The 110,934-nt window shown below is 65.8% G+C and carries 112 protein-coding genes, 1 pseudogene and 1 riboswitch (1 of these 114 only partly in view); of the genes and pseudogenes, 68 read left to right on the forward strand and 45 right to left on the reverse strand.

From position 1 onward, the window contains the following. Positions 1–245 precede the first annotated feature (245 nt). Both ACSQ23_RS17150 and ACSQ23_RS17155 read left to right on the forward strand, forming a co-directional pair. Positions 246–980 (forward strand): SIMPL domain-containing protein, encoded by a 735-nt coding sequence (locus ACSQ23_RS17150; protein WP_055880361.1) that lies wholly within the window; start codon positions 246–248, stop codon positions 978–980. Positions 981–1,119: 139 nt separating this feature from the next. Then, positions 1,120–1,890: an SIMPL domain-containing protein gene (locus ACSQ23_RS17155; protein WP_436091321.1), complete on the forward strand. Its 771-nt coding sequence runs from the start codon at positions 1,120–1,122 to the stop codon at positions 1,888–1,890. A 4-nt stretch (positions 1,891–1,894) separates the two neighbouring features. On the opposite strand, the gene ACSQ23_RS17160 is transcribed toward ACSQ23_RS17155, so the two are convergent. Then, positions 1,895–2,719 (reverse strand): sulfite exporter TauE/SafE family protein, encoded by an 825-nt coding sequence (locus ACSQ23_RS17160; protein ID WP_244488501.1) that lies wholly within the window; start codon positions 2,717–2,719, stop codon positions 1,895–1,897. A 279-nt stretch (positions 2,720–2,998) separates the two neighbouring features. Between ACSQ23_RS17160 and ACSQ23_RS17165 the strand changes: the two genes are divergently transcribed. The 3 genes from ACSQ23_RS17165 (at position 2,999) to ACSQ23_RS17175 (ending at position 7,059) form a co-directional block, all read left to right on the forward strand. Further along, the gene (locus tag ACSQ23_RS17165; RefSeq protein WP_436091322.1) at positions 2,999–5,722 is read left to right on the forward strand and encodes an OmpA family protein; all 2,724 of its coding nucleotides are present in this window, start codon (positions 2,999–3,001) and stop codon (positions 5,720–5,722) included. A gap of 232 nt (positions 5,723–5,954) precedes the next feature. After that, positions 5,955–6,506: a TIGR00645 family protein gene (locus ACSQ23_RS17170; RefSeq protein WP_436091323.1), complete on the forward strand. Its 552-nt coding sequence runs from the start codon at positions 5,955–5,957 to the stop codon at positions 6,504–6,506. Between the two features lie 169 nt (positions 6,507–6,675). Beyond that, complete coding sequence (locus tag ACSQ23_RS17175) at positions 6,676–7,059, forward strand: hypothetical protein (protein WP_436091324.1); 384 nt, start codon at positions 6,676–6,678, stop codon at positions 7,057–7,059. Positions 7,060–7,141: 82 nt separating this feature from the next. On the opposite strand, the gene ACSQ23_RS17180 is transcribed toward ACSQ23_RS17175, so the two are convergent. The 3 genes from ACSQ23_RS17180 to ACSQ23_RS17190 form a co-directional block, all read right to left on the reverse strand. Continuing rightward, positions 7,142–8,149 (reverse strand): DUF4424 family protein, encoded by a 1,008-nt coding sequence (locus ACSQ23_RS17180; RefSeq protein ID WP_436091325.1) that lies wholly within the window; start codon positions 8,147–8,149, stop codon positions 7,142–7,144. 75 nt (positions 8,150–8,224) lie between these two features. Continuing rightward, positions 8,225–8,839 (reverse strand): GyrI-like domain-containing protein, encoded by a 615-nt coding sequence (locus ACSQ23_RS17185; protein ID WP_436091326.1) that lies wholly within the window; start codon positions 8,837–8,839, stop codon positions 8,225–8,227. A gap of 1 nt (position 8,840) precedes the next feature. Beyond that, positions 8,841–9,314, reverse strand: a complete 474-nt coding sequence (locus tag ACSQ23_RS17190; protein WP_055880382.1) for an Lrp/AsnC family transcriptional regulator — start codon at positions 9,312–9,314, stop codon at positions 8,841–8,843. Positions 9,315–9,466: 152 nt separating this feature from the next. Between ACSQ23_RS17190 and ACSQ23_RS17195 the strand changes: the two genes are divergently transcribed. The 6 genes from ACSQ23_RS17195 to ACSQ23_RS17220 all read left to right on the forward strand — a co-directional run bounded on the left by ACSQ23_RS17195 (position 9,467) and on the right by ACSQ23_RS17220 (position 14,772). After that, the gene (locus tag ACSQ23_RS17195; RefSeq protein WP_436091327.1) at positions 9,467–10,162 is read left to right on the forward strand and encodes a tellurite resistance TerB family protein; all 696 of its coding nucleotides are present in this window, start codon (positions 9,467–9,469) and stop codon (positions 10,160–10,162) included. Positions 10,163–10,309: 147 nt separating this feature from the next. Beyond that, a complete protein-coding gene (locus tag ACSQ23_RS17200) occupies positions 10,310–11,350 on the forward strand; it encodes an Atu2307/SP_0267 family LLM class monooxygenase (protein ID WP_436091328.1) in 1,041 nt (346 codons plus the stop codon). Between the two features lie 66 nt (positions 11,351–11,416). Next, positions 11,417–12,217 (forward strand): glycosyltransferase family 25 protein, encoded by an 801-nt coding sequence (locus ACSQ23_RS17205; protein WP_436091329.1) that lies wholly within the window; start codon positions 11,417–11,419, stop codon positions 12,215–12,217. 47 nt (positions 12,218–12,264) lie between these two features. Then, on the forward strand, positions 12,265–13,065 hold the full coding sequence (locus ACSQ23_RS17210) for a glycosyltransferase family 25 protein (RefSeq protein WP_436091330.1): 801 nt from the start codon (positions 12,265–12,267) through the stop codon (positions 13,063–13,065). A gap of 55 nt (positions 13,066–13,120) precedes the next feature. Next, on the forward strand, positions 13,121–13,936 hold the full coding sequence (locus tag ACSQ23_RS17215; protein ID WP_436091331.1) for a glycosyltransferase family 25 protein: 816 nt from the start codon (positions 13,121–13,123) through the stop codon (positions 13,934–13,936). Next, positions 13,933–14,772 carry a glycosyltransferase family 25 protein gene (locus ACSQ23_RS17220; protein WP_436091332.1) on the forward strand — a complete coding sequence of 280 codons (840 nt, stop codon included), beginning with the start codon at positions 13,933–13,935 and terminating at the stop codon, positions 14,770–14,772. The genes ACSQ23_RS17215 and ACSQ23_RS17220 overlap by 4 nt, the downstream gene beginning before the upstream one ends. Positions 14,773–14,900: 128 nt before the next feature. Here the strand turns inward: ACSQ23_RS17220 and ACSQ23_RS17225 are convergent, their stop codons facing one another. The 4 genes from ACSQ23_RS17225 to dnaG all read right to left on the reverse strand — a co-directional run bounded on the left by ACSQ23_RS17225 (position 14,901) and on the right by dnaG (position 19,771). Then, a complete protein-coding gene (locus ACSQ23_RS17225) occupies positions 14,901–15,122 on the reverse strand; it encodes a hypothetical protein (RefSeq protein WP_055880400.1) in 222 nt (73 codons plus the stop codon). A 123-nt stretch (positions 15,123–15,245) separates the two neighbouring features. Continuing rightward, positions 15,246–15,545: an HlyU family transcriptional regulator gene (locus ACSQ23_RS17230; protein ID WP_436091333.1), complete on the reverse strand. Its 300-nt coding sequence runs from the start codon at positions 15,543–15,545 to the stop codon at positions 15,246–15,248. Positions 15,546–15,557: 12 nt separating this feature from the next. Next, a complete protein-coding gene (rpoD, locus tag ACSQ23_RS17235; protein WP_082533471.1) occupies positions 15,558–17,636 on the reverse strand; it encodes an RNA polymerase sigma factor RpoD in 2,079 nt (692 codons plus the stop codon). Positions 17,637–17,809: 173 nt separating this feature from the next. Then, a complete protein-coding gene (dnaG, locus tag ACSQ23_RS17240; RefSeq protein WP_056000849.1) occupies positions 17,810–19,771 on the reverse strand; it encodes a DNA primase in 1,962 nt (653 codons plus the stop codon). A 114-nt stretch (positions 19,772–19,885) separates the two neighbouring features. Here dnaG and ACSQ23_RS17245 point away from each other — a divergent pair, with 114 nt between their 5' ends. Then, entirely contained in the window at positions 19,886–20,770 is an 885-nt protein-coding gene (locus tag ACSQ23_RS17245) for a YihY/virulence factor BrkB family protein (protein ID WP_436091334.1), read from the forward strand. A gap of 45 nt (positions 20,771–20,815) precedes the next feature. On the opposite strand, the gene ACSQ23_RS17250 is transcribed toward ACSQ23_RS17245, so the two are convergent. After that, a complete protein-coding gene (locus tag ACSQ23_RS17250; RefSeq protein ID WP_055880412.1) occupies positions 20,816–21,385 on the reverse strand; it encodes an HdeD family acid-resistance protein in 570 nt (189 codons plus the stop codon). 14 nt (positions 21,386–21,399) lie between these two features. After that, entirely contained in the window at positions 21,400–21,981 is a 582-nt protein-coding gene (locus ACSQ23_RS17255; RefSeq protein ID WP_082528171.1) for an HdeD family acid-resistance protein, read from the reverse strand. A 150-nt stretch (positions 21,982–22,131) separates the two neighbouring features. On the opposite strand from ACSQ23_RS17255, the gene ACSQ23_RS17260 reads away from it, so the two are divergent. Continuing rightward, entirely contained in the window at positions 22,132–23,310 is a 1,179-nt protein-coding gene (locus ACSQ23_RS17260; protein ID WP_436091335.1) for an MFS transporter, read from the forward strand. Positions 23,311–23,420: 110 nt separating this feature from the next. Then, entirely contained in the window at positions 23,421–24,563 is a 1,143-nt protein-coding gene (locus ACSQ23_RS17265; RefSeq protein ID WP_436091336.1) for a GGDEF domain-containing protein, read from the forward strand. 209 nt (positions 24,564–24,772) lie between these two features. Here the strand turns inward: ACSQ23_RS17265 and ACSQ23_RS17270 are convergent, their stop codons facing one another. Both ACSQ23_RS17270 and ACSQ23_RS17275 read right to left on the reverse strand, forming a co-directional pair. Further along, a complete protein-coding gene (locus ACSQ23_RS17270) occupies positions 24,773–25,225 on the reverse strand; it encodes a GatB/YqeY domain-containing protein (RefSeq protein ID WP_056000869.1) in 453 nt (150 codons plus the stop codon). A 3-nt stretch (positions 25,226–25,228) separates the two neighbouring features. Continuing rightward, a complete protein-coding gene (locus ACSQ23_RS17275; protein WP_436091337.1) occupies positions 25,229–25,597 on the reverse strand; it encodes a VOC family protein in 369 nt (122 codons plus the stop codon). A 128-nt stretch (positions 25,598–25,725) separates the two neighbouring features. On the opposite strand from ACSQ23_RS17275, the gene carA reads away from it, so the two are divergent. Then, on the forward strand, positions 25,726–26,931 hold the full coding sequence (carA, locus tag ACSQ23_RS17280) for a glutamine-hydrolyzing carbamoyl-phosphate synthase small subunit (RefSeq protein ID WP_055880430.1): 1,206 nt from the start codon (positions 25,726–25,728) through the stop codon (positions 26,929–26,931). A gap of 67 nt (positions 26,932–26,998) precedes the next feature. On the opposite strand, the gene ACSQ23_RS17285 is transcribed toward carA, so the two are convergent. From ACSQ23_RS17285 to ypfJ, 5 genes are all read right to left on the reverse strand, one after another. Further along, positions 26,999–27,250 (reverse strand): hypothetical protein, encoded by a 252-nt coding sequence (locus ACSQ23_RS17285; RefSeq protein WP_055880432.1) that lies wholly within the window; start codon positions 27,248–27,250, stop codon positions 26,999–27,001. A 200-nt stretch (positions 27,251–27,450) separates the two neighbouring features. After that, positions 27,451–28,638: a GGDEF domain-containing protein gene (locus ACSQ23_RS17290; protein WP_436091338.1), complete on the reverse strand. Its 1,188-nt coding sequence runs from the start codon at positions 28,636–28,638 to the stop codon at positions 27,451–27,453. A gap of 46 nt (positions 28,639–28,684) precedes the next feature. After that, positions 28,685–29,209, reverse strand: a complete 525-nt coding sequence (locus ACSQ23_RS17295; RefSeq protein WP_436091339.1) for a cupin domain-containing protein — start codon at positions 29,207–29,209, stop codon at positions 28,685–28,687. Between the two features lies 1 nt (position 29,210). Further along, positions 29,211–30,044, reverse strand: coding sequence for a neutral zinc metallopeptidase (locus ACSQ23_RS17300; RefSeq protein WP_436091340.1), 834 nt, complete (start codon positions 30,042–30,044; stop codon positions 29,211–29,213). An 11-nt stretch (positions 30,045–30,055) separates the two neighbouring features. Further along, complete coding sequence (gene ypfJ, locus ACSQ23_RS17305) at positions 30,056–30,955, reverse strand: KPN_02809 family neutral zinc metallopeptidase (RefSeq protein WP_436091341.1); 900 nt, start codon at positions 30,953–30,955, stop codon at positions 30,056–30,058. Between the two features lie 220 nt (positions 30,956–31,175). Here ypfJ and ACSQ23_RS17310 point away from each other — a divergent pair, with 220 nt between their 5' ends. The 5 genes from ACSQ23_RS17310 to ACSQ23_RS17330 all read left to right on the forward strand — a co-directional run bounded on the left by ACSQ23_RS17310 (position 31,176) and on the right by ACSQ23_RS17330 (position 37,607). Next, positions 31,176–33,152 (forward strand): bifunctional 2',3'-cyclic-nucleotide 2'-phosphodiesterase/3'-nucleotidase, encoded by a 1,977-nt coding sequence (locus tag ACSQ23_RS17310; RefSeq protein WP_436091342.1) that lies wholly within the window; start codon positions 31,176–31,178, stop codon positions 33,150–33,152. A gap of 114 nt (positions 33,153–33,266) precedes the next feature. Beyond that, a complete protein-coding gene (gene cfa, locus ACSQ23_RS17315; protein WP_436091343.1) occupies positions 33,267–34,361 on the forward strand; it encodes a cyclopropane fatty acyl phospholipid synthase in 1,095 nt (364 codons plus the stop codon). 4 nt (positions 34,362–34,365) lie between these two features. Continuing rightward, positions 34,366–35,172, forward strand: a complete 807-nt coding sequence (locus ACSQ23_RS17320; protein WP_082528174.1) for a ribonuclease T2 family protein — start codon at positions 34,366–34,368, stop codon at positions 35,170–35,172. Between the two features lie 138 nt (positions 35,173–35,310). Next, complete coding sequence (locus tag ACSQ23_RS17325) at positions 35,311–36,072, forward strand: ABC transporter ATP-binding protein (RefSeq protein WP_082528175.1); 762 nt, start codon at positions 35,311–35,313, stop codon at positions 36,070–36,072. Beyond that, a complete protein-coding gene (locus ACSQ23_RS17330; RefSeq protein WP_436091344.1) occupies positions 36,072–37,607 on the forward strand; it encodes a permease in 1,536 nt (511 codons plus the stop codon). The genes ACSQ23_RS17325 and ACSQ23_RS17330 overlap by 1 nt, the downstream gene beginning before the upstream one ends. 168 nt (positions 37,608–37,775) lie before the next feature. Here ACSQ23_RS17330 and ACSQ23_RS17335 read toward each other — a convergent pair whose 3' ends face one another. After that, on the reverse strand, positions 37,776–38,927 hold the full coding sequence (locus ACSQ23_RS17335; RefSeq protein WP_436091345.1) for an MFS transporter: 1,152 nt from the start codon (positions 38,925–38,927) through the stop codon (positions 37,776–37,778). Between the two features lie 98 nt (positions 38,928–39,025). Next, positions 39,026–40,198 carry an MFS transporter gene (locus ACSQ23_RS17340; protein WP_436091346.1) on the reverse strand — a complete coding sequence of 391 codons (1,173 nt, stop codon included), beginning with the start codon at positions 40,196–40,198 and terminating at the stop codon, positions 39,026–39,028. A gap of 112 nt (positions 40,199–40,310) precedes the next feature. Between ACSQ23_RS17340 and ACSQ23_RS17345 the strand changes: the two genes are divergently transcribed. After that, positions 40,311–40,694 carry an ArsR/SmtB family transcription factor gene (locus ACSQ23_RS17345; RefSeq protein WP_436091347.1) on the forward strand — a complete coding sequence of 128 codons (384 nt, stop codon included), beginning with the start codon at positions 40,311–40,313 and terminating at the stop codon, positions 40,692–40,694. Next, on the forward strand, positions 40,660–41,118 hold the full coding sequence (locus tag ACSQ23_RS17350) for a GNAT family N-acetyltransferase (RefSeq protein WP_436091348.1): 459 nt from the start codon (positions 40,660–40,662) through the stop codon (positions 41,116–41,118). Before ACSQ23_RS17345 ends, ACSQ23_RS17350 begins: the two co-directional genes overlap by 35 nt. 114 nt (positions 41,119–41,232) lie before the next feature. Here the strand turns inward: ACSQ23_RS17350 and ACSQ23_RS17355 are convergent, their stop codons facing one another. The 3 genes from ACSQ23_RS17355 to ACSQ23_RS17365 all read right to left on the reverse strand — a co-directional run bounded on the left by ACSQ23_RS17355 (position 41,233) and on the right by ACSQ23_RS17365 (position 43,480). Continuing rightward, the gene (locus ACSQ23_RS17355) at positions 41,233–41,508 is read right to left on the reverse strand and encodes a hypothetical protein (RefSeq protein WP_055880471.1); all 276 of its coding nucleotides are present in this window, start codon (positions 41,506–41,508) and stop codon (positions 41,233–41,235) included. Positions 41,509–41,714: 206 nt separating this feature from the next. Beyond that, positions 41,715–43,004, reverse strand: coding sequence for a hypothetical protein (locus ACSQ23_RS17360; RefSeq protein WP_436091349.1), 1,290 nt, complete (start codon positions 43,002–43,004; stop codon positions 41,715–41,717). A 146-nt stretch (positions 43,005–43,150) separates the two neighbouring features. Continuing rightward, positions 43,151–43,480, reverse strand: coding sequence for a DUF6665 family protein (locus tag ACSQ23_RS17365; protein ID WP_055880477.1), 330 nt, complete (start codon positions 43,478–43,480; stop codon positions 43,151–43,153). Positions 43,481–43,560: 80 nt separating this feature from the next. Between ACSQ23_RS17365 and yddG the strand changes: the two genes are divergently transcribed. Beyond that, entirely contained in the window at positions 43,561–44,454 is an 894-nt protein-coding gene (gene yddG / locus ACSQ23_RS17370; RefSeq protein ID WP_436091350.1) for an aromatic amino acid exporter YddG, read from the forward strand. A gap of 51 nt (positions 44,455–44,505) precedes the next feature. Here the strand turns inward: yddG and ACSQ23_RS17375 are convergent, their stop codons facing one another. Further along, entirely contained in the window at positions 44,506–45,342 is an 837-nt protein-coding gene (locus tag ACSQ23_RS17375; RefSeq protein WP_436091351.1) for an aldo/keto reductase, read from the reverse strand. A gap of 311 nt (positions 45,343–45,653) precedes the next feature. Here ACSQ23_RS17375 and ACSQ23_RS17380 point away from each other — a divergent pair, with 311 nt between their 5' ends. Continuing rightward, entirely contained in the window at positions 45,654–46,985 is a 1,332-nt protein-coding gene (locus ACSQ23_RS17380; protein WP_436091352.1) for a tetratricopeptide repeat protein, read from the forward strand. A 102-nt stretch (positions 46,986–47,087) separates the two neighbouring features. Here the strand turns inward: ACSQ23_RS17380 and ACSQ23_RS17385 are convergent, their stop codons facing one another. The 3 genes from ACSQ23_RS17385 to ACSQ23_RS17395 form a co-directional block, all read right to left on the reverse strand. Beyond that, positions 47,088–48,284, reverse strand: coding sequence for a ZIP family metal transporter (locus tag ACSQ23_RS17385; RefSeq protein ID WP_436091353.1), 1,197 nt, complete (start codon positions 48,282–48,284; stop codon positions 47,088–47,090). 1 nt (position 48,285) lies between these two features. Then, a complete protein-coding gene (locus tag ACSQ23_RS17390; protein WP_436091354.1) occupies positions 48,286–49,410 on the reverse strand; it encodes a multicopper oxidase domain-containing protein in 1,125 nt (374 codons plus the stop codon). Between the two features lie 590 nt (positions 49,411–50,000). After that, on the reverse strand, positions 50,001–52,751 hold the full coding sequence (locus tag ACSQ23_RS17395) for a M16 family metallopeptidase (RefSeq protein ID WP_436091355.1): 2,751 nt from the start codon (positions 52,749–52,751) through the stop codon (positions 50,001–50,003). Positions 52,752–52,857: 106 nt separating this feature from the next. Between ACSQ23_RS17395 and clpS the strand changes: the two genes are divergently transcribed. Beyond that, a complete protein-coding gene (clpS, locus tag ACSQ23_RS17400) occupies positions 52,858–53,166 on the forward strand; it encodes an ATP-dependent Clp protease adapter ClpS (protein WP_055880490.1) in 309 nt (102 codons plus the stop codon). 339 nt (positions 53,167–53,505) lie between these two features. After that, the gene (locus tag ACSQ23_RS17405) at positions 53,506–54,339 is read left to right on the forward strand and encodes a ChaN family lipoprotein (RefSeq protein ID WP_436091356.1); all 834 of its coding nucleotides are present in this window, start codon (positions 53,506–53,508) and stop codon (positions 54,337–54,339) included. Between the two features lie 81 nt (positions 54,340–54,420). Here the strand turns inward: ACSQ23_RS17405 and ACSQ23_RS17410 are convergent, their stop codons facing one another. Then, positions 54,421–54,903, reverse strand: coding sequence for an SRPBCC family protein (locus ACSQ23_RS17410; RefSeq protein ID WP_055880492.1), 483 nt, complete (start codon positions 54,901–54,903; stop codon positions 54,421–54,423). A gap of 143 nt (positions 54,904–55,046) precedes the next feature. Further along, positions 55,047–56,114 carry an SH3 domain-containing protein gene (locus ACSQ23_RS17415; RefSeq protein ID WP_436091357.1) on the reverse strand — a complete coding sequence of 356 codons (1,068 nt, stop codon included), beginning with the start codon at positions 56,112–56,114 and terminating at the stop codon, positions 55,047–55,049. 213 nt (positions 56,115–56,327) lie between these two features. On the opposite strand from ACSQ23_RS17415, the gene ACSQ23_RS17420 reads away from it, so the two are divergent. Next, positions 56,328–56,837, forward strand: coding sequence for a hypothetical protein (locus ACSQ23_RS17420; protein WP_055880496.1), 510 nt, complete (start codon positions 56,328–56,330; stop codon positions 56,835–56,837). A gap of 66 nt (positions 56,838–56,903) precedes the next feature. Next, positions 56,904–57,488 (forward strand): NADPH-dependent FMN reductase, encoded by a 585-nt coding sequence (locus tag ACSQ23_RS17425; RefSeq protein ID WP_055880498.1) that lies wholly within the window; start codon positions 56,904–56,906, stop codon positions 57,486–57,488. On the opposite strand, the gene ACSQ23_RS17430 is transcribed toward ACSQ23_RS17425, so the two are convergent. Then, positions 57,489–57,770, reverse strand: coding sequence for a DUF2277 domain-containing protein (locus tag ACSQ23_RS17430; protein WP_055880501.1), 282 nt, complete (start codon positions 57,768–57,770; stop codon positions 57,489–57,491). It abuts the gene before it with no gap. 246 nt (positions 57,771–58,016) lie between these two features. On the opposite strand from ACSQ23_RS17430, the gene ACSQ23_RS17435 reads away from it, so the two are divergent. The 3 genes from ACSQ23_RS17435 to carB all read left to right on the forward strand — a co-directional run bounded on the left by ACSQ23_RS17435 (position 58,017) and on the right by carB (position 62,460). After that, positions 58,017–58,229, forward strand: coding sequence for a hypothetical protein (locus ACSQ23_RS17435; protein ID WP_055880504.1), 213 nt, complete (start codon positions 58,017–58,019; stop codon positions 58,227–58,229). A 40-nt stretch (positions 58,230–58,269) separates the two neighbouring features. Further along, entirely contained in the window at positions 58,270–58,923 is a 654-nt protein-coding gene (locus ACSQ23_RS17440) for a DUF2161 domain-containing phosphodiesterase (RefSeq protein WP_056001942.1), read from the forward strand. A gap of 213 nt (positions 58,924–59,136) precedes the next feature. Next, a complete protein-coding gene (gene carB, locus ACSQ23_RS17445) occupies positions 59,137–62,460 on the forward strand; it encodes a carbamoyl-phosphate synthase large subunit (RefSeq protein WP_055880507.1) in 3,324 nt (1,107 codons plus the stop codon). Positions 62,461–62,564: 104 nt separating this feature from the next. On the opposite strand, the gene ACSQ23_RS17450 is transcribed toward carB, so the two are convergent. Then, entirely contained in the window at positions 62,565–62,993 is a 429-nt protein-coding gene (locus ACSQ23_RS17450; protein WP_436091358.1) for a hypothetical protein, read from the reverse strand. Positions 62,994–63,112: 119 nt separating this feature from the next. On the opposite strand from ACSQ23_RS17450, the gene ACSQ23_RS17455 reads away from it, so the two are divergent. The 5 genes from ACSQ23_RS17455 (at position 63,113) to ACSQ23_RS17475 (ending at position 67,293) form a co-directional block, all read left to right on the forward strand. After that, positions 63,113–63,661: a hypothetical protein gene (locus ACSQ23_RS17455; protein ID WP_055880512.1), complete on the forward strand. Its 549-nt coding sequence runs from the start codon at positions 63,113–63,115 to the stop codon at positions 63,659–63,661. A gap of 225 nt (positions 63,662–63,886) precedes the next feature. Continuing rightward, positions 63,887–64,525, forward strand: coding sequence for a type B chloramphenicol O-acetyltransferase (gene catB / locus ACSQ23_RS17460; RefSeq protein ID WP_055880515.1), 639 nt, complete (start codon positions 63,887–63,889; stop codon positions 64,523–64,525). 67 nt (positions 64,526–64,592) lie between these two features. Then, the gene (locus ACSQ23_RS17465) at positions 64,593–65,390 is read left to right on the forward strand and encodes a nucleotidyltransferase domain-containing protein (RefSeq protein WP_055880518.1); all 798 of its coding nucleotides are present in this window, start codon (positions 64,593–64,595) and stop codon (positions 65,388–65,390) included. A gap of 46 nt (positions 65,391–65,436) precedes the next feature. Next, complete coding sequence (locus ACSQ23_RS17470) at positions 65,437–66,300, forward strand: DMT family transporter (RefSeq protein ID WP_055880520.1); 864 nt, start codon at positions 65,437–65,439, stop codon at positions 66,298–66,300. A gap of 198 nt (positions 66,301–66,498) precedes the next feature. Further along, a complete protein-coding gene (locus ACSQ23_RS17475) occupies positions 66,499–67,293 on the forward strand; it encodes a phytanoyl-CoA dioxygenase family protein (protein WP_436091359.1) in 795 nt (264 codons plus the stop codon). Between the two features lie 5 nt (positions 67,294–67,298). Here ACSQ23_RS17475 and ACSQ23_RS17480 read toward each other — a convergent pair whose 3' ends face one another. Next, positions 67,299–68,219 (reverse strand): class I SAM-dependent DNA methyltransferase, encoded by a 921-nt coding sequence (locus ACSQ23_RS17480; RefSeq protein WP_436091360.1) that lies wholly within the window; start codon positions 68,217–68,219, stop codon positions 67,299–67,301. 446 nt (positions 68,220–68,665) lie between these two features. Here ACSQ23_RS17480 and ACSQ23_RS17485 point away from each other — a divergent pair, with 446 nt between their 5' ends. From ACSQ23_RS17485 to ACSQ23_RS17500, 4 genes are all read left to right on the forward strand, one after another. Beyond that, positions 68,666–68,875 carry a cold-shock protein gene (locus tag ACSQ23_RS17485; RefSeq protein ID WP_055045318.1) on the forward strand — a complete coding sequence of 70 codons (210 nt, stop codon included), beginning with the start codon at positions 68,666–68,668 and terminating at the stop codon, positions 68,873–68,875. A gap of 303 nt (positions 68,876–69,178) precedes the next feature. After that, positions 69,179–69,652 carry a transcription elongation factor GreA gene (greA, locus tag ACSQ23_RS17490; protein ID WP_055880529.1) on the forward strand — a complete coding sequence of 158 codons (474 nt, stop codon included), beginning with the start codon at positions 69,179–69,181 and terminating at the stop codon, positions 69,650–69,652. A gap of 158 nt (positions 69,653–69,810) precedes the next feature. Further along, entirely contained in the window at positions 69,811–70,773 is a 963-nt protein-coding gene (gene trxB / locus ACSQ23_RS17495; RefSeq protein WP_156387337.1) for a thioredoxin-disulfide reductase, read from the forward strand. A 3-nt stretch (positions 70,774–70,776) separates the two neighbouring features. Continuing rightward, entirely contained in the window at positions 70,777–71,670 is an 894-nt protein-coding gene (locus tag ACSQ23_RS17500; protein WP_055880534.1) for a LysR family transcriptional regulator, read from the forward strand. A gap of 208 nt (positions 71,671–71,878) precedes the next feature. Here the strand turns inward: ACSQ23_RS17500 and ACSQ23_RS17505 are convergent, their stop codons facing one another. Continuing rightward, positions 71,879–72,562 carry a GNAT family N-acetyltransferase gene (locus ACSQ23_RS17505; protein ID WP_436091361.1) on the reverse strand — a complete coding sequence of 228 codons (684 nt, stop codon included), beginning with the start codon at positions 72,560–72,562 and terminating at the stop codon, positions 71,879–71,881. A 122-nt stretch (positions 72,563–72,684) separates the two neighbouring features. On the opposite strand from ACSQ23_RS17505, the gene ACSQ23_RS17510 reads away from it, so the two are divergent. The 4 genes from ACSQ23_RS17510 (at position 72,685) to ACSQ23_RS17525 (ending at position 77,559) form a co-directional block, all read left to right on the forward strand. Beyond that, positions 72,685–73,179, forward strand: a complete 495-nt coding sequence (locus tag ACSQ23_RS17510) for a hypothetical protein (protein WP_436091362.1) — start codon at positions 72,685–72,687, stop codon at positions 73,177–73,179. Positions 73,180–73,431: 252 nt separating this feature from the next. After that, complete coding sequence (locus ACSQ23_RS17515) at positions 73,432–74,418, forward strand: magnesium transporter CorA family protein (protein WP_056000964.1); 987 nt, start codon at positions 73,432–73,434, stop codon at positions 74,416–74,418. Positions 74,419–75,366: 948 nt separating this feature from the next. Beyond that, the gene (locus tag ACSQ23_RS17520) at positions 75,367–76,209 is read left to right on the forward strand and encodes an aldo/keto reductase (RefSeq protein ID WP_436091363.1); all 843 of its coding nucleotides are present in this window, start codon (positions 75,367–75,369) and stop codon (positions 76,207–76,209) included. A 255-nt stretch (positions 76,210–76,464) separates the two neighbouring features. Beyond that, on the forward strand, positions 76,465–77,559 hold the full coding sequence (locus ACSQ23_RS17525) for a hypothetical protein (RefSeq protein WP_436091364.1): 1,095 nt from the start codon (positions 76,465–76,467) through the stop codon (positions 77,557–77,559). A 184-nt stretch (positions 77,560–77,743) separates the two neighbouring features. On the opposite strand, the gene pip is transcribed toward ACSQ23_RS17525, so the two are convergent. The 4 genes from pip to ACSQ23_RS17545 all read right to left on the reverse strand — a co-directional run bounded on the left by pip (position 77,744) and on the right by ACSQ23_RS17545 (position 80,726). Beyond that, a complete protein-coding gene (gene pip / locus ACSQ23_RS17530) occupies positions 77,744–78,712 on the reverse strand; it encodes a prolyl aminopeptidase (protein ID WP_436091365.1) in 969 nt (322 codons plus the stop codon). Then, positions 78,712–79,914 carry a pyridoxal phosphate-dependent aminotransferase gene (locus ACSQ23_RS17535; RefSeq protein WP_436091366.1) on the reverse strand — a complete coding sequence of 401 codons (1,203 nt, stop codon included), beginning with the start codon at positions 79,912–79,914 and terminating at the stop codon, positions 78,712–78,714. The genes pip and ACSQ23_RS17535 overlap by 1 nt, the downstream gene beginning before the upstream one ends. A 96-nt stretch (positions 79,915–80,010) precedes the next feature. Beyond that, entirely contained in the window at positions 80,011–80,169 is a 159-nt protein-coding gene (locus tag ACSQ23_RS17540; protein ID WP_436091367.1) for a hypothetical protein, read from the reverse strand. Between the two features lie 101 nt (positions 80,170–80,270). After that, positions 80,271–80,726 carry a DUF4864 domain-containing protein gene (locus ACSQ23_RS17545; protein ID WP_436091368.1) on the reverse strand — a complete coding sequence of 152 codons (456 nt, stop codon included), beginning with the start codon at positions 80,724–80,726 and terminating at the stop codon, positions 80,271–80,273. A 184-nt stretch (positions 80,727–80,910) separates the two neighbouring features. On the opposite strand from ACSQ23_RS17545, the gene ACSQ23_RS17550 reads away from it, so the two are divergent. From ACSQ23_RS17550 to ACSQ23_RS17575, 6 genes are all read left to right on the forward strand, one after another. Further along, positions 80,911–81,204: a hypothetical protein gene (locus tag ACSQ23_RS17550; protein ID WP_436091369.1), complete on the forward strand. Its 294-nt coding sequence runs from the start codon at positions 80,911–80,913 to the stop codon at positions 81,202–81,204. 170 nt (positions 81,205–81,374) lie between these two features. Beyond that, entirely contained in the window at positions 81,375–83,264 is a 1,890-nt protein-coding gene (locus ACSQ23_RS17555; protein WP_436091370.1) for a hypothetical protein, read from the forward strand. Positions 83,265–83,542: 278 nt separating this feature from the next. Beyond that, complete coding sequence (locus ACSQ23_RS17560; protein WP_055880559.1) at positions 83,543–83,971, forward strand: CBS domain-containing protein; 429 nt, start codon at positions 83,543–83,545, stop codon at positions 83,969–83,971. Positions 83,972–84,294: 323 nt separating this feature from the next. Then, positions 84,295–84,864 carry a Spy/CpxP family protein refolding chaperone gene (locus ACSQ23_RS17565; protein WP_436091371.1) on the forward strand — a complete coding sequence of 190 codons (570 nt, stop codon included), beginning with the start codon at positions 84,295–84,297 and terminating at the stop codon, positions 84,862–84,864. Between the two features lie 192 nt (positions 84,865–85,056). Beyond that, a complete protein-coding gene (locus ACSQ23_RS17570; RefSeq protein WP_436091372.1) occupies positions 85,057–86,289 on the forward strand; it encodes an aminotransferase class V-fold PLP-dependent enzyme in 1,233 nt (410 codons plus the stop codon). Between the two features lie 97 nt (positions 86,290–86,386). Next, entirely contained in the window at positions 86,387–87,286 is a 900-nt protein-coding gene (locus ACSQ23_RS17575; RefSeq protein WP_436091373.1) for a DMT family transporter, read from the forward strand. A 3-nt stretch (positions 87,287–87,289) separates the two neighbouring features. Here the strand turns inward: ACSQ23_RS17575 and ACSQ23_RS17580 are convergent, their stop codons facing one another. Next, a complete protein-coding gene (locus tag ACSQ23_RS17580) occupies positions 87,290–87,685 on the reverse strand; it encodes a DUF2147 domain-containing protein (protein WP_436091374.1) in 396 nt (131 codons plus the stop codon). A 328-nt stretch (positions 87,686–88,013) separates the two neighbouring features. On the opposite strand from ACSQ23_RS17580, the gene ACSQ23_RS17585 reads away from it, so the two are divergent. From ACSQ23_RS17585 to ACSQ23_RS17605, 5 genes are all read left to right on the forward strand, one after another. Then, positions 88,014–88,613, forward strand: a complete 600-nt coding sequence (locus tag ACSQ23_RS17585; RefSeq protein WP_056001947.1) for a thymidine kinase — start codon at positions 88,014–88,016, stop codon at positions 88,611–88,613. Continuing rightward, positions 88,610–89,002 carry an acyl-CoA thioesterase gene (locus ACSQ23_RS17590; RefSeq protein ID WP_055880571.1) on the forward strand — a complete coding sequence of 131 codons (393 nt, stop codon included), beginning with the start codon at positions 88,610–88,612 and terminating at the stop codon, positions 89,000–89,002. Before ACSQ23_RS17585 ends, ACSQ23_RS17590 begins: the two co-directional genes overlap by 4 nt. Before the next feature lie 382 nt (positions 89,003–89,384). Next, a complete protein-coding gene (locus tag ACSQ23_RS17595) occupies positions 89,385–89,954 on the forward strand; it encodes a peptidase inhibitor family I36 protein (protein WP_055880574.1) in 570 nt (189 codons plus the stop codon). Positions 89,955–90,150: 196 nt separating this feature from the next. Beyond that, positions 90,151–90,795 (forward strand): peptidase inhibitor family I36 protein, encoded by a 645-nt coding sequence (locus ACSQ23_RS17600; RefSeq protein WP_436091375.1) that lies wholly within the window; start codon positions 90,151–90,153, stop codon positions 90,793–90,795. A gap of 172 nt (positions 90,796–90,967) precedes the next feature. Next, a complete protein-coding gene (locus ACSQ23_RS17605) occupies positions 90,968–91,636 on the forward strand; it encodes an SH3 domain-containing protein (RefSeq protein ID WP_436091376.1) in 669 nt (222 codons plus the stop codon). Positions 91,637–91,705: 69 nt separating this feature from the next. Here ACSQ23_RS17605 and ACSQ23_RS17610 read toward each other — a convergent pair whose 3' ends face one another. The 5 genes from ACSQ23_RS17610 to ACSQ23_RS17630 form a co-directional block, all read right to left on the reverse strand. Then, on the reverse strand, positions 91,706–92,533 hold the full coding sequence (locus tag ACSQ23_RS17610; protein ID WP_436091377.1) for an ABC transporter ATP-binding protein: 828 nt from the start codon (positions 92,531–92,533) through the stop codon (positions 91,706–91,708). Between the two features lie 4 nt (positions 92,534–92,537). After that, on the reverse strand, positions 92,538–93,389 hold the full coding sequence (locus ACSQ23_RS17615) for an ABC transporter permease subunit (RefSeq protein ID WP_436091378.1): 852 nt from the start codon (positions 93,387–93,389) through the stop codon (positions 92,538–92,540). Between the two features lie 74 nt (positions 93,390–93,463). Continuing rightward, positions 93,464–94,429, reverse strand: a complete 966-nt coding sequence (locus ACSQ23_RS17620; RefSeq protein WP_436091379.1) for an aliphatic sulfonate ABC transporter substrate-binding protein — start codon at positions 94,427–94,429, stop codon at positions 93,464–93,466. 28 nt (positions 94,430–94,457) lie between these two features. Next, the gene (locus ACSQ23_RS17625; protein ID WP_436091380.1) at positions 94,458–95,030 is read right to left on the reverse strand and encodes an NAD(P)H-dependent oxidoreductase; all 573 of its coding nucleotides are present in this window, start codon (positions 95,028–95,030) and stop codon (positions 94,458–94,460) included. Beyond that, positions 95,030–96,397, reverse strand: a complete 1,368-nt coding sequence (locus tag ACSQ23_RS17630; protein ID WP_436091381.1) for an LLM class flavin-dependent oxidoreductase — start codon at positions 96,395–96,397, stop codon at positions 95,030–95,032. The genes ACSQ23_RS17625 and ACSQ23_RS17630 overlap by 1 nt, the downstream gene beginning before the upstream one ends. A gap of 664 nt (positions 96,398–97,061) precedes the next feature. After that, a riboswitch (cobalamin riboswitch) is annotated at positions 97,062–97,278 on the forward strand. 109 nt (positions 97,279–97,387) lie between these two features. On the opposite strand from ACSQ23_RS17630, the gene ACSQ23_RS17635 reads away from it, so the two are divergent. The 7 genes from ACSQ23_RS17635 (at position 97,388) to arfB (ending at position 102,827) form a co-directional block, all read left to right on the forward strand. After that, a complete protein-coding gene (locus ACSQ23_RS17635) occupies positions 97,388–98,191 on the forward strand; it encodes an ABC transporter ATP-binding protein (RefSeq protein ID WP_055880593.1) in 804 nt (267 codons plus the stop codon). A gap of 11 nt (positions 98,192–98,202) precedes the next feature. After that, positions 98,203–99,147, forward strand: coding sequence for an ABC transporter substrate-binding protein (locus ACSQ23_RS17640; protein WP_436091382.1), 945 nt, complete (start codon positions 98,203–98,205; stop codon positions 99,145–99,147). Positions 99,148–99,312: 165 nt separating this feature from the next. Further along, entirely contained in the window at positions 99,313–100,371 is a 1,059-nt protein-coding gene (locus tag ACSQ23_RS17645; RefSeq protein WP_436091383.1) for a FecCD family ABC transporter permease, read from the forward strand. A gap of 56 nt (positions 100,372–100,427) precedes the next feature. Further along, positions 100,428–100,781, forward strand: a complete 354-nt coding sequence (locus ACSQ23_RS17650) for an ArsR/SmtB family transcription factor (protein ID WP_436091384.1) — start codon at positions 100,428–100,430, stop codon at positions 100,779–100,781. After that, complete coding sequence (locus ACSQ23_RS17655; protein WP_436091385.1) at positions 100,765–101,271, forward strand: SRPBCC family protein; 507 nt, start codon at positions 100,765–100,767, stop codon at positions 101,269–101,271. The genes ACSQ23_RS17650 and ACSQ23_RS17655 overlap by 17 nt, the downstream gene beginning before the upstream one ends. Before the next feature lie 164 nt (positions 101,272–101,435). Further along, positions 101,436–102,221, forward strand: a complete 786-nt coding sequence (locus ACSQ23_RS17660; protein ID WP_436091386.1) for an SDR family NAD(P)-dependent oxidoreductase — start codon at positions 101,436–101,438, stop codon at positions 102,219–102,221. A 117-nt stretch (positions 102,222–102,338) separates the two neighbouring features. After that, positions 102,339–102,827: an alternative ribosome rescue aminoacyl-tRNA hydrolase ArfB gene (arfB, locus tag ACSQ23_RS17665; RefSeq protein WP_436091387.1), complete on the forward strand. Its 489-nt coding sequence runs from the start codon at positions 102,339–102,341 to the stop codon at positions 102,825–102,827. Between the two features lie 27 nt (positions 102,828–102,854). On the opposite strand, the gene ACSQ23_RS17670 is transcribed toward arfB, so the two are convergent. Further along, positions 102,855–104,018: a DUF2652 domain-containing protein gene (locus ACSQ23_RS17670; protein WP_056001038.1), complete on the reverse strand. Its 1,164-nt coding sequence runs from the start codon at positions 104,016–104,018 to the stop codon at positions 102,855–102,857. 407 nt (positions 104,019–104,425) lie between these two features. Between ACSQ23_RS17670 and ACSQ23_RS17675 the strand changes: the two genes are divergently transcribed. The 3 genes from ACSQ23_RS17675 to uppS all read left to right on the forward strand — a co-directional run bounded on the left by ACSQ23_RS17675 (position 104,426) and on the right by uppS (position 106,368). Further along, positions 104,426–105,034, forward strand: coding sequence for a hypothetical protein (locus ACSQ23_RS17675; protein WP_055880610.1), 609 nt, complete (start codon positions 104,426–104,428; stop codon positions 105,032–105,034). After that, the gene (locus ACSQ23_RS17680) at positions 105,024–105,386 is read left to right on the forward strand and encodes a transcriptional regulator (protein ID WP_055880611.1); all 363 of its coding nucleotides are present in this window, start codon (positions 105,024–105,026) and stop codon (positions 105,384–105,386) included. The genes ACSQ23_RS17675 and ACSQ23_RS17680 overlap by 11 nt, the downstream gene beginning before the upstream one ends. A 298-nt stretch (positions 105,387–105,684) precedes the next feature. Next, positions 105,685–106,368 (forward strand): polyprenyl diphosphate synthase, encoded by a 684-nt coding sequence (uppS, locus tag ACSQ23_RS17685; protein WP_436091388.1) that lies wholly within the window; start codon positions 105,685–105,687, stop codon positions 106,366–106,368. A 179-nt stretch (positions 106,369–106,547) separates the two neighbouring features. Here uppS and ACSQ23_RS17690 read toward each other — a convergent pair whose 3' ends face one another. Further along, positions 106,548–107,162: a dihydrofolate reductase family protein gene (locus ACSQ23_RS17690; RefSeq protein WP_436091389.1), complete on the reverse strand. Its 615-nt coding sequence runs from the start codon at positions 107,160–107,162 to the stop codon at positions 106,548–106,550. 136 nt (positions 107,163–107,298) lie between these two features. Here ACSQ23_RS17690 and ACSQ23_RS17695 point away from each other — a divergent pair, with 136 nt between their 5' ends. Further along, positions 107,299–107,628 (forward strand): ArsR/SmtB family transcription factor, encoded by a 330-nt coding sequence (locus ACSQ23_RS17695; RefSeq protein WP_436091390.1) that lies wholly within the window; start codon positions 107,299–107,301, stop codon positions 107,626–107,628. After that, positions 107,625–108,104, forward strand: coding sequence for an SRPBCC domain-containing protein (locus tag ACSQ23_RS17700; protein ID WP_436091391.1), 480 nt, complete (start codon positions 107,625–107,627; stop codon positions 108,102–108,104). The genes ACSQ23_RS17695 and ACSQ23_RS17700 overlap by 4 nt, the downstream gene beginning before the upstream one ends. Before the next feature lie 119 nt (positions 108,105–108,223). Here the strand turns inward: ACSQ23_RS17700 and ACSQ23_RS17705 are convergent, their stop codons facing one another. Continuing rightward, positions 108,224–109,399, reverse strand: a complete 1,176-nt coding sequence (locus tag ACSQ23_RS17705; RefSeq protein WP_436091392.1) for an MFS transporter — start codon at positions 109,397–109,399, stop codon at positions 108,224–108,226. Positions 109,400–110,239: 840 nt separating this feature from the next. On the opposite strand from ACSQ23_RS17705, the pseudogene uvrB reads away from it, so the two are divergent. Further along, positions 110,240–110,934, forward strand: a pseudogene (gene uvrB / locus ACSQ23_RS17710) (excinuclease ABC subunit UvrB); its annotated part runs 1,660 nt beyond the window's last position; the annotation flags it as partial.

Consider the following 110,934-nt stretch of genomic DNA (forward strand, 5'->3'; position numbering starts at 1 on the left):
TTGTCGGTTGGCCACGGCACTCCCCCGGTTTTTCGGACGGGCTACCTAACCCGCCGCCCCAAAGCCTGTCCAGCAGCGGTCGAGGCACGTAACTCAAACTTTCGTCGGTTCGCGACCCAAGGGTCACGCAACCTCCGGCGTCTTATCTCTCGGAAGCGGCGTTCAATTCCCGTTCAGGTTCGCCGCACTAACACCCCGATCGGCTGGGACATATTTCCCAACCGAAGGCCACATAGGAGAGACGCATGCGTCCCATTACTGCCGCCCTCATTCCCCTGTTCCTCGCCACCGCGCTGACTGCCACCCCCGTATTCGCGCAGGAGACACCCGTGAACGGCACCCTTTCGATCAGCGGCCTCGGCGAAGTCACTGCGGCGCCCGATACCGCCTTCGTCAATTCCGGTGTCACCAGCCAGGGCGCCACCGCCCGTGAAGCGCTCGATGCCAACACCAAGGCAATGGGCGAGTTGATCGAGACGCTGAAGGCCGCCGGCATCGAAGCGCGCGACATCCAGACCTCGGGCTTCTCGGTCAGCCCGAACTACGTCTATTCCGACGCGCGTGACGCCAATGGCTACCAGCTGCCGCCCAAGATCACCGGCTACCAGGTCTATAACAACGTCAACGTCCGGGTGCGTGAGCTGGCGACGCTCGGCTCGGTGCTCGACAAGGCCGTAACTGTCGGCGCCAACACCATCAACGGCGTCAGTTTCTCGGTCGCCGATCCGTCCAAGCTTTACGACGAGGCCCGCAAGGCCGCCTTCGCCGATGCCAAAGCCAAGGCCGCGCTTTATGCCGGCGTCGCCGGTGAAGAGCTCGGCAGCATCCGCAACATCAGCGAAGTGCAGGGCATGGGCACGCCGCAGCCCTACATGATGAAAGCCTCGGCCGATTCTGTCGCGGCCGGCGCCGTGCCGATCGAAGGTGGCGAACTCAGCTACTCGATCAACGTCCAGGTCACCTGGGACTTTGCCGACTAACCAGCTTCTGCAGAAGCTGCTAATCGCCCCGGCCTGGTGCCGGGGCGAAACTTTTGTGGCGCCGCGTTCAACTTGGCCACAATTGCGCCTCCAGGTGTACCGCAGATCATCGCATTGACTTGGGCAATGGGGATTTACGATGAAACTGTATCATTACGCGCTCGTGCTTGCACTGGCGCTGGCGCCAGTTTGCGCCTCGGCGCAGGATTTTGACACGCGCCACTACATCTACATCGAGGCCAATGCCCAGGTTACCGCCAAGGCCGATATCGCGACGGTCAACGTCAGCATCTCCGAAAAGGCCGAAACGTCGCAGGCCGCGATAGACGCCAGCATCGATAAGGCTACGCGACTCTTGCAGGCGATAGACAAGATCGGGGTGCCCACTGCCGGTATTGAGACGAACCGATTTGAGTTCGAGAAGGTCTACATCATCGCCAAGGATAAGGACGGCAACCCGGTCACCTATTTCCCCGATCCCAATCGCGACCAGTTAGACGGCTTTCGCGCCACCAACAACATGTCGATCGAGGTTCGCGACGTTACCCAGTTGGGAGCTGTGTTGTCGACGATCGCTGGTTTGGGCGCTGAGGTGAGTTCGCTCACCTTCACCGCGGCGCGCGAGGACGAGTACACGCTTAAAGCCAAACAGAAGGCTGCCGAAAGCGCTCTTCACAAGGCCCGGCTTTATGCCGACACGCTGGGCACCAGTCTCGGTGACATCCTCGCCGTCAAGGAAGGGACCGGCTACGACACCGACACCATGGAGTATCCCAGCTACGGCGAGGGCGAAGCCGCCGATCTGATGCTGGAGCCCCGCCGCGAGCCGCCTGTCCCGATTTCCTTCCCGACCCTGACCTTTGGTGCCAGCATGGCGGTCAAATGGGCAGTGGAAGGCGCGAGGCAATAGCCCCCTACCCGGCGATCGCCTTCCAGATCATGTTCAGCCCGACCAGGGTCAGGAACACTGCGAAGGCGATCTTCAGGGTGCGCTGCTGCAGCTTGTGCGCCAGTGCTGCGCCCAGGGGCGCACAGAGCGCCGCGGTGACGCCGATCAGCACCAGCGCCACGATGTTGATATAGCCAAGGCTGAGCGGCGGGCGGCCTTCGACGCTCCAGCCCGAGATGATGAAGCCGAGCGTGCCTGACAGGGCGATGAACACCCCGATCGCCGCCCCGGTGCCCACGGCCTTGTGCATCGAGGCGCCGAAGGCGTGGATGGTCGGCACACTCAGCGACCCGCCCCCCACTCCCATCAGCGCCGAAATATAGCCGACCACCGCCGCCGAGATCCGATGCGTCAGAGCCGAATCCCGCAAGTGCCCCATCAGCCGCTCCTGGAACGGCAGGACGATATTGGCGGCGATGAACAGCGCCACGACGCCGAACACGATGCGCAGCACGTCGCCGGTATAGAGGCCGGCCATCAGCCCGCCGACAAAGGTGGCGACCACCACCACCGGCGCCCAGAGTTTCAGGATGCGATGGTCCACCGCACCGCGCTTGTCGTGCGCCCGGGCGCTGGCAATGCCGGTCGGGATGATGATGGCGAGCGAGGTGCCCACGGCAATGTGCTGCACCACGTCGCTGTCATAGCCGAGCAGCGCCAGGGCGGAGGCCAGCGCCGGCACGATGATGGCGCCGCCCCCGATGCCCAGCAGCCCCGCCGCGATACCGGAGATTACCCCGGTGGCCAGCAGCCCGAGGACAAATGGCCAGTAGCTCAGAAGCTCACCCAAGATCGACTCCAACAGACCAATGCCTATCGGATCGCACGAATAGGCGCGCCAAGCCTAGGCTGCCGCAACCGAATCCGTCCATTGCTCGCAAGGGTGCGACGGCCCAACTGGCGCCACGATTGACCGGTCCTGTCGCGGTACGGAACCGCACGCGCATCAGGGGCGTTCGGCACATGATGGGCCAATTCACCTCGCCGCAGGTTTCCCAACCGTTCAGGTTCGGTTCAGCAGGTCTGCGTCACTTTTCGAACAACTGACTCCAAAACAAGGATAAAACCCATGCGCTTTCGAAACTGGCTCCTAACCGGCACCAGTCTCGCCGTTCTCGCATTGGTGCCGGGCGCCGCGTTCGCGCAGCAGGCCGAATATGAGGCCCTGCAGCAGGCGCAGGCTTCCGGCGACGCAGACGCGATCAATAACGCCCAGCAGGCGCTGACCGACACCTGCATCGTGAACGGCTACTCGAGTGTCCAGGAATGCATCGCGGCCATCACTGGCGGCGGCCAGCCGGCAGCCGACCCGCAGGCGGATGCCGAGGCCCAGGCGGCCGAGGAAGCTCGCGCCGCGGAAGAGGCCAGGGCTGCTGAGGAAGCAAGGGCTGCCGAGGAAGCAGCCGCAGCCGCCGCACAGGCCGAGGCCGACGCACAGGCAGCTGAACAAGCGCGCGCCGCGGAAGAGGCCAAGGCCGCCGAAGAGGCGGCCGCCGCTGCGGCGCAAGCTGAAGCTGACGCACAGGCAGCCGAGGAGGCCAAGGCTGCTGAAGCAGCAGCCGCCGCCGCAGCTCAGGCTGAGGCTGATGCCAAGGCCGCTGAGGATGCCAAGGCCGCTGAAGCTGCCGCTGCGGCCGCGGCTCAGGCCGATGCTGACGCAAAGGCAGCTGAGGATGCCAAGGCTGCTGAAGCAGCTGCTGCGGCTCAGGCCGAAGCTGATGCCAAGGCTGCTCAGGATGCCCAGGCCGCCGAAGCGGCAGCTGCTGCAGCGGCTCAAGCCGATGCTGACGCCAAGGCTGCCGAAGAGGCTAAGGCCGCTGAGGACGCCAAGGCTGCCGAGGATGCACAGGCCCAGTTCGTTGCCGACCTGCAGGCAGCGCTCGACCAGTATCAGGCGGCGCTCAACCAGGCCGCTGCCGGCGACTATGCCGGCGCCAAGCCCCTCGCCGATGCCGCCGCGGCGCGCATCCAGGAGCTCTGCACCGCCAATGGCTACCAGGACATCAAGTCCTGCATCGGCCAGGACCTGCCCCCGCTGCCCGAACCCGCGGCTGAGCAGCCCGCGGAGCAGCCGGCCGAACAGCCGGCCGAGCAGCCCGCGGCTGAACAGCCGGCAGCCGAGCAACCCGCCGAACAGCCGGCAGCCGAGCAGCCCGCCGAACAGCCGGCGGCTGAACAGCCCGCCGAACAGCCGGCGACTGAACAGCCTGCGGAAGCCGGCCCGACCGACCAGCCGGCGGACGCCAACGCCACCGACCCGGTTGCCGCCGCGCAGGACCAGCTGGGCACTGCCGTCGAGCTCTACAGCGTCGGCGTCGGCCAGCTCGAAGCCGGCGACGCCTCCGGCCAGTCGACCATCGATGCTGCCAACAAGCAGTTCGCCGACATCTGCGCCGCGCTAGGGGTTGCCGATGTTGCCCAGTGCCTGGCGCAGTACGGCATCACCCTGCCCCCGGTTCCCGAAGTGCAGCCGGCGGCGGAAACCACTCCGCCGATCTCCGAACTGCCGGGCGCCCAGGAAGCCGTGACCCCGCAGGCCGTCGAAGTGCTGCCCGAAACCGTTGCCCCCGAAGAAGCGGCTCCGGTGCTCGACAGCGCCAAGGACTTCGCCACCCAGGTGGTCGATGGCCAGGCGCCGGCCGAACAGCCGGCGGTTACCGAAGAACCGACCGCTCCGCCGCCGACCGACGACAAGGCCGCTCAGGCCGACATCGCACCGGTCGAGGTGCAGTCGCTGGCCAAGATGGAAGGCGAGAAGATCGCCGTCGACGCCCTGCCGGTGATGGAGGTGCCGCAGAACGTCACCATCATCAACAACGTCACCAACGTCACGAATGTGACCAACATCACGAACAACACGACCAACGTGACGAACAACAACACCGTTATCAACAATAACGGTGGCGGTCAGGGCGGCGGCAAGCCCGGCAACAACTTCACTAACTCGGGCTTCATCTTCCAGATTGGCGTCAACCTGATCATTTCGAACCCGGCCCAGGATTTCGACCGCATTCGCGACAGCGATGAGGACGAGGTCTACTACCAGCGCCTGCCGGGCGGCCGCGTGAAGGAGACCATCGAACGCCCGAACGGCGTGCAGATCGTCACCATCCGCGACAAGTGGGGCAACGTGCTGAAGCGTTCGCGCATCATGCCGGACGGCCGCGAGTACATCCTCGCCTACCAGGACGAGGACGATTTCGAACAGGATGACGACTACTTCGGCAACTGGCGCGACCCGGGCGACGATCTGCCTCCGCTGCGCCTGACCATCCCGATCCGCGACTACATCCTCGATGCCGACGACGCCGACGAGGAAGAGGTTGAGCTGTTCTTCCGTGAACCGCCGGTGGAGCAGGTCCGCAAGATCTACACCATCGAGGAAGTGAAGCGTTCGGCCCGTATCCGTGACTCGGTGCGTCGCGTCGAGGTCGGCGGTCTGACCTTCGACTCGGGTGCGGCGACCATCGCCCGCAGCCAGGTCGGGGCGCTCAGCAAGGTCGCCAACGGCATGCTGGCGATCCTCGAGGACAACCCAGGCGAGACCTTCCTGATCGAAGGCCACACCGACGCCGTGGGCGGTGACCAGGCCAACCTGATCCTGTCGGACCAGCGCGCCTCGACCGTCGCCCGCATCCTGACCGACTTCTACGACGTGCCGCCCGAGAACCTGGTCACCCAGGGCTATGGCGAGCGCTACCTGAAGGTGAAGACGGAGAAGGCCGAAAAGCTCAACCGCCGCGTCTCGATCAAGCGCATCACATCGCTGATCACGGTTGCCGACCGCAACTGAGCGAACACTGAACTGACGAGCGGGCCGGAGAGCGATCTCCGGCCCGTTTGGTTTCTGGGCGGGCAGTCGGCAGTAGGCAGCAGGCAGTAGGGATGGACCGTCCGGGAGGAATAGAGATCTCCTTCGACTGCCGACTGCCGACTGCCCGCCCCCGCCCACTGCGTCACCCCTGCCCCTTGCCTCACCCCAAAAATCCGCTATCCCTCGTTCGCCAAACCTTGCCGGAGCCACCATGCCCAAGCGTCTCGAACTCGTCATCGAAGCGGTGATCCTCGCCTCGCGCTGGCTGCTGGTGCTGTTCTATCTCGGGCTGGCGGTGGCGCTGGCGGTCTACGCCGCGACCTTCGGGGTGAAGCTGTGGGATTTTGTCAGCCACGTCTTCACCATCGACGAAGCCGATGCGATCCTGAAGATGCTGGCCCTGATCGATGCGGCGCTGGTCGCCAGCCTCGTGGTCATGGTGATCATCTCGGGCTACGAGAACTACGTCTCACGCTTCGATGACGGCGATGCGGTGCATTGGCTGGGTGAGATCGACGCCGGCTCGCTCAAGATCAAGGTCGCCTCGACCATTGTCGCCATCTCCTCGATCCACCTGCTGCAGGTGTTCCTGAACGTGTCGAGCTATACCGCCGACAAGCTGATGTGGTTCACCCTGATCCACCTGGCCTTTGTCGTTTCGGCGCTGTTCCTTGCCTTCATCGATCGCGTCTCTGCTCAGACCAAATCGATCGGCAAGGCAAACCGCAGCGACGAAAAAGCGGCAAAATCGGCTGAAAGCTGAGCGGTCCGCGACAGCTTTTCTTCATCTCTGGCGCGGCAAAATCGCCAGATTCGTCAGCGGGTTGCGACATCGCGCTGAATCAATCTCGCATTCGCTCACGTTTGCGGGAACGATTCCGCCGGCTGCTGCGTTTTTGGCCCATACGGTACTCAAACAAAGGAGCTTGATCATGGCTGTCCCCGAACGCGATACCGTCTACTCGAGCGATGACGCCAACCGCACTGTCTACACCCGCGAGTCGAGCGCGACTGGCTGGTTCGTTGGCATCATCGTCGCCTTGGCGTTGCTCGCCATTGGCTACCTGGTCTTCTCGGCCAATTCCGGCCCGTCGACCTCGACGACCGTGAACAACACCCCCGCGGTTGAAGCTCCGGCCACTCCGGCCCCGGCTCCGATGACCGAGGCTCCGGCCACGGGCACCGAGACCACGCCGATGGCTCCGGCCGCTGAGCCTTCTCCGGCCCCTGCTGAAGCCGCTCCGGCGACTGAAGCTCCGGCAGCGCCCGCCACCGAGGCTCCGGCCCCGGCGACTGAGGCCCCGGCCGCGCAGTAAGCTCGGTCAATAAGCAGAGCTTGAGCTTCGGATCCTCCCCCGAAGCTCCCTCAACCCCGGCAGTTCCGCTGCCGGGGTTCCTTCATTGCTCGATATCGTAGAAGCTGTAGTAGAGCACCCGCATGTCACGGTCGGGCTCGAAGTTCGAGGCCTGCCAAGCGAACTGCGTGTCGCTGATCTTTTTGGCTTCGAGCGGGCAGAAGGCGACCAGGTCGAGGTTCTTCATCCCTTCCGCCGGGTCTGCCTTGTCGACCACCAGGTTGAACTCCTCGATCGGCCCCTTCCAGAAGTTGCCCGTGGTCAGCACGTAACCCTGCGTCACTACCTCATAACCGCCCTTCGCCTTATGGCGCTGCAGCGCGCTGAGCACTGCATCGTCGATGCAATACTCCGCCCTGGTCGCCGCGACCGTTTCCGGGTCGTCGTACTCGCCGCCGCCCTCATAGACCTGGCCGTAATCGCTGGGGTACCCATTGAGCGGCGCGTAACTGATCTCGACCACCGTCTCGCCTGGAACGAACGCCTGCTCCCACTCGTAGACCGCCTGGTAGCTCCAGTTCGGCCACCACAGTTCTTCGGCGCTCTCTGGCGCACTGGCGAACCAACCTTTCGCCACGAAGGCTTCGAGCGTCTGGCGATCGAACCGGGTCGCGTCGAACTGTTCGGCTAGCAGCAATGGCTCAAGGCCGGCGGCCTCGATCTCTGCCGTGATGTCCCTGCCTTCGAGCTGGGCGTACTCATGCAGCTTGGCCGTGATCGGCTTGCCGTCCACCTTCACGGCGAAGTCCATGTAGTTCCGTGGATCCGCCAGTTGCTCGATGCTGCCCCCGCCCAGATAGCTCGGCCCACCATCGAGCGGCACCGCCGGCATCGGAAAGCCGATGGTGTGGGTTTCGGCGGCCGAAGCGTCCGAGCTGAACTCGTAGCGCACCCGCACTTCGCGCACGCTCAGGTAGAGGTCCTCGCGCGCAATGGCGATGTTGGCGGCCTGTTTGAACACCACCCCGCCGGCAGGAAATTCGCTGATCACCCCATTGGCCAGCGCTGGAGCCGCGAGGCTGGCGAAGACGATGAAAAGAGCACTGCGCACCAGCATGGGTTCCTCCTCGGTTCGGACGCCGGCCCTGTGCGGGTTTGCGCCTGAACCGCGGCTGAACCGGCCGGATCAGAGCCGCCGCACCGGCTGCCTGAGGATGGTCTTCAGTTTGTCCGGCGCGACCTTGCGCGGATCGCTGAGATAGATCTCGTGATGGTGGCCGGTCTCCTTGAGCCCGTTCCCCGGCACAAATTCCTGATGCAGCCGCGCCAGCGTCGGCGCCTCGTCGTCATAGCTGCCGATATGCAGCGTCTGCACCGACAGGCCCTCGTGATAGGTCTCGAGCCTGAGGCTCGCCGGCGCCGCGCCAAGCTTCTTGCCTGTCTTCTCGACAGCCTTCTCAAACTGCCTGGTCGTGACGAAATCCGGCTGCAGGATCATGATCGTCCACTGCCAGTCGCTCTTCTGGCGGGTGAGAAACGTCGACATGTCGTCGGCCCACCACAGCGCCTCCAGCGGCCCGACCACGTAGTCGCTGCCGAGCTCTGCCTTCGCCGCGAACTTCATCGCGTAGCTCACCGAAAAGAGCCAGGCGACGCCCGTCTTGTAGGCCTCCGCGCTGTTGGGATCGCCTGCACCATCGATCTGCACATAGTGCAGCGGCGGCACGTCGACGATCTCGAACTCACCCTTGGGCGGGTTGTAAAGCGCCTTGTGCTGCTTCTTCAGGTCGAGCTTTTCCATCTCACGCTTTGAGCTCGGGCGGCACGATCAGCGTCGTTTCCTTGGGCGACGACAGGACGATCAGCGTCTCCGTCCGCTGCACCCCCGGCACTTCCTTCACCACCTGGGCAAAGAACCCCTCGAGATCCCGCGTTGTCCTGAGCCGCACCTTCATCAGGTAGTTCCACGATCCCGTGACGTGATGTGCCTCCAGCACCTCCGGCGACCTGGCGATCGCAGCGAGGAACAGCTTCTCGGTCGCCGGATCGCTCCAGCCGACGAACACGTAGGCGAGGAGGTCCAGGCCAACCTTCTCGGGATCGACATGTGCATGGAAGCCGCTGATCACGCCCAGCTTGATCAACCGGCGGATTCGATCGTTGAGGGTGGAGGGCGCGACGCCAAGCGTCTTGCCAAGTTCCGCCACCGGCACCCGATCGTCTACCTGCAACAGAGCCAGCAGCTTGTGATCGATATCGTCGAGACCGCTCGCCATCGGCTCTTGGCCCTCCCCAACTGAACGCTGCCTCAACCTACCCACCGAGCCGAGAAAGGCAACCATAGGCCCTGCGCGAACTTGTCATCCTTGCGCAGCCCCGCCGCGCTACCTAACTCCCGTTCGGAACCAAAAAAAGCTGGGAGAAAGCCATGTTCAACATCGACGGTATCATCAAGGCCCTGCAGACCGACCCCAATGCCCAGCGGACTGCGATGACGGGCGCCGCCGGGCTTGCCGCCGGCATGCTGCTCTCGGGCGGCGGACTGGGCAAGATGGTCGGCAACGTGGCCAAAGTGGGCGCGGTCGCGGCGGTCGGCGGGCTCGCCTACTCCGCCTGGCAGGCCTACCAGAAGAACCAGCAACAGGCCGGCGCCGCCTCGGATGGCGCCCCTGCCCCGACGCAGGATGCTTTCGTGCCGCCGCCGCAGGCCGCCTATCAGGGCGAGGAGCTGGGCAAGACCCTGGTGCGCGCCATGATCGCCGCCGCCAAGGCCGACGGCCAGATCGACGCCGAGGAGAAGGAGCGCATCTTCAAGCGCCTTGAGACCATGCCGCTCTCCTCCGAGGAGAAGGCGTTCGTCTTTGACGAATTGGCGAGCCCGCTCGATATCGACGCCGTCGTCGCCCGCGCCGACACACCCGAGCACGCTTCCGAAATCTATGCCGCCTCGCTTGTCGCCATGCAGCCCGATACGCCGGCTGAGCGCGCTTACCTCGAGGCGCTGGCCTTCAAGCTGAAGCTCCCGGCCGGCCTCGTCACCGAGATTCACCGCCAGGCCGGGCACACGCCGCCGGCTCCGGTCTCGTCCGCGGCCGCGTCCTACGTGCCAACCAGCAGCGTCTGAGTTACAAGGCTGTGCGTTCTTGCGCGGCTCAAAACGCACAGCCATGTAGAGCGCGATCAGAGGCGCCACAAATCCAGAACACCGAGCGCTTCGATGTTTCAATGAAACGGTGAAGCGCTTCAGGGCGCACCACACGAGGATTGCGCCATGGAAATCGGTCTCTACTCTTTCGCCGAGAACACTCCTGATCCGCTGAATGGCGGCCACCTGCAGTCGCCGGCCGAGCGGCTGAAGGACCTGCTCGAAGAGATCAAGCTCGCCGACGAGGTCGGGCTCGATTTCTACGGGCTGGGCGAGCACCACCGTCCAGATTTCGTCGCCTCGGCGCCGGTGACCATTCTCGCGGCCGCCGCCGCCATCACCAGGCGCATCCGGCTCTCCACTGCCGTTACCGTGCTGAGCTCGGACGATCCGATCCGCGTCTGGCAGCAGTTCGCGACGCTCGACCTGCTCTCCAATGGCCGCGCCGAGATCATGGCCGGTCGTGGTTCGTTCATCGAGAGCTTCCCGCTGTTCGGCTACGAGCTTGATGACTACGACACGCTGTTCGAGGAAAAGCTCGCCGAACTGCTGAAGATCCGCGAAGGCGGCAAGGTGCTCTGGGAGGGTTCTGAGCACACCAGGCCGATCCCCGGCATCGCCATCTATCCCAAGCCGGTCCAGGAGCCCCTGCCGCTCTGGGTCGCGGTTGGTGGCACGCCGAACTCGGTTGCCCGGGCGGCCTATTACGGGCTGCCGCTGATGCTCGCCATCATCGGCGGCAATCCCGAAGCGTTCACCCAGTTCACCGAGCTCTACCGCCGCACCGCCGAGAAGGTCGGACACGACCTGGCGAAGCTGCCCATCGGCATCTCCTCGCATGGCTTCATCGCCGAGAACTCGCAGGACGCGCTCGATACCGCCTTCCCCGCCCACCACGAGGCGATGAGCCGCATCGGCCGCGAACGCGGCTGGCCGCCCACCACCCGCGCCCAGTTCGAAGCCGGCGCCGGCCCCTCGGGCGCCTACTTCATGGGCTCGCCGCAGCAGGTGATCGACAAGATCCTGATGCAGCACGAGTGGTTCAAGCACGATCGCTTCGGCCTGCAGCTGAGCGTCGGCACCCTTCCCCACGCCAAGGTCATGAAGGCTATCGAACTCTTTGGGACCGTGGTGAAGCCGGCAGTAAACAAAGCACTGGACGGCTAGAGTAACCGTTGACGCCCGACGCGTCAGTGGTATTACGGTCCCCGAATTCAACAGTGGGGCCAACGGTTGCTGCCGATTTTCTACATCAATATGGCCGCCCGCCCGGATAGACGGGATCATGTCGAGCGGCAGCTTGCAGCACTGGGCCTGACCGGCACTCGCGTCGACGCGGTGACACCGTCCGACTTCCAGCAGCCGCCGGGCTCGCCGCTGAGTTCAGGTGAGCTTGGCTGTAGCCGCAGCCATCAGAAGATCTGGCGCCTGATGGTTGAGCAGGATATCGCGGCGGCACTGATCCTCGAGGATGACGTGCTGTTGGCCGACGAGGTCCCGGCGCTGCTGGCCGACCCGGCCCTCCTGGCTGGCGGGGTCGAAGCCATCCAGTTCGAGTCCCGCGGCAACACGAAGGCTCTGCTCGGTCCTGCCGTCGCGACCGCCGTGCCCGGTGTCAGCCGGAACCGCCTGATGTCGTCCAGCCTTGGTTCGGCCGCCTACATCATGACCGCCGAGCTGGCTCGCCGCCTGCTGGCCCGCCCCGACGTCGATCGGCTGGCGCTCGACCACCTGCTGTTCGGCTGGGCCGGCGAGCTTTGCTATGACGCACGCATCTTCCAGACTCTCCCGGCACTGGCCATCCAGCTTGACCAGACGGTCGACGGCCGGCGTGGCGCCGGCAAGAGCGATCTTGACGATAATCGGCTGACCGGCGCTCTGCGACGCAAGAGCCTCGCGGTCCGCTGGCGCAGGCTCAAGATTCAGTTGCGGCACTACACGCGGGTGCTCGTGACCTTTGGGTCCAGCGGCGAACTGTGGGGGGCGCGCAAGCTCCAGTTCCCGATTGCCGAAAACCTGCGCAAGCTGATGTAGACAGGGGGACGCCGGGGAACGGCTCCGCCGTTCGTCATGCCACCGCAATGCCGCTGCCGATCTTTTACATCAATCTCGCGTCACGCCCGGATCGCCGCGATCACGTGGAGCGGCAGCTCGACGCCCTGGGGCTGGCTGGAACCCGGATCGAGGCGGTCACGGCCGCCGACTGCGCTGGTATCCCCGGCTCACCGCTCAACCCGGGCGAGCTTGCCTGCAGCCGCAGCCACCAGAAGATCTGGCAATTGATGATCGAGCAGGACATCGCGGCAGCGCTGATCCTCGAGGATGACGTGTTGCTGTCGGAACAGCTTCCCGCGGTGCTCGACGATCCGAACCTGCTGGCCGGCGTCGATGCCATTCAGATGGAAACGCGGCAGACCTCGGCAATGGTCGGCCGCCTGGTGCCCAGCACCGCCGCTGGGATCGGTCGCGGACGCCTGATGTCATCCAGCATGGGTGCGGCTGCCTATGTGATGACGAAGGCCTTCGCCAAACGGTTGGTGGTGGATCCTCGGGCGGACATGCTGTCGCCCGACATGCTGCTGTTCGGGCGCCCCGGCAGCCTGTTCTATCAAGCCAGCATCTTTCAATCGGTGCCGGCGCTGGCCATCCAGCTCGACCAGACGAGCGACGGCCGCCGTGGTCCCGGTCGCAGCGACCTCGACGAGCACCGCGCCCTGTTCGCGTCACCTGAGACGATCAGTCGCGAGCCACGCTGGCGTCGAGCATCGCGCCACTGGGCCCACCACCTGAGGCTCATCGCCACCTTCGCCGCCAGCGGCGAGCTTTGGGGCGCCCGGCAATACCGGCTGCCGCTGGCCGACGACCTGCAGAGACTGCTCTAGGCGTGGCGGCGGCACACTGGACAACCCCTGCCCGCTTCGTGCATGCCGAGACGCGATGCTGACCATCCCCGTCTACTACATCAACCTCAGCTCCCGTCCGGATCGCCGGGCATTCATGGAGCGGCAGTTCGAGCATCTCGGCATTGCCGCCGAGCGCATCGAGGCAATGCGCATGGATGAAGTGCCGCGCGCCCTCGTCGCGTGGCACACGACGACCCATAGCCTGTGGCGGTTGGCCGAAGGCGACCTCGCCTGTGGCCTCAGCCACCAACGCAGCTGGGAGCGCCTGCTCGAGAGCGGCGCGCCGGCCGCCCTGGTTCTCGAGGACGATGTGCAACTCGCCGCACCGGTGCGCGATTTCCTCGATCCGGAGCTGCCGGCACGGCTGCGAGCTGACCTGCTGAAGCTCGAGACGTTCCACAGTCCGGTAAAGCTGGGCAGCGCGTCGCAGCGTGTCGGCACGACCGAATTGCGCGAGCTCTGCTCATCGCAGATGGGCGGCGCTGCCTACATCCTCACCCGCGAGGCTGCCCGGCACTCGCTGGCCAGTCCGTTACGCAATCAGATGGGGATCGACCGCTTCCTGTTCGGGCGTGGCGGCTATCACCTGCTGCGCAGCCGCGTGCTGCAGGCCATTCCGAGCCCCTGCATCCAGATCGACAAGCTCGACGCCGCCGACCGTGTCGGCGAGAGCAACATCGCGGTGACGCGGGCCCCCTCGGCGGGTCGGCCGGCGCGCGACCTGACGGCCGTGCTCGGCTTGCATCTCGACCATATCGCGCGCCTCGCGCGGCTGGCCGGGCGCGACCTCCCCGCACTGCGCGGGCCGCGCATCATCATTCCCTTCGCCGGCGCCTCCGAGGCCAGATGACCGAGTTCCCCGCCACGCAGATCCCGGTCTACTACATCAACCTGGGCGCCCGCGCCGATCGCCGGCAATTCATGGAGGAGCAGTTCGCGCGGCTCGGCATCGTGGCCGAGCGGATCGATGCCGTGACCATTGCCGGGGTCGGCGAGGCCCGCATGGCTCTGCATGCCGATCCGCACAATCCATGGGCGATGACACGGGTCGAAGTGGCCTGCGTCATGAGCCACGAGAAGGCCTGGCGCCATATGCTCGACGCGGGGAATGAGTTCGCCCTGATCCTCGAGGACGATGCCGTGATGGGCGACGGCCTCAAGGCGTTTGTGGAGCCCGCCTTCAGCAGTGATTTGCGGCCCGATCTGGTGAAGCTGGAGACGATGTACGAACGCGTACGGCTTGGCCGTGCGGTGCGCACCGTCGCCGGCCGCTTCGGCGTCCGCCAGCTGCTGGCCTCGCACATGGGAGCCGCCGCCTACATCATCTCGGCAAGCATGGCTCGGCGCGCCCTCGCCGATCCCAGGCTGCCGCGCATGTCAGTGGATCGCTACATGTTCTCTCGCGGCGGCCCGATCATTCCGCACCGCCGGCTCTTCCAGGTCGATCCGGCCCCAGTGGTGCAACTCGAGCACTATCGGGGCAACAAGCCCGCCGACGCGGAGCGGAGCGACCTCAAGCGGGATCGTGACGGCCACCACGCCGGTGTGCCCCGGCCACTCCGCCATCGCTGGCGCGACGGTCTCGGCAGGGTGGCTTACACCCTCCGGCTGATCGCTCACATTCTGCCCGATGCCGAAGCGCGCCGGCAGAAGCGGCGGGAAGTGCCTTACGAGGGCGACGTCTAGATACTCTCGCCGTTCAAGTGAACCGGCGGAAAGATCTAAGTAATTGATTTTGTAGCGCTTTCTAACCTGAAAAGTCGGCAATCCCCGCCTTCGCGGGGACAGGCTTTTTGCTGAGAGCGCCCTAGTCCCTACTTGCCGCTGCGCCTGATGCTCTTGATCTGCAGCGGCGGCAATCCGGATCTCTCGGCAATGGCCTGGTCCTGCTCCATGATGGCGGTGCGGGCCGCCTCATCGCCATCGAGGCCGCCGAGCAGGCTCGCATCGACCTTGCGGTTGGAGCGCTGGCTGCCGTCCTCGTAGACGATGTCGAACAGCACGAACTCGGTGCGGGCGGTTGGCTTTTTTGCCATCTCTGGGAACTCCTGTTGGCGGCGCAATTCAGCGCTCGCAGCAATCTCGTGGGGGTAACGTATGAGCGCCCCGGAGGTGCGACCGCATCCCCAGGGCGCCATTGTTGTCTGGTAAGGCAGCCGTTACGGGCGGTAGATCCCGTCGCCCTGTTCGTCGATGATCTGCCGGCCCTTGGCGAGTGCGAAGCTGACCACGTCCTCCTTGGACGAGAACCGGTCGGCGCGCACGAACTTGTAGCTCTTGAGCTCGCCGTCGATCTCTTTTTCGATCAGCCCGGCGAGCTGGTACTCGCTCCCCACCGGCATGATCAGCGACTTCACGGTAAAGCCCTTATAGGCCTCCTCCGCCACCACCGCCGGCTCGATCGACTTGCCCGCCGACCTGCTGCCACCACCACCGAAGAGGTTCTTCCAGAACGACATGGGTTCGCCCTCTTAGTTGTCGAGGAAGCTGCGGAGCTTCCGGCTGCGGCTCGGGTGCTTCAGCTTGCGCAGCGCCTTGGCCTCGATCTGGCGGATGCGCTCGCGCGTCACGCTGAACTGCTGGCCGACTTCCTCGAGCGTATGGTCGGTGTTCATGCCGATGCCGAAGCGCATGCGCAGCACGCGTTCCTCGCGCGGCGTCAGCGACGCCAGCACGCGCGTCGTGGTTTCGCGCAGGTTGCTCTGGATCGCCGCGTCGATCGGCTGGATGGCGTTCACATCCGGGATGAAATCGCCGAGGTTCGAATCCTCTTCGTCGCCGATCGGCGTTTCGAGGCTGATCGGCTCCTTGGCGATCTTCAGGACCTTACGGACCTTGTCGAGCGGCATCTGCAGCTTTTCGCTCAGCTCTTCCGGGGTCGGCTCGCGACCGATCTCGTGCAGCATCTGGCGCGAGGTACGGACGATCTTGTTGATCGTCTCAATCATGTGCACCGGGATACGGATGGTGCGGGCCTGGTCGGCGATCGAACGGGTGATCGCCTGGCGGATCCACCACGTGGCGTAGGTCGAGAACTTGTAGCCGCGGCGGTACTCGAACTTATCGACCGCCTTCATCAGGCCGATATTGCCTTCCTGGATGAGATCGAGGAACTGCAGGCCGCGGTTGGTGTATTTCTTGGCGATCGAGATCACCAGGCGAAGGTTGGCTTCCACCATTTCCTTCTTGGCGATCGCCGCTTCGCGCTCGCCCTTCTGCACCTTGTGCACGATCCGGCGGTACTCGGCGATATCGAGGCCGGTTTCCGTCGCCAGCGTCTGGATGTCGCCGCGCAGCTCGTTCGCTGTGTCCGCTTCGCGCTTGGCGAATTCCGCCCAGCCCTTGCCCGAGAGGGTTGCGACGCCTTCGATCCAGTTCTGCTCGAGCTCGCTGCCATAATAGGCCTCGAGGAAGCTCTCGCGCTTGACGCCATAGCTCTCGGCGAGGCGCAACAGGCGCCCCTCGAGGCGCACCAGGCGCTTGTTGATGTCGTAGAGCTGCTCGACCAGGCTCTCGATACGGCTCTGGTTCAGCGACAGCGACTTCACGTCGGTGATCACTTCGGAGCGCAGGCCCTCGAGCTTCTTCAGATCGGCGGCGGTCGCCGGGGCGTTGCCCGCCATGCGGTCCTCGGCGTGCCGGTCCTGCATTTTGCGCATCTTGCCATAGGCTTCGGCGATGCGGTCGAAGGTCTCGACCACCTGCGGCTTCAGCTCGGCTTCCATCGCTGAAAGCGACAGCGAGTTCTCGAAGTCGTCGTCTTCTTCCTCGACCGGATCCTGCGGCGCCTGCGGCTCGTCGGGAACGTAGTCGTCCTCGTCATCGCCCGAGCGCGGTGCCGGCTTCGCCTTGGCAGCCGGCTTGATCTCTTCCTTGACCGCGGAGGGCCGCTCGATCTCGGACGGCATCACCGGGGCCGCCTGCTTGGCGTCGGGGCCGGCATAAGTCGCTTCGAGGTCGATAATGTCGCGCAGCAGAATTTCGGCGTTGGCCAACTGGTCGCGCCAGATAATGATGGCCTGGAAGGTCAGCGGGCTCTCGCACAGGCCCTCGATCATCGTCTCGCGGCCGGCCTCGATGCGCTTGGCGATGGCGATTTCGCCTTCGCGGCTGAGCAGTTCCACCGAGCCCATCTCGCGCAGATACATGCGCACCGGATCATCGGTGCGGTCGCTGCCTTCGCGGGTGTTGGACTTGGAGGCGACGGCAGTGCCGGTCCGTTCGGCGAGCTCGGTCGATTCCTCTTCCGGGGTATCGGGCTCGGCCTCTTCGACCTCATCTTCGTCGACGACGTTGATGCCCATATCGGAGAACATCGCCATGATGTCCTCGATCTGCTCGGAGTTGACCTCCTCCGAGGGCAGAACGGCATTCAGTTCTTCATAGGTGACGTAACCGCGCTTCTTGGCGGTTTTGATCAGCTTCTTTACTGCGGCATCGGATAGGTCGAGCAGCGGGCTATCTGGGGCTTCTGCCCCACCGGCTGCGCCGGCAACTTCCGGCTTCTCTGCGTCTTTGGTCTTGGTCTGGGTCGCTGCCTTGGTGGCCATCTAGCTTGCTGCTCCGGGTGCCCGATCGGGAGGGCGCCGATAGTCGTTAAGTGGTCACGGCTTGAGACATCGTAAAGGGACGGGCTGGCGCGACGGTTTCCGATATGCCGTCACTTGTTCGTCACCGGTGCTGATTCGCCCATAAGCGAAATCGCGCGTACCCGCAGCCTTAACTAAAAGCTTCGTGTCGCGCGCCCCGATAACGAACCAAACCCTTCGATCAATGCCTCTGTGCCATCGACGGTGGTGATCTGGTTCTGGATGTCCCGCAGCCGTTCGAATGTTTCCTCGCTCGGGTCGTCGCCCAGCGCCAATTCGGCTGCCTTCAGGGCCTTATTTAGCTCAACGGATTTGTAATGCAAGGCCAGGGCATGACGTAATCCGATCTCGGCGTCCGGATCGGCGATTTCTGCCCCGCTCTGCCAAACCCCTTGGCGGGCCAGCAAATCCCGCATTTTGTCGAGCGATTCGCCGAAGCCGCGGGTCCCGAGTGCGGCATTCAGCGCCTCGGCGCTTATATCGTGATCCCTGGTCACAAGGTCGAGCATGGTGCCCAACAGGTTCCGCGAGACCGGCGAACTGAGCTCCAGCGACGCAAGTGATTCGAGCCGGCTGTCGGCCAGCGCCGGATGGTTCACCAGCGTCACGAGGATCGCCGCCTCCCGCGGGGTAGCATCCACTCCCCTGCCCGGCTTCAACAGCCGCGAGTTCCTCAGCGTGTCGGACACCACCACCCGCGGGCTGCCCCGGCTGCCGACCGGGCTGGCATTGCCGCCGCGCGGATTGCGCCGGTCGAAGCCGCCGCCACGCTGCCCGCCGCCATCACGCCGCTCCCAGCGCTGGTTGCGCACCGGTGCGAAAAACGCCTGAAGCTTTTCGTCGAACGCCTGCATGTAGTGTCGCTTCACCGAGGCCTCGCCGATGGCGTTGGCCCGGGCCCTGAGCCGCGCCTCGAGCGCCGCCCGCGCCTCGGGCGTCTCCGGCACGATGCCACCGGTCTCGATGCTCCAGATCACGTCCGACAGCGAACGGGCCCGGTCGATCACATCGGCGAAAGCGCCGCGCCCCTGCGCCTTGATCAGGTCATCGGGGTCCTGCCCCTCGGGGAGCGTCGCGATCCGCACCGTCCGCCCCGGCTGCAGGTGCGGCAGCACGATATCGGTGGCGCGGGCCGCCGCCCGCTGCCCGGCGCCATCGCCGTCGAAGCACAGCACCGGCTCGTCGCTCATCCGCCACAGCATCTGCAGGTGCTCTTCGGTCAGCGCTGTGCCGAGCGGCGCCACCGTGCCCTCGAAGCCTGCGGTCACCGCCGCGATCACATCGAGATAACCCTCGACCACGATCACCGATTTGCCGGAGCGCGCCGCCTCGCGGGCGGTCTGCCCGTTATAGAGCGTCATCCGCTTCTTGAAGAGCTCGGTCTCGGGCGAGTTGAGATACTTGGCCGGCACATCTGCCGACATGGCTCGCCCGCCGAAGGCGATGACCTTGCCGCGCAGATCCATGATCGGAAACATCACCCGGTTGCGGAACCGGTCGTAAGGCAGCGGCGATTCCTCGCGCACCACCACCAACCCCGCATCCACCATCTCCTGCGCCGAAACGCCGTTGGCGGCGAGATGCTCCTTCAAGCCGTTGGCGCTATCAGGGGAATAGCCGAGCCGGAACTTCGTCTGCGCCGCCGCGCTCACTCCGCGCTCGTTCAGATAGCCACGGGCCCGTGCTCCGATATTGTGGCTGAGCGCCGCCTCGAAATACTGGGTGGCGACTTCCATCACGTCGTAGAGCGAGCGCCGGCTTTCCTGCCGCGCCTCGTCGCGCTCGTCGCGCGCCGGCATCGGTACCCCGGCCATCCCGGCGAGTTTTTCCACCGCCTCGGGAAAGCTCATCCCGGCTTTTTCGGTCAGGAAGCGGAAGTGATCGCCCGATACCCCACAGCCGAAGCAATGGTAGATGCCGCGCCGGTCATCGGCATGAAAGCTCGGGCTTTTCTCGCCATGGAACGGGCAGCAGGCCCACATGTCGCCGCGCTGCGGCTGGCTCTTGCGCTTGTCCCAGATGACGTGCTCGCCCACCACCTGCGAGATCGGCAGGCGCTGCCGGATCTCATCGAGGAAGCCGTCGGAAAAGCGCATGCGGCATAACTAGGCGTTTCCACCCGCCACCGCCACTCCCGCCTGAATGCTATCCCCGCTGTCCCCCCACGCAACCCTCGGTGGTCGAGCGTCGTTTGGCTTCGGAAGGCACCGATGACAACAAGCCACGCAACCGCTGAGAGCAACTGGTTCGGACGCTGGCGCGCCATCGTGCTGGCGACGCTCCATTCGTTCTTCTTCGAACGCGACAACGCGCCGCGCTGCGCAGCCGTGGCCTTCTTCGGCTTCCTCTCCTTCTTTCCCGCCATTGCCACCGTCGCGCTGATCTATGGCATCGTCGCCAACCGCCAGATGGTCGCCGACACTATCGAAACCGTCGGCGATGTCGTCCCCCAGATGGCTCAGGGCATCATTGCCGAGCAGTTGACCATGCTCGCCAGCCAGCCGCCGACAACGCTCGGCCTCGGGCTGTTGATCACCGTACCCTTCGCGCTGTGGAGCGGCTCGCGTGGGGTCGATTCCCTGCTTTATGCCATGTCGCGCATCCGCAACGAGGCGCCTCGGCGCGGCTTCTTCAAGTCGCTGGCTTACGCGATCGGCCTCAGCATCGGCGGCGCCGTCTTCGTGGTCCTCGCCCTGCTGGCGGTCGCCGGCCTGCCCGCCCTGATCCCATGGCCGTCCGGCGAAGAGGTCGTGGCGCTGGCGCTGCGCTGGCCGGTATTGCTGCTGCTCAGCGTTCTCGTACTTGCCGCGCTCTATCGCTGGGGCCCCGATCGCCACCCGCGCAAGTTCCGCCACATCTGGCCGGGCGCCATCCTCGCCTCGCTGCTCTGGCTGCTCGCCGGGGCGATCTTCTCGATCTATGTCGAGAACTGGGGCAACTACGAAGCGACCTTCGGCTCGGTGTCCGCCGCGGTGGTGCTGCTGCTGTGGCTGTACAACTCCGCCCAGATCCTGGTGCTGGGAGCCGCCTTCAACACCGAGATCGAACGCGCCACGGATGGGAGGGAGGCGGTCAGCCCGACTCCCCCGCGCTGATCCATCAGCGCCTGCATTGATCCGGGCAGCGCCCGCGCTGCCAGGTCAGGCGACCTTCACCTCGATGCTCCTCAACTGCCAGGCGATGTAGAGCTGGAACAGCCCATAGAGGATCATCAGCACGCCGACGATGCTCACCAGCACCAGGGCACTGCTGAGCGGCATCACCAGCAGCAGCACGCCGAACAGCAGGTAGGCAGAGGCGCTGAGCACCTCAGGCCAGAACGTCCCCTGCCGCAGCAGCGCCCGCCCGGCGATGGTGACATAGAGCGCGAACGCCCCGATCAGGATCATCATGATCCCGACCACGATCACCAGCGTCGAGATGCCGATCGCCGCCGCCATCGCCGGGAACGCCACGATCAGGATGCCGGCAAGGATCGCGAGGATATGCCGGGTGATCGCAACGCCGAGCCGCGAGCTGGTGCGGCCGCCGAACAGCAGGCCCCACAGGCCCAGCGCGCCATCGATGATGACGATCACGCCGCCGACCCACACCAGGGTCGCCAGCGCCAGTTGCGGCGAGATCAGTGCGAAAATGCCGCCCGCCAGCATCAGCACGCCGCGGACGCCCGCGAAAATGCTCGGCCAGGGTAAAGCGCTATCGGTAGCCATTCTCTCCTCCTCGGTCACACGGACTTGGTACCCGCAGCGTCACCAGCCGATTTGAACATCCGCCACGCCAGCCCGAACAGGCCGATCGCGAAGATGACGGCAAGGATGCCGGCGAGCGTCACGAACACCAGGGCGCTGAACACCGGCCAGAACAGCAGCGCGATGCCGAACAGCACGTAAAGCGTTCCCGACAATAGCACCGGCCAGATGCGCGCATATTGTTCGCGCTCCCGGATGATTACCCAAATCTCCATGACGCCGACGAAGATCGACTGGAATGCCACGAGATAGACCAGCAAAGTCGCCGTCAGCAACGTCGCAAAGAACGGCGACAACAAGATCAGCACGCCGGTGATGATGGCAAGCACGTTGCGGATCACGTCGAACCAGAAATTGCCGGTCTTGGCGCCACCAAAGGTGAGGCTCCACAGCCCCAGCACCCCATCGACCAGCAACAATGCACCGCCGGCGATCACCAGTATCGCCAGCGCCTGGGCCGGAAAGAACACCGCATAGAGTCCCGCCAGCAGCATCAGCAGGCCTCTGAGCCCAGTGATCCACGCCCAGCGCTTTTTCGTGTCACTTGATACAGCCATCGGTCCGCCTCCAATGTTGTTTGCCTCAAGGAGGTTAGCGGTTTTTGCCGTCCCGCCAAGCCTTGTCTGGGGTTTAGGCACCGCTGCTTATCCGGCTTGCTTCCTGCGACATGGCGTGGTCTGACCGCCCCGGATATTTTGAGGATAGTCATGCCGATCGCCATTTACGCTCTGGCGCTGGCCGCATTCGCAGTCGGCTCGGCCGAGTTCGTCATTTCCGGCATCCTGCCGCCGCTCGCCGAGGACCTGGCGGTGAGCATTCCGGTCGCCGGCCTGCTGGTCAGCGCCTATGCCATCGGCGTCGCTGTCGGCGGGCCGGTGCTGACCGTCTTCACTTCGCGCTTCTCGCAGCGCAACGTGCTGATCGGCCTGATGATTGTCTTCTCGATCGCCCAGGTGCTGTGCGCCATCGCCCCCGATTACGGCCTGTTGCTGGCGGCGCGGCTGCTCTCCGCGGCTGCCCATGGCGTGTTCTTCGGCGCCGGCAACGTGGTGGTCGTCGGCCTCGTGCCACCGGAGCGGCGCGGCGCCGCCTTCTCGCTGTTCATCTCCGGCATCACCGTCGCCAACCTCCTCGGGCTCCCCGGCGGCAGCGCCATTGGGCTCCATTTCGGCTGGCGCGTGCCCTTCCTCGCCGTCGCGGCGCTTGGCGCCATCGCCGCCGTCGTGCTGTTCCTGAAGTTGCCGCGCGACAAGCGCCAGGAGGGTGACCGTCACGCCACCTTCGGCGAGCAGGTACGCGAACTACGCCACCAGGAGGTCTGGCTCTCGTACCTGACCATCACCTTCGTGATGATCGGCGCCCTCGCCTTCGGCACCTTCCAGGTGCCGATCATGCTCAACGTTACCCGGCTGCACCCCGACATCATCCCGATCTACCTGCTGGTCGGCGGTATCGGCTCGATGCTGGGCATTTACCTGGGCGGCCGCGGCACCGACTGGAAACCGATGCCGACGCTCTTGACCGTGCTGCTGCTGCAGGCGCTGCTCTACTTCACCATGCTGTTCGCCATGCACGACAAGGTGTGGATGACGGTCAACCTGCTCGGCACCTCGATCCTCGGCTTCGCCTTCTCCACCCCGTTGCAGGCCCGCGTCATCGCGGCGGCCCACTCGGCCCCCAACCTCGCCTCGTCGCTGATCTCGACTGCCTTCAACATCGGCATCGCCGGCGGCGCCTTCATCGGCGCCATGCTGCTCAGCGCCGGCGTCAGCTATGCCGATATCCCGGCGGTCGGCGTCGTCACCAGCCTCTGCGCCGCGGGAACCGCCAGCCTCTCATGGTGGCTGGAGCGCCGCGGTTCCGCTGCCGCCACCAGCGAGGCCTAGCCGGAGCGCCTACCTAGGATATTTTTTACCATCGGCGGGCGCATTTCCCCGCCGATGGCGCCGCTCCGGTACGATGCAGCTACTCCCCGCGTCCGACCCAAACTCCGCCAGTGCTCGACCAGACGTCCCTGCTCATCGCCATCGGCTTTTCCGCCACCGCCCTGATGCTGACGCTGGTCATCACCTGGCTGGGCTCGCGGCCGGACTGTTATCTCTTGAGCTGGGGCCTCGGCCTCGGCTTCGTGGCGCCCGGCTCGATGCTCTACGGCTGGTTCGAAACCTACGATCCGGCCATGCAGTGCATCGCTTTCTCGCTGCTGCTCGCCGGCTTCGCCTTCATCTATATCGGCTGCACGCAGTTCTCCTCCGGCCGGACGCCCTGGCGCTCGGCCATGGTGGCCTGGGTGCTGGCCTGTGGGGTCATGAGCGCGCTGTTCGTCGTTGGCTTCAGCGGCATCGGCACCATCGTGATGAACGTCGCCGCCGCCGGCTTCTTCCTCGCTGCCGGCCGCGAACACTGGCTGGCGCGCACCAACACGCCGCTCGCCATGCTCGCCAAATCTGCGCTCTACGGCTCGACCGCCGTGACCTTCGCCCTCTGCGCCGTCGTGCTGTTTGCCGGCGGACAATGGGTGCTCACCGAGCGGCCCCACAACTGGGCCGAAGACCTGAACTCGATCGCGCTGCTCGCCTCGCTCGCTGCCGCCGGCGCCGTGACCATGGCGCTGCACCAGTTTCGCATCACCGAAGCACATCGCCACCTGGCGATGACCGATGCGCTGACCGGCCTGCTTAACCGCCGCGCGCTGTTCACCTTTGCCGGCAACGCCCCGGTGGCGCCGGCCACCGCGGTGATCATGCTCGATCTGGATGATTTCAAGACCATCAACGATCGCTTCGGCCATGCCATCGGCGACGAAGTACTGGTGCGCTTTGCCGCGATCCTGTCGCGCGCCCTCGGCCCAAAGGACGTGGCGGCACGCCTCGGCGGCGAGGAATTCTGCCTGCTCGTCCACGCCACCAGCGCCGCTGCTGTTCACGCCCTTGCCGACGGCATCCGGCTGGAATTCGCCAGCACCGAGCCCTTGCCGGGCGATTTCGGCCCACCCACGGTCAGCGCTGGCATCGCCATCGCTTCGCCGCGCCCCGAGACCTTCGACGCACTGCTCCGCGCCGCCGACGAGCTGCTCTATCGGGCCAAGGACGCCGGCCGCAACCGCGTCCACGGCCCGGAGCTGCGGCTGGCGGCGTAGATCGTTCACGATTGGGCTGCATCGACGAAGCTGGTGGGCTCGACGCTGGACCTACCCACCGGCTGTCATCCCAGCGAAAGCTGGGACCCATCTATCCACCTGCGCCAGCTGCGAGTTGGGTCCCAGCTTTCGCTGGGATGACATCGTAGTTGGGGTGATCGCAGTGCGTCAGCTCGACGCTGCACCAGCATCCGGCACGCCAAACAACCTCAGGCGCCGAGCGCTGTCCTGATCTTGGCGGAGGCCTTACCGAAATCGATCCGGCCCGGGAAGTCGGCCTTGAGCGAGGCGACCACCTTGCCCATGTCCTTGGCGCCGGCGGCGCCGGTCTTGTTGATCGCGTCGATGATCGCCGCCTCGACCTCCGCCTCGCTCAGCCCCTTGGGCAGGAACTCGTTGAGGATGGCGATCTCCTCGCGCTCGACCACCGCCAGGTCCTCACGGCCGGCCTTCTCGTAAATGCCGAGCGATTCCTCGCGCTGCTTCACCATCTTCTGCAGCAGCGCCAGCACGTCCTGGTCGCCCAGCGGCTCCTTGCCCTGCCCGCGCGCGTCAATGTCCTTGTCCTTGATCGCCGCATTGATGGCGCGCAGCGTCGCGGTACGCCGCTTGTCACCGGCCTTCAGCGCCGTCTTGTAGCCTTCGCTGATCGCTTCACGCATTCACTAGCTCCTTGGTGCAGGCGGCACGTCGGCCACCATCAACAGATTTCCATCCGGGTCCTTGAAGGTGAAGAACACCCCATCGGTCACCGGTCCCACCTCCATTGCGCCAGCGGCGACTGACTGTTGGCGCGCCGCGTGCACGTCGGAAGTATTGAAGTGAAACGCCGGCTTCTTGTCATGCGGTCCGGCGAATCCCTTGCTGTCGAGCACCAGGCCGCTGCCTTCGACCATTGGCAGCACATGGATGTGCCCGAAGAAGATCTCGCCACCCGGCTCGAGCCCGAACAGGCCCCGATACCAGTCCCTCGCCCGCTCGATGTCGCTCACCGGAACGAACACCCCACCGATCTCACGCTCGATCGCACTCACCGCGACTTGTCCCCTCTATGCCGCACCCCATATAGCGCAATAATACCCGTGCGCCACTTGCGCTTGGGCCGGGCCCCTTCTAAGGAGAGCCCTCAACCGACATCGACCCGAACCCTTGGAGCCCCGCCATGACCGGCTGGCAGCAAAAACCTGCGACCGCCCTCCTGCTGCTCGAGGACGGCACCCGCCTCGAAGGGCACGGCATCGGCGCCATCGGCCACGCGGCCGGCGAGGTCTGCTTCAATACCGCGATGACCGGCTACCAGGAGATCCTCACCGATCCGTCCTATGCCGGGCAGATCATCACCTTTACCTTCCCGCATATCGGCAATGTCGGCACCAACGACGAGGATATCGAGACGGTCAACATGGCCGCGCTGTCGGGCATCCGCGGCTGCGTGCTGCGCGCCGACATCACCAACCCGTCGAACTACCGGGCGGTCGAGAAGCTCGACGCCTGGCTGAAGAAGCGCAACATCATCGGCATCGCCGGCGTCGACACCCGGGCACTCACCGCCCGCATCCGTGAGAACGGCATGCCGAACGGCGTCATCGCCCACGCCCCCGATGGCTACTTCCACGAGCCTTCGATGCAGGCTGAGTTGAAGAACTTCCCCGGCCTCGAAGGGCTCGATCTCGCCCGCGAAGTCACCACCGCTCAGACCTACCACTGGGACCAGACCTCCTGGACCCGGACCGAGGGTTATGGCCGGGTGGAGAACCCCGAGTTCCACGTCGTCGCCATCGACTATGGCGCCAAGCGCAACATCCTGCGCCAGCTCGCCGACCAGGGCGCGCGGGTGACCGTCGTTCCGGCCACTGCCACCGCCAAGGATGTGATGTCGCATAACCCCGACGCCATCTTTCTCTCCAACGGCCCGGGCGATCCGGCCGCGACCGGCAAGTATGCCGTGCCGACGATCAAGACGCTGATGGAAACCGGCAAGCCGATGTTCGGCATCTGCCTCGGCCACCAGCTGCTCGGCCTCGCGGTGGGCGGCAAGACGCAGAAGATGCATCAGGGCCACCACGGCGCGAACCATCCGGTCAAGGACCTGACCACCGGCAAGGTGGAGATCACCTCGATGAACCATGGCTTTGCCGTGGACACCGAGAGCCTCCCCGGCAATGTCAAGCAGACCCATGTCTCGCTGTTCGACGGCTCCAACGCCGGCCTTGAAGTCGAGGGCAAGCCGATCTTCTCGGTGCAGTACCACCCTGAAGCCAGCCCCGGCCCGCATGACAGCCACTACCTGTTCACCCGGTTCCTGAACCTGGTGCGCTCGCAGAAGGGCATGGCGCTGCAGCCGGAACAGGTGAAGCCCGGCGAGTAATCGCCGAGCCCAAAGAAAAAGGGGCCGCCGGTGGCCGGGCGACCCCTCTCAGCCATGGCTGGCCGAATTACTGCGCGGCCGGAGCCGGAAGCGTCGCTACATAGGCATCGAACTCGGCCTGGTCGAGCGAACCGTCCTTGCTCGTATCGGCGGCGTCGAACGCCTCCTGGGTCAGATCAGGCCAGGCAACCTGTGCCTCGGCAAGGCTCACACCGCCACTGGTGTCGGCATCGACCGACGTGAAGGTGACTGCCGCCGCCTGGGCGAAAGCCGCCGAGGAAAGGCCAATGGCTGCGATGGTGATCAGGAGCTTCTTCATGGAGTTTTGTCCTTCCATGTGAGGTTCAAATCGGCACCCGGTGGCCCGGGTCCGGCCGACAACCTTAATGCTGTCGGCGAGGACAGAGACTAAGCCTGATTGTGCTCGCAAACCGGCTGGATCACGGCGTCGTGGCGATCATTTGCTGGTCATTTTGAGGGCCGATGGGACCCAACGGGAACGCGGAACCGATTGAAGATTCACGCGTTTAGCAGGGTTTTCGGCAACGCTACCGGCGCGTCGCCGGCACCCTCGGCGCGGTCTCGCCCACCCCGCTTGGCGCGATAAAGCGCAATGTCGGCGACCCGCATCAGCGCTCCCAGATCGATCGATTCGACGTTGGCTGCCGAGATGCCGATGCTGGTGGTCGGCCGCAGCGGACCGGCCGGCGTCCACACCGTGACGCCGCGTACCGCCCGCAGCACCCGCTCGGCCACCACGCCGGCAACATCAGGGCTCGCGCCCGGCAGCAGCGCCGCGAACTCCTCCCCGCCATAGCGGCAGAACAGGTCGCGCGGCCCGAGGCACCGGCTCACCGCTGCCGCGACGCCGGCCAGCACCTCGTCACCGATCGCGTGGCCATGCGTGTCGTTGATCCGCTTGAAATGGTCGAGATCGAGTAACAGCAGCGCATAACCCTCGTCGCGCTCGCCTGCGTCCCGGATCGCCCGCTCGGCCAGCCGGGTGAACTCCGACCGGTTCAGCACCCCGGTGAGGCCATCGCGCGTCGCCGCCTGTTTCAGCGCCGCCTCGGAGACCTCCTTGCCCAGGGCCACCATCGAGAAGCTGGAGATGACGATCAGCAGCAGTACGCAGATCGTCGCCGCCTCGGAACCGAACGCCAGCGCGAAGCGCGGATCATCCGGCCCGAACGCCACGAATGCGATGAGCCGGAACAGGTAGAACACCGAGCCGCCGGCCCAGGCGACGGCCAGCACCACGTGGTTGCGCATCCGCGGCCCCACCGGCCGCCAGCATTCGAGTGCCGCCAGCATGTTGAACACCACCACCCCACCGGCCAGCAGCGGGAAGCCGCTCCAGGTCACCAGCGGCTGCTCGAGAGCAAACGGCAGCGCAGCGGCGAGCACGGCGGGCCCCACCCAGGCCACCAGCGGCGTGCGCTTGTGGCTGAAGGCGCGGGCCCCGACCCAGAGCAGCGAGCTGCCGGCGACCACGAGGCCGTTGCCGATCGGGTTGAGCACGACGAACTCAGGCGCCTGCCCGGCAAGCGCATAGATCACCGCCGGGGTGATGGCGAACAGGAACGCCAGCCCCCACCAGCGCAGCGCCGGATCGGGCCGTCCGCGCATGTCGAGCAGGAACAGCAGCCCCGACATGCCGGTCACCATGGCGGAGACCAGATAGAGCGTGGTGAGATCGAGCGACATCGAATAGGCCCCGGGCGTGTCGAAGCGCACCCTATTCCGAGCCCGATTAACGAGTTCCCACTCGCCAATGCTTCGCCAGCGGCCCGTCTGCACCACCCACCGGATCGGTGCGTGGAAGCGGCACCCGCTCGATATTGTGGTCGGCGGCGGGACGATCGCCCGCCTCGCCGCGCAGCAGGTCCCAGCTTTGCCCTGGCGGGTAACAGCCGACGACCAGGAAATCGCCACTCGAATCGAGCCGTCGATGCGCCACGCCCGAGGGGATGACGATCACATCGCCCGGCTCGACGTCGAACTCGCGGCCCTCCGGCCCGCCGAGCAGCAGCCGCGCCGAACCGCGCACCACGCCCAGCGTCTCGTGCGCCGTCGAGTGGTAGTGGTGGTAGGTGAACACCGAAGCGCGCCAGGCAGGCGGCCAGCCATTGGCGGCAAACAGCGCCTCCATCGCCTCGGCATCGGCTTGGGCACGCGGCAACGCCTCCTCGTAGAACAGCAAGGGCAGCGCGCTGTTGGGATAGGTGCCGTCGTCGAAGAAGCGTTCGACCCGCAATCCGTCGAGTCGGCCGCTCATCTCACACCAGCCCTTCGGCGGCGATCTTTTCAAGCTTGCAGCTGCCCGGCGCCGGGATGGCGTAGCCCTTGTCGTACCAGAAGGCCCGCGCCTCGGGGCTCGCCGCTGTCAGCACCTCCGGCACCACCCGGCCAAGCGGCAGGTTGATGATGGCATTGCCGCGATTGGCCTCCACCGCGCCCACCGCCGCCATCACCGCCGCGTTTTTGTTCAGCTCGTCGATCCCGGCGGTGATCGTCCACATTGCTGCATAGCACGCTGCCTGCTGGTCGATCTGTCGCTCCAGCGCAGCGATCCGCTCGGCCCCCTTCAGCGATTGCAGCGCCACCAGGTCGGTAAACACCCCGAGCGCCCATTGCACGTGATGCCCATAGGCCTCGGCCACCAGGTAGGCCATGGCGTAGTCGGCGCCGAGCGGGAATTTGGCGCGCAACCGCTCGTAGGCGCTGGTGTCCACATACACCAGCCGATTGTCGGGACAGTAGAACACCGTCAGGTCCTTGCCCGCCATGCCGCAGCCGAAGGCGCTCGAGCTCTCGACCACGCTCATCGTCACCCGCGGAAAACGGATCGCCGTCTGCCAGAAGAAGCGCCGCCACATCAGCTCCGCCTCGCTGCCGACGATCGGCGGATAGGCGGCGATCTGCTCGAGGCTGGCCGAGCTCGCCGGCACGCCGGTGATCGAGGTCGGCGGTGGTGGCGGCGAAACCTTGCCGCTGATCAGCGTGATCGGATTGATCCCCGCCAGCATGACGATCACCACGCCCAGCGCCAGGACGCCGGACCAGCCGAACCGCTTCACATGCGGCAGTGCACCCGCGGGGATCAGCCCCATCTTTGCTGTTCCTAGATCGAACCCTTGAACGTATCGCACTGGGTCACGTCGCCAGTCTGCATGCCTTTCTTCAGCCACGCCATGCGCTGCGCCGAGGTGCCGTGCGTGAAATTGCGCTCGGCTACCTGCCCGCGGGTCAACGTGTCGTCGCCGATGGCATTGGCGGCGGTGATCGCCTCCTCGGTATCGCCCTGTTCCAGCAGGTTCTCGCGGTTGACGTAGTTCGCCCACACCCCGGCATAGCAGTCGGCCTGCAGCTCGACCCGCACGGAGTAAGCGTTCTGTTCCCCCTGGCTCATCGAGGCGCGGGCCCGATTGAACTCCGGCAGCACCCCGGTCTGATCCTGCACGGCATGGCCGATCTCGTGCGCGATCACATAGGCCTGGGCGAAATCGCCCGGCGCGCCGAACTGGCGGCGCAGCTGATCGTAGAAGCTGAGATCGATATAGACCTTCTTGTCGTTCGGGCAATAAAACGGCCCCGAAGCCGATTGCGCCGTGCCGCAGGCCGATTGCGTGGCGCCCGAGAACAGCACCACCTTGGGCGGCTGGTAGGTCAGGTTGTTCTGCTGGAACACCTCACCCCAAAGGGTCTCGGTGTCCTTGACCACCACGCCGACGAAGTTGGCGAGTTCGTCCTCGCCGGCATTGCTCGGAGGCGGCGCCCATTGCTGGCTCTGCGAGGTCGTCGTACCGCCACCACTGCCGGTCAGCACGTCGAGCGGGTTTTGCCCTGTGGCGAACCAGATGATGCCCAGGACGATAATGATGCCGACCAGCCCAAGGCCGCCGCCGCCGGCGCGTCCCATCGGGATCGGAATACGGCCGCCGCCCAGGCCGCCCATGTTGCCGCCACCCTGGCCGCGCCGGTCCTCGATGTTCGAACTGCGCTCACGCCCTTGCCACTTCATCCGGAATCTCCATGGGACCAGCCCAGTAACAATACTGCCATTCGTCTTGCGACAGCAAATTTGACCAAACGGTCCAGAAAGGCCACTGTCACAATTGCCGTCGTCATTGCAACGTCACGTCGCGGCGGCATCTGAGCCCAGATCGCCATGCGGGATAACCGGCCAGGAGAGCCGACGTTCCGTCTGGTCGCGCTTTCTTCAAATGTTGTGGGAGACGTCAATGAACTACAATTACTCAATTTCCCGCCGCGCCTTCCTCGCCGGCTCGGCGACGCTTGGCGCCGCCGTGGTGCTGCACCCCTTCGCGGTGCAGGCAGCCGCCGGCCAGGCGCACCTCCGCCTGATGGAAACCACGGACCTGCATGTCGCGGTTTTCCCTTATGATTATTATGCCGATGCGCCCAACGACACGCTCGGCCTCGCCCGCACCGCGGCGATCATCGACGCCATCCGCGCTGAAGCCGGCAACTCGGTCCTCATCGACAATGGCGACGTCATCCAGGGCAACCCGATGGGCGATTACATCGCCTACGAAAAGGGCCTGACCAACGAGCCGCACCCGATCATCGCTGCCATGAACACCCTCGGCTACGAGGTCGGCACGCTCGGCAACCATGAGTTCAACTACGGCCTCGAGTTCCTCGACGCCGCCATCGCTGCCGCCAACTTCCCGATCGTTTCGGCCAACCTCGCCAAGGGCGAACTCGGCGCCGATCCGCTGGCCGACACTACCTATGTCGCGCCCTACAAGATCATCGAGAAGGAACTGGTTGACGGCGCCGGCGCCAAGCAGACCATCAAGCTGGGCTTCATCGGCTTCCTGCCGCCGCAGATCATGACCTGGGACAACACCCATCTCGCCGGCAAGGTCGATACCCGCGATATCGTCGAGACGGCCAAGGCCTATATTCCCAAAATGCGTGAGGAAGGGGCCGACCTGGTCATCGCGCTCGCCCATACCGGCATCGCCGCCGATACCGGCCTGCCCAAGGCCGAGAACGCCGCGCTGCAGCTGGCGGCCGTCGAAGGCCTCGACGTCATCGTCACCGGTCACCAGCATTTGGTGTTCCCCAACTCCAAGGATTTCGAGGGCCTCGAAGGCGCCGATCTCACCGCCGGGACGCTCGCCGGCAAGCCCGCCGTGATGGCAGGCTTCTGGGGCTCGCATATGGGCCTGATCGACCTGCTGCTCGAAAAGGCCGATGACGGCAAGTGGAGCGTCGTCTCCCACACCGCCGAAGCCCGCCCGATCTTCGAGCGCGTCGAGGGCAAGGTGAAGCCGCTGGTCGAAAGCGTCGCCGGTATCCTCGCCGCCGCGCAGGACGATCACGACGAGACCCTCGCCTATATTCGCCGCCCGGTCGGCGAGACGGCCGCGCCGCTCCACTCCTACTTCGCGCTGGTCGCCGACGATCCGAGCGTCCAGATCGTCAACATCGCCCAGAAGTGGTACCTCACGCAGATGCTGAAGGGCACCGAGTACGAGGCCCTGCCGATCCTCTCTGCCGCCGCGCCGTTCAAGGCCGGTGGCCGTGGCGGTCCGGACTATTACACCGATGTGCCCGTGGGGCCGGTGGCGATCAAGAACGTCGCCGATCTCTACCTCTATCCCAACACCATCCAGGCCGTGGTGATCACCGGCCAGGACGTGCAGAACTGGCTCGATCGCTCGGCCGGCATCTTCAACCAGGTGGCATCGGGCGGCGCCGACCAGCCGCTGATCAACCTCGATTTCCCGGCCTACAACTTCGACGTCATCGACGGCGTCACCTACAAGATCGATGTCACCAAGCCATCGAAATACGGCCCCAAGGGTGAGGATATCGGCAACACCGAGAGCCGCATCATCGACCTGCAATTCGACGGCAAGCCGATCGATCCGGCCCAGAAGTTCGTGGTCGCCACCAATAACTATCGCGCCGGTGGCGGCGGCACCTTCCCGGGCATCGGGCCCGACAAGATCGTCTTCAAGGGCCCCGATACCAACCGCGATATCATCGTGCGCTACATCATCGAGCAGAAGACCATCGAGCCCAAGGCCGACAGCAACTGGTCGCTCGCCCCGATTGGCGGCACCGTGCTGTTCGAGACCGGCCCGAAGGCCGCCGAGCATCTCGCCGACGTCACCGCGGTGAAGATCGAGGCCACCGGCAAGACCAGCGAAAACGGCTTCGGCGAATACCGCATCACCCTCTGATCCACTGAGGGCGGCAGGCGCTCCTGCCGCCCTTGACTTGCCTGCCTTAGGGGCATTGGCTCTCCCGCGTTTGTCTATTAAGCGAGCAGGGATTCGATGGGAGCCACCCCACAAATGGAAGTCCTCCTCAAGGAGGCAGATATCACGCTGAACGGTCCTAACCCGTGGGACCCTCAGATCCACTCCGAAGAGTTCTGGAAACGACTATACGGCCAGGGAACCCTTGGCCTCGGCGAAGCCTATATGGACGGTATCTGGGACGTCGCCGACATGGCGGAGTTCTTCAACCGGGTGCTGCGCTCGCGCGTTCCCGATGGCGTGCGCGTCACCACCAACCTCGTCTGGCAGATCGTCCAGGCGCGCTTCATGAACATGCAGAACATCACGCGCTCACAGCGCGTCGCTGCCATGCACTACAACGAGACCGAGGCCTACAAGGCCTCGCTCGATAAGCGCATGACCGGCTCATGCGGCTATTGGCCGGAGGGCGTCACCAATCTCGATGACGCACAGGAAGCCAAGCTCGACATGGTCTGTCGCAAGATCGGCGTGCAGCCTGGACAAACCGTGTGGGATATCGGCTGCGGCTGGGGCGCCTTCATGGGCTTCGCAGCGGAGAAATACGGCGCCAATTGCGTCGGCGTCACCGTCTCACCCGACCAGGCCGCCTATGGCCGCGAGCGCTACAAGCACTTGCCGGTCGAGTTCCGCGTGCAGGATTACCGCCAGTTCGAGGGCAAGACCGACCATGCCGTATCGATGGGCATGTTCGAGCATGTCGGCCATAAGAACTACCGCACCTATTTCGAGAAGGCGCGCAGCGTGATCAAAGACGACGGGCTGTTCATGATGCACACCATCGGCAGCCAGTGGTCGACCGAGACCATCGAAGCCTGGCTGGAAAAGTACATCTTCCCCGGCGGCGTCATCCCTTCGATCGCGCAGATCGGCAAGGCCATCGACGGGCTGTTCAGCGTCATCGACGTGCACAATATCGGCCCGCATTACGACAAGACGCTGGTCGCCTGGTACGAGAACTTCGAGCGCAGCTGGAAGAAAGATCGTAACCCCGAGGAGGAGCGGTTCTACCGGCTGTGGAAGTACTACCTGCTCTGCTGCGCCGGCGGCTTCCGCGCCAAGGTGCTGCAGGTCTGGCAGTTCGTGCTCGCTACAAGGGGCGTGCCCGACGGCTACGTGACGCAGCGTTGAGCGGATGAACCCGAGGTTCATTACCGCCCTGCTGCTGGCTTTCCTCATCGGCGGGGCGGTGTACCTCTGGTTGAAGCCGGCGGATCCCCCGCCGGTGGTCGCCACGCCCCCGGCCCCGGCCGAGCCCGCGCCAAGGCCGGAACCCACAACACCTTCCAGGGCTTCCGAGCAGTTCCTGATTCTGGCTGCGAGCTGGCAGCCCGCCTTCTGCGAAGGCGCTGCCGGCAAGCCGGAATGTCGCCAGCAGAGCCGTACCCGGTTCGATGCCAACCATTTCTCGCTGCACGGGCTCTGGCCGACCGGGGAGTATTGCGAGGTATCGAGCCAGCTCGAACAGCTCGATCGCGACGGCCGCTGGTCGGCCCTGCCCCCGGTCGAGCTTCCAACCGCGCTGCAGAAAACCCTCGACGAAGCGATGCCCGGCACGCGCTCGCAACTCGAGCGGCACGAGTGGATCAAGCACGGCACCTGCTTCGGCGGCGATGAGGGGAGCTATTACAGCGTCGCCACGCAGTTGCTCGCTGCGCTCAACGCCTCGAAGGTGCGCGACCTCTTCGCCGACAATATCGGCAAGACCCTGACCCGCGACCAGATCCGCGAAGCCTTCGACGATGCTTTCGGCCGCGATGCCGGCAAGCGCGTCCGCATCGCCTGCGACGACGACGGCAAGCGCCGCATCGTCAGCGAGATCACCATTGGCCTGTGGGGCGCGCCGGGCGAGAGCCCCAATCTTGGCAAGCTGATCCGCGCCGCCCGCCCCACCGATGGCGGCTGCATCGGTGGCATCGTCGACGCCGTGGGCCTGCAATAGGAGCGTGATCAGGAAAAGTTGCAGACTTTTCCGGTTCGATCACGCGACCAAGCGAGAACTACTCTTTGTTTACCGGCCCAGTTCAGCGCCTCTCAACGGCTGATGGATAGGCTCCAGGCGAACATAGCGGAGCCTCGCATGCCGTCCCCCGATTTTGCCCTCGCCATTTCCGGGCTCCGGAAGAGCTTCGACCGGCCGGTGGTCGTCGATCTCGAGTTAACGGTGAAGGCCGGCGAATTCTACGCCCTGCTCGGACCGAACGGCGCCGGCAAGACCACCATTCTCCGCATGGTTGCGGGCCTCTTGAAGCCTGATGCCGGAGCGATCTCGGTCTACGGCATCGACACGGCGACGGACCCGATTGCCGCCAAATCCATCGTTGCCTGGGTCTCCGATGAGCCCATGGTCTATGACCGGCTGACCCCGCTGGAATATCTCGAGTTCGTCGCCGGCCTCTGGCGCATCGAAGCGCGCGAGGCCGAGCGCCAGTCCAACGAACTGATCGACTGGCTCGGTCTCCGTCCGCATGCCAACGAACGCTGCGGCGGCTTTTCCAAGGGCATGCTGCAGAAGGTGGCCCTGGCCGGTGCGCTGGTGCACAACCCGCGCCTCATCATCCTCGATGAGCCGTTGACCGGCCTCGACGCCGGCTCCGCCCGGCAGGTCAAGGATGTGCTGAAGCAGAAGGTGGCGTCCGGTGTTACCGTCATCATGACCACCCACATCCTCGAGGTGGCCGAGCGCATGGCCGAACGGATCGGCGTCATCAACCACGGCCGCCTCGTCGCCGAAGGCACGCTCGCCGAGCTCCGCGCCCGCATCGGCCGCGAAACCACGCTCGAGGAAATCTTCCTCGACCTGGTGGCCCAGAAAGAAGCCGACCTCGCGGCGGTGGCCTGATGACCACGCCCGCGACGCTCCCCTGGTTCGCCGCCCACGAGTTCCGTCTCGCCTGGCGCGACTGGCTGGCCATGACCACCGGCGGCCGCAAGGTCCGCAGCGTCGTGCTGGTCCTGGTGCTCGGGCTGTTCTACCTGGGTCTGCATCTGCTCGCCAACGTGCTGCTGGCGCCGTGGGTCAGCCAGGGCATCGTTGCCGACAAGGCGACGCTGGTGATGGTCACCGGCACTGGTTTCCTGTTCTGGACGGTGATGCTGAGCCAGGCGCTGGAATCGGTTACCCGCGCCTATTACGCGCGCTCCGACCTCGACCTGATCCTCAGCTCCCCGGCGTCTTCGGCCAGCGTCTTCGCCGTCCGCACGGCGGCCACTGCCTTTGCCACGGTGCTGCTGGCCTGCCTTCTGGCGAGCCCGATCATCAACGTGATGATCGCCTATGAAGGGCCGAAATGGCTCGCCGCCTATGGCGTCCTCGCCGGCTTCGGCGCCCTTGCCGCGGCGATCTCGGTGCTGGTGACGGTCGGGCTGTTCCGCAGCATCGGCCCGGCCCGCACGCGGCTGATCGCCCAGATCATTGCCGGCATCGTCGGCGCCGGCTTCGTCATCGGCATCCAGGCCGTCGCCATTCTCAGCTTCGGCAACATGAACCGCTTCTCGGTGCTGCAATCGCCCGAGTTTGTCGCCGGGGCGCCCGATCTCGCCAACCCACTCTGGCTGCCGGCGCGCGCCGGCATGGGCGACCTCGGCGCCATGCTGATCGTCCTCGGCCTCGGCCTCGGCGCCCTGGCGCTGGTGATCCGTCTCACCTCCGGCGGCTTCGCGCAGCACGCGATTGCTGCAGCCGGCGTTTCCGCCACCCGGGTGCAGCAGACCGCCTCGACGCGGCCCTTCCGCAGGGCCTCACAGCGCCACGCGCTGCGGGTCAAGGAATGGCGGCTGCTGCTGCGTGATCCCTGGCTGCTCAGCCAGACGCTGATGCAGATCCTCTACCTGTTCCCGCCGGCGCTGTTCCTGTGGGTCTCCTACGGCCAGAGCGCCGGCACCTATGTCGTGGTGATCCCGGTGATCGTCATGGCGGCCGGCCAGCTCGCCGGCGGCCTTTCCTGGCTGGCCATCTCTGGCGAAGACGCGCACGATCTCGTCGTCACCGCGCCGATCCACCCCCGCGCCGTGCTGATCGCCAAGATCGAGGCGGTGCTCTGTTCAATCGCCGTGGTATTCGCCCCGATACTGCTGTTCGTCGCGATCGCCTCGTGGGACCTGGCCTGGACCACCGCCATCTTCGTCGCCATCTCGACCGGCTCTGCCACCGCCATCCAGCTGTGGTTCCGCGTGCCGATGCGCCGCGCCATGTTCCGCCGTCGCCAGGTCGCTTCGCGCACCGCAACGATTTCCGAGGCGCTGAGCTCGATCATGTGGGCCGGCACCGCCGTGCTGGTCGCCGGCAACCAGTTGCTCGCCGTGCTGCCGGCAGCGCTCGCCGTCATCGTGCTGATCGTCGCCTGGGCCCTCAGCCCCAAGGGCAAACGGGTTTAGCTGGCTGACCGCCGCCGCCGGTGATAGCCGCCCCCCACCCCTGTCCCCTCCCCGCAAGGGGGAGGGAGACCCTCACACCGGCGCCGAGGCAATCGTCTCCCTCCCCCTTGCGGGGAGGGATCAAGGGTGGGGGTCAGCGCACACCGGCATCAGAAGCGACGCCTTATTCTACCGATGATCGGGTGCGAGGTAGGCGATCACCAGCGCCGCCACCGCCACGACCGCCCCGATCGGCCCGAGCCAGCCAATATCAAGGTTCTCGAGCACCAGGCCGCCCACCAGCGCCGAGAGCGCCCCGCCGAGATTCATCGAGGTGAGGTTCAGCGACGCCGAGAGCGGCACCGCCGCCGGCGCCAGCGCGGCCAGCCGGTGCAGCTGTGGCGGAAAGAAGCCCCACGACACCACGCCGTAGAGCAGCATGTGGAAAAGGAACGCCGGCAGCACGGCGGGCCGCGGCAGCATCGCCAGCAGCGGTACGGCGGCCAGCAGCACAACCATCAGCCCGCCGATCACCAGCATGGTCTGCCTGCCCCCGATCCGGTCGGCCAGCCGGCCCCCGAAGAAATTGCCGAACACCGCGCCGACGCCGAAGGCAAACATCACCAGCGGCAGCAGCACGCGGTCGAGCCCGAGCAGGTCCGTGGTCACCGGCGCCAGGTAGTTGAAGAAGGTGAAGCTCGCCATCACCATCACGCCGGAAGCGAGCAGCGTCAGCGGCATCCCCGGCACCTTCAGCACGCTCAGCCGCTCGCGGATAGTTCGAGGGTCGCCGTGGATATCGCCAGGCAGCTTCAGCCACATCGTCGCCGAAGCGATGATCGCGAGGACGCCAAGCCCCATGTAAGCGACGCGCCAGCCAAGGAACTCCGCCACCAGCGCCGAGGCCGGCACGCCGACCGCCACCGCGATCGAGCCGCCCATCACCACCGTCGAAATCGCCGAACCGCGTTTACCCGGCGCCGCCAGGGCCACCGCGGTCGCCTGCGCGGTCGAGGTGAACAGCCCCGCGCCCAGCGCCATGCAGGTTCGCGCAAGCACCAGCAGCAGGAAGCCGGGCAGCACCCCGAGCAACAGGCACATCAGCCCGAACAGCAGCTCGGCTCCGGCGACCACCGAGCGCCGGTCGAGGTGCCCGAACAGGGTCGAGAGCAGCGGCGTGCCGATGCCATAGGCGATGGAATAGCCGAAGATCAGGTAGCCGGCCTGCGCCAGGCTGACGCCGGTTTCGGTCGCAATGGCGGGCAGCACGCTGACGATGAGCGAACTCTCGACGCTGCCGGCAAATGCCCCCAGCGCCAACCACAGCAGTCGCACGTCCATCGTCGGAAACCCCTCGCCCGACGATGGTTAGGAGAGCCCCCGACGCCGGTCAAGCCGCCGGGGTCTAAGCCTTTCAGCCGAGCCCGGCGGCCTCGACTTTAGCCAAGCCGGGGCATGGCGATGGCGCGCGGCCGGCTGAGGAGCAGCACGCCGAGCGCCAGCGCCGGGAAGATCGCCGCTACCAGCCCGAGTTCATTGATCGGCAGGTGCTCGAGCACCAGGCCGCCGACCAGTGCCCCCAGCGCCGTGCCGAGATAAAGGAATGAGGCGTTGAGCGACAGGGCCAGTGGCGCCGAACTCGGCGACAGGGCAACGACGCGGCTCACCTGCCCCGGCACGAACATCCAGCCGGCAATGCCCCAGGCCACCATGAAGGCGAAGTAAGCCGGGGTGATCGCCGCCTGCGGCAGCAATGGGATGGCGCCGAGCAGCAGCAGGAAGCCGATATTGAGCACCGCCGCGATGGTGACCGTCGCCTGCGCGCCGATCCGATCCGACAGTTGCCCACCGAGCGGATTGCCCAGCGCCGCGCCGAGCCCATAGGCCAGCATGACGAAGGGCAGCAGCCCGGCATCGAGCCCCATCAGCCTGGTGGTCACCGGTCCGAGGTAGATGAACGCCGCAAACGGCCCCGTCATGTAGAGCAGGATGGTCAGCAGCGCCGGCAACAGGCCCGGCACGCTGAGCACGCCCAGCCGTTCGCCCAGCCCGCGCCGGTCGCCCTCTATGCCCCTGGGCAACATCAGCCAGATCGCCGCCGCGGTCAGCACGCCGACCCCGGCAATGGCGAAATAGGTGCCGCGCCACCCGGCAAAGCCCGAGAGAAACGCCCCGATCGGCGCCCCCAGCGCCACTGCCATGGTGGTGCCGGCAACCACCGTCGCCACGGCCCTCGCCCGCCTTTCGGCCGGCGCCAGCGTCACCGCCGCGGCCTGTGCGGTCGCCGCGTAGAGCCCGGCCGAGGCAGCGATGATCAGCCGCGCCACCAGCAACATAACGTAACCCTGCGACAGGGCCGCGAGCAGCGCGCCGGCGGCGAACACCAGCGCCACTACCGCCAGCAGCGGACGCCGGTCGAACCGGCCGGTGAACGCCGAAAGCACCGGCGCCCCCACCGCGTAGGCGATGGCATAGGCGAAAACCAGATAACCGGCCTGGGTGATCGTCACGCCGCTATCGGCCGCGATGGCCGGCAGAAGCGTAGCGATGACGAAGCCCTCGACGCCGACGGCAAAGGTGCCGAGCGCGAGCCAGATGAGCCGCGTGTCCATATGAAGATCCTTAGTTCAATGATTGTTGAACAAATGAACCTCGTCAGCGCCCCCGTCAAGCCCTAGTTCAACGATCATTGAACTTTGACGGAAAATGGCATAGGTGAGAGCCATGAACACACAGCCTGCCCTGCCCCATCCGGACGCCGACCAGATCACCTTGCCCAACGTGCTCACCGCATTGGGCGACCAGACGCGCTTGGCGATCATCGGCCATTTGTCGCGCTGCGAGGGCATCGGCATGACCTGCGGGCAGTTTACCGATCTCGCCAGCAAGACGTCGATTACCTACCACGTAAGCAAGCTGCGCGAGGCCGGCGTGGTCAATGTCACGCCTGAAGGCACCCGGCGCCGCGTCACCCTGCGGCGCACCGATCTCGACACGCGCTTCCCCGGCTTCCTCGACTCGATCATCACCAGTACGCGTGATCTCCATATCGATGGATTCGAGGACGAACCGAATGAGCCGGCTGAGCTTTCGCGACGCGACCCCTGACGATCTCGGCTTCATCGTCCGGCTGATCGTCGATGACAGCGTCGTCGCCACTGACGACCGCCCCGACGAGCCGCAGCACCCGCGCTACCTCGCTGCCTTCGAGGCGATCACCGCCGACCACAACCAGCGGCTGATCATCGCCGAACTCGACGGCGAGGCCGTCGGCACTGAGCAGCTCAGCTTCATCCCCGGCATCAACCAGCTCGGCGAATGGCGCTGCCTGATCGAGGCGGTGCACATTGCGCCACAGCATCGCAACAAGGGTCTTGGCGGCGAGATGATCGGCTGGGCCATCGCCGAGGCCCGCACCCGCGGCTGCGGCCTCGTCCAGCTCACCTCGAACAAGCAGCGGCTGGACGCCCATCGCTTCTACGAGCGGCTGGGCTTCAAGAAGAGTCACGAGGGCTTCAAGCTGGCACTATGAGCTCCCCTCCCCCTTGAGGGGAGGGGTTGGGGGGTGGGGGTCCCTCGGTGATCACTGCACCACCCCCTCCCTCAATCCCTCCCCTCAAGGGGGAGGGAAGCAGAGGGGGCTCCTCTACCGCTCGGTTGACCGCAGCACCACCGCGACCAAATCCGCCCGCGCGCCGTCATCGGGCAGGTCATGCGGGCCAAAACCCTCCGCGGTGTTGACATTCAGCACCACGCCGGTGGTGCGGAACCCCAGTACTTCTTCGAAGCCACCGCTCTCGCCCTGCACCATAAGCGGCGCCGAGGGGTCAAACGTCTCGAGCATGGCGATCACGTCGCCCACGGTCAGCCCAGCGAGCTCGGGGGCCTTGGGTGCATGGCGTTTTTCGAGAAGGTCGAGCACGGCGGTCTGTCCTGAGATGCATTCTCGAAGGGACAGTGCGCAGCACACGGCAAAACCCGCACCCCACAAATGAGGGGTTCAACCGCCTATGGGTAGCATTGCTTTCACGGCGCTTTCAGGAAAAGTTGCAAACTCTTCTGGCTGAAAGCGCGATAAATCAAAGACTTAGAGACACCTCTTCGGTTCAGCGAACCGATGACGTGGCTCTAGAGATACTGCAGCCGCGCCACGAGGTGGCCGAGCTCGGATTGCTTGTTGATCCCGAGCTTGTCGTAGACCGTCTTCAGCGTCGAGCGCGCCGTATGCTCGGAAATCCTGAGTTCCGCCGCCGCCCCACGCGGCGCATGGCCAACGCCCACCAGCGCGGCGAGCCTGGCTTCCGCCCCGGTCAGCCCGAACAGTTGCAGCACCTGTGCGGCATCGCGCCGCTCCGGCCCGCGCGGATCGGCTAGCAGCACCAGCGCGGCATCGCCGCCATGCTCGCCATGCTCGAGCGGCATCACACAAGCGAGCAGGTGCCCACCGCCGGGGCGGGTCAGTGCGATCGGTTCCGATACTCGCGGTCCCTTGCGCGCGCAACTCATCTTCAGCGCCTGACAAAGCGCGTGCTTCTCGGCCGGCACGCCGCTCAGCAGTGGCTCCCCTTCCCGCGAACCATCCGGTCCGAGCAAGGCCCGCCCGCTGGCATTAGCTTCGATCAGCGTCCCATCCTGCCGCACCACGGCAGCAGCCCGGCCGGTATCCTCGATCAGCGCGAGAAACACCGAGGCGGCATTGCCCGAAGCGGTTCGCCCCACCACCCGGGGCTCGCTCCAGATCGAATTCACGCGCACCGCATCGAGCGCGAACACGTGCTCGACCGGCCGTAGCGCCCGCATGTAGTCGGGCGCTGCGTCGGTGATCTCCAGCGTCACGATGTCTGCGTCCGCCAGGTCCGCCACGGTCGAGTCCGCATGCTTGATCAGCCCGGCATCGGTCAGCCCGAGGAAGTTGTCGACGCCCGACAGCGCCGGCCGCAGTTCACCTGGCCGGATCGTCGCCCGCAACCAGTCGACCCCGCCGACCGAGGCAACGCCATGCAACAGTTCCCCATCGCGCCAGGTCCGCGCCACACCCTCGACCGTCGCGCCCGAATAGAACTTCCGCATCGTCGCGGCGCCCGGCTCATCCATGATGTTGCCCATCACGAACATGCCCTCGCCGATGTCGGAACCTCGCACCCCCTCGACCGACACTCCGACCAGCCCACGCATGTAGGGCGCGATGCCGTAGCCAGTGGGCGCCTGGTAGATGCCGAGCACCCCGATGCTGGCCGGCGACAGCACCAGGCCATCGGGCAGGAACGGCCGCACCGCATCGGGATTGATCCGGAACCCTGCCCAGATCACGTCGATGGCAAGCTTGTGGAAGGGCGGCACCATGTCGGCAGCCGGACGCAGCGCCGAGAGTGGCCTGTCGAGATCCCTGAGGGACTTGCGAACCTTATCGCCCAGCATCGGCTTTCCCCGGCCGAATCAATCGAACTCGAAACGGCTGGCCCATCCGCGCGCGACGCCCCCGCACAGATGAGGCATGTAATCGATCTCACAAATTCTAGGGAAATCGCCCGGCCGGATCAATCGACTTACATTGGGGCCTTGCGTCATTTCTCGATTGCCCCCAGCCGCGCCAGCACTTCAGGCGGAATGCCGTAGTGGCGGATGGCGTCGCGCTGGTCACGCATACCGCAGGCTTCGCGCTGCACGAAGAACTTCCACACGTCGCGCGCCGCGGCCTTGACCAGGATCAAGCGTTCATCGGCTGAGCCCGGCACTGCGTCGAACGCCTTGAGCGCCGCCATCGCCTTCTCCACCTGCCGCCCGTGATAGCCGAGCGAGGCAGCCTTCTCGGCCATCACCTCGCTTTCGATGGGGCCGAAGCCGCTGGTCAGGCGTTGGCGCAGTTCGGCGAGGTCGGTGATGCTCAAGCTCATGCGCCGAAATTAGGTAGCGCCATCAGCGGCTGCAACCCCTCGCTCTTTTCCAGTCGGCGGACGCGCGCTAGAAGCGTTTGATGACCAGCCACCTGAGCCGCTCCACCGCTACCTTCATCGGCTTCACCGCGGTGCTGCTGTGGTCGCTGCTTGCTTTCCTCACCGCCGCCAGCGGCACCATGCCGGCCTTCCAGCTCACCGCCATCACTTTCGCCATCGGCGGGCTGTCGCTGCTGCTGATCCGGCCGGGTGCCATCAAGGCGATGCGGCAGCCGCTGCCGGTCTGGCTGCTCGGCGTCGGCGGGCTGTTCGGCTACCACTTCTGCTATTTCTTCGCGCTCAGGAACGCCCCACCCGTTGAAGCCGGGCTGATCAACTATCTCTGGCCGCTGCTGATCGTGGTGTTCTCCGCCCTGCTCCCCGGCGAGCGGCTCAAATGGCAACACATCGCCGGCTGCGCGTTGGCGCTTACCGGTGCCGTGCTCGTCGTCACCCGCGGCCGGGGCTTTGGCTTTGATGCGCAGTACAGCCTCGGCTACGCCACCGCACTGTGCGCTGCCGTCATCTGGGCCAGCTATTCCGTGCTGTCGCGCCGCTTCGCCGCGGTCAGCAGTGACGCTATCGCCGGCTTTTGCCTCGTCACCGCCATCCTCGCCGCGATCTGCCACCTGCTGCTCGAGCAAACGGTGTGGCCCACCGACTTCTGGCAATGGGCCGCCTTGATCGGACTCGGGCTCGGTCCGGTCGGCCTCGCCTTCTACGTCTGGGACATCGGGGTGAAACGCGGCGACATCCAGGTGCTCGGCGCCGCGTCCTACTCCGCCCCGCTGCTCTCGACGCTGATCCTCATCCTTACCGGCTATGCCAGCTACAGCCACGTGATCCTGATCGCCTGCCTCCTGATCACCGCCGGCGCCGTGCTGGCCGCCAAGGACCTGCTATTCCGCCGGCGCTCTGCCGCTGCTGCCGAATAGAAAAAGGCCGGGATCGCTCCCGGCCCTTTGAGGCGTTGATCTCTCGGTGACTCAGAACAGGAACGACGCCGTCGCCGGGTTGGCGCCGACGCGCCCGTCGCGCTGGTCGAGGCCGCTGATCTTGGCCATGTCATCCGCGTCGAGTTCGAAGCCGAAGACGTCAAAATTCTCCACCATGCGCTCACGATGCGTGGTCTTGGGAATGACGATCAGCCCGTCCTGCAGGTGCCAGCGGATGATCACCTGGGCGATCGATTTGCCGTGCTTTTTGGCAATCGCGCTGACCGTCGCATCGTCGAGCATCCGGCCGGAGCCAAGCGGGCTCCAGCTCTCGATGAAGATGTTGTGTTGTTTGTGGAACGCGCGCTTGTCGCGCTGCTGGAACCGCGGGTGCAGTTCGATCTGGTTGACCACCGGCGTCTCACCGGTCTCGCCGATGATCCGCTCGAGATGATCCTGGTTGAAGTTGGAGACGCCGATCGAGCGGATCCGCCCCTGCGTCTTCAGCTCGACCAGTGTCTTCCACGCCTCGACATACTTGCCCTGGCTCGGCACCGGCCAGTGGATCAGGAACAGGTCGAGCTGCTCGAGCCCGAGCGCCTTCATCGTTGCATCGAAGCTCGAGAGCGCCAGGTCGCGGGCGTGGCCGCCATTGCGCAGCTTCGAGGTGATGAACAGTTCGCTCCGCGGCACGCTGACGCGCTTGATCGCCTCGCCGACGCCTTCCTCGTTCTGATAGCCCTCGGCCGTATCGATCGAGCGGTAACCGACCTCGATCGCGTCGGAGACGACGCGCGCCGTAATGGCCGGATCGACCTGCCAGACGCCCAGTCCCAGTTGCGGAATGGAATTGCCGTCGCGAAGTTTAATGGATGGAACCGCTGCCATTTACTGCCTCCAAAGCTGAACGATGAGACGACCCGGGCGCCGCCATCGACGCTGAGAGATAGATCGGGATGTCTGGTATCCGGCAGGACAATGCCGCCGGCGGGGGAAAGGTTCAGGCGCCGCCGGCTCATGCCACGCGTCCGCCTCTATCGTTGATAGCCGATATTGGCTCCAGCGTCATCTGCCGATGCTTCCGGAAACCAAAGAAGGTCGCCCGATCAAATGCCCCGCGACGCAGTTGACTCCCCCCGCGCCTTCGACCGTAATCGGGTGGAGCGACCGCTGTGGACGACGGAGTTCGGGGCTTGCAGATGCTTGACCAGACTGGCCCCGAAGGGGTGAGCCAGCGCCTCAACAGCTGGAAGGAAATCGCTGCCTTCTTCGGCAAGGACGAGCGCACGGTCAAACGCTGGGAAAGCATCCGCGGCCTGCCGGTACGGCGCGTCCCCGGCGGCACCCGCACCTCGGTTTTCGCCTATGTCAGCGAGCTCGAGGCCTGGCTCAGCGCGCCGCGCCCGGTAGCTGCCCCGCCGCCGGTCGACGCCACCGCGCCCCCGATCAGCCGCCCGCTGCTGCTCCCGCTGGCGGCGGCCATCGCCATCCTCGCGCTGCTGGTCATTGGCCTCGTCGCCACGGCCCAGCCGCCAGCACGGCCCACCCCTGCGATCCCGGCCGAAGCCAGCGCCCTCTATGAGGAGGGCGTCATCGCCTGGACCAGCCGCACTGCCTCTGGTTTCGCCACCGCCATCGAGAAGTTCGATGCCGCCCTCGCCATTGCACCGGCGTTTGCCCGCGCCGAAGTCGGCCGCGCCAATGTCTACAACCTGATCAGCCAGTACACGCTGGCCCCCGCCCCCGAGTCCTACGCCAAGGCCAGGCAGGCGGCCGAGCGCGCCCTCAGCCTCGATCCGCAATCGGGCGAGGCCTATGCGGCGCTCGGCTTCAACGCCTTCTACGGCAGCCACGAGTTCGCCCGTTCCGCTGAGCTGTTCGACAAGGCGCTGGCTCTGGCTCCGGACAACGCCCAGGCCCTGCACTGGTATGCCCTGACCTCGATGCAGATGGGCAAGTTCGAGCGCCCGCTCGCGCTGATCGACCGCGCCCTGGTGTTGCAACCGGACTCGCGCTCCATTCGCGCCAATGCGGCGCTGATCCACTACTATGCCGGCGATACCGAGGCGGCGATTGCGATGCTCGAGCAGCTGCGGCAGGCCAACCCCGACTATCTCGCCGTCCCGGCCTATCTCGCCACCATCTACCTCGACCAGCGCCGCTACGCCGATTTCCTCGATAGCTACGAGATTGCCGCCAGTGTCGAGAGCAGCGTCGGCCGCCAGTTGATCGCCAAGGCCGCTCGCGCCGCCCTGCCGCAAGGTGGCGAGGCCATGCTGCGCGCGATGCTCGATGAACAGCAGCGCCAGTTCCTGGCCGAGCGGGAGAAAGCCTACAAGGTCGCCGCCACTGCCGCCCTGCTCGGCGACAAGCAGCTTGCCCTCACCTACCTCGAAACCTCGGTGGAGCGCGCCGAGACCATTGGCCTCTTGGTCGAGCCGGAATTCCGAAGCCTCCGCGCCGAGCCCCGCTTCACCGCCCTCCTCACCCGCCTCGGCCTGCCGCAGGGCACGAGCTCCCCTCCCCCTTGAGGGGAGGGTTGGGGGTGGGGTTCCATCGGTGATCACCGCACCACCCCTCCCTCAATCCTCCCTCAAGGAGAAGGAAGCGACGACTGAGAGATGGGGGCATCCTCAAATCTTCACCACCGCGCCGGTGACATACATCACCACGCCGCCGGCAATCAGCCCGGCGATCACCACCGGCGTGAACCAGGTTCCGGCCTTGCCGGCATTGCTGCGCGTGAGGTACGCGCCGACCTCGATGATCACCTGCAGGATGGCGCCGGCTCCGACGCCCAGCGCCAGCGCCGTCCATTGTGGCGCCGTGGCGAGACTGCCGATCCACAGCCCAACCACCGCCGGCCCGCCGGCCAGCATGGCCAGCCCGGCGAAGGCCCAGAGCGGCACCTTCTGTTTGAGGATCGGTGCGGCGATGCCAATCCCCTCGGTGACGTTGTGCAGCGCAAACCCGGCGATCAGGAACAACCCCAGTCCGGCTGCTCCCGAGGCAAAGGCCGCGCCGATTGCCAGCCCTTCGCCGAAATTGTGGAGCCCAATGCCCAGCGCAATGAAGCCGGCGAGCTGCAGCCCGCCCGGCGCGCCGCGCCAGCGTCCCACTGCCATCAGCAACAGGAAACTCGCCGCCGCTGCCAGCACCACCAGCACTGGCCCCTGGAACATCGCCGCCGCCTCGCCGGCCAGTTCCAGCGCCTCGCCGGTCATATCGACGAAGAGGAACGCCAACAGCCCCACCGTCAGCGCCAGGAGGAAGTTCATCCCCTCGCGACCGATGCCGCGCAGCGCCGGATAGAACATCAGCCCCACGGTGACCGGCAGCAGCCCGACGATCAGCCCGATGATCGCCTGCCCGCCCAGCGCCGCCTCGGTCGGTCGCGGTGTCGGCACGGCCACGGCGATCTCATGGTCGAACGTCGCCCCCGTGTCGGTGACGAACCGCACTGCATGCGCCTCACCCAGCACCCAGGGATAGGCGATCGAAATCCAGGCTGTCGCGCCGCGCGGCAACGGCCCCGCCGGCTCCTGGGTAAACAGCCAATAGGCATCGTCGACCTGCACCTGCGCGATCCGCATATCGGTTGAGCCGCCGGCCCGCACCTCCATCCTGAGCCCGGCGCTGTCGAGCACCGTCCGCTCGATCGTCAGCCCCTCGACCGGCGGCGCGCCGATATCGAGGTTGCGCAGCGGGTTGGCCGCAAACACCCAGGCCAGCGCCGCTGCCAGCACCGCCAGCGGCAACAGCACCCAGAGCAACCGCCCCCAACCCGACAGTTTTCGTTCGACATCAGAGGTCTCGGCAATGTCGCTCATCTCACGCCTCCACCACGTCGAACATGCCCATCCAGCCGAGCTCGGTGAACTCGCTCTGGTGCGCGTGGAACATGTAGAGGCCCGGCTCGTGCCTGATGTAGCTGAACTCGAGGATGCCGCGCTGCGCCTGGCACTGCATGATCAGGTCGACGGTCTTCAGGGTCGGCGAAAGGTTCGTGCCGGTATCGTAATAGTCGAAGAAGTTCGCGTGCAGGTGGAAGGAGTTGATCGGATCGAACTCGGTCACGTTGATCAGGTAGATCCGCACCGGTCGGCTCTTCTCGATGCGGATCGGCGCCTTGGCATAGGCGTGGGCGATCGAGTTGACCGCGTAGAACTCGTTCTCGCTGTCGAAATTGGTGTCGAAGGCGTTCATCACCATGATGAGCTCCTGCCAGCGCGCATTCTCGGGCGTGCCGAGCAGCCGCCCGCTGGCCAGCTCCGCCGCCTCCGGATGCAGCGCCGGGTCGGGATCGATGACGAACGCGCCGTACATCCCCTTGTGCATGTGCCGCCGAAGCGGCAGCGCGTGGCAATGGTAGAGGTGGCAGCCGAACGGGAAAGCGTCGAACTCGTAGACGAAGCTTTCGCCCGGATTGATCAGCCCCGCCCCGGGCACCCCATCCATCCGCGCCGCATGGATGCCGTGGAAGTGCATGGAGTGCGGGTGTGAGCCGAAGTTGCGAAAGGTGATCTGCAGCCGCTCGCCCTCCGTGGACCGGAGCGCCGGACCGGGGACGCGGCCATTATAGGTCCAGGCCGGGAACTTCACTCCCGGCGCGATCTCGATTTCCTTGTCCACCGCCTCGATGACGAAACTGCGCAGCACCCGTCCATCGGGCAGCGTCGAGACGGTTCCGGTCTCCCACTCGGTCAGCAGCTCAGTCGTGGTGAAGCCGTTGGCTGCGTCGTCGACGGCGCCCACCGTCAGCATGTCGCCGTGCGCCGAGTGGGCTCCGCCATAGGGAACTTCGGGCTCGGTAGCTGGTGTCGCCGGCGCGGCGGCTCCGGCATGGCCCGCATGCCCCTCCTGCCCCATCGCCTCGTTCAGCGCGATCGCCGTTCCGCCTGCAGCAACCAGCCCTGCCCGCAGGAAATCCCGCCGCCGCACCGAATCCAACGACACATCATCCTCCACTTGCGAATGGTTCGCATTCGCAATGCTAACAGAACGCTAGATCGCTGCAAGTGCGTATCATTTGCAGGAAGTGGGTTCGATCGCGGCTGCGGATGCCCCCCGGCGGTGCCATCTACCCAACTTGGGTGTGGTGAGCATAGCTGCTCCCCAATACTCGGTGTCATCCCAGCGAAAGCTGGGACCCAACTATCCCCCGGCGCAGGCGGTCAGATGGGTCCCAGCTTTCGCTGGGATGACAGCCGGTGGGTGGTGAAGCACCCTGCCCTACAAGGCTTAGCGGTCGGCGCCCTCGCCGTGAGGGCCGCCGGGCTCATCGGCCTCCCCCGCAAGCGGGCAGGGCAATCGCATATGGGTTTTGGCGGAGAACTTCGTTCTCCAATGGCCGAAGAGTGGATCGCGACCGAATCCGCTGTTCCGCTTTCGATTCTGTTTGGTTCTTGTTCCGATTCAGAGACCAGAGGACCGCCCTGGGCGACGTCCGCTCCGAAACAGAACCGGATTCTACCGGCAAAGTCATATGCGATTGCCCTGCGCAAGCGGGAGAGGGTCGCCGACTGATAGTAATGCGCGGTTTCGGTCTACTCCGCCGGCGGGAGCACCGTCACATCGGCAATGCCGATCGCCTGCAATTGCGGCAGGATCGATTGCGGGTCGCCGGAGATCACCACCAGCGCCCGGTCGAGCGAAGCCAGCGACTGCGCTGCGGCCTCCACCGCCGGCAGCTGCAGCGCGACGATCTCGTCGAGCTTGCCGTTCATCTCCTCGGCGGTCATCCCGGCTCCGGCGGCGCTCATCACCAGCCCGAACAGCCCGCTCGAGGTTTCGACCGTCCCGGCAGTGCCCGATGCGGTGGCCATCACCGTGCGATCGAGTTCGGTCTGCTCGACCGGGATCGATGTCAGCCCCTCAAAGCCGGCGCGGATATCGGCAATCGCCGTCCCCACCTGGTCCGCCGCCACCGCCGACGACACGGTCAGCATGCCGCCCGTCGGGATATTGGTCCACACCGAAGCGCCGACACCGTAAGAGTAGCCCTTCGCCTCGCGCATCACCTGGTTGAGCCGGCTGGTAAAATCGCCGCCCAAGAGCCGCGCCACCGCGATTGCCTCCAGCACGCCCTTATCGTTGAACGCCGGAGCCGGCCGCGACAGGTTGATGATCGCCTGGCTGTTGCCGGCACTCGGCGTCACATAAACCTTCAGCCCCTCGGGCAGCACCGCCGACGGATGCGGCACCGGGGTGATGCCGGGGCTGTCATTGCTCCAGCCGCCGAAGGCCCGCTCCAACTCCGCCTTGACGGTCGCGAGGTTCACCGAGCCGACGCTGTAGATCGTCATGGTCCTCGGCGTGAACAGTTTCAGATGCGTCGCCTGGGCCTGCGCAACGGTCAGCGCCGCCACCCCTGACGGCGTCGGCTCCAGCGCCGCCCTGCCCTGAGGGATCGGGAACGCCAGTTCCTCCATCGCGTAATAGGCCAGCGCGCCAGGATCCATCTTGCGATAGGCCAGCCCCTGCTGCACCTCACCCCGCAGCGCATCCCATTCCGGCTGTTCGAAGCGTGGCCGCTGCACCGCATCGGCCATCAGGTCGACGCCGGCAGCGAAATTCTCCGGCGGCACGCCCAGAACGACCGCCGACTGTTCCATCCCGGTCTGCCCCGAAATGTCGGCGCCGATATCCTTGGCCGCCTTGCTGAACGCTTCGAAGCCTCGCTCGCCCGCGCCACGCGACATCATCATCGTAGTGAGCTCGATCAGCCCTTCCTCGCCCGGCACGTCGCTGCCTGCCCCACCACTGACCGAGGCGGCAAGCAGCACCAGCGGCGAGCCGGCGGTCTGGTAATGCACCACCCGGATGCCGTTCGACAGCGTCGCCGTCTCCATCGGCGGCAGCGCCGCCCGTCCGGGTTCCCCTGCCGCCAGCACCGGCACATCGACCACCGGTCGCGGCTCGGCGACGATCGGCACAGCCGTGCCCGAACTCGCCTGCAGCACGGCCGGATACTCGCTCCGCGCCGCGCCCGGCAGCATGGTCAGAACGCTCAGCGCCTCCGGCGCCAGGCGCTTGCGCACCGCCGCCTCGACATCCGCAGCGCTCAGCGCCAGCAGTTTCGGATCGTCCGCCAGCCCGGGTGAGGCCTCGCCGTAGAGATCGTAGCGCGTCGCCAGCGACCGCGCCCGGTCCAGCATCGCTTCCCCACTCAACGCCCGGCCGAGCCGCAGCGTCTGCCGGGCCCGCTCGATCCCGGCTACGTCCTGCGGCCCCGCGACGAACTCCGCCACGGCCTGCCGCAAAGCCGCCTCGAGCACATCGGGCGTCACACCCGGCGCCGCAGTGGCCGAAATCATGAACCGTCCGCCGAGCCGGCCCGGGTCCCAGCCCGCCGTGGCGTTGATGGCGAGCCCCTTGTTCACCAGTTCGCGCCGCAGCACGCCATACTCGTAATTGCCGAGCAGATCGCCCGCCACCATCAGGGCCGCACTATCCATGGTGCCGATGGCCGGCCCCGTGCTCGCCAGCACCACGGTCGGCGACGGCAGCCGATCGGTGACCTCCATGCGCAGCGCCACCGGCTTGGGCTCCTTCGCTTCAGGGAGCGTTACATCGGCGCCGCGCGGGACGCGGCCGAATGTGTCGGCAATCAGCGCCTTCACCGCCTCGACATCGAAATCTCCGGCCAATGCCAGCACCGCATTGTTGGGCACATAGTAGCGATCGAAGAACGCCTTCACGTCGTCGAGCTTTGCCGCATCGAGATCGGCGATCGAGCCGATTACCGCTTCGGCATAGGGGTGCGGCGCCGGAAACAGCGCCGAGCGAAGCGCCTGCATGCCTGGCTGGCCAGCGCTGTCGAGCACCGTCTGCCGCATCTCGTTCTTGACCACGTCGCGCTGCACATCCAGCTCGTGCTGGTCGACCTCGCCACCCAGATTGGCCATCCGGTCGGCTTCAACCGACAGCAGCACCGGCAGCGCCGAAGCCAGGGCATCGGCCACATAGATGGTGCGATCTTCCTCGGTGAAGGCGTTGTTCTCGACCCCGAGCGCCGAATAGGTGTCGTCGAATTTGGGGTATTTCGTCGTGCCCGAGAACATCAGGTGCTCGAACAGGTGCGCGAAGCCCGAGCGCCCGGCCGGCTCGTTCATCCCGCCCACCCGATAGACCAGCGCCAGCCCGACCTTGGGCACTTTGCTGTCGGGCGACAGCAGCACCTCGAGCCCGTTATCGAGCCGGTATTGCACCACCGGCGGAAGTTCATCGCCGGCAGCAACCACAGCACCGCCCAGCACAAGCCAGGCGGCGGCCAGAACCAACCCAATAACGCGCATGCAATATGACCCTGATGAAATCTGACGTCCTTCATTGCACCGCCTTCAGCTATCGTCCAACCGAAAGGGTGCGGGGCCGGTTAGGCTGCACTATATTGTCAGCACCATGGCCAACGACACCGACACCAAGCCGCGTACCAGGACCGCACCCAAGGTGGCGCGCCCGCCGCTGCACAAAGTCATCCTGCTCAACGACGATTTTACGCCACGGGAATTCGTGGTCCGTGTGCTCAAGGCCGAGTTCCGCATTACCGAGGACCAGGCGCATCGCATCATGATCACCGCCCACACCAAGGGCTCGTGCGTCGTCGCGGTGTTCACCCAGGAGATCGCCGAGACCAAGGCAACGCGCGCCACCGAGATGGCCCGCAATGAGGGTTACCCGCTGCTCTTCACCACCGAGCCGGAAGAGTAGAACATTTCGCCGGCGAAGCCGATTGGGGCTCGATCCCGACCTGCCCACCGGGTGTCATCCGAGCTTTCGCCCCATGGGTGACGCCGGGTATGCGAACCGACGCTCCGCAAATCCCCCAAACTCGGTGTCATCCCCACGAAAGTGGGGAACCCCGTTTGCGATCGTGCAAAGGCCAAAAAAACAGTGGTTCCGCTTTCGCGGGAATGACCCGGTGGGTGGGGTACGACCGTAGCTTAGCGCCTGTGAGCGACCGGTTGACCGGTCGTCCGGCAGCGGCTACCACCCGCTCAGCAAGCCAGCATCTGCCAGCCAGCGCCCCCGAACCGCACGAGAGCTGGCATGGCTGATACGAGCACCCCCACGATTTCCATCACCCCGGGCACCTGGCTCGATCCGCGCAATGCCGAACCCATCGCGCACCCGCAGTTGATGCGCCACCTGGCGCTGCAGCAGGTGGTGTTGCTCGGCGAGACCCACGATCGCTTCGACGTGCATCGCTGGCAGCTGCACGTCGCCGCCGGCATCATGGCGCACCGCTCCGATATCGCGCTCGGCTTCGAGATGTTTCCGCGCCGCCTGCAGCCGGTGCTCGATGCCTTCATCGCCGGCGCCTTCGCTACCACCACCGATTTCCTCGAGGCCGCCGAATGGAGCGAAGTCTGGCGCTTCGATCCTGCCCTCTACCTGCCGCTGTTCCAGTTCTGCCGGCAGTTCCGCCTGCCCATGCTGGCGCTCAACTGCCACCGCCCGCTGGTCACCCGCGTTGGCAAGGAAGGCTGGGACGCTATCCCGGTCGATGAACGCGACGGCCTCACCCCGGCGCGTCCGGCGCTGCCTGCCTATCGCGACTATCTGAGCCGTTTTGCAGGTCCCGCGAGCCGCTCGCGCGATGCGATGACCTCCGACCGGTTCGTCCGCGCCCAGCAGACCTGGGATCGCGCCTTCGCCTGCAACATCGCCCGCGCCCTCGATGGCCCGGCCGCGCCGCTGGTGATCGGCATTATCGGCCGCGGCCATCTCGAATATGGCTACGGCACGCCCTACCAGCTGGCCGATCTCGGCGTCGACCGCGTCTCGATCGCCCTGCCCACTGACGGACCGTTCGATCCGCTGCGCGAAGCCAACATCGCCGACGCGCTGTTCCGGCTGCCTGGGGCCGTGAATAGCGAGTAGCGAGTAGCGAGTAGCGAAAGGGGTTGCCAGGGCTCGTTGTCACGGCACCCCCTCCTATTCGCTATTCGCTATTCGCTATGCCTAGTGCGCCTTCAGCACTTCCTCAAGCTGCTCGGTCACCATGCCCCAGCCTTCGTGAAAGCCCATCTGCTCGTGGGCCGCCTTGTCCTCGGCGTTCCAATGCTGGCAGCGGGCGATGTAACGGGTCTTGCCGCCGATATCCTCGAAGGTCAGGGTCACCGTCATGAACGGCTTCTCGCTGGCCTGCCAGTCGCCGGTATAGGCGTCGGTGAACACCAGCTTCCGGTTCGGCACCACCTCGAGATACTGGCCCGGGTTGGGATACTCGGTGCCGTTCTCGTCGGCCATCACCACCAGCGTGCTGCCGCCCGGCCGCACATCGGTCACCACCTTCGGCGTCGTCCACGGCCGCGGCGCGAACCACTTCTTCATCAGTACCGGGTCGGTCCAGCCACGGTAGACCTGCTCCACCGGGGCATCGATGATGCGGGCCAGCACCAGCTGGTTGTCGTTGTCGGGAGTGATATCGAGCTTCGTGGTCATTCTGGTTTCCTCGGTTCGAACTGCCTGTTCGACTTCACGACGAAGCACGCGAGCCGGAATCGACAGCCGCGACGAAAAACTTCAGAAAAAAGCGAGGGGCCCGGAGATGCCTCCGGGCCCCTCGCCGTTCATTGACGGGCGTTTCAGTTCGACCAGGTGGTGTAGCCAAGCTTCATCGTGGTGCCGACAAAACCGTTGACGCGGAACTGCGAGATCCGGCCCTGGTTGGTCCTGGCGCACACATAGGTGCCCGGCGGGATATCGGCGAGCGGCACGCGTGCGGTCGAGAAGCTCTCCTCGAAACACCCCTCATAGCCGCGGTTCGAACCGTCACCGACGGCGATCGACGCGCCGTTCTGCGGCGTGATGTATTTCTCCACCGCCGTCTCGGCTTCGTACCAGATGTCGGTGCCTGCCCCCCCGACATTGCCGTTGTCGAGGTTGGCGGTATAGGTCTGCATCAGCTCGATCGGGCCGGTCGAGAACGTGTCCGGCACTTCCGGCGGCTCGGGCGGCTCCGGCATCGGCGGGGCGCCCACATAGACGGCGAGCGACGAAGCCTTGTTGTTGATCGAGTTATGCAGCACGTCGGTATCGCCGGTGATAGTCCGGCAATAGCCACCCAGGTTGGGGTCTTCGCACAGCTTCGCCTTGGCGCCGCCGAACAGCTGCACCGACGAGATCTTGTTGTTGAAGGTGCCGTTGAGAGCGTTGCGGGTTCCCAGCGCGACGCAGAGATCATCGCCGCCGAAATTGCTGCCGACATAGAAGCAGGCGCCGGGGTCTTCCTCGGGCTCGGGCTCGGGTTCCGGTTCGGGCGCCGGGCCCGGGCCTGCGTCGTCGCCGCAATTGATCGACATGCTCGGCCCGCTCGGCGTCATGGTGAAGCCGAAGCTGCAATCCGGATTGGAGCCAGCCCCCTCTTCGACCGGCTCTTCCTCGTCGTCCTCGACGCTGGTCAGGAAGGTGGCGCTGACCCAGCCGTCGGGGCCGTCATGCTCGATGAAGCAGAAATTCGATGGCGCGCACTCGGTGACATTGACCACCTCGCCGGCGGTCAACTGATCGACGATACCGAAGGTCTTGCCCGGTCCGGTGCGCACATTGACCGGTGATTTGGCTGCGGCCTCCACGGCGAGCGCCGCGGTGCTGCAGACCAGCAGGCTCGCCGCAATCATGGCGGCGGCAGCCATAGCCCGTTTGATGGTCATTTCCCTCATCCCTCTCCTCTGCGGGGAATGCGTTTCCCTGCATACGGCAGCAAGACAAGCGTCCCGGCGGCTGAACCCGCCGTGAATACTGATGTTTCGGGCCGTTCATCCCAGCTTCATCGCGTTCTCGCAAAACTCCGCGAGCCCCTCCCGCAACCTTAGCCGCCGCGCTACCGTTGCTTTCACCGAAACGCCCGATTCCGGAGATGCCTAATGCTGCGCCTGCCGACGAGCCTCAAGGTCCTCGCCCTCGCATCCGTCCTCGCCCTGCCCGTCGCCCTGCCGGCTGTCGCCGGTCCGGCCGAGAATGCGCTCCTCGCCAAATACGAAGGAAACTGGCGCGGCAGCGGTAAGGTCACCGGCCCCGACCCCGGCACGGTGGTCTGCCGCCTGACCTTCAAGGCAGCAAGCGCCGGCAAGCTCACCTATTCCGGCCGCTGCTCGTTCGGCGGCTCGGGCGCAGCCAGCTTCCGCGGCAGCATGGTCTATAATGATGCGACCAAGCGCTTCGAAGCCTCGTCTTCGGCGCAGGGCGCCAACACCACCACCGTGGGCAAGCGGGCGGGCAGCACCATCGTCTTCGCCTCGGCCGGCATCAAAACCAGCTACGGCCTCGCCTCTTCGGTGATGACGCTGAGCGGCAGCAGCATCAAGCTGGGCTTCACCCTGGTTGACAAGAAGGGCCAGACCACCGCCTCGGCCATCAGCTTCAAGAAGAGCTGAGCCGCTCCGGCGGTTGAACCGCCCGGCGCGCCCGCGCGTTGTCCTCGGTTTACCGAGGAGCAGCAGATGCGTGACGTGAAGGTCGGATACCTGATCGGCAGCCTCGCCAAGGCGTCGATCAACCGCAAACTGGCCAAGGCGCTGGTGCGCCTTGCGCCCGACGAGATGCAGCTGACCGAGATCGGCTTCGCCGATCTCCCGCTTTACAGCTACGATTACGACGCCGACTTTCCGCCGGCCGCCCGCGCCTTCAAGGCCGCGCTCGCCGATGCCGAAGCGGTGCTGTTCGTCACCCCCGAATACAACCGCTCGATCCCCGGCGGGCTGAAGAATGCCATCGACTGGGCCAGCCGCCCCTGGGGCCAGAACTCTTTCGCCCGCAAGCCCACTGCCATTATCGGCACTTCGCCCGGCGCCATCGGCACCGCCGTCGCCCAGCAGAGCCTGAGGAGCGTCATGGCCTTCTGCAACTCGCCGCTGATGAACTCGATCGAGGCCTATATCCAGTTCAAGCCCGGCCTGATCACCGACGATGGCGACGTCACCAACGAAGCGACCGCCGAGTTCCTCCGCAACTACATGGCCGAGTTCTACGGCTTCATCGAGCGCGTCTACACCGCCATCCCGCGCCCGCACAGTCCGGCGGTCTAGTTACGCCTCGACCCGCGGCGCATACCTGAGCTTCGCCTTTTCCCGCGCCCGCGCGATCAGCACCTCGCGGTCGCGCTTGGGCGCGTCGGTCTCGAGTTCTTTCAGCAACCGCTTCACCACCCGCTCAATGTCGGCGACGGCGTCGTCGAAGGCTGCCTCGTTGGCCTTTGATGGGTGCGTATAGCCCGAAATCTTGCGCACGAACTGCAGCGCCGCGTCATGCATTTCGTTCTTGCTGGCCGGCGGCTCGAAGTTGAACAGCGGCTTGATGTTGCGGCACATGGCACCCGTCTCCCTATACGATGGCGAGCCGAAGGCTCGCACCTCGCGCGAACCTCGACAAGGCTTTGCCCTCACCCGTCCACCTAGGTAGTCGCTGCAGCGCCGACAAGTTCGACACCCGTCCGCCCGGGTGCGGCCACCAGACCTCGCAACTTTTTTCTCCGGCACTGTCGATCCGCCTCTCGCTCGCTCGTCATGAAGTCGAACGGCCACTCAGCCGGATGTCGAAACCGAGGAGAGATCGAAATGAGCCTGCTGTCCGTCGCCCACCAGGACGCCCCGCGTTCCAGCCTTGCCGCCGTTGCACTACGTGCCCTGGCCTCCAGCTTTATCGCCTGGCGCGCGCAACGCGCCCGCCGGCTGGCCATGCTCAGCCTGCTGGAAATAGATGCCTGGCGCCTCGACGATCTCGGCATCAGCATCGATGCCGTCAGGGACGCGCTCGACGCCCGCCATTGAGCTAACATCAGCGCCGAGAATCATCTTCGGACGCCCTACCCTGGAAACCACCCTCTACCCGCCTGTGAAGAGCTTCCTCGAGGCCGCCGGCTACGCCGTGAAAGGCGAAGTCGGCGGCTGCGATCTTGTCGGGCTGCTCGAGGGCGAGCCGCCATTGGTGGTGATCTGCGAGCTCAAGCAGGCCTTCAATCTCGAGCTGGTGCTGCAGGCAGTCGACCGACAATCGCAAAGCGACGAAGTCTGGATCGCCGCGCGCACCTCCTTGACCGGCAAGGGCCGCGAGCGCGACCGCCGCTTCCGCGATCTCTGTCGCCGCCTCGGCCTCGGCATGCTCGGCGTCAGCGCTGCCGACCATATCGAGATCATCGTCAGCCCGCTCGCGCCGATGCCGAAAAAGAACACGCGCAAGCGCAACCGGCTGGTCGAGGAACATCGCCGCCGCAAGGGCGACCCCACTTCCGGCGGCAGCACGCGGCAGCCGATCATGACCGCCTATCGGCAGCAGGCCCTCGCCTGTGCCGCGGCGCTGCAGGCCGGCCCGCTGCGTCCGCGCGACCTCAAGACCACCACCCCGATCGCCGCGAAGATTCTCCTGCACAATGTCTATGGCTGGTTCGACCGCATCGATCGCGGCGTTTACGGACTGAGCGACGCCGGCGCCGAGGCACTGAAGCGCTGGCCCGTTGAGGCCTGATCGCTAGGGGCCGCGACAACTTGCACCCACATCGTTCGCGCTGGGGGTTCCCTTCCCCCACCGCTTCGGTTACAGGACGCGCCTAGCCCATAGAGTCTGCCGCCCCAGCCCGCGCCATTCGCGCGGGTCTTTCCGCGCGCGCAATGCCGAGGCCCGAAAAGTTGCAGGACTTTTCGGACAAGCCGAAGCACAACCGAGAACCGAGAGCCCGAGATGCCAAAACGCACCGACATCAAATCGATCCTCATCATCGGTGCGGGGCCGATCATCATCGGCCAGGCCTGCGAGTTCGATTACTCCGGCACCCAGGCGTGCAAGGCGCTGAAGGACGAGGGCTACCGGATCATCCTGGTGAACTCCAATCCGGCGACGATCATGACCGATCCGGACCTGGCCGACGCCACTTACGTCGAGCCGATCACCCCCGAGATCGTCGCCAAGATCATCGAGAAGGAGCGCCCCGACGCGCTGCTCCCGACCATGGGCGGCCAGACGGCGCTCAACTGCGCCCTCAGCCTCAAGAAGATGGGCATCCTCGACAAGTACAACGTCGAAATGATCGGCGCCGATGCCGAAGCCATCGACAAGGCCGAGGACCGCGAGCTGTTCCGCGACGCCATGAAGAAGATCGGGCTCGAAACCCCGCGCTCCATGCTCGCCCACAACACCATCGAGGCGCTGCAGGCGCTCGAGGTGATTGGCCTGCCCTGCATCATCCGCCCCAGCTTCACGCTGGGCGGCACCGGCGGCGGCATCGCCTATAACAAGGAAGAATATCTCGCCATCGTCGAGACCGGCGTCGACGCCTCGCCCACCGATGAAGTGCTGATCGAGGAGAGCGTGCTCGGCTGGAAAGAGTACGAGATGGAAGTCGTTCGCGATAAGAACGACAACTGCATCATCATCTGCTCGATCGAGAACCTCGATCCGATGGGCGTCCATACCGGCGATTCCATCACTGTCGCGCCGGCCCTGACGCTGACCGACAAAGAGTACCAGATCATGCGCGACGCCTCGATCGCCGTGCTGCGCGAGATCGGCGTCGAGACCGGTGGTTCGAACGTGCAGTTCGCCATCAACCCGGCCGATGGCCGGATGATCGTCATCGAGATGAACCCGCGCGTCTCGCGTTCGTCCGCCCTCGCCTCGAAGGCCACCGGCTTCCCGATCGCCAAGGTCGCCGCCCGCCTCGCCGTCGGCTACACCCTCGACGAACTCGAGAACGACATCACCGGCGGCGCCACCCCGGCTTCGTTCGAACCGACCATCGACTACGTCGTCACCAAAATCCCGCGCTTCGCCTTCGAAAAATTCCCCGGCGCCGATAACCGCCTGACCACTTCGATGAAGTCGGTCGGCGAAGCCATGGCCATCGGCCGCACCTTCCAGGAATCGCTGCAGAAGGCGCTGCGCTCGCTCGAAACCGGCCTTACCGGTCTCAACGAGATCGGCATCCCCGGCTTCGCCACCGGCGCGCCGGAAGACGACAACGAGAACGCGGTGTTCGCCGCCATCTCCACCCCGACGCCGCAGCGCCTGCTGCATGTCGCCGAAGCCATGCGGCTCGGCTATAGCCTCGAAGACATCCACGATGCGTCCAAGATCGATCCGTGGTTCCTCGAAGAAATCCACGGCCTGGTCCAGACCGAAAAGAAGGTCCGTGAGCTCGGCCTGCCCGACACCGCCGGCGCACTGCGCAGCCTCAAGGCCATGGGCTTTTCCGATCGCCGTCTCGCCGACCTCGCCGGCAAGCAGGCCAAGGAGGTGCGGGCACTACGCAAGTCGCTCGGCGTTCGTCCGGTCTATAAGCGCATCGACACCTCGGCGGCCGAGTTCGCCTCGCCCACTGCCTACATGTATTCGACCTATGAGGCGCCGTTCAACGGCCAGCCCGACGACGAGGCGCGTCCCTCGGACCGGAAGAAAGTGGTGATCCTCGGCGGCGGCCCGAACCGCATCGGCCAGGGCATCGAGTTCGATTATTGCTGCTGCCATGCCGCCTTCGCGCTGGCCGATGCCGGCTACGAGACCATCATGGTCAACTGCAACCCGGAAACCGTTTCGACCGACTACGACACCTCGGATCGCCTCTATTTCGAGCCGCTCACCGAGGAAGACGTCATCGAGATCCTCGAGACCGAAAAGCAGAACGGTACGCTACACGGCGTCATCGTGCAGTTCGGCGGCCAGACCCCGCTGAACCTCGCCGACGCGGTTGAGAAGGCTGGCGTGCCGATCCTCGGCACCCAGCCCGGCTCGATCGACCTGGCCGAAGACCGCGACCTGTTCAGTAAACTGATCTCGCGCCTCGACCTGACCCAGCCCAAGAACGGCATCGCCTACTCGCTCGAGCAGGCCCGCCTCGTCGCCGAGCGCCTGGGCTACCCGCTGGTGATCCGCCCGTCCTACGTGCTGGGTGGTCGCGCCATGGCCATCGTCCACTCGCCCAACGAGTTCGAGCGCTATGTGCAGGATACCCTCACCGGCCTCGTACCGCCGGATATCCTGATCCGCTACCCCAACGACAAGACCGGCCAGATCAACTCGGTGCTCTCCGATAACCCGCTGCTGTTTGACGGCTACCTGAGCCGCGCCATCGAGATCGACGTCGATTGCCTCAGCGACGGCAAGGACGTGTTCGTCTGCGGCATCATGGAGCATATCGAGGAAGCCGGCATTCACTCCGGCGACTCGGCCTGCTCGTTGCCGCCGCAGCACCTCTCCGACGAGGTCATCACCGAGCTGAAGCGCCAGACCCGCGAACTGGCGCTGGCCCTCAAGGTCGGCGGCCTGATGAACGTCCAGTATGCGCTCAAGGACGGCACCATCTACATCCTCGAAGTGAACCCGCGCGCCTCGCGCACGGTGCCCTTCGTTGCCAAGGTGATCGGCGAGCCGATCGCCAAGATCGCCTCGCGCGTCATGGCCGGCGAGAGCCTTGCGAGCTTCAACCTGGTTGAGAAGAAACTGAACCACGTGGCGGTGAAGGAAGCGGTTTTCCCGTTCAACCGCTTCCCCGGCGTCGACACCGTGCTTGGCCCGGAGATGAAGTCGACCGGCGAAGTCATCGGGCTCGACACCAACTACCCGATCGCCTTCGCCAAGTCGCAACTCGGCGCCGGCTCGAAAGTGCCGCGCGAGGGCACGGTGTTCGTCTCGGTCCGCGACGACGACAAGCCGCTGATCCTCGAGTTCTGCCGCCATCTCGAGCATGCAGGATTCAAGCTCGTCGCCACTTCCGGCACCCATAAATACCTGGTCGAGAACGGCATCGCCGCGACCAAGGTCAACAAGGTGCTGGAAGGCCGCCCGCATATCGTCGACTCGATGAAGAACGGCGGCGTGCAGCTGGTGATCAACACCACCGATGGCGCCAAGTCGATCTCGGACAGCCGCGACATCCGCCGCACCGCGCTGATGGGCAAGATCCCCTATTACACCACCATCCCGGGCGCCGTGGCCGCCGTGGAAGGCATCATCGCCTACCGCGAAGGCAACCTGCAGGTTCGCCCGTTGCAGAGCTACTTCGCCGCCTGAGCCGCCAAACCGTCAGTCGTCTCTCCCTCCCCCTTGTGGGGAGGGATCAAGGGTGGGGGTGGCCACACGTTCGGACCACGGGGCAGTGCCTAGCAGCCTGATCCTCACTCTCCGGGGTGAACGAGGCACTGGATCGGCGAATAGAACGGGGGCGCGAGGATCGTCCCCATTCCCGTCTTCGGGTCGAACGCCAGCACCGCATCATTGGGCGCGCCGCCATCGCCCATTTCTGATTTGAGCCCGACGCCGGTGACGATTTCGTAGGCGCCCGAGACCTGGCGCGTCCCCGGCCCGCCCCAGCACAGCGCCTCGCCGCATACCGTGAAGCGATCGTAGCCGTCGATCGCCACGGTCAGGATCGCCTCATCCATCACCTCGCACGCTGCATCGGCGCAGGCGACGCGCAGCAGCTCGGCATTGGAGCAGGTGTAAGACGTCGCGGCGAGCGCGGGCGTGCCAGCCAAGGCGAGCGCACCAGCCGAGGCAGCGATCATCCGCAATAGCTGGCAATGCCCAGCAGCATAGGTCGGCACTGGGACAACCTCCGTGTTCCTTGCATCGGTCGACCGTCGATGGCCCGACCGTCTTCATCCTCAGCATTCGTCCGACAACCTTAGCAAATCTGCAGCCGTCGTCGGCTAGATCTCCTCCCATGCAGTGGTGGATCAATCTCTTCGGCCCGATCACAGCGGGGCTCGCTGGCGCGGCGGCAACCGGCCTGCTGGTACGCGCCCTGTTTCGGCCGTCGCCCGAGCGCCACGGCTGGCGTCGGATCGCACCAAGCGGCATGCATTGGTCCGGCATCGTCCTGGGCGCGGGGCTTGTCTGCCTGATGCTCTATGTTCGTCTCTTCGTCGGGTCGGCGCGAGCCGACGCGGAAAACCAGATGCAGATTCTGACCTGGCTGATCCTCGCCTTCGCGCTGTGCGTGCTGACCGGCGTGGCGACAATTCGCTCCGTAGTGCGCACCGATGTCCGTTGGCGCGGCACCAGTCTCGACTACGCCGGGGCGAACGGCAGCCGGATCACCAAGGACCTCGCGCAGGTGGTAGGAATGCAGCGGCGCTGGACCGGCAACATCCTGATCGGCTTTGCCGATGGCGATGTGCTCAAGCTCGACGGTTACGCCTCCGGTGTCAGTGACCTGTGCGCCCGCATCATCGAGATCGACGAACGGCTGGCGGCCGAGATGCCTTTGTGAGGTGCACGAGGCCGGCTGTTTGACACCGCCTCGTCCATCACCTAGACCCGGCCCATCATGAAGCTGGCAGACCGAACCACCTCCATCGCGTCGCGCGCCTGATCGGCGTGGCGATGTTGCTGCCCCCGGCGCGTCGCGCCGGGTGAGTGCGGCTGCTCATTCTCCACAACCACATGGCTTGAAGCGTCCGCCTGTGCGGCGCCGGCCATCTATCGAGACAGCATCATGACCAATTATTTCGAAAGCCCGTTCAAGGGCATCCGGCTCGACGAGCAGGTGACCAACCCCAATATCCGGGTCGGCCGCTTCAGCTATTATTCCGGCTATTACCACGGCCACAGCTTCGATGATTGCGCCCGCTACCTGATGCCGGACCGCACCGATGTCGACCGCCTGATCATCGGCAGCTTCTGCTCCATCGGCTCGGGCGCCGCCTTCATCATGGCGGGCAACCAGGGCCACCGCAACGACTGGGTCAGCACCTTCCCGTTCCACTACATGCCGGAGATTGCGGCCTTTGCCGGCGCCGCCGACGGCTTCGCGCCGGCCGGTGACACCGTCATCGGCAACGATGTGTGGATCGGCTCGGAGGCGATCATCATGCCCGGCATCACCATCGGCCACGGCGCCCTGATCGGCACCCGGGCGCTGGTGACCAAGGACGTCGAGCCCTACACCATCGTCGGCGGCAATCCGGCCAAGCCGATCCGCAAGCGCTTCGCCGAGGCGGAGATCGCCATGCTGCTCGAAATGCACTGGTGGGATTGGACCGACGAACAACTCGCCGGGGCGATGCCGCTGTTCACCTCGAACCGCATCGCGGATCTTCATGTATATTGGCAGTCCAAAATACTGACAAGATAAACATAGGTCTTCTGGACCGCTCGACCTCCCTCTCTCAATACTGCGAAAACCAGTGGGAGAGGACGTCATGGACCAGAAAACCTTGATTGCGCGGGTCGCCGACAGCTTTGGCGGCGATCCGCGCATCGCGGCGCTGTTCCTCTCGGGCAGCTTCGGCACCGGCACCGCCGACGCGTTCAGCGATGTCGACCTGCTCGCCATCGCCGACCCTGCCGAGCACGAGGCGCTTGCAGCCGACTGGCGCAAGACGCTCGAGACCATTGCCCCGATCGTCCACTACAACCGCCTGCCGCACGCCCTGGTGCTCAACGCCATCACCGATGACTGGCTGCGCATCGACCTGCATATCGCCAGCCCCGAGCATCTCGCCAACACGGCGCAGGACTGCCTGAAACCACTGGTCGATCGCGACAACCTCCATGCCACGCTCCGCCCCGAGACGCCCGAGCCCGCCCGCAACCCAGGGCGCCTCGGCTGGATGGTCGGCGAGTTCATCCGCATCCTCGGCCTGACGCCGGTGGCCATCGGTCGCGGCGAAGTCGAACTGATGACCGTCGGCAACACCTTCCTCCGCCGCTTCCTCACTGACCTCCTGACCATCGAGGTCAACCCGCGCATTCCCGGCGGCATGCTGCATCTGAGCCGCGTGCTGGATCCCGAGCGCATGGCCGTGCTGGCCGCGGCGCCCCTGCCGCAACTCACCGCCGACTCCGCTATCGCGTCGAACCTCGCTCTTGCCCGCACCTTCATGCCGCGTGCCAAAACCCTGTGCGCCTCGCTCGGCGTCGAGTGGCCCAGCGCCTTCGAAGCCGCCACCCGCCGCAACCTGCAGCGCGCCCTCCCCGGCCGCAGCATCGACTGGTAGCCGCAACCGGCGCATAGTGACGACACTGCCCGCGGAAGCACCTCGCGTGAAGATCGTCGTCCTCACCGCCATCGCCATGTTCGCCTTCGCCGCCAACTCGGTGCTGGCGCGCCTCGCCTTTGCGACGGCCAATGCCGAGCCATTGAGCTATACCGGCATCCGCCTTGCCGCGGGCGCCGTCGTGCTTGCGGCCCTGCTCCTCCTCCGCCGCGCGCCCGGGATGCCGGTCACCGTCGGCGGCAGCTGGCGCGCTGCTGCGGCGCTGTTCGGCTACGCCCTCGCCTTCTCGATCGCCTACATCCTCGTCGGCGCCGGCACCGGAGCGCTGATCCTGTTTGCCAGCGTGCAGATCGGCATGCTCGGCTGGGCAGTGTTCAAAGGCGATCGCCCCGGCATGCTCGAATGGCTCGGCCTTGCCGTGGCGCTCGCCGCCTTCGCCTATCTCGTTTCTCCCGGTCTCGTCGCCCCGCATCCGCTCGGCACGCTCCTGATGGTCGGCTCCGGCCTCTGCTGGGCCGCCTACACCCTGCTCGGCCGCGGCTCGAAAGCTCCGCTGGTCGATACCGCCGGCAACTTCATCCGCTGCCTGCCGGTCGCCATGCTCATCGTCGTTGCCGGCCTGGTGCTCCATCCGGTGGATCCCGGCGCTGCGGCTTACGCCGTCGCCTCCGGCGCGCTGGCCTCAGGCCTCGGTTACGCGGTCTGGTACGCCGTCCTCCCGAGCCTCGCCCGCACTCAGGCGGCCATTGTCCAGCTCACCGTCCCTGCCATCGCTGCCGCAGGCGGCGTGCTGCTGATCGCCGAGCCGCTCACGCTGCGCCTCGTCATCGCCTCCATCGGCATCCTCGGTGGCGTGGCGCTCGCCCTCGTTGCCGCCGATCGACGCCGCCGGGCCAAAGCGGCTGTCTGAACAAGGCAACGGGTTGACCTCGTCGCCTCGTCCGCTATGTTCCCCGCATCATGATGATGATCCGCAATTTCGCATCGGTGTTCCTCCTCGCCTGAGCGAGCCATGAGGCAACGCCACCGCGCCTGAGGGCGCCCTGCTCGCCCGTCGTCGGCTTTGCCGGTCAGGGCGTCGCGAGCTTATGCGAATTCGGAAACCACAATGCCTGTGAACACTCCCGCGCTCACCGCAGCGCAGATCGACGCCTTCATCACCGACGGCTTCGTCCGCATCGACCATGCCTTCTCGGCGGATCTCGCGGCAGAAGGCCGCGCCATCCTCTGGGCCGACACCGGGTGCGATCCCAACGATCCCAAAACCTGGACCAAGCCTGTCATCCGCCTCGGCAATTACAGCCAGCCGCCATTTGTTGCCGCGGCGAATACGCCGCTGCTCCGCGCCGCCTTCGATCAGCTGGTCGGCCCCGGCCGCTGGCTGCCGCAGGGCAATCTCGGCACCTTCCCGGTCCGCTTCCCCTCGCCAGAGGATCCTGGCGATGCCGGCTGGCACATCGATGTGAGTTTCGGCTGGGATGAGAACCCGACCGATTTCCTGAGCTGGCGCGCCAATGTCAGTTCGCGCGGCCGGGCGCTGCTGATGCTGTTCCTGTTCTCGGAGGTCGGCGCCGAGGATGCACCGACCCGCATCCGCGTCGGCTCGCACCTCGATATCGCGCGACAGCTGGCGCCGGCCGGTGAAGCCGGGCTGACGCTGCGCGAGCTTGCCGCCGACAACTTTGCCGCCTCGGCGCATCGGCCGGAAGTTCTCGCCACCGGCAGGCCCGGCACGGTCTATCTCTGCCATCCGTTCCTGGTGCACGCTGCCCAGCCGCACCATGGCACCGAGCCGCGCTTCATGGCCCAGCCGCCGCTGCTGCCGCGTGAGCCGCTGCGCCTCGACCGCGCCGACGGCGACTATTCACCGGTGGAGATCGCCATCCGTCAGGCGCTCGCCTGACCCGATTACGGCCGCTCGGCGAGGACGATAGCGCCCTCGACCGGCAGGCCGCGATCCATGCGGATCGTCGTGGCTTCCACCATGACGGTCCGCAACCCCACCGATCGGCAGATCGCCAGGGTCGGCTCGATCGCATGCTGGAACCGCAACGTGGTCCCCAGCCGCACCGCGTCCTCCCCCGCATGCGTCTCGAGCGAGAAGGCCACAATCCCACCGGGGCGTATGGCGCCGCTGGCTGCCGTCAACGCCCCGTGCAGCACGCCGACATAGTTGAACACATCCGCTGCAACGATCAGGTCGGCCGACCCGGGCTCACCCAGCAGATAGCTCACCAGGTCCGCCTTTTCGAGGTGGTCGTAGATCCCCTTGCGCCGCGCCTCCGCCAACATCCTGGCTGAAAGATCGACGCCCTCGAGCCGATCGACCAGCGGCCGCAGCCGCTCCCCCATCAGCCCGGTGCCGCAGCCGAGATCCAGCGCCCGCTCGAACCGCGTTACGCCGCGTGCGGTGAGTGCGTTGCGGATCACCACTTCGAGCATTTCCGGCGTCCGGTAGCCCAGCCGCGCGACCAGTGAGTCTTCGAAGCGCGGTGCATAGTCGTCGAACAGCACCTCGACATAGGCCGGCGCCGCCACCGACGATCCGCCTGCCCCGTGCGCCGCCAGCTTCAGCGCCGCGCCGAACAGCCCCTTGGCATCGAGCTGCAGCAGTTGCGTCCATGCCGCCACCGCCCCGGCGATATCGCCCGCTGCCTCGCGATAGCCGCCGAGCAGGTTCCAGCCGGCCACCCATTGCGGCACCATTTCCAGCGCCTGCACCATGAGATCGGCTGCTTCCGCAAAAGCGCGCTCGGCGGCGAGCGCCGCGGCGTAGGACGCACGACGATCGGCGACGAGGTCGCCGGACGAATACTGTATTTCGCGCAAGGTTGTTTGGCACCGGGCTGGGACCGCACGCGTGTAGCGCGTCGGCTTGCCGCGGGGAAGATGGGCAAGAGCCGGAATTTCCACTTTGCTGTCACATTGCCGAGGCATAGACTGAGCTATGGGCATCCCGCGGAAGCGGACGCCTGCCCATCGGGCCGAGTCGCCCGGTATCTCTACGCCTTCGGCGCCCCACTCCCCGGGCTCGATGGCCTGCTAGTCAGATCGAATTTCAACCCGACGTGCACCCCGCACGCCGGGCAAAAGCAGTTCACGGCGCCGTATTGATAGGCGGAATTTTTCGGTCTACAAGTTAATAGTCGAATATTGCGGCCGACACTTCGTGCCTGGCGTCTCAAACGCGCCTGCTGAGGTCATACCAAGAATTCGATTGGCGGAGTTTCCATTGGGGTGGGAACTGCCACGGCAGACTGCGAAAGGGACTATTTATGGCTACCGGCACTGTGAAATGGTTCAATGGCCAGAAGGGCTATGGCTTCATTCAGCCCGACGAGGGTGGGGCTGATGTGTTCGTGCATATCTCCGCTGTCCAGCGCTCGGGGCTTTCGGGCCTCGATGAAGGCCAGAAAGTGACGTACGAGATCGTCAAGGACAAGCGGACCGGCAAGAACGCCGCCGACAACCTCCAGGCGTCCTGATCCCGGACGAGGGTGCCGCAAGGCATCCTGATCGATCGGATGCTGCAAGGCATCCAGATGGGATCGGCGTAGATCACGAGGGCGCAGTCTCCGGACTGCGCCTTTTGCCTTTCCAGTGCTGGCCTTCCCCCTTGACCGGCAGGCAATCCGCAACGATATGCACCGCTCGCGCAACGGGGATACGCCCCGCTTGACCGAAGCCTTCGCCGAAGGCAGTTTACCCAGACGCTCCCCCTCAGGTCAGCATGCTGACGACGCCGAATGACTTTGGCAGGGGAGCCTTTCTTTGAGTTGGAGACGGCCATGGACAAAATTCCGATGACACCGAGCGGTCACAAGACCCTGTCGGAGGAATATCGTCGCCGCACGTCTGAAGAGCGCCCCAAGATCATTGCCGATATCTCTGAAGCGCGCGCCCATGGCGACCTCAGCGAAAACGCCGAGTATCATGCCGCCAAGGAGCAGCAGAGCCTGAACGAAGGCCGCATCAAGGAACTCGAGTCTCTGCTGGCGCTCGCCGACATCATCGACGTCACCAAGCTCAGCGGCTCGACCATCAAGTTCGGCGCCACGGTGAAGCTGGTCGACGAGGATACCGAGGCCGAAAAGCAGTACCAGATCGTCGGCGACGCCGAGGCGGACCTGTCGAAGGGCCGCATCTCGATCTCGTCGCCGATCGCCCGCGCCATGATCGGCAAGGAAGCCGGCGATTCGGTCGAAGTGGCTGCCCCCGGTGGCGCCAAGACCTACGAAATCCTCGACGTGAAGTTCGTCTAGAGCCGCTGCGGGCGCTTTGTGGCGCCCGGCGGCTGTGACTTTTCGGTGAGTCCGTGCGCTCCATCGCCTCAGGGCGATGGTAGTGCCCTTGAAAGGTGCGCGCCGAACCTCCTATTTTGGTCCATACCTATCTGTCTTGGGCTTAGGTCTCAGAGTAAGTGGAGCGTAAGGTGCACGCCAAAGTCGTCATCATCGGATCGGGTCCTGCCGGCTACACGGCGGCCATCTATGCGGCGCGCGCCATGCTCGAGCCGGTCATGATCTCCGGCATCCAGCCCGGCGGTCAGCTCACCATCACCACCGATGTCGAGAACTATCCCGGCTTCGCCGACGTCATCCAGGGCCCCTGGCTGATGGAGCAGATGAAGGCGCAGGCCGAGCATGTCGGCACCAAGATGATCAACGACATCATCGTCGAGGTCGATTTCGACAGGCGCCCGTTCGTGCTCATCGGCGATGGCGGCACCCGCTACACGGCCGATGCGGTGATCGTCGCCACCGGCGCGCAGGCGCGCTGGCTGGGCCTCGAGTCCGAAGAAAAGTTCCAGGGTTTCGGCGTCTCGGCCTGCGCCACCTGCGATGGTTTCTTTTATCGCGGCAAGGAAGTGATCGTCGTCGGCGGCGGCAATACCGCGGTCGAGGAGGCGCTGTTCCTCACCAACTTCGCGTCCAAGGTCACCGTGGTCCACCGCCGTGGCGAGTTCCGCGCCGAGCGCATCCTGCAGCAGCGGCTGTTCAAGAACCCCAAGGTCGAAGTGATCTGGAACGCCGAGATCGAGGAAGTCTACGGCCAGCACATGCCGCGCTCGGTTCAGGGCGTGAAGATCCGCGACACCAAGACCGGCCACGTCACCGAAAAGTCGGTCGACGGGGTGTTCATCGCCATCGGCCACTCGCCGGCGACCTCGATCTTTTCGGGCAAGCTCGACATGAAGCCGGGCGGCTATCTCGAGGTGCAGCCGGGCAGCACCGCCACCAACGTGCCCGGTGTGTTCGCGGCCGGCGACGTCACCGACGACGTTTACCGGCAGGCGGTGACGGCCGCGGGGATGGGGTGCATGGCAGCCTTGGACGCAGAGGAATATCTGGCATCGCTCGAGCTCGCAGAAGCGGCGGAATAGCCGATGCTGGATTGGGACAAGCTCCGCATCTTCCACACCGCCGCCGAATCCGGGTCCTTCACCCACGCTGCTGAAAAGCTCAACATGAGCCAGTCTGCCGTATCGCGGCAGATTTCGGCGCTCGAGGAGGATCTGGGGCTAAAGCTCTTCATCCGCCACGCCCGCGGCCTTGTGCTCACCGAGGTGGGCGAGCAGCTGTTCCGCACCGCGCACCGCATGCACTGGGAACTGCAGCAGGTCGAGACCCAGATGTCGGAGAGCCAGGAGGTGCCGACCGGCCCCCTGCTCGTTACCACCACGGTGGGTATCGGCTCGACCTGGCTATCCTCGCGCATCCACGAGTTCCTGATCCTTTATCCGGAAATCCAGATCGAGATTAAGCTCAACGACGCCGAGCTCGATCTCGCCATGCGCGAGGCCGATGTCGCCATTCGGCTGCATCGGCCGAACCAGTCCGAGATGATCCAGCGCAAGCTGTTCACCGTGCACAACCATTTCTACGCCTCCGAGCAATACCTCAAGGAGTTCGGCGAGCCGCAGGCGGTCGAAGATCTCGACAACCACCGCGTCATCTCGTTCGGCGAGCCGGTGCCGTCCTATCTCGGCGACATCAACTACCTCGAGCGCCTCGGCCGCCCGGATTCCTCGCCGCGCCGCGCTTCGATGAAGGTCAACGCCATCTACGGCATGATGCAGGCCGCCCGCGCCGGCATCGGCATCGCCATGCTGCCGGACTACGTCACCGAGGGCGAAACCAACTTGCGGCGCGTGCTCGAAGGCATCGAGCTGCCGGCCTACGAAGCCTATTTCGTCTATCCCCCGGCGCTGAAGAACTCCAAGCGCGTCGGCGTCTTCCGCGACTTCCTCGTCGGCAAGGCCCGGGAGTGGTCGTTCTAGTTCGAGCGCTTCGCCGATGAGTTCGCACGGCCGCCGGGCATGGCCCGTAGCTTTGCGCCTCCCATCGGGTGTCATCCCTGCGAAAGCAGGGACCCAACTGTCAGCTGGCGCGGGCGGCGAGATAGGTCCCAGCTTTCGCGGGGATGACATCGAGTATGTGGGACAGTCCATCCGTAGCTTGTCCCGCCGGTAATAACCGAAGCCACCTTCAGCGCGGCCGCACCACGGTGAATGTCAGCTCTTTCCGCACGGCAAACCCGAGCTTTTCGTAAAGCGCGATAGCGCCAGCGTTCTCGGTCTTCACATGCAGGAATGGCACTCGCCCGTCCGCCGCGATCAGCGCCGAGACATACGACACCAGCGCCTTGGCCAGCCCCCTGCCCCGGAACTCCGGCCAGGTGCACACCGCGCTCACTTCGGTCAGTTGCCCGAGCTGCATCCGTTCGCCGGTCATCGCCATCAGCCGCCCATCCTCCGAGCGCAGCCCGAAATAGCGGCCCATGCCGAGGGTGCCGGCCCGGAACGGTCCCGGCTCGGTCGCCGTCGCCAGCTCCAGCGCCGCCTCGGCATCCGCTGCCGTCAGTTGCACCGGCACGATATCGGGTATCGGCTGCGCCGCTTCGCAAACCATCTGGAACACCGGCACCGCCTGCAGCACCTCCCAGTCCGCGGGCACCTGGTAGTGCGTCGCCGACACCAGCCCCACTGCGTCTTCCGGCGCAACCAGCGGCCGCAGCTCGGCAAACGCTTCGGCGTCATAGCGCGCGAGCCCGCCGATCGGCGTCAGCTCGGCCCGAAAGCGCGCCGCCGCACCGTTGCGCTGGCCCAGCGCCGCTTGGTCGGTGGTCAGGGCATGCCACGCCGGATCGTCAAGCACGGAGAAGTCGATCATTCCAATAGTCCTTCGAATTCGCGTCACGCCTCTATCACCGCGGCGGCGAGTTCCCAACTCCCGGTGTTCATCGGCAATTCAGCGGCCTCGGCTAGAACGTAGAAAACCTCAGGGGCCCCCTCATGCATCGCTTCGTCGTCGCTGCCGCACTCTGCCTCGTCGCCACGCCGTCCCTGGCCCAGATGGTCACCATCAGCCCCGAGCAGATCGGCGAGATCTTCTGCATCTCGCGCCTCGGCAACGACATGGCGCCGGTCGAGGGCCTGCTCACCACCGAGTTCACCGCGGCGATCGCCGAAGCCGAAGCCAGGAACGACGCCATCCAGCAGGCCCACCCCGACGAGAAGCCGCCGCTCGGCGACGGCATCCCGTGGCAGGCCTTCCCCGATTACGCGGCCGAGTGCAAGGTCGGCGGGGTCACCCTCGAGGCCGATCGCGCCGTCGTCGATATCGCCTACGGCTTCCCCGACTATCCCGATGCCAACTTCACCGATCACCTGCAGCTGATCCTCGTGGCTCAGCCCAACCTCAGCGAACCGCTTTGGCGCATCGAGAACCTCGGTTACGCCACCGAAGGCGACCTGCGCTCGGTGCTGGTCTCGGCCTTCGCGAACTAGTGTTTCGCACCCATTGCTTCACCCTTGACGCCCCACGCGCAAAGGCGCATTGCGGCACTGTTCCGGACGCTTGCGTCAGGACCTTCATCAAGGACTGAAAATGAACCCCGACAGTCGAAGTCGATCTTCGATCTTGCCGGCGCTCTAGGCTCCAGAAGCGAGATCAGGAAAAGTTGCAGACTTTTCCGGTTCGATCTCGCGACAAACAGGTGGGCCAGGCGCGCCGGCGCGGCCATCTATTGGAGCCCCGCTATGCTGCGTGCCTATATCCGCGAAGGCGACCGCCTCGTTCCCACCGATTTCGACCCCGCCGCCGGCACCCAGCTGACCGGCGCGGTCTGGTACTCGCTCACCGACCCCTCGCGCGAAGAGGATAAGTTCGTCGAGGCCTGTCTCGGCATCGACATCCCCACCCGCCGCGAAATGCAGGACATCGAGCCTTCCGCCCGCCTCTACAGCGAGGGAGGCGCCGAGTTCATGACCATCACTGCGCTGATCGAGGATGAGGCAGATCAGGTGGTCAAAACCCCGATCACCTTCGTGTTGCGCAACGACCAGCTGGTCACCGTGCGTTATGCCGATCCAAAGCCCTTCCGCCTCTACGAGCGCCTGGTTTCCCGCCCTGCCACCGGCGAGATCGGCGGCGAGCGCGTCATGATCGGTCTGCTCGAGTCCTTCATCGACCGCCTGGCGCAACTGCTCGAGAACACCGGCGACGGCATCGACCAGATTTCGCGCGAGGTGTTCGGCAACAAATCGACCAAGCCGACCCGCAAGACCCGCGACCTGCAGTCGCTGATCGAGCGCATCGGCAAGAAGGGCGATGTCCTCACCCTCGCCCGCGAGAGCCTGGTCTCGATCAGCCGGCTCGTCAGCTTTCACCAGTCGAGCGGCGCCGAGGACCAGAAATCGGCCCGCGACCGCAAGCAGGAAATCAAGGTGCTGCAGCGCGACGCCGCCGCGCTCAGCGACCACGCGGCTTTCCTCTCGGACAAGATCACCTTCCTGCTCGATGCGACGCTCGGGCTGATCAACCTCGAGCAGAACCAGATCATCAAGATCTTCTCGGTCGCCGCGGTGGTGTTCCTGCCCCCGACCCTCGTTGCCTCGATCTACGGCATGAACTTCCAGTTCATGCCCGAGCTGAGCTGGCCTCTGGGCTATCCATTCGCGCTGGGGCTCATGGTCCTCTCGGCGGCGGTGCCCTACCTGTTCTTCAAGCGCAGCGGTTGGCTCTGAGCCCCGGGGATTCGTCGTCGAATCTGACAAAAAACTGTCACAATCAAGCACTTGGCGTCGCGTTCACATCGGCGTGCGACGCCACGACGCACGCCGGAAACCGCAATACACGAGCAAACTCATCGACTTAACAGCCATGCGAAAAATGCATGCCCCTCATTCGATACTCCTCGGTTGCTGGGTCGGCACTCACCCCATATATCCCCGCTCGACAGCAGCTGAGCGCATCTCCCTCCTCCTCCTCGCGCTCGTTGTTTGTTCCTCCCTGTAGCCGGCAACGGCTGCTACTCGGCCCCGCTCTCCCCTCGAGCGGGGCCTTGTTTTTTTCCGCCGCACGAACGCCCCGAACCAGCCGCTCGAACAGCAGGCGATTGACGCATGCGTCACGGCAGCATGACTGACCTATGCCTGCACAAACTGCATAGCTGGCATGTTGAACTCCGCATTGTGGACCAAACGGTCAAAGTGCATATTGTGACTGTCGATGTGAGCCGCACCGTATCCTCCTCCCTCGGTCCTGCTCTGCGACACCGGTCCGAAGTCGTATCCTCCTCCCTCGACTTAGGGCCATCGGCAAATGGCGTATCCTCCTCCCTCGTCCATTTGCCACCACTTCAGATTTGGACTTCGGTCCTTTTCATTGGGCCCCATCTTCGGATGGGGCCTCTTTTTTTGCTTCGGCTCATCTTGCTTGCCCCGGCGCCTCGCGCCCAGCGCATGGCTGACGTTCCGACTTGGCGATTGTTCCTTTCGCCGCATCACCCGATAGTCATCTCAACGAATTGCAGCCGCTCCTCCTCCCTGGCTGCGCTTCGATGGGTCGCCCGCTTCGGCGAGCCGGCCTTTGAAGGCTCCGCTCATCCCCTCGAGCGGAGCCTTTTTCTTTTGGCTCTCCGGTTGCCCCGCGCACCAGCCGCGCTAGGTTGCTCGACCAACGCGAGGCCGCTCATGACTCTTCCCACCATTGCCCTCCCCTCCGGCACCTCGGTGCCCGCTCTCGGCCAGGGCACGTGGCGTATGGGCGAGGACCGCCGCCGCCATGCCGACGAGGTCACGGCGCTGCGCCGCGGCATCGAGCTCGGCATGACGCTGATCGATACCGCCGAGATGTATGGCGATGGCGGCGCCGAGCTGGTGGTCGCTGAAGCGATCAAGGGCCGCCGCGACGAGGTGCAGTTGGTCAGCAAGGTGCTGCCCCATAATGCCAGCCGCGGCGGCACCATCGCCGCCTGCGAGCGCAGCCTGAAGCGGCTCGGCACCGACCATATCGAGCTCTATCTGCTGCACTGGCGCGGCCGGCATCCCCTCGCTGAAACGGTCGATGCCTTCGAAACCCTGCAGCGCTCCGGCGCCATCGGCGGCTGGGGCGTTTCCAACTTCGATGTCGACGATATGGAAGAACTGCTCGCCGTCCCCGGCGGCAAGGCCTGCGCCACCAACCAGGTGCTCTACAACCTCGGCGCCCGCGGCATCGAGTATGACCTGCTCGCGTGGTCGGCCGGACACGCCATGCCGATCATGGCCTACTCGCCACTCGGCAACGACAACCGCATGCTCCGCCACCCGTCGCTGCAGCGCATCGCCAATGCCCGCGGCATCACAGCCGCCCAGGTCGCCCTCGCCTTCGTGCTGGCTCAGCCCGGCGTCATCGCCATCCCCAAGGCCACCGGCCTCGACCACGTCGCCGAGAACCGCGCCGCGGCTGATCTCACGCTGACCGCCCAAGAACACGCCGCCCTCGACGCCGCCTTCCCACCGCCACGCCGCAAGCAGCCGCTGGAGATGATCTAGCTCCCCTCCCCTTTGAGGGGAGGGGTTGGGGGTGGGGGTCCATCGGTGATCACAGAACCACCCCCACCCTCTTTCCCTCCCCTCAAGGGGGAGGGATGCGACTACCGAGGGTTCAACGCTTCGCCACCGACGTGCAATCCTTACCCGGCATTTCCTGCCGCCTGCCCGTTCTCGCTCCGTCCGAACGCCCGGAATCCCGGCCCTTCGCGCTGGCACGCCGCCTGCATGGTAAGGCGCGACCGCCCGGAGGCACCCATGACCAGCGTCGGCACCGCGACCAGCACCAGTTCACTGACCTACGCGCAGATCATCGCCAATGCGCAGAAGGCCCAGCAGCAGGCGCTGACCAATCCGCCCGCGCCTGGCTCCAGCGAGTCCGGCGCCACCAACGTCACCCTGTCGGATGCCGCCAAAGCGGCGCTGACCACGATCAAGGACTTCGCCACCGTCACGACCGAGGCCCGCGCCACCCTCGACAAGCTGCTCGCCGACGCCAAACTCACCACGCCGTTGAAGGATGGCAAGCTCGCCCTCGATCTCAGCAAGGTCGATCGACGCGAGCTCTACGCGATGAGCACCAATTCCAACCAGCTGTTCACCGCTGACGAGCAGAAGGCCGCCGCCATTGAACTGCAGAACCGCTTCGATCAGGCAATGGCCGGCCCCACCGCCGTCGGTCGCGTCACCGGCAGCGTCAAAGGCCTCTACGTCGCCGCCCTCGCCTATTTCGACGCCATGGGCCCCGAAGAGAAAGCCTCCGCCGCCTATGTCGACCAGCGCGCCGCACTCGAGGAGATGCTGAAGCAGATCGAAGCCAAGCCCTCGACCTTGCCGGGCGCCGTGCCCAACGACCCGGTCAACGCTTATATGGAGCGCCTCGCTGGCGGCGAAACCGGCAAGCCGCGCGACATCAAGGATGTGGCCGGCGACGCCCGCGCCACGCTCGATGCGCAATACAAGGCCAGCGGCAATTCGAAGCCCGACTATTCCGAGTTCGACAGCCGCTCGCTGGCCTCGGTAGCGCTCAATTCCAACGGCAAGTTCTCGGCCACCGAAGTCCGCACCGCCTCGATGGAAATGCGCTCGCGCTCCGGCACGGCGCTGCTGCAGAGCCTCAAATCCGCCGGCACCGGCAACCCGGCCGGTTTCGCCCAGAACGTCATCTCGCTCTATGGCGCGATGAGCAGCGAAGAACGCGCCGCCGCCGGCTGGTCCGAAAACCTCTATTCCGCCGCGGTGTCCAACTACCAGACCGCCAGCAAACTCGGCTCCCTGCTGAGTCAGGCCACCGGGTCGTCGGCGTTTGGTGGCAGCGACGGTGGGTCGATGAGTTTGATGGATTATCTTTGAACTACGCTGAACGTGCAGTCGCTGCCTTCTCCCCTTGTGGGAGAAGGTGCCCGAAGGGCGGATGAGGGGTATCTCTCCGCGGGCGCAGTCGCTCGTCGCTTCGCTCCGATCGCGCAACCCAAGAAGGTTGCGAAACCCCTCATCCGGCCTATCGGCCACCTTCTCCCACAAGGGGAGAAGGCACTCACTCAGCGGCCCGTGGTAGGTCGGCAAACCCATCCAGCGCCGCCGTGATCGCCTCGGGCATCCCGGCATCGCCGGCCGAGTGCCCGGCCCCCTCGATCACCACCAGCTTCGCCTCCGGCCACGCCCGGGCCAACTCCCAGGCCGTCACCAGCGGGCCCTGCAGGTCGAGCCGTCCCTGCACCAGCACCCCGGGGATGCCGCGCAGCCGATCGGCATTGGCCAGCAACCTGCCCTCTTCCATCCACGCCGCATGCCTGAACACATGCGTAACGATCCGGCTACGCGCCAGGAGCCGCTTCGGATCCACCCCGTCGGATGCCCGGCCGACCTGCGCCGTGACCGAGACCGTCGCGTTGTCCCAATCGTGGAAATCCCGCGCCGCCTTGTCGCGCACTGCCGGATCGGGGTCGAACAGCAGCTCGTTATAGGCCGCGATCAGCCCGTCATCCGGCGTTCCCACGGGCGCGCCGGCGACGAACCGCTCCCACTCCGCCGGGTAGAGCGGCGCGATGCCGCGATAGAGCCAGTCGATCTCGCGCCGCCGCGTCGTCGTCACCCCGCCGAACACCATGGCCGCGACGTGCTCGGGGTGCGCTTCGGCATAGGCGAGTCCCAGCGTGGCGCCCCATGAGCCGCCATAGATCACCCATTTGTCGACGCCGAAATGCGCCCGCAGCCGCTCGATATCGGCGATCATGTGCGCCGTGGTGATCACAGAGAAATCGACACCTTCACCCGAGGCATGCGGGGTGCTCTTGCCGCAACCGCGCTGGTCGAAGCCGATGATCCGATAGCGCTCGGGATCGAAGAACTGCCGCATCGAGGCCGAGAACCCCGAGCCCGGCCCGCCATGGAGGATCAGCGCCGGTACCCCCTGAGAGTTGCCGGCCTCTTCCCACCAGAGCGCATTGCCATCCCCGACCTCGAGCCAGCCGCTCGCGACCGGCTCGGTGATCGGGTATGCCATCAGCTCACCTTGGCGCAGAAATCCTGGATCCGGCTCACGGCATCCTCGAGCTGCGCGTTCGAGGCGGCATAGCTCAGCCGCATGTGGCCGGCGAGCCCGAACGCGGAGCCATGCACCAGCGCCACCCCGGTCTCTTCGAGCAGCGCCAGAACGAACGCCGCGTCGTCGGACAGCGCCCGGCCGCCACCCGAGGTCTTGCCGAGCAGGCGCTTCACCGACGGGAACACGTAGAACGCCCCCTCCGGAGTCAGACAGTCGAGCCCGGTATTGGCGTTGAGCCCGGCAACCACCAGGTCGCGCCGCCCCTGGAACACCTCGCGCCAGCCCTTCAAAAACTCCTGCGGCCCGTTCAGCGCTTCCACCGCCGCCCATTGCGAGATCGAGGAGGGGTTGGTGGTCGATTGGCTCTGCAGTTTGTTCATCGCGCTGAGCAGCGGCCGTGGCCCGGTGCAGTAGCCGATGCGCCAGCCGGTCATGGCGTGCGACTTCGACACGCCATTCATGGTCAGCGTCCGCTCCATGAGCTTGGGCTCCACCCCGGCAATGGTGGCGAACGTGCCGCCGTCATAGACCAGCACCTCGTAGATATCGTCGGTGAGGATGTGGACGTGCGGATGCCGCAGCAGCACGTCGGCCAGCCCGCGCAGTTCGTCGTGCGTATAGGCAGCGCCGGTCGGGTTCGACGGCGTGTTGAGGATCAGCCACTTGGTCCTGGGCGAAATCGCCGCTTCCAGCACTTCGGGCCTGAGCTTGAAGCCGGTCGAGGCATCGGCCACCGCGAACACCGGATCGGCGTCGCAGAGCCGCACGATCTCGGGATAGCTCACCCAGTACGGCACCGGGATCACCACTTCGTCGCCGGGGTTCAGCGTCGCCATCAGAGCGTTGAAGATGATCTGCTTGCCGCCCGAGGAAACGAAGCAATCTGCCGCCGTGACATCGAGCCCGTTGTCGCGCTTGAACTTCTGCGCCACTGCTTCCTTGAGCTCGGGGATGCCGTCGACCGCCGTATAGCGGGTCTTGCCCGAGTTGATCGCCCGGATCGCCGCCTCACGCACATGCTCGGGGGTATCGAAATCCGGCTCGCCTGCGGCCAGCGAGATCACGTCCTGCCCCTGCCGCTTCATCTCCACGGCTTTGGAGTTGATCGCCACGGTGGCGGATGGCTGGATGCGGCTGAGGGCGTCGGACAGGAAAGCCAAGATCATCTCCCTGGAATTGGCGGGAAAGCTCTACGGCTTCGATTGCCCATAGACAACCGGGACGTTTGGTCAGATGGCAGAGGTCAGATGCCGTGCTCACACGGCGCGAGCGGGAACCGGTGCATGCGCCGGCAGGACGATTTCGGTCCCGTCGGCCCGCACGCTGCTCTTGCTGCCGCCCATTGCCTGTTCGCCATCGGGCATCAGGCTGACGAGAATGGCGGCGAGGACAGCGGAAAGGACGAGAAGCTTCAACGGAAACATCCTGGACAACGCGGGGGCTTTGAATGTCCACTTTTCGCACCAAGCCGTTGAACATTCACTGATACCGCCGTTCATCCTCGGCTCAGGAAAGCTCAGATTCCGACGCCGGCCGCTTTGGCGAGCTGCACGCCCTGCACCCGCCAGCCATTGGCCTCCTCGGCCAGCATATAGATAGCGCTGTAGAGCCCCTGGTCGTTGCCGACGAACTTCACTTCCTGCGCCACTGCCTTGTCGCCAAGCTTCTGGAACTTGCCGAAGCTGTGCGAGCGCGATTCCATGATCGGCGCGTAGCCTGCCGTCACGATGGCGTTGAAGAACGCCTCGGCGCTTGGAAACGTCACTTGAAAGCCTGCCCCGGCATAGCTGAACGCCCCGGCGGCATCCTTGCTGCGAAACGCTTCGATCTGGCTGGTGATCACGCTCTGCCACGGCTCGAGCGCCGCGGCCTCGCTGGCCTGATCCTCGGCTCGCGCCGCCATTCCAATCATCAGGAAGGCGGCCAACAGCCCCACCAGCACCAGCCTGACCCCCGTTACGAACAGTCGCATGCTCCCGTCTCCCCATGTCGCCTGGCGGGTTTTCGCCACACGATCGCCTTCAAATCGTACCCGCTTCACCCCTTTAGCAACGAAACATCCGCGCATTCAGTGAGCCTTATCACTGCGTTGTGATCTGCCGAGTCAGCGAGTCCTCATGTCTCCCACCAAGCTTCCCCAGCCGAAGCGACCGTCTTTGCGCCGGCCGTTGTTCCGCAACGCCCTCAGTGCGGCAACCGCCATCTCGTTCTCGCTCACCTTCGTCGGCGCCGGCATCGCGCTGCTGCTCGGCCTCATCCCGCCGCGCGCCATCATCGGCGCCGGCGAGATCGACACTGCCGTGGTGCTCCTGTTCGTGCCGCTCTGCGCCCTGCTCTTCGCCATCCTCGTCGAAGTGGTTCGCGCCATTCTGCGCGAAGGCCTGCAGCCGCCCAAAGCCCGGCAGTCCAATCCGCTTTCCGCCTGGAAGCCCGGTCACGGCGAAGGCTGAAACGGCGTAATTCAACGCGTTTCGCGCTCCGCCGTTCATCTTCCCGTTAGCTAGGGTAGTCTAGAAGCCGGTGACGCTCGCTTCGGGCCGTTCCCCGCGCCGTGTCCTCCCTCACCCAAAGGTGAGCGCGGGACGCGGCGTCTCATGATTTTGCGACTGAGGAAACCGACATGACCCGTATCGCTTCTGCTCCGCTCGGCCGCCTGCGTCCGCTGCGCGCCCTTCTGCTCGGCTCCGTGTTTGCCGGCCTTGCCGTCACCGGCGCCTCCGCCGAAACCCTTTCGGTCACCGGCATCACCCAGGGCGCCGCCACCGGCCCCTACGAGCTGTCGGTCCCCAGTGTCGAAGTGGTCGACGGCAACATCAATGAAGGTGCGGTGCGTGGGCTGTTCACCGGTGCGCCGGGCGCGCTCGATGCACTGGCCACCCTCGATGCCAAGTCGGTCACCATCCCCGAGATCAAGGTCAGCTATCCCAGCTATGTCGAGGGCGCCGGCCCGTCGGTGATCACCTATCGTGACATCACCCTCACCGATGTCGCCGATGGCGTCGCGGCCTCCGCCCATGTCGGCGGCGCCGATTTCAGCGGCGCCGAAAGCGTCACCGGCACTTTCGGCGAAATGTCGGTTGGCCGCTTCGATCTCGCCGCCCTGCTCGGTTTCTATGGTCTCACCGCTGCCCCTGCAGCCGGCACCGAGATGAAAGAGGTCTATGCCGACTTCAAGTTCTCCGGCGGCTCGCTGAAGGGCGGCGACGCCTTCAGCTGCGAGTTCGGCACTGGCGAGCTCGGCAGCTTCAGCGCCCGGCCGCTCAAGCAGAACTTCACCGAGATCAACGCGCTGATCGTCGAAGCCGATGCGGCGCAGAAGGCCGGCACCGAGGTGGCGCCCGAAACGGTCGACAAGCTCGTCCGCTTCTACGCCGACATGTTCACCGCCTTCTCCTCGACGCCGATGACCTTCAGCGGCTTCAGCTGCTCGGGCAAGGACGACAAGGGCAACCCGCTCACCGTCGCCTCGGGCCCGATCACCGTCGGCGGCTTCGAGCCGGCGATCTATCCGGCGATCTCGCTCGACGATTTCGACATGACGGTCGAAAATGACGGCTTGCTGAAGTTCGGCAACTTCACCTGGAAGAAGATGGACTTCACTGCCGCCGTCGCGGCCATCGAAGCGGCCACCAAGCTCGACGAGGCCTACTTCACTGCCAATTGGCGCAAGCTCGTTCCCGCGCTCGACGGCATGAGCCTTGCCGATCTCACCATCGACGTGCCCGATCCGGAAGCCTCGGGCAAGCGCATCACCGGCACGCTCGGCGCCTTCGACGCGACGCTCGGCAATTACATCAACGGGATTCCGGCCGACATCGCGCTGAACCTTTCCAACTTCATCCTGCCGATCACCGCCGACATGACCGAGCTGCCGGTCGCGGATCTCCTCGCCCGCGGCGTCGACAAGCTGGACATCTCGCTCGGCACCAAGCTCGCCTGGGACCAGGCGTCGTCCACCATCAAGGTCGATGACGTGCTGATCGACATGGGCGCACTCGGCCGCGTCAACCTCTCGGGCACCTTCGGCAACGCCACTGAGTCGCTGTTCGCCGACAACACCGACGAAGCCACCATGGCCGCGATGCTGCTCACCCTGCGTGATGTCACCATCGAGATCGAGGACCGCGGCATGAGCGCGCTCGCCTTCGCCGCCGGCGCCAAGGATGCCGGCCAGTCCGAGGCCGCCTTCCGCACTGCCGTCGCCGGCATGGCCCAGGGCATGACGCTCGCCTTCCTCGGCAACACCACCGAGGCGCTGACCGCTGCCCAGCAGCTTGGCACCTTCCTCAGCGGCGCTTCGCACCTGAAGCTGACCATCACCGCCAAGGATGAAGCGGGCATCGGCCTCGCCGACCTCGCCGCCGCCGAGACCAACCCGGCGGCGCTCGCCGGCAAGCTCAACGTCGTCGCCGAAGCCAGCGGCGAACCGGTCGAACTCCCGGTGCTCGACACGCCCGCCCCGTCCACCCAGGACGAAAAGCGCGACCTCAAGGCCCCGGCCGCACAGTAATCACGGCACTCTCTGGCACCTCCCCCTTGTGGGGGAGGCTGGGAGGGGGGTGAGCCACGAATACTGAGCGAGATCGGGACTGCGGGCAGGTTCGTCCGCTTCGCCATCACGCCTGCCGCCCCACCCCCTCCCGGCCTCCCCCATCAAGGGGGAGGTGTCAGGCCGGTGGGTTGGCCAAATGGTTGCCTCCCAAACGCCGCCATAACGGCAAGCCGACCCAGACTCTTGTCCGTTCCTCACCTTTGGCGCACTATGGCCGCCTGAGAGGAGGAACAACGATGCAAGTCGAGACTATCCTTCAATCCAAGGGCCACACCGTCTTCACGGTGGAAGCTGGCGCGCCGCTCTCCGAAGCCGTCCGCATTCTCAACTCCAAGAAGATCGGTGCCGTGGTCGTCGTCGACGCCAAAGGCAAGGTCGCGGGCATCCTCAGCGAGCGCGACGTCGTCCGTCACCTCGAAAAGGACCCTGTTGCGGTTCTCGCCGGCCCGGTACGCAACGTCATGACCAGCAAGGTCATCACCTGCACATCGGCCAGCTCGGTTTCGGACCTCATGGAAACCATGACCCGCCACCGCATCCGCCACATCCCCATCGTCGAAGCCGGCAAACTGACCGGCATCGTCTCGATCGGCGACGTGGTGAAGCGCAAGATCGAAGAAGCCGAGCAGGAAGCCCTGGCGCTGAAAGAGTACATCGCGTCGTAGCGATCGGCGATCATCTCAAAAACGTGCGCGCTGCGCACCCCACCCCATCCCTCCCCGTCAAGGGGAGGGTGTCCGCCGGTGACCTTGGCGTGATCCAGCCACATGCGCGATCCCCACCTCCCCCTCGACGGGGGAGGCAAGCGAAGCTTGGGAGTGAAGCGACCTGGCAGAGCTCGGAGGGGGTGCGCCACGGCCGCGATGTCGCCGTTGGGCGAGCCGCCCCACCTTTCCAACCTTGCCGCGATTTCACCTTGCCGCAACACCCCGGCAAGCCGACGCAGCACATCCTTTTCCCGTTGCCACTCAACTGATGGGAGACCCCGATGACCCCGACCCGAGCCACCATCCTCGCCGCCCTCGTTGCCGCCCTTGGCCTCACCGCCATGAGCCCGGTTTTCGCTGCCGGTCCCGATCGCCCGCGCAGTGACAATCGCACCCTCGAGTTCCGCCGCGACGCCGCCGGCGGCGCCTTCCGCTTCGCCGAGTTCTCCTGCAACAACCGCGCCGCCGACCGGCTGGAGCGCCGCCTCGACCGCATGGCCAACAAGCTTCAGCTGACCAGGGACCAGGAAAAGCTGTTCGAGGATTTCCGCACCACGGCGCTGACTGCGCAGACCGATTTCGCCGACCAGTGCGACACCATCCGTCCCGGCAAGAACGCCAACCGGGGCGAGCGTCCGGACCTGATCCTGCGCCTCGAGCAGCGCCTCAAGTTCGATGAAGCCCGCCTCGCCGCGATGAGCGAACTGCTGCCGCAGTTCAGGAGCTTCTACGAAAGCCTCACCGACACCCAGAAGCGCGAGCTCGCCCCGCGCCGCCATATGCAGGGCAAGTTCCAGCATCCGGGCAAGCACCTGCCCCACCGCCCCGCTGCCCCTGGTTTGGACGGCTGACCCCAGTCCCCGCCGGTCCGAGCCCCAACGCGACCGGCTGCGGCCGTCCCCAAGAGAAGCCCCGGCGCCCCTCCCGCCGGGGCTTCTTCCCTTTTCTCACAACCGTACCGCCCCCCCTTTATCCACACGCCGCATTGCCGCGGTCACATCGCTCCGCTAACCATCGGGCATCTGATCTCCCGAGCGCCACTCATGACCGCCCTGCCCCTCGACACCGACCTGATCCGCGCCGAGTTCCCGGCTTTTCGCGAACCGAGCCTCGATGGCTGGGCTTTTTTCGAGAACGCCGGCGGCTCCTACACGTCGCAGCAGGTGCTCGGCCGCCTCGACCACTACTACCGCGCCACCAAGGTGCAGCCCTATGGCTTCTACCCCGCCTCGCGCGAAGCGGGGGCGGCCATGGACCTGGCGCATCGCCGCATGGCGCAGGCGCTCAATGTCGGCATGGACTGGATCCATTTCGGCCCCTCCACTTCCGGCAACACCTATACGCTCGGCCATGCCTTCGCCGGTTGGCTGAAGCCCGGCGACGCCGTCGTCGTCACCAACCAGGATCATGAGGCCAATGGTGGCGCGTGGCGCCGGCTGGCCGATCGGGGCATCGTCATCCGCGAGTGGCAGGTCGACCCGGTCACCGGCCATCTCGATCCCGCCGCGCTCGACAAGCTGCTTGATAGCAAGGTCCGCGCCGTCTGCTTCCCGCACGCCTCCAACATCGTCGGCGAGATCAACCCGGTCCACGAGATCGTCCAGAAGGCCAAGAGCTTTGGCGCCGTCACCGTGGTCGATGGCGTCTCCTATGCACCACATGGCCTGCCCGACCTGCTCGAGCTGGGTTGCGACGTCTACCTGTTCTCCGCCTACAAGGTGTTCGGGCCACACCAGGGCGTCATGGCGATCCGCCCCTCGCTGGCCTCGGAGCTCCCCAACCAGGGGCACTTCTTCAACGATACCCAGCCGCGCAAGCGGCTGACGCCGGCTGGCCCCGACCACGCCCAGATCGCCGCCAGCGCCGGTGTCGCCGACTATCTCGAGCGGGTTGCCGAGCTCGCCGGCGATCGGGTCGAAGGCGCCAATCCGTTCCGCAAGGCCCACACCGCGATGCGGCTGCAGGAGGAAATCCTCCTCGCCCCGCTGATGGAGTTCCTGCGCTCCAAGAACAATGTCCGCCTTATCGGGCCCACCGATCCGGCGAAGCGCGCGCCGACCATCTCGCTGGCGCTCGGCGAGCTTGCCGTCGAAGCCGCCGACCGCCTGGCCCGCCACAAGATCATGGCCTCAGGCGGGCACTTCTACGCCTACCGCCTGCTCGAAGCCCTCGGCCTCAACCCTGGCCACGGCGTGTTGCGCGTCTCGTTCACCCACTACACTGCCGAAGCCGAAGTGCAGCGGCTGATCGAAGCGCTGGATGCAGAGCTGAAGTAAGGCTCACTGCAGCAGACGGCCCCCATCACGCCGGCTGATCGCTCCCATCGCCAAAATCCGTTCGACGCGGGCCCGTCGCTCCGGCTACACAGCGCCGATGTCCCGCCCGCTCGCCGTCCTCTTGCTGCTCATTGCCACCGCGATCTGGGGTCTGGCGTTCGTCGCGCAGAAGGCCGCCATGGCGCATATGGGACCGTTGACCTTCAGCGGCACGCGCTTCCTGCTCGGCGGCGTCGCGCTGCTGCCGTTCGCGCTCATCGAGCTCCGCCGCAAGGCTCCGCTGGCTGCCCAGTTCACCCCGCGTCTCTGGCTGCAGATCGCGGTACTGTGCGGTGCGTTCTTCGCCGGTTCGCTGCTGCAGCAATACGGCCTCGCCCAGACCAGCGTCACCAATTCGGGCTTCCTCACTGCGCTTTACGTGCTGTTCGTGCCGCTGATCGCTTTCCTGGTGATCCGGGCCAAACCGCACCCGATCATCTATCTCGGCGCCCCGCTGGCGCTGGTCGGCATTTTCTACCTCAACGGCGGTCGCTTCGAGAGCTTCAACTTCGGCGATCTGTTGGTGGTGATCAGCGCCGTGTTCTGGGGCGGCCACGTCTTCATGCTCGGCCTGCTTACCCGCCAGACCGGCCTGCCGATCGTACTCTCGGCCATCACCGTGCTCAGTGTCGGCGTTGTCTGCCTCGCCTTCGCCTTTGTCTTCGAGGTTCCCGACCTCCAGGGCATTCTCGGCGGCTGGGTGCAGATCCTCTATGTCGGGCTGATGTCTACTGCCATCGCCTTCACCTTGCAGGCGATCGGCCAGCAGCACGTCCCCTCCGCCAACGCAGCGATCATCCTTTCGGCTGAAAGCCTGTTCGCGGCGCTCGGCGGCGCCCTGCTCTTGGGCGAGCGCCTGCCCCCCGTCGGCTATGCCGGCGCGGCGCTGATCTTCTTTGCCATCATCCTGGTAGAAGCGGTCCCAGCGCTGCAACGCCGGGATCCGCGCCCCGCCTGAGGCCTACTGCACCCGCGTCAGGGTGATCTCGCGGCACACCACGATATAGGCGCAGGCCTTGACGTTCATGGTGTTGGCGCCATTGAGCGTCAGCGTCGCATCGCCGGTCTGGCCGAACAGGCTGAGCTTGCCCTTCCAGCGCCCCTGCCCGCTCGGCTTCGCCTTGTCGATCAGGTAGGTGTTGAGGTACGGCCGGTTCTTGTCGCTATCCATGTTGCCGCGCAGCGCCACGACCTTGATGCAGAGCTGGGCATTGTCCTTGCCGCACATGCTCATCTCGTAGTCGGAGTTCTTGTCCGGGCGCCACATGCCGGTGACATCGACGCCCTGCGCCATGCTCGGCGCGGCCGTTGCCGCCGCCATCGCCAAACCCAATCCAGCCTTCCAGAAGGTCTTCATTTGCCTCTCCAGCAGCCCTGCCCGCAGCTCTCCGCTACGGTGCGATAATGTCGCCAATATGAAACCGTTCGTCATCTGCTTGTCACGTCGGCTCAATAGCTTGCGGGTGTCCGGAACGTCCCCATTGTTCCGGCCTAGACCCGGTTGCACCCGCCACTATCGGCAGCCGGACGGTCCTTATGAGCAGGACATCGCCGCCAATTCGTATGTCCTGCGCCGAGCCCCAATTCGGCATTCTTATCGGCCGCCCCCGCCAGGCGGCCGATTTTTTGTTGAGAGCGACCGATTGGCCTCGCCGCCGCCCCTCGCCTGCGGCATGAACAGCCGCATGGCCAAGCTCTACTTCTCCTACTCGGCGATGAACGCCGGCAAGTCGACCCTGCTGCTGCAGGCATCCTACAACTATGTCGAGCGCGGCATGCGCACGCTGCTGTTCACTTCTTCGCTTTATGCCGAAGGCGATGTCGGCCGCATCACCTCGCGGCTCGGCATTTCCGCCGATGCCGAAATGTTCAATGGCGAAGACGACCTGTTCCAGCGCGTCAACGATCACCTGCAGGAATCGAAGGTCGATTGCGTCTTCGTCGACGAGGCGCAGTTCCTTACTACCGACCAGGTCTGGCAGCTCGCTCGCGTCGCCGACCGGCTCGATGTGCCGGTGATGTGCTATGGCCTGAGGACCGATTTCCAGGGCAAGCTGTTTCCCGGCTCCTCGGAGCTCCTCGCCGTCGCCGACGAGCTGCGCGAAGTCCGCACTATCTGCTTTTGCGGCCGCAAGGCCACCATGGTGGTGCGCCGCGACACCGAAGGCGGCGCGCTCACCGAGGGCAACCAGGTGTCGATCGAGAAATCGGTCTATGTCTCGCTCTGCCGTCGGCACTGGGAAGAAGAAATCGGCCGCTGGCCGCCGAAAGGACCTCGCGCATGACCGACGCAGCCTCCACCGCCGAGCCCAATGGTGCGCTGACCATCCGCACCCTCGCCATGCCGGCCGACACCAATCCGGCCGGTGACATCTTTGGCGGCTGGGTGCTGAGCCAGATGGATATTGCCGGCTCGATCTGCGCCGTCGAGCGCGTCCAGGGTCGCGTCGCCACCGTGGCAGTCGAAGCCATGACTTTCATCGCGCCGGTTAAGGTCGGCGATGTGCTGTGCGTCTACACCACGATCGAGCGGGTCGGGAACACCTCGATCACCATCGCCATGGAGGCCTGGGCTCGCCGCAACCGGCTCGCCGACCGCGTAAAGGTCACCGAAGGGCGCTTCGTCTACGTCGCCCTCGACGACAAGGGCCAGAAGCGCGTCATCCCACGCTGAACCGACAGCCGTTCAGCACCCGTTCAGCACCACAATCGCAAAGCTTCACCTATCCCGTCCCGGGATGGGTGGCCTCTTCCCCGGGACGATGAGGGAGGCGCTGCGCGAGGGATTCCGCGCGGCGCCTTTCCGCTACTGATCCTCTTCCATTCCGACCGGTCCAGCCCAAGACTCGATGCCCACCTCCCCCTCGACGGGGGAGGCAAGCGAAGCTTGGGAGCGGCAGCGACCTGGCGCAGCTCGGAGGGGGGTGTGCGGAGCCACAGTCTTTTGCGGCCGGTACCCCGCCAACTTTCCCCCACCCTGTTGCCGGCGCACCCTTCCAACCGTCATGCAGCGGCGCTACGCTTCGTCTCTGATTATTTGGTACGGGGCATTTTCGATGAAGCAGTTGCTCGCCTGCCTGTCTGCACTAGCCCTTCTCGCTCTCGGCACGGCCGCCGCGACCGCGGCGCCGGTGGGCTCGCCCGCCTGGTCGGTCCGTCCGCTCGTGCTGTTCGAAGGCCCCGGCAAGGCCTATGACGTCACCGGCGAGATCGACGGCCACGTCCGCATCTATGTCGATCGCTGCTCCAAGCAGTGGTGCCACGTCCATGCCGGGCGTGACGCCGGTTGGACCCGCCTCTACGACATCGCCTTCGGCAAGGTGATCCGCCACCCCTGGCAGCTGGCGCCCATTCCCTACAACTGGGGCGGCCCGGGCATCGTCTGCCTCTACGAAGGCCACAACTTCACCGGCGCCTCGTTCTGCGCCAAGCCCGGCACCCACGTCCGCGATTTCCTGCTGCTCGACACCGACAACCGCTACTCGTCGGTCCGCATCGAGGGCAACGTCTCGGTGGACCTCTGTCGCGATCGCGAGTTCCACAGCTACTGCGAACGCGTCAACGACAGCCAGACCAGCCTGCACGGCTTCCTCGACAACAACGTGAGTTCGATGTGGGTCTATTGAGTTTCGCCTGCCAGGCTCAGTAACCACCGGTCCGCTGCCTCCCCCGGCGCGGGCCGTTTGTTTTGCAATTCAGTCGATTTCGCCTCGAATCGCGAATACTGCTGTTTGTCGGCAGCGTTCGGCGCGCGGCACCTGATGCCCTGCTGATCTCGCGCCGCGGCACCGATCCCGGTGCCGTCAATCAGGGAACATCCTCATGAAGCGTCTCAACCTCGTCGCCGCCGCAGCGCTGGCCGCGCTTGTCGGCCTTGCCGTCGCGCCTGCCTTCGCTGCGCCCAATGCCCACATGCTGCAGGACTCCAACGTCCGCAAGACCGCCAACCCGAACTCGCCGGTGGTCAATTCCGTCGCGGCAGGCCAGCTTGTCACCGTGCTCGATTGCCAGGGCACCGTCTGCCTGATCCAGATCCCGGGCCCCGATGGCTGGGTGCGCCAGAACCGCCTCGGCGGCCTCAACAAGGGTAAGCCCGCGTCCAACGTGCCGTTCAGCTTCAGCTTCGGTGTCGGCGGCGACGGCAAGCCGTCGATCTCGATCGGCATCGGCAACCAGCCCAAGCCGCAGCCCCTGCCGGAGCCGGAAGAAGAAGAAGAAGACCAAGTCTGCTTCTACAAGAACGCCAATTTCAACGGCGCGAGCTTCTGCGTCGAGCCCGGCGACAGCGACGATGCGCTGGGCGGCAGCTGGAACGACTCGATCTCCTCGATCGAGGTGTTCGGCGATGCCGACGTGCTGGTCTGCCGCGATTTCGACCTCGAAGGCATCTGCGCCGATATCAGCTCGTCCAAAGCCTCGCTGCCCAAGCAGCTCAACAACGCCATCTCGTCCTACGAAGTTAACTGACGCTTCACCATACTGAGAGCCGAACGCCGCCCAGGGGAGGAACTCCCGGGGCGGCGTTTGCATTTTAGGCGCAATCGACACGAATGCATGGAACTCCCTTGCGTTCGGGCCGTTTCGGCCTCGCGGCGACAATCGATAAATGCCCCAAAGCGTCACCAAGAGAGGACTATTCATGCATCCCATCAAACTGGCAGGAGCCGCCACCGTGCTGCTCGGCTCGCTGTTCTTCGCCGGTGCGGCCAACGCCGCCGTCGCCACCAGCACCGTCAATGTCCGCGCCGCGCCGGTGAACGGCGCCGTGGTCGATGTGCTGCGCCCCGGCCAGCAGGTCGAGATCGATCGCTGCTCCGGGGGCTGGTGCTACGTGATCAAGCAGGGTCCGGATGGCTGGGTCTCCGCCAGCTTCCTCAGCGACGACGATTCCGGCTTCGACGATGAGGACGATATCGATACTCGCGTCATCGTCCCCGATCGTCCGGGCCCGGGCCCGAGCCGGCCGGATGTCGATGTGAGCATCGGCTTCGACGTCCCCGGCTTCAGCTTCCAGATCGGTTCGGGCGGCTTCGACATGCGGCCTGGCCGTCCGGGTGGCAACCGCGACCGCGTCTGCTTCTACGAGAACACCAATTTCCGCGGCGACAGCTTCTGCGCTCGTCCGGGTGAGCGGCTGGCCCGTCTCGGCCGCTGGGACGATTCGATCCGCTCGATCGAAATCCGCGGCGATGCGCAGGCCCTGGTCTGCGAGCGCGCCAACTTCAACGGCCGCTGCATCGTGATCTCACGCAGCGTGCCGAACCTGCGCGGTGCCAACGACAACATCAGCTCGCTGCGCGTCCGCTGAGCGCCGCCTGACTGAACACAAAGCGCCGCCCCGGCTTATTGCCCCGGGGCGGCGTTTTGCTTCTTGCACCTAGCGCCGGAAGATCGCGTCGAGCAACTGTCGCTCGATCCGCGCCAGGTCCTCGGCGCCCCGCAACCGCGGACGCTCGTGCTGGACCAGGATGTCGAGCACGACGTGGCCCTCGTCGAGGACGATCACCCGGTCGGCCAGCGCCACCGCCTCACCGACATCGTGGGTGACGAACAGCGCGGTAAACCCCTGCTCCCGCCACACCCGCTCGACCAGCCCCTGCATGGTGATGCGGGTCAGCGCATCGAGCGCGCCCAGCGGCTCATCGAGCGCCAAAAAGTCCGGCCGGCTGACCAGCGCACGGGCCAGCGCCACGCGCTGCCGTTGCCCGCCGGAGAGTTGCGCCGGCCAGTCGCCAGCCTTCTCGTCGAGCTGCACCTCGCGCAGTGCCGCCAGCGACTTCTCCTTGGCCGGGCGGCCGCCCTGGCCCGGCCCCAGGCCCACTGCGACATTGCCGGCGACGCGCTCCCACGGCAGCAGCCGCGGCTCCTGGAACACGATCCGGGCATTCGGCGTCACTGCCTCGCCGCCCGGACCGGTGAAGGTGATGCGCCCGCCGGTCGGCTCGTCGAGACCGGTGAGCAGCCGCAGCAACGTGCTCTTGCCGCAGCCGCTCTTGCCGACGATGGCGAGGAACTGCCCTGCGGGCACCTCGAGATCGAGCTGGCGCAGCACCGGCACGCTGCCGAACGACTTATCCAGCCCCTCGATGCGGATGCCCACCGCACTGCCGCGCTCTGCCGCGGGCGCCGGTGCCTGCGGACCGTACTCCGGCTCGATCCCCTTGCCCCAGGCGTTGAACTTGCGGGCCTGCTGAATCTGGCTCATCGGATCACCCTTTCGCCGGCGTCTGGAACGCCGGGTGCCATTGCAGCGTCCGCCGTTCGAGGAACCGCGCCGTCGCATCGGCCAGCTTGCCGAGCAGCGCGTAGATCACCAGCGCCAGCACCACCACATCGGTCATCATGAACTCGCGCGCCGAGTTGGCCATGTGTCCGATGCCCGACGAGGCCGCCATGGTTTCGGCGACGATCAGCGTCAGCCACATGATGCCGAGCGAGAACCTCAGGCCCACGAAGATCGAGGGCAGCGCGCCCGGGAAGATCACCTTGCGGAACAAGGTCCAGCCGTTCATCCCATAGACCCGCCCCATCTCGATCAGTTGTGGATCGACCGTCCGCACACCGTGCAGCGTGTTGAGATAGATCGGGAAGAACACCCCGAGCGAGGTGAGGAACAGCTTCGCCTCTTCGCCGATGCCGAACCACAGGATCACCAGCGGGATCAGCGCCAGGTTGGGAATGGTGCGGATCATCTGCAGCGTCGTGTCGGTGAGCCGGTGCGACAGGCTGGAAACACCGTTGGCGATCCCCAGGAGGAAGCCGATCGAGCCGCCGACGAACAGCCCGGACAGCGCCCGCTGCGCGCTGACCGCAATATTGACCCCGAGCTCGCCCGAAACCGTCTTGTCCCAGAAGGCCCTGAGCACATCGAGCGGCGCCGGCATCAGCCGGTTGCCGATCAGTCCCAGGCTCGAGGCCGTCTGCCAGGCGACGACGATGGCCACCGGCAGCAGCAGCGGCAGCGCGCCGCCCAGCCGGGACGAAATCCACCGTCCCGCCTGGCGCAGGTTTGGCCCACCCGGCAAGGCGGCCGGTTTGGGAAGCTCGGCAACCAATGTCATTTCGCGTCTCCCTGAAAGCGCGACAAATCAAAGGCCTCAGGCATTTCGTCGTTTCAGCGAAACGGCGGAATGCTCTAGAGCTCCGGCGCGTGCCAGAAGACCTCGGCAATCGAGAGCTTCCTCGGCAGGATCCCCAGCCCGAAGAATTCGTCGGCCAGAGCCTGCTGGTAAGTGAGGATGCTGTCGTCGAGCGGTTGGATGGCGCCGAGGTCGGCGCCCTTGCGGGTCAGCGCGATCTTCTGGATCGGTTCGGGCACGCCGGTCACCGCCGAGATCTCGCCGACCGTGGCCTCGATATCGGCCTGCGCCGCCTTACCGACCCTCGCCAGTTCGTCGATTACCTCGGCGAGGATGGTCGGGTTCTCCTTGGCGTAGCCGCCATTGGCCAGGTAGTAGCCCCAGGAGTCGACGATGCCTTCGGTCGTCACCAGCACGCGCGTATCCGGCGCCTGTTCGGCGATCGCATAATAGGGGTCCCAGATGATCCAGGCATCGATCTGGTTGCTGGCGAAGGCCGGCGCCGCATCCGGCGGCCCCAGATCCAGCGCCTCGACATCGGCCGGCGTCAGCCCGACCGTGCGCAGCGCCTTGACTGCAAAATTATGCGCACTGGAGCCACGCTTGAACGCCACGTTCTTGCCCTTCAGGTCGGCGATCGACTGGATCGGCGAGTCCTTTTTGACGAGAATGGCCGAGCCGGCGACGCTGCTCTTGCTGGCCGCCACATAGACCAGGTCGCCACCCGCCGCCTGGGCGAACAGCGGCGGGATGTCGCCGGTCGAGCCGAAATCGATCGCGTTGGCGCCCAGCGCCTCGAGCAGCGGCGGCCCCGAGGTGAACTCGGACCAGGTGATCTTGACGCCGCGCGCCGCGAGCCGCTTGTCGAGCGCCCCCGACGATTTGGCGAGCGCAAAGACCCCGCCCTTCTGCCAGCCGATGCGGAATTCCTTGGCCGTATCCTCGGCCCGTGCCACGCTTGGCACGAGGCTCAGCGCCGACGCCGCGGCGAATAGCTTCAGTGTCGATCTGCGATCGATCATCGTCGTCTCCATCAGAAACAGGTTGAAATCAGGCGATGGCGCGCTGCGGCTCGGCCGCCTCGACGCGCTTGCCCCGCAGCCGCCAGTCGAGTTCCTCAGCCACCCGTTCGATCCCCTTCAGCAGGCCGGGGCTGTGCGGCTGGTAGTCGACGAAGTCCGGCTCGCTGGCATAGATGCCGGTGGCGATGATATCGGCCGAAAAGAACGCGAATAGCGGCCTCAGCCCGTGGTCGATCGCCAGCGCGTGCCGCTCGCTGCCGCCGGTTGCCGAAAGCACGATCGGCTTGCCCTTCAGCGCCTTGGGCTCGATCAGGTCGAACAGGTGCTTGAACAGCCCGGTATAGGTGCCTTTGTAGATCGGCGAACCAACGACCAGCGCGTCCGCGGCGGTGATCGTTGCGATCAGCTGCGCGAGATCGGCCGGCGCCGAGCGCGGATCGAGGGTCGAGCCCAGCGAGGGCTGGATCTCCTGCAGATCGAAGATCGAGACCTTGGCTCCCGAACGCTGCGCCGCCGCTTCGGCGATCGCTTCCACCAGGTTGCGCGTCCGCGACGGTCGCGACGAGCTGCCGGCAAATCCGACAATATTCAGCCCGGCCATCAGGCGCTCCTCTGGCTCTGCGCCGCAGCGCGTTCGACGAAACGATTGACCGGCCGCGCGAGCCCGAGATTTTCCCTGAGCGTCGCGCCTTCATATTCGGTGCGGAACCAGCCGCGCCGCTGCAGCACCGGCACCACCTGGTCGACGAAGTCGGTGAGCCCGGTGGGCAGCACCGGTGGCATGATGTTGAAGCCGTCAGCCGCCCCACCGTGGAACCACTCGCCGATGGCGTCGGCCACCTGCTCGGGCGTTCCGACCACCGTCCGGTGGCCGCGCGCCGTGGCCAGCGACAGGTAGAGCTGCCGCAGGCTGAGCCCGCGTGCCGCGAGGTCCGACACCAGCTTCAGCCGGCTCTTGTTGAGTTCGGTATTGGTTGGCAGCGGCGGCGCCTTGTCATCGAGCGAGTAGCCCGACAGGTCGACCCCGACATAATATTGCTTGAGGATCGACCAGGCGATCGTCGGGTGCACCAGCGACTGGATGAACTCGTAGTTCTCCTGCGCCTCTTTCTCCGTTCCACCCAGCACCGCGAAGATGCCCGGCATGATCAGCAGTTGTTCCGGCCGGCGGCCGAACCTGGCGAGCCGCCCTTTGATGTCGGAATAGAACTCCTGCGCATCTTCCAGCGTCTGGTTGGCGGTGAAGATCACCTCGGCGGTGCGCGCCGCCAGTTCGCGACCCGGCTCCGAGGCGCCGGCCTGCACCACCACCGGCCGGCCCTGCGGTGAACGGGCGACGTTCAACGGCCCGGCGACATCGAAGAACTTGCCGTGGTGATTGACCTTGTGGACCTTGTCAGGGTCGAGAAAGACCCCGCTCTGTTTGTCGCGGATCAGTGCATCATCCTCGTAGGAGTCCCACAGGTCGAGCACCAGATCGACGACTTCCTCGGCCCGCTCGTAGCGGTTGGCATGCGCCGGGTGGCCAGCAATCGAGAAGTTCTTCGACACGTCGGCGCCGGTCGTCACCACATTCCAGGCGGCGCGGCCTTTCGAGATATGGTCGAGCGAGGCGAATTTGCGGGCGAGGAGATAGGGATCCTCATAGGTGGTCGACGCCGTGGCGACGAAGCCGATCCGCTCGGTCACCTGCGACAGCGCCGACCACAGCGTCACCGGCTCGAAATGCGCCGAATGGCTGACTCGGCTGCGCGTCTCGGCGTCCTTGTCGCCATCCCAGCCGGCCGGACTATCGGCAACGAACACCAGGTCGAACTTGCCGCGCTCGGCCGTCTCGGCGAGGCCGCGATAGTGGTCGATGCTGTGTCCGGCATCGGCGTCCGAATCCGGGTGCCGCCACGCCGCGATATGATGCCCGGTCGCCATAATGAAGGCGCCGAGTTTGAGCTGTCTGTCCTCGGTGGTCATTTCGACATCGGTCCCCGGTGCCGCGCTCCATGCTCGGCAATGAGACTTTAGACTACTAATTCAATATACAATGTCGACTGATGGCTTTGCGCCGATCGCTGGGTTCGTGAGCTTTTTTTGCCCGCACAATCGCCTTGCCGGGGAACGGACGGTCGGATGCGGTTTCTGAACCATTTCTGCAACCGACGTTCAGCGCTCTGTCAGCTGGGCTGTGATGCACTGCTCCTAAGCTGCCGAGTCGGTGGCACTGAGGGGGCACATCTCAGTTCATTTCTCCCATCGAGCTGCGACGCTCGATAGCCCGTGAGGCGGGGCGCCTCCCCTCCCTCACGACGCGGACCCGGCCCGCCGCACGGTGTCGGGTCCGCGATCCCTTTTGGATTGCCACTTCCCGGCAGTGCCAATGCACGCATGTCAGCGATGGTCACCCTCTTGCCTTCTCCCCTTGTGGGAGAAGGTGGCGCGCAGCGCCGGATGAGGGGTCCGCGCAACGAAGTGTAGCGCGATCGGAGCGTAGGCGACGAGCGACGGAGCCCGCGGAGAGAACCCCTCATCCGCCCTTCGGGCACCTTCTCCCACAAGGGGAGAAGGCGATCACTGCACCGCCGGAGCGCCATGCTCTGAGACCACCTCCCTGCCAATTGACATCGCCACCGAGTCCACGCTCTATGCGCCGGTTCAAGGTTCCTCGGCGGCCGCCAAGCCAACGGGGATTAAAAGGGAACACGGTGCGACGTACCCATCAGGGCGCAAAACCGTGGCTGCCCCCGCAACTGTAAGCGGCGAGCTCTTCCGTAGACACCACTGACCCGACGGGTTGGGAAGGTTCGGAGGCGCTGTGACCCGCGAGCCAGGAGACCTGCCTCGACAGCTCACTGTAACCCGGCCGGGGTGTGCCGAGGGGAACGTCGATGGCGCTACGACTACGCATCGCAGCTCGCATTTTGATCGGTTCGCCCGTCAGCCCTCGCCTATGCGCGGAGGCCTCCCATGGAGCTTGCCCGATCCCTGGTCGGCTCTAGCCCGGCCGCCCTCTCGGTCGAAGGCCTGAGCTGGGGGCCGTCGCATCGCGTCCCGATCGTCCGCGATCTGAGCTTTGTCGTCGCGCCCGGCGAGATGCTGGCGCTGGTCGGCCCCAACGGTGCCGGCAAATCCAGCCTGCTGCGCTGCCTCTACCGCTACCACCGCCCCACCGCCGGTACGGTCCGCCTCGATGGCGCCGACCTCTGGTCGCTGCCGCCCCGCGCCACCGCCCGCCGCATCGCCACCGTGCTGCAGGAGCCGGCCTCGGATTTCGGTCTCAGCGTCGCCGAAATCATCGAGCTCGGCCTCACCCCGCATCAGCATGATGGGTCACCGCGCGGTTACGCGTCAGTCGAAGCCGCCCTCGATCTGCTCGGCCTCGCGCCGCTGGCTGCCCGCGATTTTGCCTCGCTTTCTGGCGGCGAGAAGCAGCGCGTCATGCTTGCCCGCGCCCTGGTGCAGAAACCGGATCTGCTGATCCTCGACGAGCCCACCAACCACCTCGATATCCGCCATCAGCTTGAGGTGCTGGCGCTGCTGGCGGCGCTACCCACCACCATCATCGTCTCGCTGCACGACCTGGCGCTCGCCTCGGCCCATGCCGATCGCGTGCTGGTCATCGCCGATGGCCGGCAGGCGGCGCTCGGCCCGCCGCTGGAGACGCTGACGCCTCAGGCCATCCGGGAGACCTTTGCCGTCGAGACCGCCATCGACAGCCATCCGGCTACCGGCCGCCCCCGCTTTTCCTTCCATCTCGACCCGCGCCGCTAAGGGAGAATTCCATGCGCCTCAGCCTCCTCGCCGCCCCGCTTGTCGCGCTCGCCGCGACCAGCGCCTTCGCCTCCGGCTTCCCGGTCACCGTCAAAAGCTGTAACCGTGACGTTACCTTTGAGGCCGCCCCGAGCCGCGCCGTCTCCAACGACGTCAACCTCACCGAAATGATGCTGGCCCTCGGCCTCACCGGCTCGATGGCCGGCTATACCGGAGTGTCGGAATGGAAGACGCTCGACGAAACGCTGCGCGCCGGCGTCGCCGAACTGCCCGAGCTGTCGCCTGACTATCCCACCAAGGAAGTGCTGCTCGGCGCCGATGCCGACTTCTATTTCGCCGGCTGGAACTACGGCATGAAGGTCGGCGGCGAAATCACCCCGGAGACCCTCGGTGCCTTCGGCATCAAGGTCTACGAGCTGACCGAAAGCTGCATCCACATCATGGACAAGCCCAAGGCCGCGATCGACGACCTCTATGTCGACCTGCTCAATCTGGGAAAAATCTTCGGCGTCTCCGAACGCGCCGAAGCGCTGGTTGCCGGTTACCAGTCCGAGCTCGCCGCCTCCACCGCGACGCTACCCAGGCGCGACACCCCGCCAAAGGTCTTCATCTATGACTCGGGCGAGGAAAAGCCCTTCACTGCGGGCCGCTACGCCATCCCCACCGCACTGATCGAAGCCGCCGGCGGCGCCAACATCATGGACGACGTGAACTCGAGCTGGGTCGAGATCGGCTGGGAGCCGGTGATCGAGCGCAACCCCGACGTCATCGTCATCATCAACTACGGCGAAGTCACCGCCGAGCAGAAGGCCGACTTCATGCGCAACAACCCGGCCTTCAAGGACATTCCGGCGGTAAGGCATAACCGCTTCGTTACGCTTCAATATGTCGAGGCCACCCCGGGCCCGCGCAACATCGCGGCGATCAAGCACCTGGCGGCGGCGTTCGCGGAGTAGGCGAAGCCGGCGCGGGCTGACCCCGCCCCTGTCCCCTCCCCGCAAGGGGGAGGGAGACCCTCCCACAGATATCGAGGACAGCGTCTCCCTCCCCCTGTTTGAGGGGGAGGGGACAGGGGTGGGGGTCGGCCCGCGCCGGCGGTCCAAGTTAGCAAGCAAGCCCCCATGTCCCACCGCCACCTCTCCGGCCCGCGCCACGCCCTCGTCCACGCCACCCCGGCGCTGGTGCTGGCGCTCGCCGCGCTGCTCCTCGTCACCGCGCTGGTCGCCGTCAGCGTCGGCGCCATCGCCATTCCGCTCGATACCGTGTGGTCGGTCGTCGCCCACCATCTCGCCCCCGGCAGCGTCGAGGTCAGCTGGTCGGCCGGTCGTGACAACATCGTCTGGGAGGTCCGCCTGCCCCGCGTCATCCTCGGCGCCGCCGTCGGCGCCAGCCTGGCGCTGGTCGGCGCGGCGCTGCAATCGGTGACTCGCAACCCGCTCGCCGATCCGCACCTGCTCGGCATTTCCTCGGGCGCGGCGCTTGGCGCCATCATCGTGCTGCTGCATACCGGCATGTTCCTCGGCCTCGCCACCGTGCCGCTCTTCGCCTTCGGCGGCGCGCTCCTGAGCACCGCCATCGTGGTCAGCGTCGCCAATCTCACCCGCTCCACCGATGCCAGCAGGCTGATCCTCGCCGGCGTCGCCGTCAGCTTCATCATCACCTCCGGCGGCAGCCTCGCCATCTTTCTCGGCGATCCGCGCGCCGCCCACACCGTGATCTTCTGGATGCTCGGCGGCCTCGGGCTCTCAACCTGGGCGCAACTGCCCTACCCGCTCGTCGCGCTCCTCGCCTGCGGCGCTTACCTCATCGCCAACGCGCGCCACCTCAACGCCATGACTCTCGGCGACGAAAGCGCCACCACGCTCGGCATCCCGGCCGGGCGCTTCCGCATGCTGGTGTTCATCGTCTCGGCCCTGCTGACCGGCGCCGCCGTGGCCTTCTCCGGCGTCATCGCTTTTGTCGGGCTGATGATCCCGCACATCGTCCGCCTGGTGGTCGGCGGCGACTATCGCCGGGTGCTGCCGCTGTCGGCTCTGCTCGGCGCCATCTTCCTCGTCCTCGCCGATATGCTGGCCCGCATCATCATCCCGCCGCAGGATCTGCCCATCGGCATCATCACCGGGTTGGTTGGTGGCGGCTTCTTCATCCTGCTGCTCCGCCGCCGCGGCCGTGCCGCTTGACAGCAACCAAGGCGAGGCGTATTCAACACAAACGTTGATCAACGAAAGTGTTGAATATGTACTCCGCTACCGACCCACTCAGCACCACGCTCTCGGCCCTCGCCGATCCGACCCGCCGGGCCCTGCTGGCCCGGTTGAGCGAAGGCGAGGCAACGGTCAACGAGCTGGCCGAACCCTTCGACATTACCCTGCAGGCCGTGTCGCGCCACCTCAAGGTGCTGGAGACCGCCGGCCTGATCAGCCGCGGCCGCGAGGCGCAGTGGCGGCCCTGCAAACTCGAAACCGCCCGGCTGCAAGAAGTCGATGGCTGGCTCGCGCGCTACCGCATGTTCTGGGAAGGCAGCTTCGACAAGATGGGCGCCTATCTCGAAGAGATCACCAAGGGAGATGACAATGGCTCAAAGAACTGAAATGCGCACTGAGGACCTGAAGCTGCGCGACGACGAGCTGTTCATCACCCGCAGCTTCGATGCGCCGCTGTCGATCGTCTGGCGCATGTGGCAGGAGCCCCAGCACATGATCCGCTGGTGGGGTCCGGAAGGCTTCACCGTCACCGACCTTAGCTCCGACTTCCGCCCCGGCGGCGCCTGGCGCGTCGGCATGACCTCGTCGATGTTCCCCAAGAGCTGGTCAGGCGGCGAGTATCTCGAGATCGAGCCGCATAAGCGCATCGTCCTCAGCTTCGCCTGGGACGAAGGGGCCGGCGAAACCGTGCCCACCACCATCACCGTGCAGTTCGAGGAACGCGCCGGCCGCACCACCCAGCATTTCCACCAGACCCCCTTCACCTCCGTCGCCTCGCGCGACAGCCATGTCGGCGGCTGGAACTCGCTCTTTAACAAACAAGAGCAATACGCCGCGGCTTTGGCCAAGGGCATCCAGCTGCCGCAGCTGACCTGACCTCATCACCAGCGCCGGTGGCTGTGCACCCACCCTTGATCCCTCCCCGCAAGGGGGAGGGAGACGCCCGCACGGACATTGTGTTTTGGTCTCCCTCCCCCTTGCGGGGAGGGGACAGGGGTGGGGGTCAGCACGCACCAGCCTCTCAACCGGAAAGGCCTCCCATGCTCGCCGACAAGATCGCCATCATCCACGGTGCCGCCGGCAGGATCGGCTCCGCCACCGCCCGGCAGTTCGCTGCCGATGGCGCCCGCCTGTTCCTCGCCGGCCGCACACTCGCCAAAGTCCAGGCCATCGCCGACGCCATCAACGCCGCGGGCGGCGAGGCGGAGGCCGCCGAAGTCGATGCCCTCGACGAAGCCGCGGTTGGCGCCCATGCCGATGCCATCGCCGCCAAAGCCGGCCGCATCGACGTCACCTTCAATGCCATCTCGATCTTCGGCCACCTGCAGGGCACGCGCCTCATCGACATGAACAGCGCGGACGTGCTCACCCCGATCACCGCCGGCGTCCGCACGCACCTGTTCACCGGCCTCGCCGCCGCCCGCCAGATGGTCAAGCAGGGCTCCGGCGTCATTCTCACCCTGTCGTCCACCGGCGCCCATCTCTCGGGCCGCGACCAGATGGAGCACAGCGCCGGCGGCTTCGGCATCGCCTGCACCGCCATCGAAGCGCTGTCGCGCACCCTCGCCGCCGAACTCGGCCCCAAAGGTATCCGCGTCGTCTGCCTCCGCTCGGAGGCCATCCCCGAGACCTGGCCCTCCGCCCCCGAGCACGCCGAGCTGGTTCGCGAGATCAAGGCCTACATGACCGCCGGCACCATTCTCGGCCGCATGCCCACCCTCGCCGAGGTCGCCAGCGCCGCCGCCTTCGCCGCCTCCGACCGCGCCACCGCCATCAGCGGCGCCATCATGAACCTCACCTGCGGCTCGGTGATGGACGCGGACTAGTTCGAGCGTGTGGCCACCCCCACCCCGGCCCCTCCCCACAAGGGGGAGGGAGGCGCTAACGGCACGATCTCAGTTCTGCTTCTCCCTCCCCCTTGTGGGGAGGGATCAAGGGTGGGGGTGGCCACACGCTCAGGCGTCCGTGCTAAGCTCCGCCTCCAACCTGCGGAGCCCTCCCCCATTCCCGACTCTCTCCACATCGGCGGCGCCGTGCATCTCCCGCTGTCGGAGATTTCGATCGACTATATCCGCAGCCCCGGCCCGGGCGGCCAGAACGTCAACAAGGTGTCGAGCGCGGCGCAGCTCCGCTTCGACCTGATGGGTTCGCCGTCGCTGCCCGAGCCGCTGAAGCACCGCGCCGCCGTTCTCGCCGGCAGCCGGCTCACCACCGAGGGCGTCATCGTCATCACCGCCAACCGCCTGCGCAGCCAGCCGCTCAACCGCGACGACGCCATCGACCGCCTCGTCGCCATCCTGCGCGAGGCGCTGGTCCCGCCAAAACCCCGGCGCCCGACCCGCCCTACCCTCGGCTCCAAGCAACGCCGCCTCGAAGGCAAGTCGCAGCGCGGCGCCACCAAGAAGCTGCGCAGCGTCAAGAGCTGGGATTAACGCTCGTCGGATCGGCGGTGAAAGGCTCTAGGCGCCGATCTCGCCAAGGCTCTGGCGCGCCGCCGCGCCGATCTCCGCCGCAGCGATCGTCGGCATCGCGTCCTCCGGCGGATGCTGCGCATGGTCCGCCTCGATATGCCGCGCGAACTGCTCGATATCGTGCTGGAACTGTTTCGCCGACGACTTCAGCCCGGCATCCGACATCATCCGGCCCAGCAACGGGCCACTCGATTTGCTGAAGATCTGCGTCAGCCGGGTGCCGGTCCCCGAGTCTTCGAGCCGCAGCTCGGTCAGCCCCGACACCCCACGGATCGGTACCGGCGACACATACTCGACCAGCATCTGCTCGAATGGCTGCCATTCGAGCACCGTCAGCGGAATGATCGCGTCGCCGTGGTAGCACTGGAACACGCTGCCAACCGCTACCCGCCCGGCGCTTTTGCCGTTGATATCGAGATGCGTCGCCGCCAGCAGCACCCGGTAGTGCTCGGGCTGCACCACATAGTCCCACACCCGCTCGCGCGGCAGCGCGATCTCGGCGCTCACCCGCATCAGCTCGCTGTCCCCCGGGATGCTCACTCGGGTCAGCTGGCGCTTCGCTTCCCACACCGGATGCATGTCCTCGATCCACACTGCGACCGGGCCGAAATTCTCGTAGCTCTCCTGATGCGCCACCAGCCCCTCGGTCCCCAGCCCGAGCCGGGTCAGCGCCGCATCGGTGAACAGCGTATAGGCCCGGAAGCCGGTCGCCTCGGTCACGTGGTTCTTCAGCAGCCGATGGATCAGGATCACCTCCGAGCCCACCAGCTCGTCATGTGCATCGAGCTTCTGCACGGCGAATTCGCCATGATGGACGAAGAACTTCAGATCCAGCGTGCCGATATTGCGGCAGGCATTGCAGGGGCATGTGGTGTTGTGCACCATCCGCTCGATCGCCCTGCGGAAATCGACATAGGTGTCCTCGATGGTCTCGGCGAAGGTCTGGCCGGTGAGGAAATTGTCGCTCAGCCCGTAGCTGATCACCGCATCGCCGGCGAGCCGTGAGATCACCAGCGGCGGCCGCGTGTCGTGGATCAGGAGGTTGAGCAGCGCCGTCAGCGTCTGCTGCGCATGCTCCAGCTCCGACGCTCCCAGATACTGGGTGTAGCCGGTAATGTCGGCGATGAGGAAATAGCCAAGCCGGGTCGACACCTGTCACCTCCCCCGCCGCGCCGTCATTGTCTCACGGAACGGGGCAGCAGGGCCAGTGTCGCGGTGGCCTCTTGCCGATCCGCTCGCGGCGGCCGCTTGCCGTCCGCCCGCAACGGCCGCAAGCGGCCGTCCGATGTCAGCGGAATTGCCGGAACGATCCGCTATCAATAGGTGGACCCCGACGCATGGCGGCATCGGGGTCCGAGCAGTCACCTAGAACGCCGGGAGCTGGAAAGCTCCTGGCGTCGTGCCACGAGGCGGGGAGCCCAGAGGCACCCGACAAATTACCACGAATGCACCGCGCTTCACAGCGGCGCCTGTGACCGCACGGTTCCCGACTCCACGCCATACACCCGCCGCAATTTGCGTCCCAATCTGGTTTGCGTCACAAACCAGAGTCACCGGCCATGTCCGACCTCGACAAAGCCCTCGCCGATATCGTCGAGATCAAGTCGCGCCTCGCCCAGTCGAGCGAGTTCCTCGGCCTCGGTCCGGCCGCCCTCGCCACCTCGGGCCTCCTCGCCTTCGCCGTTGCGGCGCTGCAGTCGGTGCTGCCGGGCGCCGCTGAGCCCATGGCCTACTTCACCGGCTGGGTGCTCACCGCCATTGTCGCCGTCGCACTGATCGGCGCCGAGATGCTGCGCCGGGCCCAGCGCCACCATGCCGGCCTCGCCGACCAGATGATCCGCGAGGCGGTGCTGAACTTCGTACCGGCAGGCGTCGCCGGCGCGGCGCTGCTCGCCTTCTTCGCCCGCTTCGCGCCCGAGCAGCTGTGGCTGGTCCCCGGCCTGTGGCTGATCCTCGTCAGCCTCGGCATTTTTGCCGCCGTCCGCTCGCTGCCGCGCGCCATCGCGCTGGCCGGCGCCTGGTACCTGCTGTCAGGCTTCACCGTGCTGCTCTTCGCCGCCGGGGACCAAACCCTCTCGCCCTGGCACATGGGCCTGCCCTTCGCTGTCGGCCAGTTGCTGATCGCCGGCATCGTCCACCGCGCCTCGGAGGCCGCCAATGTCCGCTGAGCCCGATGCCCCGTTCGCTTATGACGGGCTCGACCGCGTCATCCACGAGAAGGCCCGCCTCGGCATCCTCACCTCCCTGGTCAGCCGGCCCGACGGCCTCGCCTTCAACGACCTGCTGCGCCTCTGCGGCCTCACCCAGGGCAATCTCAGCCGCCACCTCGCCGTGCTGCAGGAAGCCGGCCTGGTCGACATTCACAAGGGCTACACCGGTAACCGCCCGCTGACCGAAATCCGCCTCACCCCCGCCGGCCGCCAGCGCTTTCTCGACTATCTCTCGGTGCTCGAACGCGTCGTCCGCGACGCCTCGGCAAGGGCTGAGCAGGCTGCGCCGGGGAAACCGCAGGTGGCTTGAGGTGCTGACTGAAGCAGACGGCCCCCTCCCGGCCTCCCCCATAAAGGGGGAGGTGAAGAGTCGAGGCTTCGTCTTCGATTGTGCCCAATGAACCGGCGGGGCACCTCCCCCTTCATGGGGGACTTCGAACCGTCCCGAAGGGCAAATCGCTCCAGTGGAGCGATTTGAGGCGAGAAGGCCATGAGAGCTATGCTCGAATGGCGAGGGAGGGGGCCGTCTCTCTCCGTCGACCACTGCCAATTCGTAACCGATGCCTGACCAATTCATATCCGCTCAACCGATGTCCAAGAGGTTTACAATGCAAACCACTCCCGACCACAAACTCCACGTCGCCATCATCATGGACGGCAATGGCCGCTGGGCCGAGGCGCGGGGCCTGCCTCGCCCGGCCGGCCATCAGGTCGGCGCCGATACCGTGCGCGCCATCGTCCGCTCGGCCATTGCGCGCGATATCGGCGCGCTGTCGCTCTACGCCTTCTCCACCTATAACTGGCGCCGCTCCGAGGCCGAAGTCGCCGGCATGATGGCGCTGCTGCGGCATTTCCTGCTCGTCGAGGCGCGCCAACTGCGCGACGCCAATGTCCGCATTTCCATTCTTGGCCGCCGCGACCGCCTGCCGCTCGGCCTGGTGAAAGCCATCGCCGCCGCCGAACGCAGCACCGCCGCCTGCACCGGCCTGCATCTGCGCGTCGCCATCGATTACTCCGCCCGCGACGCCATCCTCGCCGCCGCGGCGGCGGGACCCGAGGCGATCGCCGCCGAACTCGGCACCGAGGATGTCGATTTCCTCATCCGCACCGGCGGCGACCAGCGGCTCTCCGATTTCATGCTGTGGGAATGCGCCCAGGCCGAGCTCTACTTCACCCGGGTGAAATGGCCCGACTTCGGCCCCACCGAATTCGACACCGCGTTGGCGGAGTATCGCACCCGGGTGCGCAGCTTTGGCGGCAATGTCGAGCCTGTTAGGGCTATCGCTGGGTAGAGCTCTGTGAGAGCCGCAAACGGACCCGAGATGGGCCCACGGCCTCACCTCCCCACCGGCCGTCATCCCAGCGAAAGCTGGGACCCAACTCACAGCCCGCGCCAGCCGATAGATGGGTCCCAGCTTTCGCTGGGATGACACCGATGGGTGGTCAAATCCTGCGCCCGATCTTCAAGTCCCTAAGGCCGCTGGAACGTCTCGTATTTCGCCTCGCCCACCCGTTCGAACACCTGGATGTTGAGCCCGCCCGGCGTCGTGTCGTTGCGCAGCGCCTGCATCGCCGTCGCCACGCCATCCCGTGCAAACAGCTTGTGCCCGGCCCCGACAATCACCGGCGCCACCACCAGCCGCAGCTCATCGACCAGCCCCGCCGCCAGCAGCGACCCGGCAAGGCTGCCACTGCCATGCACCTGCAGCTCACCGCCATCCCGCGCCTTCAGCGATGCGATCTCCTTGAGCACATCGCCGCGCAGCACCGTCGCCGGCCCCCACGGAGTTGCGCCGAGCGTCGTCGAGGCCACGTATTTCGGCAGCCGGTTCATCATCAGCCCGATGGCGTCATCCGGCTTGTTCATCTCCGGCCAGTCGCGCGCAAAGCTCTCATAGGTCCGCCGCCCGAGCAGCAGGCCATCGGCCTGCTCCAGCCAGCTGCGCGCCTGATCGAGAAAGCCCTGTTCCATGTAGGGCACGAACCAGCCGCCGCGCGAAAAGCCGTCGCTGCGGTCCTCGTCCGGGCTGCCCGGCCCCTGGTAGACGCCGTCCAGCGATACGAAGGTCATGACCACCAGCTTCATTTTTCGAACTCCGAGTGAGAAACACTATGCCTTTTGGCTAACTATCAACCGACAACACTTAGCGCAACGGCTAAGTGTTGTCGGCGGTAAACACTTAGCCATTGCGCTAAGCATTAGCCGATGCTAGTCGTCGCCAATGCATACGGGCACCGAGCAACTCGACGGGATTTTCCAGGCCCTCGCCGATCCGACACGGCGGACCATCCTGCAGCGCCTCGGCGGCGGCCCGGCCGGCGTGGGCGAACTGGCCAAACCGTTCGACATGGCCCTGCCCTCGTTCATGAAGCACATCACCGCGCTCGAGCAGAGCGGCCTGATCCGCACCGCGAAAACCGGCCGGGTGCGCACCTGCACCCTCGAAAAGGGCACGTTCGCGCTGGTCGACAGCTGGCTGGATCAGCAGCGCCGGCTGTGGAGCGGGCGTACCGACCGGCTCGAGGCCTTCGTCACCAGGGACAAGACATGACCGAGATGTTCGACCCCGAACGCGACCTGACCATCGAGCGCTTCATCCGGGCGCCGCGCGCCGCCGTCTGGGATGCCTGGACGCTGCCGCGGCAGTTCGAGCAATGGTGGGTGCCCGAGCCGGCCAAGTGCCGGGCGGTCCGCTTCGAAGCCGTGCCCGGCGGCCCACTGGTCACCGAGATCAGCGAAGCCGGCCAGCCCTTTGCCCCACACATGAACGCCTGCTTCCTGATCGTCGAACCGCAGCGCCGCCTCATCTTCACCGATGCCCTGCTCGCCGGCTTCCGCCCGGCGCCCAATAGCTTCATCACAGCCGAAATCACCCTCGACGAGGTGAATGGCGGCACGCAGTACGCGGCCCGCGTCATGCATTCCGACCGCGCCACGCGCGACAAGCACGCCGAACTCGGCTTCTACGACGGCTGGGGTACCGTGATCGAACAGCTGGCGCGGTTTGTTGAGGTGCCGACCAGCTGAGCGAAGACGCCCGGTCCGGCGCTGTTTGGCACCGGCGGATGTCTCGCGTCCCCTCTCCCCTCCTAGGGGGCGTTGATGGCACCGCCAGTGGAAACACAACCAAGCCGCCTCGCCCCCCCTTACGACCCCTCCTCGTCCATCCGCTCGCGTGGCCCTTCCGGCACCGAACGCCACACGATCAGCGCCAGGGCGACCAGGGGGATGCCGATCAGCGGCAGGGCCATGGAGCCCCAGCTGTCGAGCACGATGCCTCCTAAGGCCGCTGCCACCGCCATGCCGATCATGAAGGCGGACATATTGAGCGAGATCGCCACCGGCACGGCGCCCGGCGCGATCTGCGCCATGTGGCTGGCCACCGCGATCGAATAGGTGCGGCCGACGAAACCCTGTGCGCCGACCGTCAGCATCAGCGCCGGCAGGGCGAAGGCCGGCGGCACATAGGAGAGGCCGAAAAACACCGCCATCACCACGATCACCGCCAGCCCGGCGATCGTCGCTGTCCGGCCGCTGCCGAACCGATCCGACATCCGGCCGGCGGTGGCGCTGCAGGCGATGGCGCCGATGCCGCCGGCCAGCAGCACCAGCGGCAGTGTTTCGTAGCCGACGCCGACCGCCGCCATCAGCGCGCCGATATAGACGATCAGCGGCGACGAGCCGATCATGAACAACAGGGTCGAGAGCAGCGCGCGGCCCACGCCGGGGTTGCGCAGCACCCGCAGCCGGTCGCGAATGCTCAGCGTATCGCCCAGCATGCCACGCGGCAGCCGCATATAGAGCGCCGTCGCCGCCAGCCCGGCCATGATCGCCAGCATCACATAGACGACGCGCCAGCCGAACTGCGCCGCGATCCACGCGCCGAGCGGCACGCCGGCCAGCGCCGCGATCGCCTGCCCCATGCTGATCACCTGCATGTAGCGGCCGCGCTTGCCATACGGTGCAATCATCGCCGCTGTCGCCATCGCGGTGCCGGTATAGGTCCCCGCCACCACCGCCAGCGCCGTCCGCACCACGACCAGGGCTTCGAACGTAGTGGAGAGCACGATCAGCAGCGCGCAGAGCGCAAAGCCGAACTCGGCGCCGGCGAGAATGCGCCGCCGCCCCACCCCGCCGAGCAGCAGCGCCAGCAGCGGCGGGCCGAACGCATAGGCCAGCGAATAGAACAGCACCACCAGCCCCGCCTGCCCCAGGCTCACCCCGAGGTCGGCGCCGATCAGCGGCAACAATCCGGCGATCAGGCCCCCTTCAATGGCCCCGACAAATGCCGCCAGCGCCAGCCAATACAGCCGCGAATCCATAGCTCCCCCTCGGGAGAGTATTCTTGGCGTCGTGCGGAGGCATGGGAAAGGGCAAATCGCCCGCAGCGACACATCCAATGGTAGCGGTCCCAATCGCATTACTGGGCCGGATCCAGCCACAAGCTCGATGCCCACCTCCCCCTCGACGGGGGAGGCAAGCGAAGCTTGCGAGCGTAAGCGAGCTAGCGCAGCTCGGAGGGGGTGTGCGGAGCCTCGGTGCCTGCGGCCGATCAATCCTGGTCTGGGAACCACCACCGAGTGTGGGGCTCCACGTCAAAGAGCCTGGCCGCACGCATCGAGCCCCCCGCGCACCCCCTCCGAGCTGCGCTAGCTCGCTGTCGCTCCCAAGCTTCGCTTGCCTCCCCCGTCAAGGGGGAGGTGACATCGCGGCTGTGGCTGGATCCAGTGGCCTCCGCGCGCACGCACCTGTTCCCTTTCCGTTCGCCACGCCCTATATTGACGTGCACCACGACAACACTGACAGATTCTGACAGCACACCTATCTATGGTGCTGGCTGCGCACCGCCCGCGCTCCTATCGCGGGGCGCCAAGTGAACCAAACGCCGAGAGTCCGCCATGCCCCCGAAAAAGCCGGTTTCCGACTTCTCCATCGATGACTTCCTCGGTGAGATCGAGAAGGCCGAGGACGAGCGCCTGAACAAGCGGCTGCCGCAGGAGCGGCTGAAAAACAAGCGCGCCCTCGACAACGCCGCCCGCCGCGCCGCCGAAGCTGCCGGTACCGGCATCCAGCCGCTGACGCCCCAACCCCTGATCAAAAAGGCCGATGGCCCGCTGGCGCAGGAAAAGCCGAAAAAGACGGCCCGCTCCGCCGCCACCGGCATGCAGCTCAAGGCTCCCAAGTCCAAGGCCAACTCGGTCGATCGTCCGGACTTCGGCGGCATGGGCGAGTCGGACCAGGCCGGCTTCGGCCACCTGCCCTCCGGTCACGTCACGGCCCGCGATATCTCGCGCCAGGCGGCGAAAGACCCCGAGGTCATGGAGCAGCTGCGCGAAGCGCTCGAGACCTCGAAGAAGAAGGTCAGGGCGAAGAACATGCCCGGCCAGTCGCTGGCCGGCGCGCAGACAGTCGGCATCTCCGCCACGGTGAAGGCGCTCGAGGATATCATCCTGCACGGCCGCAAGGAGGTGGAGGGCAACAAGGAGTGGAAGCCCCACCGCCCTGCCCCGCGCGACAAATCCGAAGGCGGCGTGCCGTTCAAGCTGGTCACCAGCTACGAGCCGCGCGGCGACCAGCCCACCGCCATCGCCGACCTGGTCGAGGGCGTCGACAACGGCGAGACCGACCAGGTGCTGCTCGGCGTCACCGGCTCCGGCAAGACCTTTACCGCGGCGCAGACCATCATGCGCACCCAGCGCCCGGCGCTGATCCTCGCGCCCAACAAGACGCTGGCCGCCCAGCTCTATGGCGAGATGAAGTCGTTCTTCCCCGACAACGCCGTCGAGTATTTCGTTTCCTACTACGACTACTACCAGCCCGAGGCCTATGTGCCGCGGACCGACACCTATATCGAGAA

The sequence above is a fragment of the Devosia sp. LjRoot16 genome (assembly GCF_964252795.1).
In the GTDB taxonomy this organism is placed as follows: Bacteria; Pseudomonadota; Alphaproteobacteria; order Rhizobiales; family Devosiaceae; genus Devosia_A.

What these genes read in the sequence shown, in the direction of transcription:
- ACSQ23_RS17350 (WP_436091348.1), top strand. Translation starts at nt 40,660, where the DNA reads ATGAGCCGGCTGAGCTTTCGCGACGCGACCCCTGACGATCTCGGCTTC.
- ACSQ23_RS17525 (WP_436091364.1), top strand. Translation starts at nt 76,465, where the DNA reads ATGACCAGCGTCGGCACCGCGACCAGCACCAGTTCACTGACCTACGCG.
- ACSQ23_RS17165 (WP_436091322.1), top strand. Translation starts at nt 2,999, where the DNA reads ATGCGCTTTCGAAACTGGCTCCTAACCGGCACCAGTCTCGCCGTTCTC.
- ACSQ23_RS17300 (WP_436091340.1), bottom strand. Translation starts at nt 30,044, where the DNA reads ATGGGGCTGATCCCCGCGGGTGCACTGCCGCATGTGAAGCGGTTCGGC.
- ACSQ23_RS17340 (WP_436091346.1), bottom strand. Translation starts at nt 40,198, where the DNA reads ATGGACACGCGGCTCATCTGGCTCGCGCTCGGCACCTTTGCCGTCGGC.
- ACSQ23_RS17290 (WP_436091338.1), bottom strand. Translation starts at nt 28,638, where the DNA reads ATGTCGCTCGATCTCACCACGCTCTATCTGGTCTCCGCCATGGTGACC.
- ACSQ23_RS17590 (WP_055880571.1), top strand. Translation starts at nt 88,610, where the DNA reads ATGACCGACGCAGCCTCCACCGCCGAGCCCAATGGTGCGCTGACCATC.
- ACSQ23_RS17705 (WP_436091392.1), bottom strand. Translation starts at nt 109,399, where the DNA reads ATGGATTCGCGGCTGTATTGGCTGGCGCTGGCGGCATTTGTCGGGGCC.
- ACSQ23_RS17190 (WP_055880382.1), bottom strand. Translation starts at nt 9,314, where the DNA reads ATGGCGAGCGGTCTCGACGATATCGATCACAAGCTGCTGGCTCTGTTG.
- ACSQ23_RS17635 (WP_055880593.1), top strand. Translation starts at nt 97,388, where the DNA reads ATGGAGCTTGCCCGATCCCTGGTCGGCTCTAGCCCGGCCGCCCTCTCG.
- carA (WP_055880430.1), top strand. Translation starts at nt 25,726, where the DNA reads ATGACCGGCTGGCAGCAAAAACCTGCGACCGCCCTCCTGCTGCTCGAG.
- ypfJ (WP_436091341.1), bottom strand. Translation starts at nt 30,955, where the DNA reads ATGAAGTGGCAAGGGCGTGAGCGCAGTTCGAACATCGAGGACCGGCGC.
- ACSQ23_RS17170 (WP_436091323.1), top strand. Translation starts at nt 5,955, where the DNA reads ATGCCCAAGCGTCTCGAACTCGTCATCGAAGCGGTGATCCTCGCCTCG.
- ACSQ23_RS17185 (WP_436091326.1), bottom strand. Translation starts at nt 8,839, where the DNA reads ATGGAAAAGCTCGACCTGAAGAAGCAGCACAAGGCGCTTTACAACCCG.
- ACSQ23_RS17415 (WP_436091357.1), bottom strand. Translation starts at nt 56,114, where the DNA reads ATGACCATCAAACGGGCTATGGCTGCCGCCGCCATGATTGCGGCGAGC.
- ACSQ23_RS17485 (WP_055045318.1), top strand. Translation starts at nt 68,666, where the DNA reads ATGGCTACCGGCACTGTGAAATGGTTCAATGGCCAGAAGGGCTATGGC.
- ACSQ23_RS17505 (WP_436091361.1), bottom strand. Translation starts at nt 72,562, where the DNA reads ATGATCGACTTCTCCGTGCTTGACGATCCGGCGTGGCATGCCCTGACC.
- ACSQ23_RS17225 (WP_055880400.1), bottom strand. Translation starts at nt 15,122, where the DNA reads ATGGCAAAAAAGCCAACCGCCCGCACCGAGTTCGTGCTGTTCGACATC.
- ACSQ23_RS17435 (WP_055880504.1), top strand. Translation starts at nt 58,017, where the DNA reads ATGAGCCTGCTGTCCGTCGCCCACCAGGACGCCCCGCGTTCCAGCCTT.
- ACSQ23_RS17675 (WP_055880610.1), top strand. Translation starts at nt 104,426, where the DNA reads ATGTCCGACCTCGACAAAGCCCTCGCCGATATCGTCGAGATCAAGTCG.
- ACSQ23_RS17660 (WP_436091386.1), top strand. Translation starts at nt 101,436, where the DNA reads ATGCTCGCCGACAAGATCGCCATCATCCACGGTGCCGCCGGCAGGATC.
- catB (WP_055880515.1), top strand. Translation starts at nt 63,887, where the DNA reads ATGACCAATTATTTCGAAAGCCCGTTCAAGGGCATCCGGCTCGACGAG.
- clpS (WP_055880490.1), top strand. Translation starts at nt 52,858, where the DNA reads ATGGCCAACGACACCGACACCAAGCCGCGTACCAGGACCGCACCCAAG.
- ACSQ23_RS17420 (WP_055880496.1), top strand. Translation starts at nt 56,328, where the DNA reads ATGCTGCGCCTGCCGACGAGCCTCAAGGTCCTCGCCCTCGCATCCGTC.
- ACSQ23_RS17595 (WP_055880574.1), top strand. Translation starts at nt 89,385, where the DNA reads ATGAAGCAGTTGCTCGCCTGCCTGTCTGCACTAGCCCTTCTCGCTCTC.
- rpoD (WP_082533471.1), bottom strand. Translation starts at nt 17,636, where the DNA reads ATGGCCACCAAGGCAGCGACCCAGACCAAGACCAAAGACGCAGAGAAG.
- ACSQ23_RS17320 (WP_082528174.1), top strand. Translation starts at nt 34,366, where the DNA reads ATGAACCCGAGGTTCATTACCGCCCTGCTGCTGGCTTTCCTCATCGGC.
- ACSQ23_RS17455 (WP_055880512.1), top strand. Translation starts at nt 63,113, where the DNA reads ATGCAGTGGTGGATCAATCTCTTCGGCCCGATCACAGCGGGGCTCGCT.
- ACSQ23_RS17380 (WP_436091352.1), top strand. Translation starts at nt 45,654, where the DNA reads ATGCTTGACCAGACTGGCCCCGAAGGGGTGAGCCAGCGCCTCAACAGC.
- ACSQ23_RS17560 (WP_055880559.1), top strand. Translation starts at nt 83,543, where the DNA reads ATGCAAGTCGAGACTATCCTTCAATCCAAGGGCCACACCGTCTTCACG.
- ACSQ23_RS17230 (WP_436091333.1), bottom strand. Translation starts at nt 15,545, where the DNA reads ATGTCGTTCTGGAAGAACCTCTTCGGTGGTGGTGGCAGCAGGTCGGCG.
- ACSQ23_RS17175 (WP_436091324.1), top strand. Translation starts at nt 6,676, where the DNA reads ATGGCTGTCCCCGAACGCGATACCGTCTACTCGAGCGATGACGCCAAC.
- ACSQ23_RS17245 (WP_436091334.1), top strand. Translation starts at nt 19,886, where the DNA reads ATGACAACAAGCCACGCAACCGCTGAGAGCAACTGGTTCGGACGCTGG.
- ACSQ23_RS17285 (WP_055880432.1), bottom strand. Translation starts at nt 27,250, where the DNA reads ATGAAGAAGCTCCTGATCACCATCGCAGCCATTGGCCTTTCCTCGGCG.
- ACSQ23_RS17365 (WP_055880477.1), bottom strand. Translation starts at nt 43,480, where the DNA reads ATGAGCTTGAGCATCACCGACCTCGCCGAACTGCGCCAACGCCTGACC.
- ACSQ23_RS17155 (WP_436091321.1), top strand. Translation starts at nt 1,120, where the DNA reads ATGAAACTGTATCATTACGCGCTCGTGCTTGCACTGGCGCTGGCGCCA.
- ACSQ23_RS17405 (WP_436091356.1), top strand. Translation starts at nt 53,506, where the DNA reads ATGGCTGATACGAGCACCCCCACGATTTCCATCACCCCGGGCACCTGG.
- ACSQ23_RS17605 (WP_436091376.1), top strand. Translation starts at nt 90,968, where the DNA reads ATGCATCCCATCAAACTGGCAGGAGCCGCCACCGTGCTGCTCGGCTCG.
- ACSQ23_RS17250 (WP_055880412.1), bottom strand. Translation starts at nt 21,385, where the DNA reads ATGGCTACCGATAGCGCTTTACCCTGGCCGAGCATTTTCGCGGGCGTC.
- ACSQ23_RS17220 (WP_436091332.1), top strand. Translation starts at nt 13,933, where the DNA reads ATGACCGAGTTCCCCGCCACGCAGATCCCGGTCTACTACATCAACCTG.
- ACSQ23_RS17150 (WP_055880361.1), top strand. Translation starts at nt 246, where the DNA reads ATGCGTCCCATTACTGCCGCCCTCATTCCCCTGTTCCTCGCCACCGCG.
- ACSQ23_RS17465 (WP_055880518.1), top strand. Translation starts at nt 64,593, where the DNA reads ATGGACCAGAAAACCTTGATTGCGCGGGTCGCCGACAGCTTTGGCGGC.
- ACSQ23_RS17255 (WP_082528171.1), bottom strand. Translation starts at nt 21,981, where the DNA reads ATGGCTGTATCAAGTGACACGAAAAAGCGCTGGGCGTGGATCACTGGG.
- cfa (WP_436091343.1), top strand. Translation starts at nt 33,267, where the DNA reads ATGGAAGTCCTCCTCAAGGAGGCAGATATCACGCTGAACGGTCCTAAC.
- ACSQ23_RS17520 (WP_436091363.1), top strand. Translation starts at nt 75,367, where the DNA reads ATGACTCTTCCCACCATTGCCCTCCCCTCCGGCACCTCGGTGCCCGCT.
- ACSQ23_RS17555 (WP_436091370.1), top strand. Translation starts at nt 81,375, where the DNA reads ATGACCCGTATCGCTTCTGCTCCGCTCGGCCGCCTGCGTCCGCTGCGC.
- ACSQ23_RS17575 (WP_436091373.1), top strand. Translation starts at nt 86,387, where the DNA reads ATGTCCCGCCCGCTCGCCGTCCTCTTGCTGCTCATTGCCACCGCGATC.
- ACSQ23_RS17650 (WP_436091384.1), top strand. Translation starts at nt 100,428, where the DNA reads ATGTACTCCGCTACCGACCCACTCAGCACCACGCTCTCGGCCCTCGCC.
- ACSQ23_RS17620 (WP_436091379.1), bottom strand. Translation starts at nt 94,429, where the DNA reads ATGATCGATCGCAGATCGACACTGAAGCTATTCGCCGCGGCGTCGGCG.
- ACSQ23_RS17630 (WP_436091381.1), bottom strand. Translation starts at nt 96,397, where the DNA reads ATGACCACCGAGGACAGACAGCTCAAACTCGGCGCCTTCATTATGGCG.
- ACSQ23_RS17615 (WP_436091378.1), bottom strand. Translation starts at nt 93,389, where the DNA reads ATGACATTGGTTGCCGAGCTTCCCAAACCGGCCGCCTTGCCGGGTGGG.
- ACSQ23_RS17195 (WP_436091327.1), top strand. Translation starts at nt 9,467, where the DNA reads ATGTTCAACATCGACGGTATCATCAAGGCCCTGCAGACCGACCCCAAT.
- ACSQ23_RS17700 (WP_436091391.1), top strand. Translation starts at nt 107,625, where the DNA reads ATGACCGAGATGTTCGACCCCGAACGCGACCTGACCATCGAGCGCTTC.
- ACSQ23_RS17375 (WP_436091351.1), bottom strand. Translation starts at nt 45,342, where the DNA reads ATGGCAGCGGTTCCATCCATTAAACTTCGCGACGGCAATTCCATTCCG.
- ACSQ23_RS17210 (WP_436091330.1), top strand. Translation starts at nt 12,265, where the DNA reads ATGCCGCTGCCGATCTTTTACATCAATCTCGCGTCACGCCCGGATCGC.
- ACSQ23_RS17510 (WP_436091362.1), top strand. Translation starts at nt 72,685, where the DNA reads ATGCATCGCTTCGTCGTCGCTGCCGCACTCTGCCTCGTCGCCACGCCG.
- ACSQ23_RS17385 (WP_436091353.1), bottom strand. Translation starts at nt 48,284, where the DNA reads ATGAGCGACATTGCCGAGACCTCTGATGTCGAACGAAAACTGTCGGGT.
- ACSQ23_RS17310 (WP_436091342.1), top strand. Translation starts at nt 31,176, where the DNA reads ATGAACTACAATTACTCAATTTCCCGCCGCGCCTTCCTCGCCGGCTCG.
- ACSQ23_RS17570 (WP_436091372.1), top strand. Translation starts at nt 85,057, where the DNA reads ATGACCGCCCTGCCCCTCGACACCGACCTGATCCGCGCCGAGTTCCCG.
- ACSQ23_RS17200 (WP_436091328.1), top strand. Translation starts at nt 10,310, where the DNA reads ATGGAAATCGGTCTCTACTCTTTCGCCGAGAACACTCCTGATCCGCTG.
- uppS (WP_436091388.1), top strand. Translation starts at nt 105,685, where the DNA reads ATGCAAACCACTCCCGACCACAAACTCCACGTCGCCATCATCATGGAC.
- ACSQ23_RS17655 (WP_436091385.1), top strand. Translation starts at nt 100,765, where the DNA reads ATGGCTCAAAGAACTGAAATGCGCACTGAGGACCTGAAGCTGCGCGAC.
- ACSQ23_RS17325 (WP_082528175.1), top strand. Translation starts at nt 35,311, where the DNA reads ATGCCGTCCCCCGATTTTGCCCTCGCCATTTCCGGGCTCCGGAAGAGC.
- ACSQ23_RS17360 (WP_436091349.1), bottom strand. Translation starts at nt 43,004, where the DNA reads ATGCTGGGCGATAAGGTTCGCAAGTCCCTCAGGGATCTCGACAGGCCA.
- ACSQ23_RS17425 (WP_055880498.1), top strand. Translation starts at nt 56,904, where the DNA reads ATGCGTGACGTGAAGGTCGGATACCTGATCGGCAGCCTCGCCAAGGCG.
- ACSQ23_RS17345 (WP_436091347.1), top strand. Translation starts at nt 40,311, where the DNA reads ATGAACACACAGCCTGCCCTGCCCCATCCGGACGCCGACCAGATCACC.
- ACSQ23_RS17690 (WP_436091389.1), bottom strand. Translation starts at nt 107,162, where the DNA reads ATGAAGCTGGTGGTCATGACCTTCGTATCGCTGGACGGCGTCTACCAG.
- ACSQ23_RS17410 (WP_055880492.1), bottom strand. Translation starts at nt 54,903, where the DNA reads ATGACCACGAAGCTCGATATCACTCCCGACAACGACAACCAGCTGGTG.
- ACSQ23_RS17600 (WP_436091375.1), top strand. Translation starts at nt 90,151, where the DNA reads ATGAAGCGTCTCAACCTCGTCGCCGCCGCAGCGCTGGCCGCGCTTGTC.
- ACSQ23_RS17270 (WP_056000869.1), bottom strand. Translation starts at nt 25,225, where the DNA reads ATGCGTGAAGCGATCAGCGAAGGCTACAAGACGGCGCTGAAGGCCGGT.
- yddG (WP_436091350.1), top strand. Translation starts at nt 43,561, where the DNA reads ATGACCAGCCACCTGAGCCGCTCCACCGCTACCTTCATCGGCTTCACC.
- ACSQ23_RS17430 (WP_055880501.1), bottom strand. Translation starts at nt 57,770, where the DNA reads ATGTGCCGCAACATCAAGCCGCTGTTCAACTTCGAGCCGCCGGCCAGC.
- ACSQ23_RS17645 (WP_436091383.1), top strand. Translation starts at nt 99,313, where the DNA reads ATGTCCCACCGCCACCTCTCCGGCCCGCGCCACGCCCTCGTCCACGCC.
- ACSQ23_RS17680 (WP_055880611.1), top strand. Translation starts at nt 105,024, where the DNA reads ATGTCCGCTGAGCCCGATGCCCCGTTCGCTTATGACGGGCTCGACCGC.
- carB (WP_055880507.1), top strand. Translation starts at nt 59,137, where the DNA reads ATGCCAAAACGCACCGACATCAAATCGATCCTCATCATCGGTGCGGGG.
- greA (WP_055880529.1), top strand. Translation starts at nt 69,179, where the DNA reads ATGGACAAAATTCCGATGACACCGAGCGGTCACAAGACCCTGTCGGAG.
- ACSQ23_RS17215 (WP_436091331.1), top strand. Translation starts at nt 13,121, where the DNA reads ATGCTGACCATCCCCGTCTACTACATCAACCTCAGCTCCCGTCCGGAT.
- ACSQ23_RS17625 (WP_436091380.1), bottom strand. Translation starts at nt 95,030, where the DNA reads ATGGCCGGGCTGAATATTGTCGGATTTGCCGGCAGCTCGTCGCGACCG.
- dnaG (WP_056000849.1), bottom strand. Translation starts at nt 19,771, where the DNA reads ATGCGCTTTTCCGACGGCTTCCTCGATGAGATCCGGCAGCGCCTGCCG.
- ACSQ23_RS17260 (WP_436091335.1), top strand. Translation starts at nt 22,132, where the DNA reads ATGCCGATCGCCATTTACGCTCTGGCGCTGGCCGCATTCGCAGTCGGC.
- ACSQ23_RS17585 (WP_056001947.1), top strand. Translation starts at nt 88,014, where the DNA reads ATGGCCAAGCTCTACTTCTCCTACTCGGCGATGAACGCCGGCAAGTCG.
- ACSQ23_RS17335 (WP_436091345.1), bottom strand. Translation starts at nt 38,927, where the DNA reads ATGGACGTGCGACTGCTGTGGTTGGCGCTGGGGGCATTTGCCGGCAGC.
- ACSQ23_RS17695 (WP_436091390.1), top strand. Translation starts at nt 107,299, where the DNA reads ATGCATACGGGCACCGAGCAACTCGACGGGATTTTCCAGGCCCTCGCC.
- ACSQ23_RS17295 (WP_436091339.1), bottom strand. Translation starts at nt 29,209, where the DNA reads ATGAGCGGCCGACTCGACGGATTGCGGGTCGAACGCTTCTTCGACGAC.
- ACSQ23_RS17395 (WP_436091355.1), bottom strand. Translation starts at nt 52,751, where the DNA reads ATGCGCGTTATTGGGTTGGTTCTGGCCGCCGCCTGGCTTGTGCTGGGC.
- ACSQ23_RS17500 (WP_055880534.1), top strand. Translation starts at nt 70,777, where the DNA reads ATGCTGGATTGGGACAAGCTCCGCATCTTCCACACCGCCGCCGAATCC.
- ACSQ23_RS17565 (WP_436091371.1), top strand. Translation starts at nt 84,295, where the DNA reads ATGACCCCGACCCGAGCCACCATCCTCGCCGCCCTCGTTGCCGCCCTT.
- ACSQ23_RS17610 (WP_436091377.1), bottom strand. Translation starts at nt 92,533, where the DNA reads ATGAGCCAGATTCAGCAGGCCCGCAAGTTCAACGCCTGGGGCAAGGGG.
- pip (WP_436091365.1), bottom strand. Translation starts at nt 78,712, where the DNA reads ATGGCATACCCGATCACCGAGCCGGTCGCGAGCGGCTGGCTCGAGGTC.
- ACSQ23_RS17330 (WP_436091344.1), top strand. Translation starts at nt 36,072, where the DNA reads ATGACCACGCCCGCGACGCTCCCCTGGTTCGCCGCCCACGAGTTCCGT.
- ACSQ23_RS17580 (WP_436091374.1), bottom strand. Translation starts at nt 87,685, where the DNA reads ATGAAGACCTTCTGGAAGGCTGGATTGGGTTTGGCGATGGCGGCGGCA.
- ACSQ23_RS17640 (WP_436091382.1), top strand. Translation starts at nt 98,203, where the DNA reads ATGCGCCTCAGCCTCCTCGCCGCCCCGCTTGTCGCGCTCGCCGCGACC.
- ACSQ23_RS17475 (WP_436091359.1), top strand. Translation starts at nt 66,499, where the DNA reads ATGCCTGTGAACACTCCCGCGCTCACCGCAGCGCAGATCGACGCCTTC.
- ACSQ23_RS17545 (WP_436091368.1), bottom strand. Translation starts at nt 80,726, where the DNA reads ATGCGACTGTTCGTAACGGGGGTCAGGCTGGTGCTGGTGGGGCTGTTG.
- ACSQ23_RS17515 (WP_056000964.1), top strand. Translation starts at nt 73,432, where the DNA reads ATGCTGCGTGCCTATATCCGCGAAGGCGACCGCCTCGTTCCCACCGAT.